General features: G+C 44.1%; 101 protein-coding genes, 4 tRNA genes and 1 other annotated feature (2 of these 106 cut by a window edge). Of the genes, 47 read left to right on the top strand and 58 right to left on the bottom strand.

Annotation, left to right across the window (positions count from 1 at the left end; translation table 11 throughout):
• Positions 1-344: the 3' end of an aspartyl/asparaginyl beta-hydroxylase domain-containing protein gene (locus SSED_RS06490; protein WP_012141610.1), read on the top strand. It extends 775 nt beyond the left edge of the window; only the last 344 of its 1119 coding nucleotides appear in the window; its start codon lies off the left edge, out of view; the stop codon is at positions 342-344.
• 72 nt (positions 345-416) lie between these two features.
• On the opposite strand, the gene SSED_RS06485 is transcribed toward SSED_RS06490, so the two are convergent.
• Positions 417-2000, bottom strand: coding sequence for a tetratricopeptide repeat-containing sulfotransferase family protein (locus tag SSED_RS06485; RefSeq protein WP_223295951.1), 1584 nt, complete (start codon positions 1998-2000; stop codon positions 417-419).
• Positions 2001-2244: 244 nt separating this feature from the next.
• Here SSED_RS06485 and SSED_RS06480 point away from each other — a divergent pair, with 244 nt between their 5' ends.
• Positions 2245-2724 carry a LabA-like NYN domain-containing protein gene (locus tag SSED_RS06480; protein WP_012141608.1) on the top strand — a complete coding sequence of 160 codons (480 nt, stop codon included), beginning with the start codon at positions 2245-2247 and terminating at the stop codon, positions 2722-2724.
• Between the two features lie 148 nt (positions 2725-2872).
• On the top strand, positions 2873-3352 hold the full coding sequence (locus tag SSED_RS06475; RefSeq protein ID WP_012141607.1) for a YbaK/EbsC family protein: 480 nt from the start codon (positions 2873-2875) through the stop codon (positions 3350-3352).
• 299 nt (positions 3353-3651) lie between these two features.
• On the opposite strand, the gene SSED_RS06470 is transcribed toward SSED_RS06475, so the two are convergent.
• The gene (locus tag SSED_RS06470) at positions 3652-4812 is read right to left on the bottom strand and encodes a porin (RefSeq protein ID WP_012141606.1); all 1161 of its coding nucleotides are present in this window, start codon (positions 4810-4812) and stop codon (positions 3652-3654) included.
• Between the two features lie 379 nt (positions 4813-5191).
• Here SSED_RS06470 and yiaY point away from each other — a divergent pair, with 379 nt between their 5' ends.
• Entirely contained in the window at positions 5192-6340 is a 1149-nt protein-coding gene (gene yiaY, locus SSED_RS06465) for an L-threonine dehydrogenase (RefSeq protein ID WP_012141605.1), read from the top strand.
• Positions 6341-7330: 990 nt separating this feature from the next.
• Here the strand turns inward: yiaY and cspE are convergent.
• The 3 genes from cspE to SSED_RS06450 form a co-directional block, all read right to left on the bottom strand.
• On the bottom strand, positions 7331-7543 hold the full coding sequence (gene cspE / locus SSED_RS06460) for a transcription antiterminator/RNA stability regulator CspE (protein ID WP_012141604.1): 213 nt from the start codon (positions 7541-7543) through the stop codon (positions 7331-7333).
• A gap of 327 nt (positions 7544-7870) precedes the next feature.
• Positions 7871-10987 (bottom strand): efflux RND transporter permease subunit, encoded by a 3117-nt coding sequence (locus SSED_RS06455; RefSeq protein WP_012141603.1) that lies wholly within the window; start codon positions 10985-10987, stop codon positions 7871-7873.
• 12 nt (positions 10988-10999) lie between these two features.
• Complete coding sequence (locus tag SSED_RS06450; protein ID WP_012141602.1) at positions 11000-12175, bottom strand: efflux RND transporter periplasmic adaptor subunit; 1176 nt, start codon at positions 12173-12175, stop codon at positions 11000-11002.
• A gap of 623 nt (positions 12176-12798) precedes the next feature.
• Here SSED_RS06450 and SSED_RS06445 point away from each other — a divergent pair.
• The 3 genes from SSED_RS06445 to SSED_RS06435 all read left to right on the top strand — a co-directional run bounded on the left by SSED_RS06445 (position 12799) and on the right by SSED_RS06435 (position 15249).
• A complete protein-coding gene (locus SSED_RS06445; protein WP_012141601.1) occupies positions 12799-13161 on the top strand; it encodes a hypothetical protein in 363 nt (120 codons plus the stop codon).
• Positions 13162-13572: 411 nt separating this feature from the next.
• A complete protein-coding gene (locus SSED_RS06440; protein WP_012141600.1) occupies positions 13573-14874 on the top strand; it encodes an NAD(P)/FAD-dependent oxidoreductase in 1302 nt (433 codons plus the stop codon).
• Between the two features lie 159 nt (positions 14875-15033).
• On the top strand, positions 15034-15249 hold the full coding sequence (locus SSED_RS06435) for a hypothetical protein (protein ID WP_012141599.1): 216 nt from the start codon (positions 15034-15036) through the stop codon (positions 15247-15249).
• A 56-nt stretch (positions 15250-15305) separates the two neighbouring features.
• Here SSED_RS06435 and SSED_RS06430 read toward each other — a convergent pair whose 3' ends face one another.
• A complete protein-coding gene (locus SSED_RS06430) occupies positions 15306-15674 on the bottom strand; it encodes an acyl-CoA thioesterase (RefSeq protein ID WP_012141598.1) in 369 nt (122 codons plus the stop codon).
• A 336-nt stretch (positions 15675-16010) separates the two neighbouring features.
• Between SSED_RS06430 and SSED_RS06425 the strand changes: the two genes are divergently transcribed.
• The 3 genes from SSED_RS06425 to SSED_RS06415 all read left to right on the top strand — a co-directional run bounded on the left by SSED_RS06425 (position 16011) and on the right by SSED_RS06415 (position 20070).
• A complete protein-coding gene (locus SSED_RS06425; RefSeq protein ID WP_041421567.1) occupies positions 16011-17516 on the top strand; it encodes an alkaline phosphatase in 1506 nt (501 codons plus the stop codon).
• A gap of 17 nt (positions 17517-17533) precedes the next feature.
• Positions 17534-19165 (top strand): alkaline phosphatase, encoded by a 1632-nt coding sequence (locus SSED_RS06420; RefSeq protein WP_012141596.1) that lies wholly within the window; start codon positions 17534-17536, stop codon positions 19163-19165.
• Between the two features lie 128 nt (positions 19166-19293).
• Positions 19294-20070, top strand: coding sequence for a hypothetical protein (locus SSED_RS06415; RefSeq protein ID WP_012141595.1), 777 nt, complete (start codon positions 19294-19296; stop codon positions 20068-20070).
• A gap of 121 nt (positions 20071-20191) precedes the next feature.
• Here SSED_RS06415 and ltaE read toward each other — a convergent pair whose 3' ends face one another.
• Complete coding sequence (ltaE, locus tag SSED_RS06410) at positions 20192-21202, bottom strand: low-specificity L-threonine aldolase (protein WP_012141594.1); 1011 nt, start codon at positions 21200-21202, stop codon at positions 20192-20194.
• A gap of 348 nt (positions 21203-21550) precedes the next feature.
• Between ltaE and SSED_RS06405 the strand changes: the two genes are divergently transcribed.
• A complete protein-coding gene (locus tag SSED_RS06405; protein ID WP_012141593.1) occupies positions 21551-22198 on the top strand; it encodes a trimeric intracellular cation channel family protein in 648 nt (215 codons plus the stop codon).
• A gap of 102 nt (positions 22199-22300) precedes the next feature.
• Here the strand turns inward: SSED_RS06405 and SSED_RS06400 are convergent, their stop codons facing one another.
• From SSED_RS06400 to SSED_RS06390, 3 genes are all read right to left on the bottom strand, one after another.
• Positions 22301-23125: a mechanosensitive ion channel family protein gene (locus tag SSED_RS06400; protein ID WP_012141592.1), complete on the bottom strand. Its 825-nt coding sequence runs from the start codon at positions 23123-23125 to the stop codon at positions 22301-22303.
• 155 nt (positions 23126-23280) lie between these two features.
• Positions 23281-23850 carry an OmpA family protein gene (locus SSED_RS06395; RefSeq protein WP_012141591.1) on the bottom strand — a complete coding sequence of 190 codons (570 nt, stop codon included), beginning with the start codon at positions 23848-23850 and terminating at the stop codon, positions 23281-23283.
• Positions 23851-24122: 272 nt separating this feature from the next.
• Positions 24123-24533 carry a PACE efflux transporter gene (locus tag SSED_RS06390; RefSeq protein ID WP_012141590.1) on the bottom strand — a complete coding sequence of 137 codons (411 nt, stop codon included), beginning with the start codon at positions 24531-24533 and terminating at the stop codon, positions 24123-24125.
• A gap of 84 nt (positions 24534-24617) precedes the next feature.
• Here SSED_RS06390 and SSED_RS06385 point away from each other — a divergent pair, with 84 nt between their 5' ends.
• Positions 24618-25496 (top strand): LysR family transcriptional regulator, encoded by an 879-nt coding sequence (locus SSED_RS06385; RefSeq protein ID WP_012141589.1) that lies wholly within the window; start codon positions 24618-24620, stop codon positions 25494-25496.
• Positions 25497-25627: 131 nt separating this feature from the next.
• On the opposite strand, the gene SSED_RS06380 is transcribed toward SSED_RS06385, so the two are convergent.
• Positions 25628-26131, bottom strand: coding sequence for a DUF924 family protein (locus SSED_RS06380; protein ID WP_012141588.1), 504 nt, complete (start codon positions 26129-26131; stop codon positions 25628-25630).
• Positions 26132-26468: 337 nt separating this feature from the next.
• Positions 26469-27029 carry a DUF4136 domain-containing protein gene (locus SSED_RS06375; RefSeq protein ID WP_012141587.1) on the bottom strand — a complete coding sequence of 187 codons (561 nt, stop codon included), beginning with the start codon at positions 27027-27029 and terminating at the stop codon, positions 26469-26471.
• Between the two features lie 171 nt (positions 27030-27200).
• Here SSED_RS06375 and SSED_RS06370 point away from each other — a divergent pair, with 171 nt between their 5' ends.
• The 4 genes from SSED_RS06370 (at position 27201) to ruvX (ending at position 29492) form a co-directional block, all read left to right on the top strand.
• Entirely contained in the window at positions 27201-27518 is a 318-nt protein-coding gene (locus SSED_RS06370; RefSeq protein WP_012141586.1) for a hypothetical protein, read from the top strand.
• A gap of 533 nt (positions 27519-28051) precedes the next feature.
• Positions 28052-28381, top strand: coding sequence for a stress response translation initiation inhibitor YciH (gene yciH, locus SSED_RS06365; protein WP_012141585.1), 330 nt, complete (start codon positions 28052-28054; stop codon positions 28379-28381).
• Positions 28382-28427: 46 nt separating this feature from the next.
• Positions 28428-28988, top strand: coding sequence for a YqgE/AlgH family protein (locus SSED_RS06360; protein ID WP_012141584.1), 561 nt, complete (start codon positions 28428-28430; stop codon positions 28986-28988).
• A gap of 84 nt (positions 28989-29072) precedes the next feature.
• On the top strand, positions 29073-29492 hold the full coding sequence (ruvX, locus tag SSED_RS06355; RefSeq protein ID WP_012141583.1) for a Holliday junction resolvase RuvX: 420 nt from the start codon (positions 29073-29075) through the stop codon (positions 29490-29492).
• 68 nt (positions 29493-29560) lie between these two features.
• On the opposite strand, the gene hemH is transcribed toward ruvX, so the two are convergent.
• The 3 genes from hemH to SSED_RS06340 form a co-directional block, all read right to left on the bottom strand.
• Positions 29561-30598 carry a ferrochelatase gene (hemH, locus tag SSED_RS06350; protein WP_012141582.1) on the bottom strand — a complete coding sequence of 346 codons (1038 nt, stop codon included), beginning with the start codon at positions 30596-30598 and terminating at the stop codon, positions 29561-29563.
• A gap of 334 nt (positions 30599-30932) precedes the next feature.
• Positions 30933-32045 carry a PilT/PilU family type 4a pilus ATPase gene (locus SSED_RS06345; RefSeq protein ID WP_012141581.1) on the bottom strand — a complete coding sequence of 371 codons (1113 nt, stop codon included), beginning with the start codon at positions 32043-32045 and terminating at the stop codon, positions 30933-30935.
• A 26-nt stretch (positions 32046-32071) separates the two neighbouring features.
• The gene (locus tag SSED_RS06340) at positions 32072-33106 is read right to left on the bottom strand and encodes a type IV pilus twitching motility protein PilT (RefSeq protein WP_012141580.1); all 1035 of its coding nucleotides are present in this window, start codon (positions 33104-33106) and stop codon (positions 32072-32074) included.
• 36 nt (positions 33107-33142) lie between these two features.
• Between SSED_RS06340 and SSED_RS06335 the strand changes: the two genes are divergently transcribed.
• The 8 genes from SSED_RS06335 to SSED_RS06300 all read left to right on the top strand — a co-directional run bounded on the left by SSED_RS06335 (position 33143) and on the right by SSED_RS06300 (position 40284).
• Complete coding sequence (locus SSED_RS06335; protein WP_012141579.1) at positions 33143-33847, top strand: YggS family pyridoxal phosphate-dependent enzyme; 705 nt, start codon at positions 33143-33145, stop codon at positions 33845-33847.
• Between the two features lie 133 nt (positions 33848-33980).
• Positions 33981-34799 carry a pyrroline-5-carboxylate reductase gene (proC, locus tag SSED_RS06330; protein WP_012141578.1) on the top strand — a complete coding sequence of 273 codons (819 nt, stop codon included), beginning with the start codon at positions 33981-33983 and terminating at the stop codon, positions 34797-34799.
• A 44-nt stretch (positions 34800-34843) separates the two neighbouring features.
• Entirely contained in the window at positions 34844-35392 is a 549-nt protein-coding gene (locus SSED_RS06325) for a YggT family protein (protein ID WP_012141577.1), read from the top strand.
• Positions 35392-35679: a DUF167 family protein YggU gene (gene yggU / locus SSED_RS06320; protein WP_012141576.1), complete on the top strand. Its 288-nt coding sequence runs from the start codon at positions 35392-35394 to the stop codon at positions 35677-35679. The genes SSED_RS06325 and yggU overlap by 1 nt, the downstream gene beginning before the upstream one ends.
• A 102-nt stretch (positions 35680-35781) precedes the next feature.
• Positions 35782-36216 (top strand): DUF4426 domain-containing protein, encoded by a 435-nt coding sequence (locus SSED_RS06315; RefSeq protein WP_012141575.1) that lies wholly within the window; start codon positions 35782-35784, stop codon positions 36214-36216.
• Between the two features lie 199 nt (positions 36217-36415).
• On the top strand, positions 36416-37018 hold the full coding sequence (gene rdgB, locus SSED_RS06310; protein WP_012141574.1) for an RdgB/HAM1 family non-canonical purine NTP pyrophosphatase: 603 nt from the start codon (positions 36416-36418) through the stop codon (positions 37016-37018).
• A 142-nt stretch (positions 37019-37160) separates the two neighbouring features.
• Entirely contained in the window at positions 37161-38297 is a 1137-nt protein-coding gene (gene hemW / locus SSED_RS06305; RefSeq protein WP_012141573.1) for a radical SAM family heme chaperone HemW, read from the top strand.
• A 145-nt stretch (positions 38298-38442) separates the two neighbouring features.
• Entirely contained in the window at positions 38443-40284 is a 1842-nt protein-coding gene (locus tag SSED_RS06300; protein ID WP_012141572.1) for a DUF885 domain-containing protein, read from the top strand.
• A gap of 527 nt (positions 40285-40811) precedes the next feature.
• On the opposite strand, the gene SSED_RS06295 is transcribed toward SSED_RS06300, so the two are convergent.
• The 5 genes from SSED_RS06295 to trmB form a co-directional block, all read right to left on the bottom strand.
• A complete protein-coding gene (locus SSED_RS06295; protein ID WP_012141571.1) occupies positions 40812-41753 on the bottom strand; it encodes a LysR family transcriptional regulator in 942 nt (313 codons plus the stop codon).
• 428 nt (positions 41754-42181) lie between these two features.
• On the bottom strand, positions 42182-43015 hold the full coding sequence (locus SSED_RS06290; RefSeq protein ID WP_012141570.1) for a YggN family protein: 834 nt from the start codon (positions 43013-43015) through the stop codon (positions 42182-42184).
• A 244-nt stretch (positions 43016-43259) separates the two neighbouring features.
• Complete coding sequence (gene glsB, locus SSED_RS06285; protein WP_012141569.1) at positions 43260-44174, bottom strand: glutaminase B; 915 nt, start codon at positions 44172-44174, stop codon at positions 43260-43262.
• The gene (locus SSED_RS06280; protein ID WP_012141568.1) at positions 44174-44497 is read right to left on the bottom strand and encodes a YggL family protein; all 324 of its coding nucleotides are present in this window, start codon (positions 44495-44497) and stop codon (positions 44174-44176) included. Before SSED_RS06280 ends, glsB begins: the two co-directional genes overlap by 1 nt.
• A 69-nt stretch (positions 44498-44566) precedes the next feature.
• A complete protein-coding gene (gene trmB / locus SSED_RS06275; protein ID WP_012141567.1) occupies positions 44567-45283 on the bottom strand; it encodes a tRNA (guanosine(46)-N7)-methyltransferase TrmB in 717 nt (238 codons plus the stop codon).
• 242 nt (positions 45284-45525) lie between these two features.
• On the opposite strand from trmB, the gene mutY reads away from it, so the two are divergent.
• Positions 45526-46611, top strand: a complete 1086-nt coding sequence (mutY, locus tag SSED_RS06270; RefSeq protein ID WP_086022464.1) for an A/G-specific adenine glycosylase — start codon at positions 45526-45528, stop codon at positions 46609-46611.
• A gap of 2 nt (positions 46612-46613) precedes the next feature.
• Positions 46614-46892: an oxidative damage protection protein gene (locus SSED_RS06265; protein WP_012141565.1), complete on the top strand. Its 279-nt coding sequence runs from the start codon at positions 46614-46616 to the stop codon at positions 46890-46892.
• Between the two features lie 155 nt (positions 46893-47047).
• Here SSED_RS06265 and SSED_RS06260 read toward each other — a convergent pair whose 3' ends face one another.
• On the bottom strand, positions 47048-47623 hold the full coding sequence (locus SSED_RS06260) for a YceI family protein (protein WP_041421565.1): 576 nt from the start codon (positions 47621-47623) through the stop codon (positions 47048-47050).
• A gap of 84 nt (positions 47624-47707) precedes the next feature.
• Positions 47708-48259 (bottom strand): cytochrome b, encoded by a 552-nt coding sequence (locus SSED_RS06255; RefSeq protein WP_012141563.1) that lies wholly within the window; start codon positions 48257-48259, stop codon positions 47708-47710.
• Between the two features lie 403 nt (positions 48260-48662).
• On the opposite strand from SSED_RS06255, the gene SSED_RS06250 reads away from it, so the two are divergent.
• The 4 genes from SSED_RS06250 (at position 48663) to SSED_RS06235 (ending at position 49714) form a co-directional block, all read left to right on the top strand.
• Positions 48663-48738, top strand: a tRNA-Phe gene (locus SSED_RS06250).
• 40 nt (positions 48739-48778) lie between these two features.
• A tRNA-Thr gene (locus SSED_RS06245) sits at positions 48779-48854 on the top strand.
• Positions 48855-49522: 668 nt separating this feature from the next.
• A tRNA-Phe gene (locus SSED_RS06240) sits at positions 49523-49598 on the top strand.
• A gap of 40 nt (positions 49599-49638) precedes the next feature.
• Positions 49639-49714 (top strand) — tRNA-Thr (locus SSED_RS06235).
• 318 nt (positions 49715-50032) lie between these two features.
• On the opposite strand, the gene nagP is transcribed toward SSED_RS06235, so the two are convergent.
• The 5 genes from nagP to SSED_RS06210 form a co-directional block, all read right to left on the bottom strand.
• Positions 50033-51337 (bottom strand): N-acetylglucosamine MFS transporter NagP, encoded by a 1305-nt coding sequence (gene nagP, locus SSED_RS06230; RefSeq protein ID WP_012141562.1) that lies wholly within the window; start codon positions 51335-51337, stop codon positions 50033-50035.
• Between the two features lie 244 nt (positions 51338-51581).
• On the bottom strand, positions 51582-52718 hold the full coding sequence (gene nagX / locus SSED_RS06225; RefSeq protein ID WP_012141561.1) for a transmembrane glucosamine N-acetyltransferase NagX: 1137 nt from the start codon (positions 52716-52718) through the stop codon (positions 51582-51584).
• 104 nt (positions 52719-52822) lie between these two features.
• Positions 52823-53950 carry an N-acetylglucosamine-6-phosphate deacetylase gene (nagA, locus tag SSED_RS06220; protein ID WP_012141560.1) on the bottom strand — a complete coding sequence of 376 codons (1128 nt, stop codon included), beginning with the start codon at positions 53948-53950 and terminating at the stop codon, positions 52823-52825.
• A gap of 27 nt (positions 53951-53977) precedes the next feature.
• Positions 53978-54874 (bottom strand): N-acetylglucosamine kinase, encoded by an 897-nt coding sequence (gene nagK, locus SSED_RS06215; RefSeq protein WP_012141559.1) that lies wholly within the window; start codon positions 54872-54874, stop codon positions 53978-53980.
• A gap of 221 nt (positions 54875-55095) precedes the next feature.
• Positions 55096-57747, bottom strand: a complete 2652-nt coding sequence (locus SSED_RS06210) for a beta-N-acetylhexosaminidase (RefSeq protein ID WP_041421563.1) — start codon at positions 57745-57747, stop codon at positions 55096-55098.
• 862 nt (positions 57748-58609) lie between these two features.
• Between SSED_RS06210 and SSED_RS06200 the strand changes: the two genes are divergently transcribed.
• On the top strand, positions 58610-59329 hold the full coding sequence (locus SSED_RS06200) for a SapC family protein (protein ID WP_012141557.1): 720 nt from the start codon (positions 58610-58612) through the stop codon (positions 59327-59329).
• 78 nt (positions 59330-59407) lie between these two features.
• Here SSED_RS06200 and SSED_RS06195 read toward each other — a convergent pair whose 3' ends face one another.
• Positions 59408-60934, bottom strand: a complete 1527-nt coding sequence (locus SSED_RS06195; protein WP_012141556.1) for a tryptophan halogenase family protein — start codon at positions 60932-60934, stop codon at positions 59408-59410.
• A gap of 162 nt (positions 60935-61096) precedes the next feature.
• The gene (locus tag SSED_RS06190; protein ID WP_012141555.1) at positions 61097-63709 is read right to left on the bottom strand and encodes a TonB-dependent receptor; all 2613 of its coding nucleotides are present in this window, start codon (positions 63707-63709) and stop codon (positions 61097-61099) included.
• 435 nt (positions 63710-64144) lie between these two features.
• Here SSED_RS06190 and SSED_RS06185 point away from each other — a divergent pair, with 435 nt between their 5' ends.
• On the top strand, positions 64145-65164 hold the full coding sequence (locus tag SSED_RS06185) for a LacI family DNA-binding transcriptional regulator (RefSeq protein WP_012141554.1): 1020 nt from the start codon (positions 64145-64147) through the stop codon (positions 65162-65164).
• Positions 65165-65243: 79 nt separating this feature from the next.
• Here SSED_RS06185 and glnB read toward each other — a convergent pair whose 3' ends face one another.
• A complete protein-coding gene (glnB, locus tag SSED_RS06180; protein ID WP_012141553.1) occupies positions 65244-65582 on the bottom strand; it encodes a nitrogen regulatory protein P-II in 339 nt (112 codons plus the stop codon).
• Between the two features lie 249 nt (positions 65583-65831).
• On the opposite strand from glnB, the gene SSED_RS23915 reads away from it, so the two are divergent.
• The 3 genes from SSED_RS23915 to SSED_RS25140 all read left to right on the top strand — a co-directional run bounded on the left by SSED_RS23915 (position 65832) and on the right by SSED_RS25140 (position 67150).
• Positions 65832-66341, top strand: a complete 510-nt coding sequence (locus SSED_RS23915; protein ID WP_012141552.1) for a GspH/FimT family pseudopilin — start codon at positions 65832-65834, stop codon at positions 66339-66341.
• A gap of 135 nt (positions 66342-66476) precedes the next feature.
• Entirely contained in the window at positions 66477-66965 is a 489-nt protein-coding gene (locus tag SSED_RS06175) for a GspH/FimT family pseudopilin (RefSeq protein ID WP_012141551.1), read from the top strand.
• Positions 66962-67150 (top strand): GspH/FimT family pseudopilin, encoded by a 189-nt coding sequence (locus SSED_RS25140; RefSeq protein ID WP_190273197.1) that lies wholly within the window; start codon positions 66962-66964, stop codon positions 67148-67150. Before SSED_RS06175 ends, SSED_RS25140 begins: the two co-directional genes overlap by 4 nt.
• A 77-nt stretch (positions 67151-67227) precedes the next feature.
• Here SSED_RS25140 and SSED_RS06170 read toward each other — a convergent pair whose 3' ends face one another.
• The 12 genes from SSED_RS06170 to murJ all read right to left on the bottom strand — a co-directional run bounded on the left by SSED_RS06170 (position 67228) and on the right by murJ (position 81189).
• Positions 67228-67530: a TapY2 family type IVa secretion system protein gene (locus SSED_RS06170; RefSeq protein WP_012141550.1), complete on the bottom strand. Its 303-nt coding sequence runs from the start codon at positions 67528-67530 to the stop codon at positions 67228-67230.
• The gene (locus SSED_RS06165) at positions 67527-67919 is read right to left on the bottom strand and encodes a type IV pilin protein (RefSeq protein WP_012141549.1); all 393 of its coding nucleotides are present in this window, start codon (positions 67917-67919) and stop codon (positions 67527-67529) included. The genes SSED_RS06170 and SSED_RS06165 overlap by 4 nt, the downstream gene beginning before the upstream one ends.
• Positions 67919-71494 (bottom strand): pilus assembly protein, encoded by a 3576-nt coding sequence (locus SSED_RS06160; RefSeq protein ID WP_012141548.1) that lies wholly within the window; start codon positions 71492-71494, stop codon positions 67919-67921. The genes SSED_RS06165 and SSED_RS06160 overlap by 1 nt, the downstream gene beginning before the upstream one ends.
• 4 nt (positions 71495-71498) lie before the next feature.
• A complete protein-coding gene (locus SSED_RS06155) occupies positions 71499-71933 on the bottom strand; it encodes a pilus assembly PilX family protein (RefSeq protein WP_012141547.1) in 435 nt (144 codons plus the stop codon).
• Between the two features lie 12 nt (positions 71934-71945).
• Entirely contained in the window at positions 71946-72932 is a 987-nt protein-coding gene (locus SSED_RS06150) for a PilW family protein (RefSeq protein ID WP_012141546.1), read from the bottom strand.
• Complete coding sequence (gene pilV, locus SSED_RS06145) at positions 72933-73454, bottom strand: type IV pilus modification protein PilV (RefSeq protein ID WP_012141545.1); 522 nt, start codon at positions 73452-73454, stop codon at positions 72933-72935.
• Positions 73455-73695: 241 nt separating this feature from the next.
• Positions 73696-74643 carry a 4-hydroxy-3-methylbut-2-enyl diphosphate reductase gene (gene ispH, locus SSED_RS06140; RefSeq protein ID WP_012141544.1) on the bottom strand — a complete coding sequence of 316 codons (948 nt, stop codon included), beginning with the start codon at positions 74641-74643 and terminating at the stop codon, positions 73696-73698.
• Positions 74644-74646: 3 nt separating this feature from the next.
• Positions 74647-75069, bottom strand: coding sequence for an FKBP-type peptidyl-prolyl cis-trans isomerase (fkpB, locus tag SSED_RS06135; RefSeq protein ID WP_012141543.1), 423 nt, complete (start codon positions 75067-75069; stop codon positions 74647-74649).
• A gap of 5 nt (positions 75070-75074) precedes the next feature.
• Positions 75075-75605, bottom strand: a complete 531-nt coding sequence (gene lspA, locus SSED_RS06130) for a signal peptidase II (protein ID WP_012141542.1) — start codon at positions 75603-75605, stop codon at positions 75075-75077.
• Positions 75606-75742: 137 nt separating this feature from the next.
• Positions 75743-78565, bottom strand: a complete 2823-nt coding sequence (gene ileS, locus SSED_RS06125; RefSeq protein ID WP_012141541.1) for an isoleucine--tRNA ligase — start codon at positions 78563-78565, stop codon at positions 75743-75745.
• Positions 78566-78596: 31 nt separating this feature from the next.
• Entirely contained in the window at positions 78597-79532 is a 936-nt protein-coding gene (gene ribF / locus SSED_RS06120; RefSeq protein WP_012141540.1) for a bifunctional riboflavin kinase/FAD synthetase, read from the bottom strand.
• Positions 79533-79629: 97 nt separating this feature from the next.
• The gene (gene murJ, locus SSED_RS06115; protein WP_012141539.1) at positions 79630-81189 is read right to left on the bottom strand and encodes a murein biosynthesis integral membrane protein MurJ; all 1560 of its coding nucleotides are present in this window, start codon (positions 81187-81189) and stop codon (positions 79630-79632) included.
• Between the two features lie 247 nt (positions 81190-81436).
• Here murJ and rpsT point away from each other — a divergent pair, with 247 nt between their 5' ends.
• Positions 81437-81703: a 30S ribosomal protein S20 gene (gene rpsT, locus SSED_RS06110; protein WP_012141538.1), complete on the top strand. Its 267-nt coding sequence runs from the start codon at positions 81437-81439 to the stop codon at positions 81701-81703.
• A 139-nt stretch (positions 81704-81842) separates the two neighbouring features.
• Here rpsT and SSED_RS06105 read toward each other — a convergent pair whose 3' ends face one another.
• Positions 81843-82139 carry an ArsR/SmtB family transcription factor gene (locus SSED_RS06105; protein ID WP_012141537.1) on the bottom strand — a complete coding sequence of 99 codons (297 nt, stop codon included), beginning with the start codon at positions 82137-82139 and terminating at the stop codon, positions 81843-81845.
• Between the two features lie 135 nt (positions 82140-82274).
• Here SSED_RS06105 and SSED_RS06100 point away from each other — a divergent pair, with 135 nt between their 5' ends.
• Positions 82275-83708, top strand: a complete 1434-nt coding sequence (locus tag SSED_RS06100; RefSeq protein WP_012141536.1) for a M20/M25/M40 family metallo-hydrolase — start codon at positions 82275-82277, stop codon at positions 83706-83708.
• 99 nt (positions 83709-83807) lie between these two features.
• Here SSED_RS06100 and yaaA read toward each other — a convergent pair whose 3' ends face one another.
• The gene (yaaA, locus tag SSED_RS06095; RefSeq protein ID WP_012141535.1) at positions 83808-84581 is read right to left on the bottom strand and encodes a peroxide stress protein YaaA; all 774 of its coding nucleotides are present in this window, start codon (positions 84579-84581) and stop codon (positions 83808-83810) included.
• Positions 84582-84716: 135 nt separating this feature from the next.
• On the bottom strand, positions 84717-86168 hold the full coding sequence (locus SSED_RS06090; RefSeq protein WP_012141534.1) for an alanine/glycine:cation symporter family protein: 1452 nt from the start codon (positions 86166-86168) through the stop codon (positions 84717-84719).
• Between the two features lie 430 nt (positions 86169-86598).
• Between SSED_RS06090 and SSED_RS06085 the strand changes: the two genes are divergently transcribed.
• The 4 genes from SSED_RS06085 (at position 86599) to SSED_RS06070 (ending at position 92551) form a co-directional block, all read left to right on the top strand.
• Positions 86599-88965: a phosphoketolase family protein gene (locus SSED_RS06085; protein WP_012141533.1), complete on the top strand. Its 2367-nt coding sequence runs from the start codon at positions 86599-86601 to the stop codon at positions 88963-88965.
• Between the two features lie 567 nt (positions 88966-89532).
• On the top strand, positions 89533-90489 hold the full coding sequence (tal, locus tag SSED_RS06080) for a transaldolase (protein WP_012141532.1): 957 nt from the start codon (positions 89533-89535) through the stop codon (positions 90487-90489).
• 13 nt (positions 90490-90502) lie between these two features.
• Entirely contained in the window at positions 90503-92140 is a 1638-nt protein-coding gene (pgi, locus tag SSED_RS06075; RefSeq protein WP_012141531.1) for a glucose-6-phosphate isomerase, read from the top strand.
• Positions 92141-92365: 225 nt separating this feature from the next.
• Entirely contained in the window at positions 92366-92551 is a 186-nt protein-coding gene (locus SSED_RS06070) for a DUF3545 family protein (protein WP_012141530.1), read from the top strand.
• A 294-nt stretch (positions 92552-92845) separates the two neighbouring features.
• Here SSED_RS06070 and SSED_RS06065 read toward each other — a convergent pair whose 3' ends face one another.
• The 3 genes from SSED_RS06065 to SSED_RS06055 all read right to left on the bottom strand — a co-directional run bounded on the left by SSED_RS06065 (position 92846) and on the right by SSED_RS06055 (position 96782).
• The gene (locus SSED_RS06065) at positions 92846-93391 is read right to left on the bottom strand and encodes a hemerythrin domain-containing protein (protein ID WP_012141529.1); all 546 of its coding nucleotides are present in this window, start codon (positions 93389-93391) and stop codon (positions 92846-92848) included.
• A 136-nt stretch (positions 93392-93527) separates the two neighbouring features.
• The gene (locus tag SSED_RS06060) at positions 93528-94622 is read right to left on the bottom strand and encodes a response regulator transcription factor (RefSeq protein WP_012141528.1); all 1095 of its coding nucleotides are present in this window, start codon (positions 94620-94622) and stop codon (positions 93528-93530) included.
• A gap of 81 nt (positions 94623-94703) precedes the next feature.
• Entirely contained in the window at positions 94704-96782 is a 2079-nt protein-coding gene (locus tag SSED_RS06055; protein WP_012141527.1) for an ATP-binding protein, read from the bottom strand.
• Positions 96783-96896: 114 nt separating this feature from the next.
• Between SSED_RS06055 and nfo the strand changes: the two genes are divergently transcribed.
• Positions 96897-97757, top strand: coding sequence for a deoxyribonuclease IV (gene nfo / locus SSED_RS06050; RefSeq protein ID WP_012141526.1), 861 nt, complete (start codon positions 96897-96899; stop codon positions 97755-97757).
• A gap of 87 nt (positions 97758-97844) precedes the next feature.
• Here the strand turns inward: nfo and SSED_RS06045 are convergent, their stop codons facing one another.
• The 4 genes from SSED_RS06045 to thrA all read right to left on the bottom strand — a co-directional run bounded on the left by SSED_RS06045 (position 97845) and on the right by thrA (position 103425).
• A complete protein-coding gene (locus tag SSED_RS06045; protein WP_012141525.1) occupies positions 97845-98138 on the bottom strand; it encodes a hypothetical protein in 294 nt (97 codons plus the stop codon).
• Positions 98139-98673: 535 nt separating this feature from the next.
• Positions 98674-99954: a threonine synthase gene (gene thrC / locus SSED_RS06040; protein WP_012141524.1), complete on the bottom strand. Its 1281-nt coding sequence runs from the start codon at positions 99952-99954 to the stop codon at positions 98674-98676.
• A 70-nt stretch (positions 99955-100024) separates the two neighbouring features.
• Entirely contained in the window at positions 100025-100963 is a 939-nt protein-coding gene (gene thrB, locus SSED_RS06035) for a homoserine kinase (protein WP_012141523.1), read from the bottom strand.
• On the bottom strand, positions 100960-103425 hold the full coding sequence (gene thrA / locus SSED_RS06030) for a bifunctional aspartate kinase/homoserine dehydrogenase I (RefSeq protein ID WP_012141522.1): 2466 nt from the start codon (positions 103423-103425) through the stop codon (positions 100960-100962). Before thrA ends, thrB begins: the two co-directional genes overlap by 4 nt.
• 723 nt (positions 103426-104148) lie before the next feature.
• Here thrA and slyD point away from each other — a divergent pair.
• Together slyD and SSED_RS06020 are read left to right on the top strand one after the other, a co-directional pair.
• The gene (gene slyD / locus SSED_RS06025) at positions 104149-104778 is read left to right on the top strand and encodes a peptidylprolyl isomerase (RefSeq protein ID WP_012141521.1); all 630 of its coding nucleotides are present in this window, start codon (positions 104149-104151) and stop codon (positions 104776-104778) included.
• 182 nt (positions 104779-104960) lie between these two features.
• Positions 104961-105347, top strand: coding sequence for a hypothetical protein (locus tag SSED_RS06020; RefSeq protein WP_012141520.1), 387 nt, complete (start codon positions 104961-104963; stop codon positions 105345-105347).
• Between the two features lie 3 nt (positions 105348-105350).
• On the opposite strand, the gene trpR is transcribed toward SSED_RS06020, so the two are convergent.
• Positions 105351-105629 carry a trp operon repressor gene (trpR, locus tag SSED_RS06015; protein ID WP_012141519.1) on the bottom strand — a complete coding sequence of 93 codons (279 nt, stop codon included), beginning with the start codon at positions 105627-105629 and terminating at the stop codon, positions 105351-105353.
• 238 nt (positions 105630-105867) lie between these two features.
• Here trpR and SSED_RS06010 point away from each other — a divergent pair, with 238 nt between their 5' ends.
• A complete protein-coding gene (locus tag SSED_RS06010; protein WP_012141518.1) occupies positions 105868-106329 on the top strand; it encodes a c-type cytochrome in 462 nt (153 codons plus the stop codon).
• 117 nt (positions 106330-106446) lie between these two features.
• Here SSED_RS06010 and SSED_RS06005 read toward each other — a convergent pair whose 3' ends face one another.
• Complete coding sequence (locus SSED_RS06005; RefSeq protein ID WP_012141517.1) at positions 106447-107115, bottom strand: cytochrome b/b6 domain-containing protein; 669 nt, start codon at positions 107113-107115, stop codon at positions 106447-106449.
• A 290-nt stretch (positions 107116-107405) separates the two neighbouring features.
• Here SSED_RS06005 and hpf point away from each other — a divergent pair, with 290 nt between their 5' ends.
• Both hpf and SSED_RS05995 read left to right on the top strand, forming a co-directional pair.
• Positions 107406-107768, top strand: coding sequence for a ribosome hibernation-promoting factor, HPF/YfiA family (gene hpf / locus SSED_RS06000; RefSeq protein WP_012141516.1), 363 nt, complete (start codon positions 107406-107408; stop codon positions 107766-107768).
• A 902-nt stretch (positions 107769-108670) separates the two neighbouring features.
• Positions 108671-108792: a sequence feature (Phe leader region), on the top strand.
• Between the two features lie 30 nt (positions 108793-108822).
• Positions 108823-110811, top strand: a complete 1989-nt coding sequence (locus SSED_RS05995; protein WP_012141515.1) for a chorismate mutase — start codon at positions 108823-108825, stop codon at positions 110809-110811.
• Positions 110812-110867: 56 nt separating this feature from the next.
• On the opposite strand, the gene SSED_RS05990 is transcribed toward SSED_RS05995, so the two are convergent.
• The 4 genes from SSED_RS05990 to tyrA all read right to left on the bottom strand — a co-directional run.
• Positions 110868-111203, bottom strand: a complete 336-nt coding sequence (locus tag SSED_RS05990) for a hypothetical protein (RefSeq protein WP_012141514.1) — start codon at positions 111201-111203, stop codon at positions 110868-110870.
• A 110-nt stretch (positions 111204-111313) separates the two neighbouring features.
• Positions 111314-112417 (bottom strand): FAD-binding oxidoreductase, encoded by a 1104-nt coding sequence (locus SSED_RS05985; protein ID WP_012141513.1) that lies wholly within the window; start codon positions 112415-112417, stop codon positions 111314-111316.
• Between the two features lie 121 nt (positions 112418-112538).
• Positions 112539-114197 carry a hydroxylamine reductase gene (gene hcp, locus SSED_RS05980; protein WP_012141512.1) on the bottom strand — a complete coding sequence of 553 codons (1659 nt, stop codon included), beginning with the start codon at positions 114195-114197 and terminating at the stop codon, positions 112539-112541.
• Between the two features lie 516 nt (positions 114198-114713).
• Positions 114714-115343, bottom strand: the 3' portion of a protein-coding gene (tyrA, locus tag SSED_RS05975; protein WP_012141511.1) for a bifunctional chorismate mutase/prephenate dehydrogenase. 510 nt of this gene lie beyond the right edge of the window; 630 of the gene's 1140 nt are visible here — the last part of the coding sequence; its start codon lies beyond the right edge, outside the window; it ends in the stop codon at positions 114714-114716.

Raw genomic sequence — 115343 nt, 5'->3', positions numbered from 1 at the left:
AAGAGTTATGGTCGCAATTTGAAGCAAAAAAAGAAGGTTGGCCCTTCTATCATCAATTAAGGCAACGCACTTTAGAGCAAGCATCTGTTTTTGAAAAAACGGTTAGGGTCAATGAGCAAACCTCGGCCATGAAGGTATTAGTCCATCTCATTATCGCCCCTTCGATGAGCACTGAACTTGCCCAGTCGGCTCCCTCCACAGTGGCTGAGCCCGCTATAGTATCCTCAGCCAAACGCAGCTCTGAAATAAATAGAAAAAAACCGGCGAAATCAATGAGCAGAAACAGCCCATGTCACTGTGGTTCAGGGGAGAAGTTCAAACATTGCCATGGAAAGGTGAGTTAACCAAAAAACGATGAGTCACTGCTGCGAAAATTGATTCCGCCCAAATCGCAGCAGTGTTATCGATAATTTAATTTAGGATAAAAATTCAGATTTTACCTTTTCAGCAATCCCCGCAAGTTGCTGATAACTGCTCGGCATATAAGCCTGATACTTTTGGCTCTGTCCAATCGCTTTAGTATTCATAGGCTGCCTGACTTGGCTCGCACTTGGGGTTAACACCGTTCTTTTTGATTTATAAAAAGTTAAACATTGATCCTCAAACGATAACCCACAGTAATTGAGTAGCTTAGCTATCTCGTCATCGGGAGAATGAACTAACTTTTCAAAGCTGAGATGATAAATATCCTCGCCATACAAGTCAGTCCAATGTCTCATCAAATCCACATAGCGCTTCCAATACACGACAATATTATCGAGTGAGTAAGAGTAGTCGTGTCCACGACTAAAGTGCTGCTTAAACACCCCCATGGCATTATCATTAGCATCCCGAATGACATTGACGATCTTGGCATCGGGAAACAGAGTTTTAATTAAGCCGATATGCAAAAAATTATTTGGATTTTTATCGATAAAATACTCAGGGGTACTTTCAAAGTATTGTGAGACTTGACTTAAATACTGCCGCCTTAAACTATCAAGCTTCTCATCAGTTAACCTTGCCAGCCATTTAGCATACCCGCCAGACATGTCTAACTCTAAAGCCAAGCGTTCCATGTAAGGCAGCTCATCGGTAGCCTCGACCAGCGAGTGGCTAGCTAAAATCTGTTCGGTAAGCGTAGTACCCGATCTCGGCATGCCAACAATAAATATTGGCGTTTGTTGAGTAGCGCACGACTGACTCTTATCTTTTTTAACTGGAGTGCATTCGAGCAGAGAATCGATGATGTGACTAAAAGGAGCGGCTTTAAATGGACGTAACCCCTGCATCAGTCGGTTAGCTTCACTTACTGAATTGAATGACTGCTCATAATCATGCTTTTGCTCGAAAATACGACTCTGAGCAAACAGAAAGAGTGAACGACTGGCATTCGAATATTGGCTTGATTCCAGGTTAGTTTTTAGTGACTTTGCGTCAGTATCGGTAAATGAATAATTTTTAAGATCGGCAAGGCTCCAATAACCTACAGCCTGATGGTCAGGACCCGCCTTTATGTAGTTGTGGTAAAACTCTGCGGCTTTTGCGGTATCGCCTTTAGCTTTGTAAACATGACCTAAGTTAAGTAATACCGAAGGCTCAACTGATCTCTTGTTATGACAGAAATTGAATGCTTCTTCAGCCTCATCCATTAAACCTATCTTGCTAGCCATGATACCAAGCTTAAACCAATTTTCGTGATTTTCAGGCATAAGTTCGACGAGAGTGACCAGATATCGATATGCAGCAAAAAAGTCTTCTCGCTTCTCGGCGATAAAGACTAGTCCCGAAATGGCCTCAAAAGAGTTCGGAGCGAGCGTTTTGATAAGGGAGAATATTCTGAGCGCTTCTTTAAGATCGTTATTTTTTAGCGCAAGGCGGGCCAGAATAATCAATGCATCACATTGCTCCGGGTTACGGCGAAGCACCTTTCTTGCGTACATACCGGCCGATGAGAATTTCTTCTCAGAATAAAAGGCTTTTGCATCACTGAGGTAGCGCTCTTCTCTGTTCAATTCCATTTCCTTTTTCTTATTATTATCTTCATGGCCTATTCTAATCCCTAAATTGCAATCCATGACCTTACCATTGGCACAGATAGAACTATTTGCACGGGTCGCACAGGGCCATTCGCACAATAGCAGATATATCTAATTTTTTAGCCTAAAAATGTTATTGGCTTGTTTAAATTCAGGCTTGCCTTGTCATTATAAGCATAATGAAGTAGAAAGATAAGCCGACTTCACTTTCAGCTCCAGAGACCTTATGACGCCTAAAAAGATTGCCATATTTGTCGATGTTCAAAATATCTATTACACCTGCCGACAAGCCTACGGTCGACAATTCAACTATAGAAAACTATGGCAACACATTAATCATGAGGGGGAGATATCTTCAGCAACGGCCTATGCGATTCATCGCGGTGATGATGGCCAGTTAAAATTCCAGGATGCACTCAAACATATCGGCTTCGATGTTAAGCTAAAGCCCTTTATTCAGAGAAGTGATGGTAGTGCTAAAGGTGACTGGGATGTTGGTATTACCATAGATATCATGGAGGCAGCAAGCGAAGTCGATAGCATTATTCTGCTCTCTGGTGACGGTGATTTCGGTCTCCTTATGCTAAAAATTCATCAAAAGTATGGCATCGATACCCAAGTCTATGGCGTCCCAACGCTAACAGCAAAGTCACTCATCGACTCGGCATGTCAATACCATGAAATTGATGACGCTCTGCTGTTGTAGTGAAGACTCTTGTAGTAAAGAGATTGTGCAGAAATGGAAAACACTTATACCGATTGGTATTCCCCCCCGATATAAAGAGCAATAGAGAGTAGAGTTGAAATAGAGCAGCTATAATTGAAAGGTCATATTGTCTTTTTGAGGTAACATCATGACTATTTCGACACGTTTGAATGATTATCTTAGCGATAACGAGGTCAACTATAACCTCGTGGCTCATCCCCATAGCTTTAACTCTCTGAGTTCTGCGATTGCCGCTCATATCTCTCCGGCACAAGTGGCGAAAGCCGTAATTCTGGAAGACCATGAGGGACGAAAAATGATGGCTGTCCTCCCAGCCGATCATAAGATCAACTTAGGGGCACTCAGCGAAAAACTTAATCGAGATTTCCACCTGATAAAAGAGCAAGCCGTCTATCGGATGTTCAATGACTGTGAACATGGCGCGATACCACCTATCGGTGATGTCTACAATATGGACGCCGTTTACGATGATCTACTAGTGGAGTCTAATGAGCTGTATTTGGAGGCGGGTGATCACAGTAGCTTTATCCATATGGAGCGGAAAGATTTCGTTCGACTGATCAAAGATGCCAAACATCTTAGATTCAGCCATCAAACCATCCATTAGCTCGGGCAGACAATCGAGCGGACATTATTAATACCAATTGGTATTAATAACTGGAACCTGTGGATATTTCAATATAGGTTCCTATCGTTCCTTTAAAGACAGCCACAGAGGATGAGAGCTGCACTTTTCACAGGACCAGTGCAGGTCTATTAAAGTGGCTGAGCGGGTGTTTGTGGATGAAAATCATAAGTGTGAGATGTGGCTTTAGTTGGATATGACCTCAATCTCCTGCAGCGGGAAGCTCATTTCATTGCTTCCCGCTGCTTTATTACACTATGTTAAATCTCTAAATCTCTAAATTAAAAACGCCACTCTTTAGAAAAGTCATACCTGAAGCCAACCACCCAAGATGAGAAGTCATCGAAGTAGTCCATATCACGATACAGATACTCGATATGGAAGCGTAAATTTTCGTCCGGCAACCATTCCAGCGTGGTGTTGTAGCCATCGAACTTCCGACTAATCAATTGCCCATAGCCATCATCAAATTCGAAGTATCCTAACTTAACCTTAAACTGCTCACCCAATGGATAAGCCGCCGCCAAGTCAATGGTATGGCCATCACGGTCTTGAGATATTTGATCCCTTTTGTAAGTTCGCTCCTGATAAGCTGCGGCTAAATACAGGCCATTAGAAAAACCATGGGCAAGAGAAGCTGCCCACACTTCATCCTCACCGGTGATCAACTCAGAATCCAGACTATCCTCAACCAGGTAGCTGATAGCCCCATGAAACTCACCATGATCGAAACCTACCCCAAGATTAACCAGATCGGCATCATCGCTACCACTCCCTCCATCAAATTGTCCAGCCGCAAGCCAGCTAAACTTACCGGTTTGTAAACGGTAGGTAAGCATATTATCGACGAAGAAGACGCTCTCGGCATCATAGGCAAACGGACTATTGGCATGATTGAAGATATCCACATATTCGGCGATCAGCTGGTATTGCGGGGGTCTATCTTTACCTATACCCACTCTGCCATAGGGGCTGGCTACAGCACCGTATGCCTTTCTGGCTTTACCAAAATCACCACTATTTGCCATGTCTATGCTCCATTCGCCATGTAATTCGGCTGTCCATCCAGGCATAAACTCATTGGTTGCTCTGATCCCCGCACGAGACAGTGCATCGCGAACATCATAAAACGTGTCACCATCCTCATCGAGGTAACCAAAGGTCGGTCTCATGGTCGCGTAAGCACTAACTGTATTGTTGGTTTTCTTGGGGACGTCACTGGTTAGCTTATCCGGCACAGACTCGATAGCCGGGACAGCCATGACTTGGTCTTGTTGTTGCGCTTGGAGTTGAGCTTTCTCTAACTGTTCGACCTGTTTTTGGAGTCGCTCTATTTGCAGCTTCAATGATTCGAGTGTTGTATCGGCCCCAACAGCTCTTGTACTAAAAGCTCCTACACAAATTATTATAATGATTAAATTTGCGATTAAATGGTTTCGCATAATTCTTTCCCGGGATTACTAGCGGTAAAAAAAGTATAGACCATTCTTTTTAAAGATAAGATTTAGATGAAACAGAAGCTTCATACCCAGAAGTCATAGTTTTTATGCTGGCAACAAGAAAACAGCCACTGTTTCCCGCTAACCTATGGATAAGATAGAAGTTTAATATAGACGTGGTTCTACTTTTCATAATTAAGACAGTTAATTCCGCCACATTGGTCATAAATTTACAGATTTAGCAATACAGATCTAACTTTGGACCAACTTCCATACTATTAGCGCGACTTTTTAGAGCCAGGTCACACCTTTGGTAAATCAGGATTGGTACTTTAGTTACCAGAATATTAAAACTTTAAACTTTAAGCATAAAGGTGAATTTATGGCTGCTAAATTTTTCATACCGTCGGTCAACGTGTTAGGACAAAACGCAGTTGACGAAGCTATCGGAGACATCAAAACATTAGGCTTCAAAAGAGCATTAATTGTTACCGATAAACCACTGGTCGAAATTGGTCTCGTTGGACAAGTTGCAGATAAGCTAGGCAGTGCCGGCATCGAAGTCACAATCTTCGATGGCGTTCAGCCAAATCCAACTTCGGGTAACGTTGAGGCTGGTCTTGAGTTACTCAAAGCCAATGACTGTGACTTTGTTGTCTCTCTGGGTGGTGGTTCACCTCATGATTGCGCTAAAGGTATCGCCTTAGTGGCAACGAACGGAGGCAGCATCAAAGATTATGAAGGTCTTGATGTTTCTACTAAGCCTCAACTGCCACTTGTTGCGATCAACACGACAGCGGGTACAGCGAGTGAGATGACACGTTTCTGTATCATCACCGACGAAGCTCGTCATATTAAGATGGCCATTGTCGATAAGCACACAACCCCTATTCTATCTGTCAACGATCCTGAGTTGATGTTAGCAAAACCAGCTGGCCTAACGGCTGCTACGGGTATGGATGCACTGACTCACGCAGTTGAAGCTTATGTTTCTATCGCAGCGAACCCAATCACAGACGCCTGTGCGATCAAGGCTATCGAGCTTATCAAAGCTAACCTAGTTGAAGCCGTTGATAATGGTCAGAGTATCGATGCACGTGATCAGATGGCTTACGCGCAATTCCTCGCGGGTATGGCATTCAATAACGCCAGCCTTGGTTATGTTCATGCAATGGCACACCAACTCGGTGGTTTCTATGACCTTCCGCACGGTGTATGTAATGCGCTATTACTTCCACACGTTCAAGAGTACAACGCACAAGTCGCTGCACCACGTTTGAAAGATGTCGCTAAAGCTATGGGTGTTGACGTAACTGCTATGGATGATACTCAAGGCGCTAAAGCAGCAATCGATGCTATCAAAGCACTTTCTGTGGCTGTGAAGATCCCTGAAAACCTCACTAAGCTAGGCGTGAAAGCGGAAGATATTCCAACACTCGCCGATAACGCTCTTAAAGATGCATGTGGTTTTACAAACCCTAAGCAAGCGACACATGAAGAGATCTGTCAGATCTTTACTAACGCTTTGTAAAAATACTCTTTGCGCCGATAAAATAGGCGCAAATAAAGTCGTTTCGTTTTCTCCCTGCACTTGAGAGCGTAACCTAAAGGCCCATTTCATTAGTAATGGGCCTTTTCTTTTGCCCGACTCCCCCATCACTTAGGCAATAATACCAATCGGTATAAGAAAGTGATCTACTCAGAGTTGTTTTTGGCAAACTAATTCAAGGCGAATGGATGAGGGAATGGTGCTCCCTTCTGAAGTCATTCAACGCAGAAGTAGGCAGCCAAAAACACTCCTGAAAGGCGAGTCTTAGCGCATCCGATGCCGTGTTAACGAGCTTAAACGTAGAATAACTATGTTCTTCACTCGTTGCGAGCAACATGGATGTTGCAAATGTCATTCATGCAGGAGCAATTAATAACCTTGCCTCAGAAGCGCTAAATTCTCGCTGAGCGATCACACCTTTATACCGATTGTTATAACCATCAAATACACCAACAAAATGGACAAATGATGAGATAACTAGCGATCTAACTCTAAATTTCGAGATAAACAGCTAACACACAATGATACAAGTGTTATATCTTGTCATCAGTTAGCTTTTTCCCTGCAAAGAATCAGCAAGCTAGAAGGCCTGTTTACTCTATATGAGTGAACGGGCCTTTTTCATATCCACCTCTATCCCTATCGGTTTATCTCTTATCGGTATAAGAAAGTAATCTACTCAGAGTTTGTTTGGCAAACTAATTCAAGGCGAATGGATGAGGGAATGGCGCCCCCTTTTGAAGGGTAATCCCCCCGAAGTAATTCAATGCAGAAGTAGCCAGTCATAACCCATATCGAAGAGCAAAGCTTAGCTCACACCCAAAATCAGTGGAATGGCTTTATGGAGAGCAAAAACTTAGCGTACACTAGGGTCTGATATAGAGTGAAGCAGAGAGGGATAAACGGTAATCGACAGGCACAAAAAAGGCCACCCGAAGGCAGCCTTTAATTATGATCTGGATAAATTCCAGATTAGATAGCTACTACGTTCGCAGCTTGAAGACCTTTTTGGCCTTGCTCAACTTCAAAAGATACTTTCTGACCTTCTGCAAGAGTCTTGAAACCATCTGAAGCGATAGCACGGAAATGAACGAATACATCATCACCGCCATTTTCTTGAGAAATAAATCCGAAACCTTTCTCTTCGTTAAACCATTTTACTGTACCAGTAGTTGAATTAGACATGTATTGCCCCTTATAAATTCATTAAAAAATATCGCGGAAATGCGAAGTGCTGAGAAGTTGAATTATTACGATGAAGCTAAGGGAAACACTACGGACAAAAACTTTCGAAGATCTGACGCGGGTTTACTTTACTTGATTCTTTAATAACTCCAAACAACAGAGCGATGCGTAGAATACCACGAATTCACGAATTGTAAACATAAACTATTCAGATAAACCAAATTAAGGGTTTTAGCCGTATATAGATAGCTGGCTAGGTTTAAGATATAGCAAAAAGGCCCACGGTAATTCGTGAGCCTTTTTCAGAGCTGAGTTTATCTCATATTGCTAAGCTTTCGCCTCACCTTTCACTCGCTCTCTGAGCTTTTGCATCATCACATAAAACACAGGAACCAGCAGAGTACCAACAATAGTCGCTGCAAGCATGCCGCCGAACACTGAGTAACCCAGAGCACGACGACTCCCCGCTCCAGCACCAGTCGCAATGACCAGAGGAAGCACACCGAGCAGGAAAGAGAAGGCTGTCATTAATACCGCACGAAAACGCAGTCTGGCAGCCGTTTCACCCGCATCGAGAATACTCTTCCCCTCTTCTCTTAGCTGTTTTGCAAATTCAACGATCAAGATTGCATTCTTACAAGCCAGTCCAATCAAGAGCACCAAACCAATCTGAGCATAGAGGTTCAGGTCTGTTCCCATCAGCCAAATATTAAGGAAGGCCCCAAGTAATGCAATAGGTACCGCCAGCATTACCGCAAACGGAATTGTCCAGCTCTCATACTGAGCCACCAGGAAAAGATAAGTAAACACTAACGCCAAACCAAAGATAAGTGGCGCTAAATTGCCCGCCTTAATCTCCTGAAACGTCTGACCGGTCCATTGATAGCTATAACCTGTAGGCAGACTCTGCTCTGCCGCACGCTCCATCGCCTTAATCGCGTCCCCCGAGCTAAACCCTGCCGCCGGGAAGCCGTTAATGGTAGTCGAACTAAACATATTGTATGAGTTCATCACATCGGGGCCTAAGATAGGCGTCACCGTTACCAGCGTGCTCAGAGGCACCATCTCACCACTTGCCGAGCGCACGTAGAAACTGGAAATATCCCTATCCGAATTACGAAACTCACCTTCGGCCTGCACAATAACTCTAAACACCTTACCGTAACGGTTAAAGTCATTCACATACATAGACCCAAGCATGGTCTGCATAGTTGTGAATATCTCGTTCAATGAGATCCCTAACGCCTTGGCTTTATCCCTATCGACATCCACATACATCTGCGGAACATCGGCACGGAAGTTACTAAATGCCATGGCGATTTCTGGCTGCGAATTAGCTTCCATTATCAGGGCTCGCATAACAGAAGCCAACTCTTGAGGTGAGCGACCTTGAGTATCTTGCAGCACAAACTCAAATCCTCCCACACTACCCACCCCCGGAATTGGCGGCAATGAGAACGCCATGGCTTTCACCGAAGGGTTAGCTGCATATTTGACCTGAAGCTTAGCCACGATAGCCGCCTCGACCATATCTGGAGTATCTCGCTCCTCCCAGGAGGAGAGGGTAACGATCATCAAGCCACCATTGGACGATACTGAACCGGTTAAGATACTGAAACCACTGGCGTGGATCACATTCTCAACACCAGGTTCAGCCAGAGTCAACTCGACTAACTCTTTCATCACCTCTTCTGTACGGTTAAGTGATGCACCATCGGGAAGTTGGATATCGACCATAAAGGCTTTCTTATCTTCCATAGGCACAAAGCCTGAAGGTAAGATTTTTGCCACTCCGCCCGTGACGGCAATTAAACAGACATAAACCACAACCACTAAAGACAGCTTACGGGTCAATGATGAGACGAGCCCCATGTACTTACCGGTGAAACGTTCAAAGTATTTATTAAACGAGGCATGAAAACCTGTTTCATGCTGTTTAGGTGCTCTGAGTAACGAGGCACATAGCGCCGGACTCAAGGTTAGTGCGTTTATTGAGGAGATAAGTACAGCGATACAGATGGTCACAGAGAACTGTGCATACATCTGTCCGGTAATACCAGGCATGACAGCCGTGGGAGCAAAAACAGCAAGCAACACCAAGGTGGTCGCAATAATAGGGCCGGTAACCTCTTTCATCGCCTTAGATGTCGCCTCCTTTGGAGAGAGACCTTCATCCTGCATCAGACGAGTCACGTTCTCTACCACCACGATCGCATCATCTACCACAATACCAATGGCTAAGATCAATGCGAACAGAGACACGGTATTAATGCTCATGCCAAACAAGAGCAGGAACGCAAAGGTACCAATTAAGGAAACCGGAATCGCAATTCCGGGAACCAGAGTCGAGCGTGCATCCTGCAAGAAGATATAAACAACTAATACAACCAGCGAGATAGAGATGAAGAGGGTCTGTACTACCTCTGTAATCGAAGTTTCAACGAACTCAGTCGTGTCATAAAGCACTTCGTATTCCAGATCCGTTGGAAAACGCTCTGACAACTTAGCCATCTCGGTTTTAATTCCGGCGGCAACTTCCAATGCATTAGCATCAGGTGACTGATAAACAGCAATAATTGCCGAAGGCTTATTGTTTAACTTACCTTGTGCATCATAGGTTTGAGAACCTAACTCGACACGAGCCACATCGCTGACAACGACTTTGGAACCATCGTTGTTCGCTCGGATCATAACATCCTTAAACTCCTGTGGATCTTTCAAGCGCCCTTTAGTTTGTAAGGTGTACTGAAACTGCTGATCTGGATCCACAGGCGCAGCACCGATGCGTCCAGCCGCAACTTGGATATTTTGCTCCTGCAAAGCAGCAATCACATCTTTTGCTGTCACACCAAAGCTTGCCATTTGATTGGGATCGAGCCAGATCCGAATTGCGTAATCGAGCGAGCCGATCACTTGAACCTTAGAGACACCATTTTGACGAGCAAGCGCATCCTTGATATTCAATCCGGCATAGTTAGTAATAAACAGCGAGTCGAAGGTCTCGTTGGGGGAAACCAGATTCACCACCATCAACATATTGGGGCTCTGTTTCTCGACTTTAACCCCCTGACGTTTAACCTCTTCGGGCAGACGCGGCATCGCCTGCTGCACTCTGTTTTGTACTTTAACCTGCGCCATATCGGCATCTGTGCCCACTTCGAATGTTACATTTAATGCGTAACTTCCATCGTTGGCACTCTTAGACTCCATATAGAGCATACCTTCGACGCCATTGACCTCAGCCTCGAGTGGCTGAGCTATGGTATCTTTAACCACACCGGCACTCGCACCGGAATAACTCGTAGACACGTTAATTTGAGGTGGCGCTATTTCAGGAAACTCAGACACTGATAAAATAGGAATGGAGATAAGTCCAACCAAGGTCAACACAGTAGAAATAACAAAGGCGAACTTAGGCCTGTTAATAAAGAATTCACTAATCATAATTATCCCCTACTATGATGCGTTATTGTTCGGGGAAGATTTAGTGTCTTGAAAAGGCACAACTTCTTGCTCAACCGCTTTCACCTGAATACCCGGGCGAATTTTCTGCAGACCGTCTACGACGATACGCTCTCCATCATTCAATCCGCTTATCACACGCCAATCGATACCGAAGCGTTCGCCGAGTTCAACGATGCGTTTCTCGACCATATCTTGATCATTTAGTACCATCACGAATCGACCCTGTTGATCTTCCTGTACCGCCGCTTGTGGGATCAGCAATGCGTTCTCTTTAACCGGAGATTCAATCACGAGCGTGACAAACATTCCCGGCAACATCATTTTCTCACCATTCTTGAATGTGGCTCGAATGGGTAAAGTGCCCGTCGCCGCATCGACTCTGTTACTGACAAAATCGATAAAACCCGTTTCGTTGAACATAGAGCCATTTGGCAGTCGCAGGCTGATAACGATATCCGAAATCTGTATCTCTCTATCGGCCGCCTTAGAAAAGTTTTGCTTAGCGTTAATCAAGGCTCTTTCAGCAACCTGAAAATTAACCCACATAGGTTGCAGTTGAACCAGGTTAGCCATGTCCGAGTTAGGGGTGATGATGTCACCGGTACTGACCATAGCATTACTGATACGCCCGGAAATAGGTGCATATACCTTGGTATAGCTTAACTGCAGCTCAGCACCTTGCACCGCAGCTTCAGCCTGAACAACACCAGCCGCTGTCGTGAGTTTACGCGTGGTGAGCTCATCCATATCCTGCGCGCTGATCATGCCGTCGGGAAGCAAGCGCCTACCACGCTCCCAGTTCATGACGGCGACATCACGCGACGCGAATGCCTGCTTTAACACCGCTTTTTGTTGAGCTAACTCAGCGACGTAAGTAGCGGGATCGATCTCGAACAGGAGATCCCCCGCTTCCACATCGTCACCCTCGACGAACGTTCTTTTAAGTAACTGCCCCTGAATTTGAGATTTTATGGTGACATCTTCTGAGGCATTTGTGCGTCCAACAATCTCCGTCTTTGACTGGATCTCTTCCGTTTTAGCGGTATTGACGATCACACTTGGCAACATGGCTTGCCGAGGTGCCGGGGCCTCACCGCATGCCGTAAGCTGTAAACCTGCGATGAAGAGAATACCCCATTTAAATTTTGAAACGGTTTGAGCAGCCATACAGGCCTCCGATAAGAGTTTACAAATTTAGATTATTTTCAAGAAATTATAAGCAGATAAAAGACTTATTGAAACCTGTTTACAAATTTATTTCATAAAACTAACAGTCAAAAACTGTGACAAACCTTTTAATGCAACTATTCCTTAAGCCTTAAGCTCCCAATGCAGGTAAACGACTCTAGAGGGATGCAAAAGCCAAGATATATAGCCCTGTTTTATTCTAGATTTTGAATCTGGTGAATTCTCCTTTAAAAATCAAAAGCAGGAAAATCAGATAGCATCAGCTTTACTGATAGATAAGGCTCAATCTCAACTTCTCATACACGCTTAAATTCTCATCTCTAATGGAACTCATTGGTCAAATAACATCACAGACTGTCAATTAGCTGTTGCTTTATTAACCGAAAGCGAAGCAAGTTTTAAAGCAGTGGTAAAAGTGAGATCTAGCACAAGGTTATAGGTAATAAACTCATGCTAAAAAAGAGTCAGACCAGCTTGAATAACTTCTGACTTATTACGTTAACTGGAACAGTAAACTTATATGAGTAAGGACAAATAAAGTTGACCAAATTGAATAGCAATGCCTATGATGGCATCAGTATCCGAAAACAGGTAGGTAATATATGACAGCAATTTCCCATGTCTACAACTATACAGTTCGATGCCCACACATTAAGGACCCTGCACATCCAACCACCTGGCAAAACCATGTAGAATTCAATCAGTCTTGCGAAATTGGCTTAAACCGAATCACTAAATGGCATGGCCGTTCAGGTCACCGTATTTTTGAGATTGATGGTTTTGTCGTTCGTGAAGCCGACACCGAAAGCGCATACTTTGCGATGCAAACCAGTCGACTCAGAGGCGATGGTCACGCTTTGGCTACATTCAAGATATTTATGGATGACGCGACTAAAGACACATCAGTCGAAGAGATTATGCAGCACCTCATTGCAGACTATAGCGACAAGATCGCAGGTCTTTAATATCGATGAAAGTTTTCACTCTTTAGCAATTAAATGCCTTTAATATAAAATGAAACTGCCTCAATTGATGAGGCAGTTCACGTTCAAGCCCGACCAAATTCTGCACAGATCACACTTTCATACTTTCCCTCCCCCAGGAAAAGCACCAGATAAGTTTAATGGTAAAAAAATAACACCATAAAAAATCAATAACTAACACTAAACATTGTAAAATCTAACGACTTTACCACTCATTTCTATCCAATTGCCGATTTTTATAGGTACTGTTACACTTTTTCAGCCATTAATCTGTTCATAAAAATTAGAAAACATTATTGGTCGTGATTGGAAAACAACGAAACAGAGTCATCTGCCAATCCTATGTATGATTAAACCTCTTCATTATTAATTAGTTAAAGGATAATTAAACTCATGCAAGAAATGGTCAATATAGTCATCGTCGGTGGTGGTGCTGGTGGAATGGAGATCGCCACAAAACTAGGTCGTAAACTTGGAAAAAAGGGGAAAGCTCGGGTCACTCTAATTGATTGTGCCGAGAGCCATGTCTGGAAGCCATTGCTACATGAGGTTGCCACCGGCGCACTGGATATCGGTATCGATGCCCTCAGTTATCGAGGTCATGCCGCCAATCATGGTTATCATTTTCAGCAAGGTGCTATGACCAATATTGATCGTGATAATAAACAGGTTATCTTAGCGCCTATTATGGATGATTCCGGTGAAGAACTGTTGCCGGCACGTCGTATCAGTTATGACTATCTGGTTATTGCCATCGGCAGTATTGCCAATGACTTCAAGATCCCGGGTGTTCGTGAGCACTGTGTCTTCTTAGACAGTACAGAGCAGGCTATGCAGATCCGCAGCATGTTACTAAATAAATTCATGCGCTATGCGAGCCACCATCAGCTGGATGAGAAGATAAAAATTTCAGTTGTTGGAGCGGGAGCCACCGGAGTTGAGATGTCTGCCGAAATGCATCACGCCGTCGATCAGCTCAGCGGTTTTGGTTACAAAATCGATAGCAGCCTGTTAGAGATAACCTTGGTCGAAGCCGATGAGCGAATCTTACCTAAAGTAGAGAAAAGAGAGATCTCGGATTCGGTAGCGAAGGAGCTTACCGCAATTGGTGTCAATGTGCTTACCAGTACCCGTATCAGTGAAGTCACCCCCGAAGGATTACATACTACCGAAGGTCAACAGATCCCTGCGGATATGGTTATCTGGTCAACGGGAGTTAAGGCACCCGATTTCTTGAATGAAATTGGTGAGCTTGAGAGTAACCATATCAACCAGGTTATGGTTAAGAAAAATATGCAGACAACCCGCGATCCCCATATCTTTGCCATTGGAGATTGCGCAGCCTGCCCACAGGAAGACGGAAGCTGGGTTCCGCCAAGAGGTCAGTCTGCAAGACAGATGGCATTGATGACAGCGGATAACATCAGCCTGATGCTGGAAGATAAATCACCTAGTCACGAATACGTTTATAAAGATCTGGGCTCATTGGTTAACTTGTCTAAATTTCATACCGTGGGTAACTTGATGTCATTCATGGGAGGAGGCGTATTGGTCGAAGGTAAGATAGCCAGATTCGTCTATACCTCCTTGTATCGTAGACATTTGATCGAACTTCACGGGGTATTTAAAGGGACCTTGCTGATGTTTGCCAAGGGGATCAGCCGCATTATTCATCCTCACTTGAAGCTCCACTAAGCTCAGAAATCAAGCCTGTAGTTATCACATGGAGCCTCCCAGCGGAGGCTTTTTCATTTCTGAAAAACAGGTTAAAATAACAAACAATCAACAACATTTTTCACGCATACCAATCACTTTATTGAGTTATTGGCATAAGCGGTTCACATAAGAGTAACCATGACTAAATCACTATCACTAACATTGATCCTCGCCACTCTCATCACCCTATCTGCCTGTGCAGAACTTAAAGAGACAGGGCGTATCATCGGAGACACCACCAAAGAGGTGACAACTGAAATTGGTCATGCAACAAGAGACACGACCAAGGCCATAGGTCATGCATCTCGTGATGCCGTAAAGTCGGTTAACGACGATCTGAGTAAAAAAGACTAACAGTTTAATTATCGGCCAGGTTTGTTCCTGGCCGAATCACCCATTCTTGTCTCCCCTTAGGCGGCACACGCTCGTATTCCATGTGCCAATGGCACACCTTTCTCATCGACATTCACAAACACCATCTTGTTGATACAAACCACAGGAAGATGGGTCATCTTATTTCTCACTTCACATCGAACCACAATAGAGGTGCTACCGGCACTGATTAACTCCAGACCAAACTCGATGACATCTCCCTGCCTAGCAGGTGCCATAAAGTTAATTTCAGAGATAAGCTTAGTGACGATACTTACACTCTTCATCTGACAACCAGCAAAGATAGCCGCCTCCTCATCGATCCAACTCAAAAGTTGACCACCAAAAAGTGCATTGGCGGGATTCAAATGCTCAGGTTTAATAAACCTTCGGCTATAATATTTCATCCGTCTCTCTCCTTATAATTCACGCTCAACATGACCCACTATTGACAACACAAAGCTAGTACCCACAAATAGGCGGCATGAATAATGCCAATTTTTTTAAAGTTTATTATCAACAACTTATAGTTATCACAAGTAAACCCATTGCACCAAAAGAGGGATTAATTAAGTAGGACCTCACCTTAATGAAACACCCCCCCATTGGAATAGTGAATCCGAATTTAACTCATTTCAGCGTCACAAAAGCTCAACATTAGTGTCCTCTGCTCGTCATATAAATCACCGACTATCATCGCGTTAACCAGCGAGTCCCAAAGTAAACTCAATAATTAAAGGGTGATGATAGTGATTAATATGAAAACTGTAGCTGCGCTCGTTTCATGCAGTTTATTGACTATGGCGGCCAATGCAGCCCTGTTACCATCGACGCAAACTGACAGCGAATGGTTTAAAGCCAGCGCGCTTAAGGTCGCGGAAAAAACTGAACAACAGACTAAAGAGAAGGCTAAAAACGTTATTCTTTTTGTTGGTGATGGCATGGGGATCTCAACCCTGACGGCCGCCCGGATCTATCAGGGGCAACAAGTCCAAGGCAATAAAGGTGGTGAAGAGAACTTTCTCAGCTTCGAGAACTTTCCAAATACGGCATTAGTTAAAACCTATAACACCAATCAGCAGACTCCTGACTCTGCCGGCACCATGACAGCGATAGCCACAGGCGTTAAGTCTAAGGCGGGCGTATTATCTGTCTCTGATACCAGTTTACGCGGTAACTGCTTGTCATCTAGAGGGAATGAACTTGTCACTCTCGTCGACCTTGCGAATGCGAAAGGACTATCAACAGGTGTTGTTAGTACCGCACGTATTACCCATGCTACCCCGGCAGCCACCTACTCAAATACCCCGGAACGTAACTGGGAAGCTGACAGCAACCTACCAACTGAAGCCGTTGCAAATGAGTGCCAAGATATCGCATACCAGCTTGTGATGCGTGATGAAGCCAATGCGCTTTCTGTGGCACTCGGCGGCGGCCGTCGTAACTTCATCCCGGATACGGTTACAGATGGTGAAGATAAGTCGGGTCGTCGAGCCGATGGCGTAGACCTGACTAAAGTCTGGACCGAAAACTTCACAAATTCCGCTTATGTATGGAATAAAGCCGGGTTCGATGCCATAGACACAGAATCAACGGATCACCTGCTGGGCTTGTTCAACTCCTCGCACATGGAGTATGAGGCAGACAGAGCCGATGATACAGGCGGTGAGCCCTCGCTCACACAGATGACTACTAAGTCTATCGACATTCTAAAGAAGAATGAGCAGGGCTATCTGTTAATTGTTGAATCGGGGCGAATAGACCACGCCCACCACGCAGGTAACGCAAGCCGTGCACTGGCTGACACCGTTGAGCTTTCAAACGCGGTGCAGGCCGCACTCGACAATACCGATCCTGAAGAGACCTTAATCATGGTTACCGCGGATCATAGTCACGTATTCACTATTGCCGGTTACCCGAAACGCGGAAACCCTATCTTAGGCTTAGTTCACAATGTCGATGGCAATCTGGCGAGCGCCGATGATGGCAAACCATACACCACATTAGGTTACACCAATGGTCCCGGCGCCGTCATAGGGCTGCGTGATGATCTAACATCGGTCGACACTCAAGATAAAGATTTTATGCAACAGGCTCTTATTCCGATGGGAAGTGAAACTCATGCGGGTGAAGATATCAGCTTACATGCCACAGGCCCGGGCTCACATCTGGCCCAGGGCGTTATCGAGCAAAATGTTATTTTCCATATCATCAATCAGGCCCAATCCCTTGACGGCACGAAATATTAGAATCCTGGAGCAAAAAAATGAATAAGAAAATACTCGTACTGTCTACGGCAGCCATATTAGGTCTGGCGGCATGTGGAAGCGACGGTGACAATGGCGCAAACGGCAACGATGGTAACAATGGCAGCGATGGGAGTAACGGCAGTGACGGTAAAGACTGGACAACCGTAAATGAGTGGTATATCGATGGACAGCGCCGTGTAACCAAAGCCGCCGACACCCTAGTAAACAACCAGGCCGGCGCAGCGAAGAACATTATATTGTTCGTTGGTGATGGCATGGGGATATCCACAGTTACCGCCGCGCGTATTCTTGAAGGGCAGTTAAAAGGAGATACGGGGGAGGAAAACTCACTCTCTTTTGAAACCCTTCCCCATGTCGGCCTGGCTAAGACTTACAATGTCGATGGCCAAACGCCGGATTCTGCGGGCACCATGACGGCTATGGTCACAGGCGTTAAAACCGATGTAGGTGTGATATCTCAGGCCGAGGGAGTCACTCGTGGCAATTGCGCTTCGACCTCAGGGCAGAACCTGATGACCTCACTCGAACTCGCTTCAATAGCTGGCTTATCGACAGGGGTTGTCTCTACCGCCAGAATCACCCACGCGACCCCCGCCGCGACCTACGCTCACTCACCCGAGCGTAACTGGGAGAGTGATGCCGACCTGCCGGCAGAAGCGGTAACAAACGGCTGTAAAGATATTGCCGCTCAACTATTAGACTATAGCTATGGCACTGGAGTGAATGTGGTCATGGGTGGAGGTCGACGCGCCTTTATTCCTAATACCGTTATCGATGGCGAAGGTAAAACTGGTAAACGTAAAGATGGACGAGACCTCACCGCAGAATGGACGGCAAAATACACCAATGCAGCCTACGTCGAAGACAGAGACAGCTTTCTAGCATTAGACCCAACAACAACCGACCATGCCCTTGGCCTGTTCAACTCATCCCACATGGAGTATGACTACGACCGGACGACACAAGGGGTAACGGGTGAACCGTCACTGGCCGAGATGACGGCTAAAACCATCGACATTCTCAAGAAGAATGATAAAGGCTTTGTGCTTATTATCGAAGCCGGTCGAATCGATCATGCGCATCATGCTGGTAATGCAGCCAGAGCCCTTCACGATACCATTGCACTGTCTGAAGCTGTTCGTGTCGCGATGGAGAAGACCTCCTCTAAAGACACCCTGCTTATGGTCACCGCCGATCACAGCCATGTATTTACCATTGCGGGCTATCCAACCCGTGGTAACCCGATACTCGGACTGGTTAAAGGCAACGACTCAGCCGGAGCGCCGGTAGTTACCAACTCGACGGACGCTAACGGTCTGCCCTACACCACCCTTGGATATACCAATGGACGCGGGTTTGCAGATCTGAATACTGGTGGCGATGAGCGTTATGGTTACCCTATCCAGGCGGGTCGAGTCGACCTGAACTATGTCGACACGCTTAATGCCGGTTTCCATCAAGAGGCGCTCATTCCATTAGAGAGTGAAACTCACGCCGGTGAAGATGTCGGGATATTCGCCAGTGGCCCGGGTGCACATCTGATACAGGGAACGGTAGAGCAAAACCATCTCTTCCATGTGATGAATCACGCTGCAAACCTGGTGGTAAAAGCACAAGCGACCCAGTAAATATCGACAGAGAGATTAACAAACTAAATCATTGCACTTAAAGATATGGTTTAGTCAATCAGGGTCACAAAGATGAGTTTTTGATGACCTTGATTTTATTTTTCCTTCAAAAAAGTAGTGGAGTTTTCATGAAGTACACTTTACTTAGCGCTGCGATATTGTTTTCGATTAGCCTCCCCTCTCTTGCCCATTCAGCAACGGAGGCTCAAGAGCTACAACAAACGCCGGCGTCTTCATTTGAGTGCGAAGGTTTAACCTCTGACAACATAGATGCCCGATATGCCGTTTTTAGTGACCAATCTCAATCGGGAGATGAGGTGAGCGATAGGGATATTCGACTCATTAAAAGCCAGAACAGAGTGATCTACAAAAAATCCCCCATAGCGTTTGAGGCCTGGGATAGAAATGGCGAATATGTACGTTATTTTCCACAGGAGCAGCGCTCAATCACTTATCGGCCAAGCGACCTCCGCTCTCTCAATATGACCTATGACCTTGAGCAACTATTCCACTTAGTATCGCCTAAGCTCAAATCACAACTAGAGCCGACTGAGAGTATCGGGCGTTCATGTTTTACAGTGAATAAATACCGAGGCAAACAAGATGGACAAGAGATAGAGCTGGAGTGGATAGCATCACTTTCGCTCCCCTATCTACTTACCTTAGGGCAAGGCCAGCAACGGATAACCTATCGCTTAATCTCCGCTAACAACATCAGCAAGAACGAATTCGATGCCCTCACCAGAGATTATAATGATCTGGATTTCGCCGATGTCGGCGATAGTGAATCAGACCCTTTTATCGCTAAGATGATAACTCAGGGATTTATCCAACATGGTAATTCAGGTTTTTATGACAGTAATGGCAATCGGCTATCTGATGGTCATGGCAGTCATGCTCACTAAACGTTACAGACACTAGCCGTGACATACATTGGCCTTTAGATACACAGACCTGAAAATAAAAAAGTCTGCCGATGCAGACTTTTTTCATATAAAACCCATCGGGGGAAATTGCCTGACTAAGCTATTTCAGATAACGCTTAAGTTCACCAATAAAGGTATCAATATCGGCGCGACTTATATCGGCATGAGTCACTAACCTGAGTGTGGAACCAGAGCTTATCAAGATCCCACTCTGCTTTAGTTTAACGGCAAGGGAGCTTATATCTACGCCATCATTTACATGTGCGAATACCATATTTGTCTGAACTTGGGCGAGATCGACTCTGAACTCTGTCAGCATAGACAGCTGCTCTGCAAGATAACCGGCATTATCATGATCGATGGCTAAGCGCTCAACCTGATCCGTTATCGCTAAACTCGCTGCCGCAGCAAGTATACCGGCCTGACGCATTCCGCCACCTAACATTTTACGCCAGCGTCTCGCTTTACCTATCAAGCGTTCATCACCCAACAGGATAGAGCCCACCGGAGCACAAAGGCCTTTAGATAAGCAGATAGAGACAGAATCAAAATATTGAGTGATCTCGCTAATCGCAATATTCTGAGCAACGGCCGCATTAGCAACTCGCGCCCCGTCGAGGTGAATTTTTAACCCATGGTTAAAAGCTAACTGTTGAGCCTCGGCAATATAACTCTGGGGAAGCACCTTACCGCCGATAGTATTTTCTAAACTCACCAGTCGCGTATTGGCAAAATGCACGTCATCGGGCTTGATTGCCCCTTTGATATCCGACAGTAAAATCGAACCATCATCTTGATTGTTCAGGGGCTGAGGTTGGATGCTACCAAGCACCGCGGCGCCGCCGCCTTCAAATTTATAGTTATGAGCCTGTTGACCACAGATATATTCATCGCCACGCTCACAATGTGACATCAAGGCTAACAAATTAGCTTGTGTACCCGATGAGGTAAACAAAGCGCCATCGAAACCATACATTTCAGCAGCCAGTGCCTCTAAACGATTTACTGTCGGATCATCACCATAAACATCATCCCCAACTTCGGCAGTCGCCATCGCTTTACGCATCGCCTCTGTCGGCATGGTCACGGTATCGCTACGAAAATCTATCATAAGGCCCCTTTACAACTAATAAAAAATTTCGAGATTAGGCATACTAACCTTACCGCTGACTCGGTGCTACTGTTAATCGAGCAGAGAAGGTCCCTGAAAGTATCAGCAAGGTTTTGGCGAACATTCAACCATCTATACCCCAAGAAGCTATTTCAAACGCACACTAAATATAAAGATTAGCATTAATAGGAACAAAATTAACACAAAGCCTTAATACATAAGCAACCAAGGTGGAATTCGACCATCAAACCATTAAAATATCTAATGCTAAAAAGCAAAAAATGTCAGTATTCAACAAACGGATTTTAGTGCAAAATCTCCGCTCTTTTCTCACGATGGCGTATTCCAATGCAAGAAGTTCAATTTATCAGCCTACTTTGGCTTATCGGTATAATTGCAGAAGCGATGACCGGAGCGCTATCCGCAGGAAAAAAACAGATGGATCTTTTTGGTGTTGTGATTATTGGCTGCGCCACCGCGATAGGTGGCGGAACCCTAAGAGACATGTTACTGGGTAACTACCCACTAATATGGGTCGAGAACGTACATTACCTGATAGCCATAGCGTTTGCTTCGCTATTAACCGTATTAATCGCACCGGTAATGCGTTATCTGTCCAAGTTATTTCTGGCTATCGATGCACTCGGCTTAGCCGTATTTTCCATCATAGGTGCCCAGAAAACCTTAATGTTAGGTTTTAGCCCGGTTGTTGCTGTCGTAATGGGAGTTGTCACCGGAGTATTTGGTGGCGTGATCCGCGACATCTTGTGTAACCAGGTACCATTGATTTTCAAGAAAGAGCTTTACGCCTTAGTCGCACTGCTAACCGCGGGCCTATATGTTGGTCTTAAGTCTCTTGAAATAGCGGAGTCTATCAACTTAGCTATCTGTTTATCATTTGGTTTCAGCTTCAGAATGTTGGCGATTAAATTTCACTGGGGCATGCCCAAGTTTGATTACCAATACGAACATGGCCATGATGGCGCGTCACACTAAGGTTAGCCTTAAGCATTCAAACAAAAAGCCAGACATAAATAAGGTCGGCATATGCCGACCTTATTTATTTGTTCTTAACGCTTATCCGATAATCCTACCGGATCACACTGAAGGCGTCTCCTTCACATGAAGATCCATCTGTGGATATGGAATACCGATATTGGCTTCATCGAGAGCGAGTTTAATCTGCTCAAGCAGTTCGAAATATGCAGGCCAATAATCACTGCCCTTAACCCAGGGACGTACAACAAAGTTAACCGATGAATCGGCCAGCTCTGAGATAGCAACCGTATAAGCAGGATCTTTTAAGACGTACTGATTATTCTCAACGATTGTGGTCAATACCTTCTTAGCTTCGGCTAAATTGGCATCGTATGACACACCTATCACTAAATCGACACGACGCGTATCCATAGCAGAATAGTTAACAATAGTTCCATCCATCATCGCTGAGTTAGGTGCAATAATCAGCTTATTGTCCGGTGTTAACAACTTGGTCGAGAAAATAGTGATCTCATCGACGGTACCAGAGATACCGGCCGCATCCACATAATCACCCACACGACAAGGACGAAACAGTACCATCAAGACGCCAGAAGCAAAGTTTGACAGAGAACCCTGTAGCGCCAGGCCAACGGCTAAACCGGCGGCACCAATTACGGCGACTAAAGACGCTGTTTGAACGCCTAACTGTCCCAATGTCGCAACGACCGTGAACGCGAATACCAGTGCCCAGGCAATATTAGAGACGAAAGAGACCACTGTTGGGTCAATTTTTCGCTTAGTCATCAGCTTATCTGATATTTTTTTAGCTACACCCGCCAGATACTTACCGACAAGAAAGATGATAATTGCAAAAATAATTTTCATTCCATAGGCCACGATAAGCTCTGGTGCTTGCTCGATCAAACCTTCCAAGTTTTCCATTAAATAACTCCCTAAAAATTAACCAAACACAGTTTGGACATATCAAAACTCAAATAGATGATTTAAATTCATTCATCTATTAAATCAAAATTCTAAAAGCCTACAGTTCAACGCTTATTTAGCTCAACTATCTATTCAAATCTATCTATTCAAAACTACCTGTTCAAATCTACGACAAACTCGACTCGTCGATTTGAGGCCCTCCCCTCGGGCTTTTCATTGCTGGCAATAGGTGATTCACTCCCCATCCCTTTTACAACAAAACGCGAAGAACTAAAGCCATAATCCTCCACCAAAATTTGCTTTACAGCCATGGCTCGCTGAGCCGATAACTTTTGGTTTAAGTCCAAACTTCCCATAGCGTCTGTATAACCCAGAAGACAAAGGTTCACATCAAAGCGTTGCAGAAACTGCTTTAATCTCGCCAAGGTTTTCCACTGAGAAAACATAACTTCAGCCTTAGCAAACTCAAAATTCAACGGCAACTCACTGAGTTCACTACAACTGGGAGGATAAACTTCACCAGCAGTTGTGCTTAAGCATATATTTTCAAATTCGGTCTGTTTCTCACACCCCGCGGCATCGACCAGAGCACCTGAGCGAGTGTCCGGACAGGCGTCCTTCATATCGGGAACGCCATCATGATCGCTATCGCTCCAGCTAAATGCCGAAAAACTAAGTGTCACTCCTGCAATAAATAGAAAACTGAGCATAAGTTGTTTCATCACTCTATCCCGCAGCCTTATATAGTTAATAATTAAAACTATAAACTAAAAGATTTATATCATATCCGAACAAGCTAGCTTAAATACTTGTCTTCATGACTTTTCTATCGATGTTAAGTACTTATTTTAACAGAAACAGCAAGGGTAGCCTGAACTAACAAAGGAAGAGTATTTTATATCTGTCTGCGTAATTATCAAAGCTAAAGCAGTAAAAACTTAATAATCATCGCTGTAGAATACTCTCCCCCGGTTTCAGGGCTATTAGCGCAGATTTATGCTATTTGCATCTGGGCTCTGAAATAGTCATAGCACCAGTTAAACACAATCGCGTAAACAAAGAAAAATATTAAGAATGCCGCTTCAAGAAGCAAGGCAGCGGTTAAACTTATCCCTAAAAACCATGCAACCAGAGGCACAGTGACAAAAATGATTCCCCCTTCGAAGCCAAGTGTATGTCCAAACCTCATTAACAAGCTACGTGATGAACGCTCTGCACCAAATTGCTTATCAAACCAGATATTGTAAAAATAATTCCAAACTACGGCGTAAACACTTAAACCCACTCCCACAACGATCAATGAAGAGGCGTCTTTATCACTGAACATGGCGGCCGCAGGCACCACGATAGCCAACGCTATTATTTCAAATAAAATTGCGTGAAATACTCTCTCTTTGGTTTTCATATCAATACTCCAATCTCTTAACTTGAAGCCATTATCATCTAGATGTAAGATACTTAAAAATCAGATACCATCACAATTACTGATATGTCTACCATTGAACAGCTCATCTCATTCGTCACTACCGTTGAATCAGGCTCATTCTCTGCGGCGGCTAGAAAATTAGGTAAAGTACAATCTGCGGTCAGTCAAAATATTATGAATATGGAGATAGACACTGACCTGTACTTATTTGATCGAAGCGGGCGTTACCCAAAACTAACTAAAGCCGGAGAGAAACTTCTGCCTCAGGCGAAAGCGGTCATAGCGCAACATAGACGATTGGATCAACAGGTAAAAGCATTGGAGTCGGATGAGGAGCTAAAGCTGACTTTAGCTATCGATGAAGGGATCCCCTATTCCGGACTGATCGATCTCTTGCCTCAGTTAGAAGCGCAGCATCCCCAACTTCAGTTAGAGTTTCTCTGTGCATCGAGCCAGGACGTTATTCAATTAGTGGCCGATAAGAGAGCCACTTCCGGTTTGGTATTCAGTGATAATGTGTATCCTGAAATGATCGATTTCGAAACCTTGGGCACGGTTCAATTTGAATTGTTAGTGAGCCCAAAACATGTTCTGGCACAAACAGATGCCGCCCATGTCGATATTCTTATGCTGCATAGACAGCTGGTTATCGGCTCCCAGGGCTCAAAAGTCACCTGGTTTAACCAAGCCCACTCTCCCGATGTCTGGTATGCAGATAACTACTATGTATTGCTTGAATTGGCAAAGTCAGGGTTTGGCTGGACACTGCTTCCACTGCATTTAGCGGAAGATGCCATTAACAAAAAACAGCTCTGTAAAGTTCCGGTACAATTCGAGCAGCTTGGTTGGCAGGCAAATGTGGACGTTATTCAACATACTGCCATGGAAACCTCGGCTAACCGCTCTCTTAGAAAGCTATTAAGAAGGCTACTTCAGATGTGAGTCGAAAACGGCCTCCATGACATACATGAGCATTTTACAGGGACGGGGCAAAATAAAAAAGCTTGAGTGCGACATACACTCAAGCTTTTTAAGTTTATACCAGCCGGTATAACTTGCTATTGATAGCGATGTCAGGAGTTCAAGGATGAAGCCTGAGCATACCAGTTCGACCACACAGGCTTTTCCGGTGGTTCAACTTGTGATTGCATCCCCTCGAGTAAACGTATCAATAACTGGCGATCTTCCGCTATGGTCGAGTAAAAGAGTGGATCATAAAAGCAACGACGCTGAACAGGTTCCAATTGTGTATCAAAGCCCAGATCGACGCCTTTCAGGCATAGCTCTCTGGCCTTGCCATGCAAAGCATGCACATCGGTATCGGCTAACAGATGAGCAACGGGTCCCATCAAAAGAATGAGTGACATTCGCCCGGGTGGTGTTCTCTGCCAATCATTGAGTTTTCCCTGCTTGGCCTGCTCTAAAAGCATACCCCACTCAGATTGAACCTGAGCCGAAAGTGACTTTGCCTCCACTCCCTCACCCTTTTCATACTCAGTAAACCACTGATCTAAAAACTGCTCCATTTCGCCACCACTCATCTTCAACAATACAGTCATAAAAATCGAGAGTATCATTCACAGCAAGCACTAAGATGTTGGACTTTAGTCTAGATGGGGATGAGTTCACACAAATTCAGCTCTTGTTTAGCTCTTGTTTAGCTCTTGTTTAGCTCTTGTTTAGCTCTTGTTTAGCTCTTGTTTGGCTCTTGTTTGGCTCTTGTTTGGCTCTTGTTTAGTGATATCAAACCCCAAGAGCTGTTTTTATAAACTCTTATTTTAAGAGTCATTTGCCCAAGAATGCTGAGCAATAAATAGTGTAAGTGATTTCAGAATCAAGAGTAGAAAAAAGGCGAACATAATAACTATGCTCACCTTTATATTATACCGATTGGTATTACAGATTAACGCCAGGCTATTTCGCTTCTGGCTTAGGGGGATAATTCAACAGCATTTCAGAAATAGCCTTGTTAACAACCTCTACTCTCTCTTCTGGCGTATTCTTATCACGAATGGTGTCGGCTACCGAGCCACGCCAGATCAACTTTCCGGTTTCTCTATCAACCATATCTAAAATCAAGGTTCCAACCTCATACTCTCGAACCGTGGTTTGGGTATGCATAGAGCCGCTCATGCCCCATCGAGAACCATAATAGGGGTTATATCCAAAGTTTGTGTTGAAGGTATCTACGTTAATCTTCTTATCTACCTTGGTGAGGTAATTCACCAGAATATCTGCAGTTTGGGGATCACTGAGTGTTACCCCTTTGAGTGAAAGCTGACTATCGACGGCAGCTCGGACACGTTGATCCATCAATCCGTCTAAATGGTAACTGGTGTCTTGGCTTTTCTGTTCAACCCAGGCATAGGTTTTCACGTCACTAAAATTAGCCGCAGGATCATAATCTGAACTTGTTTTCATAGAACTACAGGCGCTCATCGCCATTGCAGCCAAAACAACTATAACTTTCTTCATATTAAAACCCCGTCAAATCCTAAATTTACACAATCCATAATTGAATTTCAGCTTACATAGCAATCTTATGATCTACAACTCAATTTTGTATTAAAACTTGTATCGTTTAGCTTGACTTCAGCCCAAGACTTAATGATAATGATTATCAATCACGCGGAGTTGGAGTTATCTATGTTTTGGTTTGCAACCGCCTTTCTTATTTCGGCCGCTGTTTACATATTCGCCCCCGTTAAGGCCACAATCCAAACAGAGAGTAACTCTGATAAGGTCGACTTTGGCCATTTCAGCTTATTGATATTGCCGGCCGGCGTATTGGCCTGGCTGATGCTTTCTCTGCTCAGCGGGGACACCAACAGCTATGGCGCAGCATCGATAGGCTTTGTACTGACAGCCTGCTCGATAGCGCTGCCAAAACTGCATAAGTTCATCCTTCCCTGTGCGGCCCTTACCGCAATTTCACTCTTAATAGGAGTCGCACAGGCAATTTAAAGTCGTTTTATCATTTCTATTGCCAACTGCACTTCCTCTTGTGTCAGTTTGAGGCAATGTCGGAAGGTTCAACTTATCTATATCCCTGCAAATGAATAGATAACAGTTTATTGACCACCGTGTGTGGTCTTTTTTTATTTCTACCTTTTATACCAATCAGTATAAGAAAGTGATCTACTCAGAGTTATTTTTGGCAAACTAATTCAAGGCGAATAGATGATACAATGGTGATCCCTTGTGAAGCTATTCAACGAAGAAGTAGGCAGCCAAAAAACCTCCTAAAAGGCGAGTTTTAGCGCTTCTGATGCTGCGTTAACGAGCTTAAACGTAGAACAACTATGCTCTTCACTCGCTGCGAGCAACATGGATGTTGCAAATGTCATTTATGCAGGAGCAATTGATGACCTTGCCTCAGAAGCGCTAGACTCTCGCTGAGCGATCACATCTTTATACTGATTGGTATTATATTAAACTCCCACAAGATTCTTCAATTTGTTAGACTCTGTTTATCACCGCTAATTAATGACGTTCTCATGAAAAAAGACTCAAATGTTTCTCTTGTTTATAGTACAGATATCGGCAGGATCTCGCCTGAAATCGAAACACCTCAAACGCCTGTTGGTGATGGAATCGTTAGGATCCACAAAGACAGTAAGGGCCGTAAAGGAAAAGGGGTCTCTATCATTAAAGGCCTTGGATTAAATGAGAAAGAGCTAAAAGCTTTAGCGCAAAAATTAAAAAAACAGTGCGGATGTGGCGGTACTGTAAAAGAGTTCAATATTGAGGTTCAAACTGATAATCGGGAACAGTTAAAAACACTGCTAGAGAAGCTCAATTACAAGGTTAAATTAGCGGGCGGTTAAGACCCATATTCTACATAGCTAGCCTATTCCCTTTAGTGGAGCTCAAATGGAAAGTTTACAAAATCACTTTTTAATCGCTATGCCCTCACTTAAAGACACTTTCTTTGAACGTTCGGTGATCTACATCTGCGAGCACGACGAAAAAGGTGCGATGGGAATAATGATAAACCGCCCTATTGGTATCGAGGTCAATGAACTCCTGCTTCAGATGCAACTCAAAGAGGAGCCGGAACTTATCACCTCTTTAGGCTCAAAAGTGCTCATCGGGGGCCCGGTAACCCCTGAAAGAGGATTTGTACTTCACACACCTCAATCAACATGGAACAACAGTCAGTCACTCACAGACGAACTTATGCTGACCACATCGAGAGATGTATTGTCGGCACTAGGAAGCGATACCGCCCCGGAGCAATTCATTGTCGCACTGGGTTATGCAGGGTGGAGCCGAGATCAGCTTGAGCAGGAGCTGGCAGAGAATACATGGCTATCTATTCCTGCCACTGCTGAACTGCTATTTTCTACCGAATATGAAGATCGTTGGCAACGAGCCACCGAATCCTTGGGCTTCGATATATGGCAGTTGTCTAACCAAACAGGTCACGCATAATCTGAGCAGGGTTTAGAGCAATTTACCTCACTTGGATCACATGCTCTAAAAGTCATATTCCAACAATTTATTAAGAAATTATTTATGAGTTCATTAACGGTATTAGGCTTCGATTACGGCACTAAGAGTATTGGCGTCGCCATAGGGCAATCGCTCACCGGTAGTGCTAACCCCCTGTTGTCAATTAACGCGGTCGATGGGATCCCAAAATGGGAAGAGATAGGCATGCTTATCGAAGAGTGGAAACCAGACCTGGTAGTGGTCGGCCTACCACTAAACATGGACGGCTCAGAACAGGAGATGACACAGAGAGCCAAGAAGTTTGCCAATCGCATTAATGGTCGGTTTGGGGTAAAAATTGCCACTCAAGATGAACGTCTCACTACCGCCGATGCTAAAGCCAGACTCTTTGAGATGGGCGGCTATAAAGCGCTAACTAAGGGACAAGTCGATGCTATGTCGGCGGTATTGATTATCGAAAGCTATTTCGAGAATTTATACTAAGTGAGCAATAGCGTTGGCATTAAAAATGGGAGCCTAAGCTCCCTTTGTTAATACACATTGCGCTTTATTTAAAGATAGGGTTGAACGATATTAGCCATCATCTTGATATGGAGTTCATCATCATTTAGCGCTGGAATATATCGATATTTCTGTCCACCCGCCTCTTCGAAGATGAGCCGGTTTTCTTCGGCTATCTCCTCCAGAGTCTCTAAACAATCGGCACTGAAAGCTGGACACACTACCGCGATATCCCTCACATCTTGCTCAGGTAAGGACGCCATAGTCGCATCGGTATATGGTGTTAGCCATTTAGCCTTACCGAAGCGAGATTGAAAAGTCGCAATATATTGGTCTTTAGATAAACCTAACTGCTCAACCACCAGCTTAGTTGTCAGCATACAGAAGCAGTAGTAAGGATCACCTAAATGAAGATTACGCTCAGGCATCCCATGGTAGGAGAGAACTAATTTTTGCGGTTGACCATTGGCGGTAAAATCTCGCTTTATCGACTCAGCAAGGGCATGGATAAAATCAGGATTATTATGATAAGTATTGATAAAGTGCAAAGAAGGCAGATAACGCCAGCTCATTAGCTCTTTGGCTATCGCATCAAATGCTGAAGCCGTTGTCGGTGCCGCGTATTGTGGATACAAAGGCAAAACCACCATTTTATCAACACCTTCATTGTGCATTCGCTTCAAGGTATCTGACACAGATGGCTTCCCGTATCGCATACAAAACTCAACCGAAATATCTTGAGTCTCATTTTGACTCTTGTTACAGCCATTATCTTTAAAATATTGAGCCAATTTTTCGGTCTGCCTGCGAGTGATATCCATCAGAGGGGAACCATTATCAGTCCAGACTTGCTGATATAATGCTGCACTCTTTGCAGGCCGGATACGTAAAATAATTCCGTGTAATATCAACATCCACACGAGTTTTGGTATCTCTACGACTCTGGGATCTGAAAGGAATTCGGCAAGATAACGCCTAACTGCCGAAGCCGTTGGCGCATCGGGTGTACCTAAATTTACCAGTAACACTCCGGTTTTTCCGCGTTTAGTATGTCCAACATCTTTAGATAAACCTGAAAATTTAGCCAATCTAACCTCTTTAAATACGAATCACTTACCGCTCATTAAACCACATGTTATTACCTCCGTTCCAGTCAAGATAGGAGTAAAACTTGCCCGCAGATATAGCATAAAACGAGTCTCCTAGGCCCCCCCCCCCTGAGACCCTAGCTTGACTAAAGTCGTTGTAACAGCTGAGGTTAGTTATCGGTCCCACCTCGACATCCTAGTCATATGGCAATCCTGAGTCGACTCTTAACTAACGGTCTAATAAGCATTGCAAAAAATTAATTGACCATGCATAAAAAACCAGCGCATAGCAACGCTGGTTTTTTAACTTAAGACTCATCAGATCATGAAATGATTAATCCATATCCAGTGTAACCCCTTCCATGAAACCTGAACTGGAGGGGTCAGAGCCTTGAAGTTTAATCATCAAGCGAAGATCATTAGGTGAATCGGCGTAATGAAGCGCATCGGCGTAACTTATCTCCCCTTCACTATAGAGTTTGAGTAACGCTTGATCGAAAGTCTGCATCCCCTGCTCGTTTGACTTAGCCATCGTCTCTTTTAGCGAGTGCAGCTCATTTTTCGCAATCAAACTTGAGATCCTTGGCGTGTTGATCAAAATTTCAATGGCTGCACGTCGACCAGTGCCGTCCGCTTTGGGAACCAACTGTTGTGCGACGATACCTCGTAAGTTTAATGAAAGGTCGAATAACAGCTGTTGATGCTTACTCTCCGGCACTAAGTGCATGATACGGTCCAGTGCTTGGTTTGCATTGTTTGCGTGCAACGTTGCCATACACAGGTGACCGGTTTCTGCAAATGAGAGTGCAAACTCCATCGTCTCCTGGCTTCGGATCTCACCGATTAAGATCACATCCGGAGCCTGACGAAGCGAACTTTTAAGGGCGGCATCGAATGACTCGGTATCGATACCGACTTCTCGCTGAGTAATAATACTCTTGCGGTGTTCGTGAACAAACTCGACGGGATCCTCAATTGTCAGGATATGACCTCGAGAGTTTGCATTACGATAACCCACCAGCGCCGCCAACGAGGTCGATTTACCCGTTCCCGTACCACCGACCATGATGATAAGCCCGCGTTTACTCATCACGAGGTCTTTTAAAATGGGTGGGAGCTTCAGATCTTCCACTTCCGGAATTTTAGTTTCAATCCTGCGCATGACACAGCCCGGCGCTTCTCTTTGCCAGAAGGCGCTGACACGAAAACGACCCAGCTCTTTTGCGGCAAAAGCAAAGTTACACTCCCGACTCTCATGAAACTCCGTTTTCTGCACATCCGTCATCAAAGATTCAACAAAATCCAATGCCTGTGCGGGGGTAAATGAACTCTCACTTAAGGGTCTCAACTCACCATCAATTTTTGCACTGGGTGGGAAGCCTGCAGTGATAAATAGATCCGATGCTTTACGCTCCACCATTATTTTTAAGAAGGGACGAACATCCATAATAAAGCCTTAAAATCCAGGTGATATTAAAAAGTTTGCTTGGTTGCACTCTTATGTTGTGCATCTTCACGAGTAATTTGACCACGATTAACCAGATTCTGCAGGCATTGATCTAAGGTCTGCATACCGTGAGCCATACCCGTTTGAATCGCTGAATACATTTGAGCGACTTTGTCTTCTCGAATAAGGTTACGAATCGCCGGGGTTCCCATCATGATCTCGTGAGCTGCGACACGGCCGCCACCCACCTTCTTAATCAGGGTTTGAGAAATTACCGCCTGTAGCGACTCAGACAACATAGTTCTGACCATGCCCTTTTCTCCTTCGGGGAACACATCGACTATACGGTCAATGGTTTTAGCCGCCGACGTGGTATGCAAGGTGCCGAAAACCAGATGACCCGTCTCGGCCGCAGTCATCGCAAGACGAATAGTCTCGAGATCTCGCATCTCACCCACCAGAATAACATCGGGATCTTCACGAAGTGCACTACGCAAAGCCGCATTAAAGCTGTGAGTATGGCGGTGAACCTCACGCTGGTTAATCAGGCATTGCTTATTTTGGTGAACGAATTCTATCGGGTCTTCGATGGTCAGAATATGCTCGTGACGAGCATCGTTTATATAATCGATCATGGCCGCTAAGGTAGTACTTTTACCCGAACCTGTTGGTCCGGTTACCAACACAAGCCCACGGGGAAAGCTGGAGATCTTCTTAAAAATCTCCGGCGCGCCGAGTTGCTCAAGGCTTAAGATGTCACTGGGGATAGTACGGAATACGGCCGCAGCACCTCGAGCCTGATTGAAGGCATTGACACGAAAACGCGCTAAATTTGGCACTTCGAACGAAAAATCTATCTCTAAATGTTCTTCATAATCTTTACGCTGCTTATCATTCATGATGTCATAGACGAGTCCATGAACACCTTGATGATCTAAAGCGGGTAAATTGATCTTCCTGACTTCGCCATCAACACGTATCATAGGCGAAACGCCCGCTGAAAGGTGTAGATCTGACGCTTTGTGCTTTACACTAAAGGCAAGTAACTCTGTGATTTCCATAGTATGGGACATCCATCCAATCAAAAAACTTACATCATGACAACAATAGCAGACAGGCTGGCTAACGCCCAGCATCGAATTACCCAAGCGGCAAAGTTTTCATCTAGAAATGCCGATGAAATTCAATTACTCGCAGTGAGTAAAACTAAACCTATTACAGATATTATAGCGGCCTATGCTGCTGGTCAGAGACTTTTCGGAGAAAACTATGTCCAGGAGGGGGAGTCTAAGGTAAACGAGCTGAAATCTATCTGTCCTGAAATCCAATGGCACTTCATCGGTCCCCTGCAATCCAATAAGACAAAGGTCGTCGCCGGCCTTTTCGATTGGATGCATACCCTTTGTCGGGATAAAATTGCTGTGCGTCTCAATGACCAACGTCCCGATGCGCTAAAACCACTCAATATCTGTATTCAGGTTAATATTAGTGGTGAGGCGAGTAAGTCAGGAATCGTCCCTTCTGAGCTTATGGTGCTGGCCAACACTATCGATACCCTTCCAAAGTTGACGCTGCGTGGATTGATGGCGATTCCAACGGCAACAGATGATAAACGCAAGCAAAAAGATGAGTTCCAACAACTGCAGAGTTTATTCCTGAAATTAAAAGCCATCTACCCAGACCTTGATACGCTCTCTATGGGGATGAGTAACGATTTGGAACAAGCCGTAGAGCATGGCTCAACCATGGTTAGAATTGGTAGTGCGATATTTGGTGAAAGAGAGAAGGGGTTGAATGCTTGAGAGCTAGCTGTGATGATAACCCCGACGAACTTTTGGCCTTCTTTGTTTTATTGAGCTTGTTTTATTGGGTTAACGCCCAAATATAAAAGAAACAGGAATTAATCGTCCTACAACAACTAATAAGAGATGTCACATGGTTGAGAAGAAGTTGTGTTTTATCGGGGCTGGAAACATGACCCGCAGCATTACCAGCGGGTTAGTAAAAAGTGGCTATACTCCGTCACTCATTCACGCGACTAACCCCAGCGTCGGAAAATTAAACGATCTGAAGCGGGACCTCAATATTCTGGTTTCCCATGATAACCTTGCAGCAGCCAAAGAGGCCGATGTCGTCGTCTTGAGTGTAAAACCCCATTTTATGCAGGCCGTATGTGAAGAGCTCGGCGCACTCGACCTGGCAGACAAACTGATCATTACCATAGCCGCAGGCATTACCGCTAATCGTTATAACGATTATTTCGGCCAAGAGATCAAACTTATCCGTACTATGCCCAATACACCGACTCAGATTGGAGTGGGTATGACAGGTTTATATGCTGGCAATAATATCTCAGAAAAGCAAAAGCAGTTCTGTGAACAACTCATGTTAAGTGGCGGCAAAGTCGTCTGGGTAGAGAAAGAGGAAGAGCTGAATCAGGTTATTGCCCTGGCAGGCAGCTCTCCTGCATATTTCTTTCTGTTTATGGAAGCCATGATAGCGAACGCAACCAACTCTGGAATGGATGAACTCAAGGCCAGAGCCTTAGTTCAGCAAGCCGCGCTTGGGGCTGCTGAAATGGTGATTCAAAACCCAGAGCTTTCCGCCGCGCAACTCAGAGAAAATGTCACCTCTAAGGGAGGCACAACGGCTCAGGCGATTGCCGCCTTTGAATCTGGTAACATCAGAGGACTGGTAAGCAAAGCTATGGATGACTGTGTCGCCCGCGCCCAAGAGATGGCTGAGCAATATTAATTTCGATAGTACTAACTTTCAACATTATAGAATAGAGCATACTTATGAATGCATTAAGTTTTTTAATCAGTACCGTTTTTGATCTTTACCTGATGATTGTGATTCTCCGAATTTGGCTTCAGCTCGCTAAGGCCGATTTTTACAACCCATTCAGTCAGTTTATTGTAAAAGCTACCCATCCGATTGTCGCCCCTTTGCGCCGTGTTCTCCCCTCCATTGGTGGGTTTGATACGGCATCGGTATTACTCGCGCTTATGGTCGTCGTGGCTAAATTTGTGATCCTTAGCCTCATAGCCGGCGCAGCCATCGATATTCTAACAATTTTGTTAGTTGCCGTAGTCTCTGTCTTTAAAGAGGCTGGAGTACTGCTTTTCTGGATGCTGATCATTCGAGCCATTTTAAGCTGGGTCAGCCAAGGTCATAATCCTATTGAGATGGTCATGGGACAGTTAACCGAACCTTTCCTTTCACCAATCCGTCGCATTCTTCCTCCTATGGGCGGCCTCGATCTTTCATTGCTTGTAATGATGATCATCCTTAACTTCGTCAATATTTTGTTAGCGCAATATGTGCCTTTCTGGGCAAACGTATAGTGCTTCCCGTCTCTAAGCAGCAGGATGACCTGCTGCTTAATCTCTATATTCAACCCAAAGCCAGTCGGGACCAGATTGTAGGGGTTCATGGAGAGGAGCTTAAAATAGCCATCACAGCCCCTCCGGTCGATGGTAAGGCGAACGCTCACCTCATCAAATACCTGTCGAAAGCCTTTAAGGTGCCTAAGGGAGATATCGTAATCCTCAAAGGGCAATTAGGCAGACATAAACAGATAAAAATACTTTCACCCAGACTTATCCCCGAGATCATCAACGCCCTTTTGTAGAGGTTTTTGTAACACAATGAGTGGTATAACTAGGTTTAATGATGTAAACATCTATACTTTAGTAATCCACGATAGATAGAACGGATAACACAGGAGCCAGTCATGTTCAGAGTTATTTTGTCAGCACTAATTCTCACTCTCGCCTTCGTCGGCAATGTTTCTGCAGAGCAGAAGCAGAAGGTAGGTAACTTCGATATTCACTATGTAGCCTTTAGCAGCACATTTCTGACTCCCACTATTGCTAAGTCATACGGCATTAAACGCAGTAGTTATACCGGGATCATCAATGTTTCTGTGCTCGACACCAGCCAGAAAGGAAACCCTCCTGTTGCGATTGAAATTTCAGGCATTGCTAATAATCTTCTTGATGCGCGTATCAACCTGGAGTTCAGGGAGATCCGTGAAGCAGATGCTATCTACTATGTCGCTGAGGTCCCCTACCGTGATGATCAGGAGATCAACTTTAAAATCGCAGTCAAATATCAGAATAAACTCAATACACAGTTGAAGTTCAAACAGAAGTTCTATGTAGAGTAGCTCTTGTTTCTGGCTAGCTCTGCCACTATGGATTTGGCCGATTACTGCTTTCAATAACCTCCTGCGGGAGGTTATTCTTTATCTCCCCCCCTTCACGGACTGTCGTTTCAGCGATTTCACGTGATCATGACTACCGTTTCCCTCTCTGCTTAGTTATCATTGCGCCCAACTATTGAACTCCAGTCTTTAAAGGTATCTCATGGATAAATTTGTCCTCGCCAGCGGCAACAAAGGCAAACTTAAAGAATTTTCAGAAATATTTGCTCAGTATGGTGTACAGGTTCTTCCTCAAAGCCAGTTTAATGTCGAAGAGGTCCCGGAGACAGGCACTACTTTCGTCGAAAATGCCATTATTAAGGCCCGTCATGCCGCAGAAGTAACCGGGCTTGCGGCAATTGCCGATGACTCTGGACTCGAAGTTGACCTGCTAGATGGGCAACCCGGGATATATTCGGCCCGATATGCCGGAGAAGAAGCCAGTGCAACCGATAACTATGAAAAATTGTTGGAAGCCCTGAAAGAGACTAAGGAAGGCAGAACGGCGAGATTTCAATGCATCCTTGTCTACATGCGCCACGCAAAAGACCCGACTCCCATCATCTGCCAAGCTTCCTGGGAAGGTAGGATAGGCTTCGAAGTCAAAGGTGTAAATGGCCATGGCTACGATCCGATATTTATTCCCAATGAGCACCAGTGCACAGCAGCTGAGCTTTCCAGTGATGAGAAAAACCGCCTCAGCCACCGCGGAAAAGCGATGTCACAGTTAATCGATGCAATGCAAAAGCAAGGTATACTCATTTAATGCAGGCCAAGCCACCACTATACCTTGATCTTCTTAGGGAGCATGAAATTGAACATCTCCCTAAGCGGCTTTCAACAGCTCTAGCCTGTTCTATGGGTTTTCGAAACATGAATATATCGACGCAACAGCAAGGCACATTTATATGTTAACTCTCCCTCCACTTAGCCTATACGTTCACATTCCCTGGTGTGTGCAGAAGTGCCCTTATTGCGACTTTAACTCCCATGGTCAGCATGGAGAGTTGCCACAACAAGCGTACATTGATGCACTTATCGCTGATTTGAAAAACGATATTCAATATGTTCAAGGACGAAAATTACACTCAATTTTCATCGGTGGTGGCACACCTTCACTGTTTGATGCCGCTCAAATAGCAAGATTACTGACTCAGGTTTCCCTTCTTATCCCATTCAGCGAACAGATAGAGATAAGCATGGAAGCCAACCCGGGAACGTTAGAGCATGATGATTTTAAAGCCTACTATCAGGCCGGAGTGACACGATTATCGATTGGTGTACAGAGCTTCTCCAGTGACAAGTTAAACTTACTGGGCCGAATACATGATAAAGATGAAGCCAAGGTCGCCGCTCGCATGGCTTCTGAGGCCGGCTATGACAGCTTTAATCTGGATCTTATGCATGGACTTCCCAATCAAAGCTTTGATGAGGCTATGGCCGATATTGATACTGCAGCAGCACTTAATCCACCACACCTATCCTGGTATCAGTTGACCATAGAGCAAAATACCCTGTTTCACTCTAAGCCGCCTCAATTACCGGATGATGAAGCACTATGGAAGATCTATGAGCAAGGTCAGAAAAAACTGGCAAGCTTAGGTTATGAGCAGTATGAGATCTCCGCCTATGCCAAACCCGGCTACCGGTGCCAACACAACATCAACTATTGGCAATTTGGTGACTACCTCGGCATAGGGTGTGGCGCTCATGGAAAAGTTACACTTTTGGAGTCCAATAAAATAATCCGGACAGTCAAAATTAAACACCCAAAAGGATATTTGGCTGCAGAACATTACACCTTCGATCTGACAGAGGTCCCTGAAGATGAGAGAGCGCTAGAGTATCTGATGAACCGTTTTCGCCTCATCTCTCCAATCCCTAAGAGTGAGTTTGAGCAGAGAACCGGCCTATCCCGTACCGTTATCGAAGAAGGCATTGCGAAAGCAAAAGCTAAATCCTTGCTAATTGAGAATGAAGAATATTGGGAATTAACATCAAAAGGTCAGTTATTTGTCAACGAGCTGCTGTCACAGTTTTGCTAACGCACCACTATTTTGAGGGAGCTAAAAGCACATTTTTGCTCCTTCAGAAATATCTGCTAACACTTAGATCAAAACTTTAACGAACAGCTTCATTAGGATTAGCCTTCAGTTTTTAATAAGAATAAGACTAAGACAGGTCCTAATTATGCCTATAAGAACAAAAATCAGCATACTCGCCCTAGCTTTAACCACCATTATCGGCGGCTCAGCCATTGCCACCCCTTCGCAACCTCCTCTAAGCCCCGGTGAACCCTTAACACAAAAAGCTGAAAATGAATCAAAGAAGGCGAATGCACTGTTTGAAATCATCTTCATGGAAAATGTGATGCAGAGTCCGATATCTCAGACTCACTTAGGTATCAAGAATGACTATGATAAGTGGGATGAAAGAGGTGAGGAAGCCGACTCTAATTCACTGGAGCGCACCAAACGTCATCTCACACAGCTTGAGCAGATTGATGTCTCCAAGCTCGATGAGCAAACGCGCCTCAGCTTTAATCTCCTCAATCAAAAACTGAAGCAGGAAGTTAAAGACTATCAATGGCGCTTTCATAATTACCCGGTCAACCAGATGCATGGTGGGCACACTATGGTCGCCTCTTTTTTAATTAATCAGCACCAGATCGACAGCCAGTCCGATGCCGAGGCTTATATTGCTCGACTTCAGGGAGTACCTGAATACCTTGACCAACTGGAAAGAGCACTGGAGATCCGGGCGGAAAAAGGCATTATTGCCCCACGCTTCGTATTTCCCCATGTCCTATCTGGCAGCAAGAACATCATCGAAGGGGCACCATTCGACTCCGGCGAAGACAGTGCAATCTGGGCCGATTTCAAACGTAAAGTTGAGGCGCTGGAGATAGAAAGCAAAGATAAGAAGTTGCTGTTGAGTGATGCCAGACAAGCCCTGTTGACCCGGGTTAAACCTGCTTACGAAAAGCTTATCAGCTATATCGTTAGACTCGAAACTAAGGCTGATAGCCGTGATGGAGTTTGGAAGTTTCCTCTGGGCGAACAGTACTATAACAACGCATTGGCACGCACCACGACGACCGATATGACAGCCGAGCAGATCCACGAACTGGGTCTGAAGGAGGTCGCTCGTATTCATAACGAGATGCGCGAGATCATGAAGAAAGTGAATTTCGAAGGTGACCTTCCCGCCTTCTTTAAATTCATGCGAGAAGATAAGCAGTTCTATTACCCCGCAACGGATGAGGGACGTGATGCCTATTTACACCAGGCTATCACACTTATAGACACCATCTCTTCCAGGTTAGATGAAGTGTTTAACGTTAAACCTCAAGCACCTATGATTGTGAAACGCGTTGAAACATTCAGAGAGAAGTCGGCAGGTAAGGCTTTCTATAATCAACCTACTCCCGATGGCAGCAGACCCGGCACTTACTATGCGAACCTCTATGATATGGAAGCCATGCCTAAGTATCAGATGGAAGCATTAGCCTATCATGAGGGGACACCAGGGCATCATATGCAGATAGCCATTGCACAAGAGCTTGAAGGAGTACCCAAATTCAGAAAATTTGGGGGTTATACCGCCTATATCGAAGGTTGGGGGCTATACAGTGAGTTTTTCCCGAAAGAGATGGGACTCTATTCCGATCCCTACTCTGATTTCGGTCGCCTCGCGATGGAGCTATGGCGCTCTTGCCGATTAGTTGTCGATACAGGTATGCATGCCAAGAGGTGGACCCGTGAAGAGTCGATCAATTATTATGTTCAAAATACCCCTAACGCAAAGTCTGATGCGATTAAGATGGTTGAACGCCATGTAGTCATGCCATCACAAGCCACGGCCTATAAAATAGGCATGCTAAAAATACTCGAATTAAGGCAAAAAGCTAAGCTGGCCTTGGGCAACAAATTCGATATCAGAGAGTTCCATACTCTGGTGTTACAAAATGGGCCTCTGCCATTAGACGTACTCGAGGAGCAGGTAGATCTGTGGGTTTCTAGAGAAGGTTAAGTTAATCTGAAAATAAAAAAGCCAGTTGGATATTCCAACTGGCTAAATAAAAACCGTCAAATAATTTTCACTTAAAGAAAAATACCCCGGTAAAAACCGGGGTAAAACCAAAACTAGGATGATGGTTTCAAGGCTGACACTGTTTTAGTTCTTAAACCTCTGCCAGCATCGATTTGGGGTGCGTTAATCGCTAGTCTGCATAAATAAATCAAGAGGGGTCATTCTTAACAAACTTATGGGGGTCAGGCCTTCCCAAATCAACTAGTTGCAATTGTATTCTTTTAAGAACAAAGCGCAAGAACAACACCACCAAGGCATTAGCAACGCCTTAATAAGGATGCGGTATATTACTAATATAGGTACATTCTAATCGCATGTTTTAAAACAAAAAAAGCCCCACCCAGTTATAAGGTGAGGCTTATCATCTTTTACAGCAAACAATGTTTCCTAAAAATGCAGCAAACGTTTTCAGTTGATGTATAACTTACCACACATTCAACACCTTACATTTAGCACTTTTCATTTAGCTACTTTCGTTTTGCGTATAACTCGGCATAAGGTTCATCCCAATATGGAGGGGATCCGATATGTCCTTTAATAAAGTCAATGAAGGCGCTGACTTTGGGAGCTAAATGCTTTCTTCTTGGATACACCGCCTGTAGAGGCAGGTGATGAGTTAACTGCCAATCTTGCAGCAAGGGAACTAAGGTTCCTTTCGCGACTTCATCTTCAAGCAGATAACTTGCCAGATAAACCACACCTAAGCCACTAACAGCTGCAGACTTTAATGCGGGGGCATTATCGACTCTGAAGTTGCCGGATACGCCTATTTCGCAATAATCGTCACCCTGTTTAAATTGCCAAACACTATGCTCATGCCATTCACCTTGATAAACAAGGCAGTTATGATCGACTAACTGTTCGGGACGATCCGGTTGGCCATGCAACTTGATATATTCAGGCGATGCGGCGAGTAAAAACTGACACTTCATCAAAGGTCTGGCAACCATACCTAATGGCAGCTGCTCAGACATGGTGAGCAGTAGATCCAACCCTTCACTGACAACATCGACTTTATGATCCAGCAGACTCACCTGTAACTCCAGCTCTGGATGCGTCGTCATGAACTCAGGTAAAGCAGGAATGATATGCATAGTACCAAAGGACTGAGAGATCCCCACCTTGAGTACACCGCGAGTCGCGTCATTAAGATTATGAACACTGGCAATGGCCTGTTCGGCATCTCGGAGTAACTCTTCACCTTGGGTATATAATAGCTGTCCGGCTTCGGTTAAGCTCAAGCTTCGCGTAGTACGCTGTATAAGCTGAACCCCCAATTTATGTTCCAGATCGGCAACTTGAGTGCTCACCTTGGACTTAGAAATTCCCAATTTCCTTGCTGCGGAACTAAAGCTGCCGGCACGGGCAACATGAGTAAAAATTGCGATAGGTTCCAATAGTTCTAACATGTAAATCGCCTTAAGGTGTTTACGACACTAACAATACTTACATTAAGTAAGGGAAACCGAATTAAAAAAACTGAAAAACAATTCATTTAAAACAGCCACTTATTTCATAAAAGCACACTAGAGTAGAGTCAGATGCCTGACCGAGTCCACTAGCAAAAAGGTCAGTTTTCTTATTTTTTTGTAAGTATACCAAAGATTTGTGCTTTGATTCTAATACCTATTTTTTTTGTCTTAAGTTTTACATCAGGCAATGCTAGGTAATATGGCTGAACTTTGTCAGAAACAGAGAAAAAACTCTATTTTTAAGTGGAACTAAAATAGAAAGGTTTACACCTAAAACAAAACGAAAAAAAACCGTATTCAGAAAATACGGGCCTGTTGCAATAAGTAGTGGGAGGCAACTAAGGGTCCAAGTTTTGATCAAGGTGTTACTCAAGCATTTTTCTGGAGGAAGCATCAATTAAACGATATTGGCTCAACTCCGGGACTTCAGCTCTTAAGTTTTGCTCCAGGGCTATCAGGTATTGAAAGTTATCACACATTTTATCGGCTCTCTCTTCGAGATCTTTGGTCTGCGCCTCCATCTGCATCTCAATATCTTGACCTACATTTTCCATTTTATTAGAGAAAGACTCCATTTTTTGCTCGAAAGAATCTCCATCTCCTGAAAGCATCTCACTGCCTAAGCTGACCATCATAGTGCCGACAGAGCTTCTAACCAGCTCTTCCATCTCTTTTTCAAACTCTTCACCAAAGGTGTCTTCGAGTGATGATTGCGTCGCTCCAAGATAAAACTTATCTCCGTGTTGGTAGGCAACCTGCTCGACTCGCTCCTCTAAACCGTCCATCATCTCGTCCAGTTTAGCGCCTGCTGCATCGCCAAGTAATGGTGTTAACGCCATACTCGCTGCCGATGAGGCAATACCAACTGCATCATGGACTAGTGCGATCACCTCTGGAAGCTGGGTTGAGACCTCATCTGAATATTGAGTCAACAACTTCTTCTGTTTACTATTTAGTGGAACCTCTTTGCCATCGACATAAAGTTTATCTAACTCAATTCGATATACCTCTGAGCTACCTTCACTTACCGTGATCATTTGAGGTTCAACGGCGACGTCATAATTTAGTGCAACCTCACATTGCTTATTATGGTTTTGATACGAGTCTGACGAATGCTCTTCATGAGCCGATACAGAGGTCACTGCACTAGCCGCAAAAAGAACTGCAGAGATCCCCATAGAAGTCGCTAATTTTCTCATCGAATTTTTCCTTAAACTTAATATTCCAGAAGAGTTTTGATAAATGAAGAGAGCTGTAATTCACTACACCAAAACCTGATATATTCAGTAATAAAGCACAAGGCGTGCCAAAATCATAACCAATTGATTACAGGAGAGTTACAAGCGGGATAAAAAAATCAGTAGCTGGATATTAGTAAATAAAGCCAGTTTTTGGCCAATTTACTAATACCAATTGGTATAATACCGGGAAATAAAAAGGTAACTAGAAGATTGAACGCCCGAGACGTTGACAAAACTCTTCAAGCGCTGCGGTTCCGGCTAGTGAGTTACCATTTAAATCTAACTCCGGAGACCAAACACATACAGACATGTCTCCCGGAATAACGGCAATAATACCTCCACCTACGCCACTCTTACCTGGCATCCCGACTCGATAGGCAAACTCGCCAGCGCCATCATACAGACCGGAAGTGGCTAATAAAGCGTTCATTTGACGCGTTTGTACAGGGGAGATTAACTGCTCACCGGTCAGGCTTTGACCTCGGTTAGCCAGATATAACATAGCCTTAGAAAGATCTGCGCAGCTCATGCGAATAGCGCATGAATGAAAATAACTTCGTAATACGGTATCAACATCATTGTTGAAATTACCGAATGACTTCATCAGATAAGCAATCGCCGCATTTCTTGCGCTGTGCTCATATTCGGAATTAGCCACCCCCTTATCTGAGATAAGCTTCCGGTTACCACTGAGGTGACGAATACTCTCAAGCATTCGGTGCTTCGGGGCCCCGAGTCTGGATTGTATGAGATCTGAAATGACTAAGGCACCGGCATTAATAAAAGGGTTTCTCGGCAGCCCACGTTCTAACTCCACCTGAACCAGAGAGTTAAACGACTGACCCGATGGTTCTTTACCTACCCGAGACCAAATTTCATTCTCTTCATATAAAGTTAAAGCCATCGTAAGGCTAAATACTTTTGAAATACTCTGAATCGAGAAGGGCTCGAGGTAATCTCCAGCCCCTATCGTAACTCCATCTATAGTTGTAACAGATATTCCGATCTTATTTGGATTAACGTTCGCAAGAGCCGGAATATAGTTTGCAACTTTTCCCTGTCCTAGCAGAGGCCGAACCTTATCGACCACCTGCTCTAACAAGGCCTGTTCAGGCATTAGCTCCACCAGATATCGTATAGCTCACTAACGACGACATCAGAAACTTTCTGTCCTTCCCAGAAGGCAATTGCAGCAGCGCGATCATCTTCGGTGCATTTGCCAATATCCTGAGTAGCGATAATACCTTCCCACTCTCTATGACCGCCGCCATGGAAACCTAAATGACGCGGCTCAATCACTTCATCAATAAATTGATCGACCACTGAATCGATCTGCTCTTCAGAAACTGACTCATCAAATGTCCAGTTGATATCGAAACCAAATTCTTGAAACTCATCTACGCGCAATTTTTTACGCAAACGACGGCTACGTGTTGCCATTGTAATTCCCACCTTAATTAACGTGATTTTAAAAACAAAATATTCGTAAAAATTGAGTCAACTATGAACTCAGTCGATACGCTCAAACATTATGTCCCATACACCATGACCGAGTCTGTGACCTCTGGCCTCAAACTTAGTGAGTGGTCTATGGTCCGGACGCTCAACAACATCTCCTGTCAGCGACTGGTTCTTATAGCCTTCAGCTGCTCCCATGACTTCCAGCATATGCTCGCTATAATTTTCCCAGTCAGTAGCAAGATGGAAAACACCACCGATTTTTAGGGTGTTGCGAATTAACTGTGCAAATTCAGACTGAACAATACGGCGCTTATGGTGGCGCTTCTTATGCCAAGGATCAGGGAAGAAAAGCTGCACTCGAGCAAGCGATCCTTTCACAATGCTATTTTCAAGCACCTCGATAGCGTCATGATGGAAGACACGTAAGTTAGTCACTCCGGCTTCTCCGGCAACGCTGAGACAAGCTCCCACGCCAGGTTTGTGAACTTCAATACCGATAAAGTTAAGTTCAGGAGAGGCTTTAGCCATTTCAACAAGAGAAGCTCCCATACCGAAGCCAATCTCTAGCACAGTATCGGCATCTCTACCAAAAACTTCTTTCAAATCTAATGGCTCAGGAGAGTAATCAAGACCCATCGCAGGCCAATGTTGCTCCATAGCGGCGGCTTGGCCTTTAGTTAATCGACCTTCTCTTAATACAAAGCTTCTTACTTTGCGAAGGTACTTACCTTCTTCATTAAACTCCGCTGTTGTCACGTCGCTCATTATCGCCCTCGATCTTGGCATGGTTAATAGAAAACTAGGGCATTATCCAAAGATCATCAATCAGTGCAAGCCCAATATGCTTAACTGTTCGTAAATAAGTGACCAAAGTATACCAAGTTTCGCAAACAGTGCGAACGACACTCCCCTATTTCGCCGCTACAGTTCAAACATAGCTTGTCTCTATTAGCCATGATGGATAGACTTCGCGTCATATAATGATGACAAATTTAAATGTTCCTAATATGCCGCCAAATAACTCCACACCTTCCAGCAGCAGATCTTTCTCTACCCGCATCGTCGACTGGTACGATAAATTTGGCCGTAAACACCTGCCCTGGCAGATAGATAAGACCCCCTATAAGGTATGGGTATCGGAGATCATGCTGCAACAAACCCAAGTTAGCACTGTGATCCCTTACTATCTGAAGTTTATGGAACGTTTTCCGGACATACAATCACTCGCGGATGCACCGCAGGATGAGGTACTTCACCACTGGACCGGGCTCGGTTATTACGCTCGCGCACGAAATCTGCATAAGTCTGCTCAAATGATCCGCGATGAACACGCCGGTAGTTTTCCAACCCACTTTGAACAGGTGCTGGCGCTTCCCGGCATAGGTCGCTCGACTGCCGGAGCGGTATTATCACTCTCATTGGCACAGCATCATCCGATACTCGACGGTAACGTAAAACGCGTGCTAGCCCGTCACGGCGCTATCGAAGGTTGGCCGGGAAAAAAGACTGTCGAAAACAGACTCTGGGAGTTAACCGACAAATTAACTCCGCAACAAGATGTACAGAAATATAATCAGGCCATGATGGATATTGGCGCTTCGGTTTGCTCTCGTTCTAAACCTGCTTGTTCTGAATGCCCGGTAGCAATCGATTGTCAGGCTCAATTATCAGGCAGACAGACCGAATATCCGGGTAAAAAGCCTAAGAAAATGACACCTGAAAGAAATGCCTTCATGTTGGTCTTATCAAAAGGGGGTGACACCCTGCTAGAGAAACGTCCTCCTGCGGGGATATGGGGAGGATTATGGTGCTTCCCCGAGTTCTCGAGCCGCCAAGAATTAGAGGTATATCTGGTCGAAAATGGGTTAGACTCAGCTGAAATGGAAGACTTACCAGGCTTTAGGCATACTTTCAGCCACTTTCATCTGGATATCACCCCAATTTATATTCATGTCGACGACTGGAGAGATAACCTGATCATGGAAGATAAGCCTTCACTCTGGTATAACTTACCCAATCCCCCTAAAGTTGGTTTAGCTGCTGCAACAGAGCGAATTCTGGCCAGCTTAGGTTCTGTATTAATTAAGGAGTAATCATGGCTCGCACAGTAAACTGCGTCTATCTGAAAAAAGAATCTGAAGGCCTCGGGTTTCAACTTTATCCTGGTGAACTGGGTAAGCGCATTTTCGATAACGTCAGTAAAGAAGCCTGGGCTCTTTGGCAATCGAAGCAGACCATGCTTATCAATGAGAAGAAGCTCAACATGATGAATGTTGATGACAGAAAGTTTCTTGAAGAGCAGATGATGAACTTCCTCTTTGAAGGTAAAGAGGTAGAGATCGAAGGCTACGTCCCTCAAAAAGATGATGAGTAACAGACACAGCTCTTGTTAACAAGAAGTCCAGACACAAAGTCAATTTTTCCCCATCCATGGGAAATTGACATAAGTGTTCCAGACACAAAAAAGCGCCGTAAGGCGCTTTTTTATTAGATAAACTGGAGATAAGGCAGGAGACAAAGTATGGGAACTTATTTCCTAACACCTTCAACGACCAAGTCTAAGGTTACATGAGAAGAAGCCGGACCCAGATCCATCTTGATATCATAATCTTTTAATGCAAATTCGGCGCTACCTGTAAAACCTGCACGATATCCGCCCCAAGGGTCCTGGCCCTCTCCGACGGTATTTGCCTCTATCGCTATCGCCTTAGTTACACCGTTAAGGGTGAAGTCACCATTAAGCAGGAACGCACCATTACCCTGATCGACAACCGAAGTTGAGACAAATGTTGCTTGAGGGAATTTTCCTGTATTTAAAAAGTCAGGGCTACGAAGATGCTTATCACGCTCAGCATGGTTAGAGTCAACACTACTGGTATTAATAGTCACATTGACCTTAGCATCAGATACCTTGTCGGCATCGAAACTGAAGTCACCCTTAAAATCATTAAAGCGACCCGCGACAAAGCTGTAGCCTAAGTGACTTACCTTAAACTGAATTGAAGCGTGGGCACCTTCTGTATCGATCACATAATCCGCAGCAACTGCCGCTCCACTCAGTAACATCGAGGCCGTTAATGCTGTTGCTAATAAACCTTTTTTCATCATTTCTATCCTTCAATTAATATATTAAGTTTTCACTACCTTTAACTCTTACCTAATTAAGCTAAGGTCGAAACCATTGAGTTTCTAAGCTCTCTTTGCTTTCACCATTCTGAGTAGCGTTGAATCTTTATCGACAAAGTGGTGCTTTAATGCCCCAAGAGCGTGTATCAGTGCCAAACCCACCAAGCTATAGGCGGCATATTGATGGATTAAGCCGGCAATATCGGCCTGGTCATCGATAAATGCACCAAATCCAGGCAGTTCAAACCATCCAAATACCCAAATGCCACGGCTATCGGCTGTAGAAATTAGGTAACCACTAAACATGATGAGCAATAACAGCAGGTAAATAGCAGAGTGTGCCAACTTACCCGCCCTCTTTTCCCACTCTTTATGATTCGGATCGGCTGCGGGTTTAGGATTAAGCTGGCGCCAAATTAATCTGAAGAGCGTAAGCATCAGCAACAAGACACCAAAACTCTTATGCAGATGAGGCGCGGTTTTATACCAGGTACTGTAATAAGTCAGATCGACCATCCAAAAGCCCACCGCAAAAAGCCCTACCACTGCCAGTGCTGAAACCCAATGGATTAATATTGTGATCCTTCCATAGGAATTTGTTGTGTTGCGAAACATAACGAACCTCATTAATAAATCATTCACTTCATCATACGTTCTATTTTTAAAACTAAAATGTCGAAAAATTGGCTTATAAGTCCTACTTTTTAGAACGTAGTTCTTTTGCGAACACTCTTTACGAACACGATAGGTATTATTTGTATCGCTTAAACTGAAGGCTTATTACAATCAGGTGAGTCATTTTTAGCCCAACCGGGACTTTGCGGATGAATAAAACAGCGATTTTCAGAGTGCTGGCCCGAGTTTGAACATTAACTAACCGAACAGTTGCTGGATTACAAAAAAGCACTTGCAGGAAAAATTACATCGCTATAAGATACGCGCACTCCAAACGAGACGGGTCATAAACAACCTGATTAATACTCTCGCTTAGGGTAGATGACTAACACTTAGTTTAGTTGCCCGAATAGCTCAGTCGGTAGAGCAGAGGATTGAAAATCCTCGTGTCCCTGGTTCGATTCCGGGTTCGGGCACCAACATTTTATTTAATAGTTATTTAACTATTAAAAAAGATAAGCCGGCATAGCTCAGTTGGTAGAGCAACTGACTTGTAATCAGTAGGTCCCGAGTTCGACTCTTGGTGCCGGCACCATATTCTTCTTATGAAGAGCAATAAGCCACTTTAATTAGTGGCTTTTTTGTATCTGCTGTTTCAAGTTTAAAATGTTCCAGAATAAATATCAGTAGGTCTCCCCCCACAAGAGCCTCGACTCTTGGTGCCGGCACCATATTCTTCTTATGAAGAGCAATAAGCCACTTTAATTAGTGGCTTTTTTGTATCTGAGATTTGAAGTCTCACTGGCATCCTGAAGCCCGTTTCCCTTGCACAAAATATGACTGCTGATCCATATTACCTTTATCAGAGAAGTCATAGGTGAAGAGTAATAGGCAGCTTCATGCTGTTCTGCAAAGTCTGTGGTTGTGGGTCAGCCATGTAGCCGGAGTAGATCGTCCGTAAAAATCCGGATTTACTCTTATCGAAGCTCACGCGAAATATAAACCCGTTCACTTTATCCCCAGCTTCATCCATCCTCCACGATGTGTATGTGCTAGCAGGTCAGTTATACACCAGCATTAGCTCGCTATTAGTACAAATATCGCGTGATCGTTCAGATTTTGACAAGTTGAACATCTTTGTTCAAAAACTACTTGCACGCTCCGGAGCATCGCTATATTATACGCGCACTCCAAACGAGACGGGTCATAAACAACCTGATTGATACACTCGCTTAGGGTAGATGACTAACACTTAGTTTAGTTGCCCGAATAGCTCAGTCGGTAGAGCAGAGGATTGAAAATCCTCGTGTCCCTGGTTCGATTCCGGGTTCGGGCACCAACATTTTATTTAATAGTTATTTAACTATTAAAAAAGATAAGCCGGCATAGCTCAGTTGGTAGAGCAACTGACTTGTAATCAGTAGGTCCCGAGTTCGACTCTTGGTGCCGGCACCATATTCTTCTTATGAAGAGCAATAAGCCACTTTAATTAGTGGCTTTTTTGTATCTGAAATTTGAAGTTTGAAATTTCAAGTGTTCATGAATAACTATCAGTAGGCCTCCCCCACAAGAGCTTCGACTCTTAGTGCAGGCACCATATTCAGCCAGCTTCGGTATCGTTACCAGACGTACTCACCCTCACGTCAGCCTCATCTCAGTTAATACAACAGATTTCATGATGGGATAATTCATAAGCTATAAAAAAGGAGCCCTGAAGGCTCCTCTATTTAACTGCCACAATTTACGGCTATAGCTAATAACTAATGCTAATAGCTACCAGCTTTTCATCTTATAGCCTTTGACGGCATAAAATAGGATAAACAGGTAACAGGGTAACATCACCATGTAGCCGCCCTGCTGTCCCAGAGATGAGACAGAGCTTGTCAGTCCCCAAAATAGCGGACCAAAGGCTCCACCAGCAATCCCCATTACCAGTAATGCAGAACCGGTGCTGGTTAACTTACCCATGCCCGATAGCGCCAGTGGCCATACCGCCGGCCAAACAATCGCGTTAGCCAAGCCAAGGAAAGCGATCATTAGCAGGGTATCAGGTAGCTGTGCGCCACCAAATGGAACTAAGAGGACGTTTGCAATGGCATAGGATTCATTATCACCAAATACGATACCTAAAGTTAACAGTAATCCCAATATCGCCGAGATCATCAAGGCTTTTGGCTGAGAGATAAAACGAGGAATGGTCAATATCCCTAATGTATAACCAAGCACCATACAGATCATGGTGTATGAGGTCATCACACCATAACTTTCAACACCTAAAGAGAGGGCAAATGTACCTATCGTATCACCCGCTATCACCTCGACAGCAACGTAGAAAAACAGCGCCGCCACACCGAATGCCAGATTAGGATGAGATAAAGCTTCCTTTATATGGCCTTTACTGTTTGCATCGCTGTCAGCATCTTCATTTGCCAATTCCGGCAGAGGTGATTTCTTGACGACTAATGCTAATAAACCGATAAACAGTGCCATTCCCAGGTATGGGATCACCAGGCCATTAGCCATCTCATCTATCTGAAGCTGAGTCAGCTCTGTCCCCACTCTATCTTTAAAACTGTCTAAGATAAGAGCGGTAAATACCATAGGTGCTATAACACCGGCACCTTTATTCAAAATCCCCATCACACTAACACGTGCGGCGGCAGACTCTTCAGGGCCAATGCGGACAACATAAGGATTCACAGCAGTTTGAAGTAGAGTCTGACCCGCTCCCATCACCAGCTGTGCGAAAAGGAACAAACCGAAAATCTGAGTCTTAGCGGCGGGAATGAAGAGTAAACCCGCAATCATCATGACACCCATACCCAGCGCCATGCCGTTTTTATAACCCACCTTTCGTATTAACCAGGCTGAAGGTAGCGCGGTAAAGGTCACTGCAATATAAAATGAAAATAAAATTAGTGAGGCTTGTAGCGGAGTTAATTGAAGGATCTGTTTCAGATACGGCATCAATGAGCCATTGAGCCAGGTTGCAAACCCCAGCACAAAAAAGAGCACTGCGACTATCGTCATCGGGATAACGCTACTGCGCTTCTTATCACTATTTAATGTCATTTCCATAAGCCTGCTTCTTATAATATTTAATTGTGGAATACGGTACGGTTAATCTCACTTACTCATATAAACCTGTGGCTAATCTCTACCAAATAACGCTATTCATGGGTTAATTCAAACAACTTTGTTTCACTGATGTTAAAACAGAAACCAAAAAAAGACAACGCTGTCATTTCATTCTTTTAACATTGAAACAGATACCCATTCATTTTAATGCGTCAAATCAGTAACAAACTCTAACCCTACAGACTTAAACCTTAATGAAAATATTTCGCCTATACATCCAAAACAGCAGCAACCACTGTACTAACAGCAGTGAAATAACGGCGACCAGTTGTTGGCCCGCTGCGGGGGAGGCATTGATGATCCCGCCAAAGAGACCTTGTGCGATGTATTTCCAATCGATGAGGCTAGAGGCAAGATAGATGATAATGGCGTTGCACCCGATAACAACAAAGGGGAAAGCCAGTGTCTGCCACTTAAGTAGATCGACAATAGCATAGAAGACAGTGAGCAGAATTAAACTCCAGCCTATGGTTACCAAGGTAAATGAGCTGGTCCATAACTCCTTATTTACCGGCACAATGAAATCAAGCAGCCAACCGAGTCCCAAGAAGGCAGCACCCGCGACTAACATATAAACCACTTTAAACCATTCACCTTTAGGATGAGGCTTAATGATAAAATGTCCGACAAACACACCAGCTAAAGCATTCGCTACGGCGGGGATAGTTGACAATATTCCCTCAGGATCTAATGGTCGGTTCTGGTAAGTGATCCCGGGAAGGAAATGAGTATCGACAAACGCATTAATAGAACCTTCTGGAGTGAAACTCCCTGCCCCATACCCTGGCACCGGGGAAAATAGCTGAAGGAGCGCATAACCAACCAAAATGCCAAGCATGATGATTATTTGCGTACGCAAACAGGTATGCCATACCAGGATAGCAGCAAAAAACCAGGCAAAAGCGATTCGACCAAGCACACTGGCATATCTAACTTCATCGAGTACAACCGGGACTCCCGTTCCCCAGCCATGGTTGTAAAGAATACCGAAGAAAAGCAGGAGTAATAACCGCTTAACAGCGTGTATATACAGCGGCATTCTCTTGGCGATGGGTAGCTTATCTAACCGCTTTGGCGACAGACCTAATGCCACTCCCGATAGAAAAATGAATAATGGAAAGATGAGATCGTAAAAGGTAAACCCATGCCACTCACTGTGGTGCATCTGGGTGTCAAACCATTGCCAGCCTTGCCAACCAGTCCAGGCTAACAAACCCGCAAATAGTACTTCACCACCCAAAATCCAAAACATATCGAACCCCCTAAGTGCATCTAGAGACATTAATCGACGTTTGGAGACCTTAGCTTGAGCAACTTCCATTACTTCTCCCAAAATTATTATTGTTATTTTTTGGTCTATATAACAAAAAGCCCCGACAGCATCTCTGCCGGGGCTTAAACTAACTCAAGACCGAATGGCTAAACCTAAAATACACGCTTTCCACCAATGTAGGTTTGTTCAACTTTGATATGATGATTGAGTAAGCTAAAGTCTGCACGACTGCCTACCGATAGCTGGCCTTGGCGCTTTTCAAGATTTAAAAATTGCGCCGGATAGAGAGATCCCATTCTTATCGCTTCGTCTAAATCTATTCCCAACATATTGACGGTATTGCGCACCGCTCCAGCCATATCGAGTACACAACCGGCAAGCTCACCGGTAAGCGCATTTAATCGATCACCTTGACGTATAACCTCAGTGCCAAAGAGCTCGAAACTCGCTTCACTATTCAGGCCTACCGGAGGCATGGCATCGGTAACCAGCATTACCTTGCCTTGGGGTTTTCCGTAGATAGCCACCTTAGCCGCAGCCGAATGAACATGGTGTCCATCGACAATTAAGCCACACCAGGCATCCCTGCTTTCTAAGGCTGCACCAACCATGCCCGGCTCTCTGGAGCCAAATGCTGACATAGCATTAAACAGATGAGTAAACCCGGTAGCGCCGGCTTCGAGTGCGGCTACAACCGTTTCATAATCGGCATTTGAATGACCAAGGCAGACCTTAACATCGGCTGCAACGAGTGCCTTAATCACCTCAACGGAGACATTTTCAGGTGCCAAAGTCACAAGCTTAATGCCTAAGTCATCGCGACTAAAGAGTTCGAGTTCGGCGTCGGATATGCGACGAATATGAGATTGAGGGTGCACCCCTTTTTTAGGAATAGAGAGGTGCGGCCCCTCAAAGTGCACACCCAATACACCGGCACTAGCTTTAGTTAATGAAGCGGCAACGGCATCGGCCGCTCTTCGCATCACGTCGATGTCATCTGTAATGAGTGTCGGCAGGAAACCTGTGGTGCCGAATCTAGCGTGTGCGGAACCTATCGTCTCGATGCACTCGACCGAGGTATCTGCATTTAATAACGCCCCGCCACCACCATTTACCTGAACATCGATAAAGCCGGGAGAGAGCATCCCATCCAGCTTCACTTCCTTTGCACCGGAAACGGTATCAAATGCCAGAATATGCCCATCCTCAATAGTAACCGGGCATTCACTATGAAAAGTCTCGCCATCGAATACTTGCTGTGCAATAAAAGTCTGCTTCATCTCATTTAGATCCTGAGTCTACTTAAATCATCTGTTCTGAAACTGCTGACGGGCATAGTATGCAGCCCCGAATTCCGGTGGCGCCAATGTGGGTGAAAGCTTAGCAATCACATCTTTACCCAGCCATGGAGCCAAGGGCTCTGCAAGACCACCAATCATGGAGAAACGAGGGGGTTCAATTTCAAATAACTTGCGCGCCAGCTCACTGATATAATCCGCGCCCTCTTTGACTATGCCAAGCGCGACCTCGTCATTAGCATGGGCACACTCAAGAACGATACGAGCAAGTTTTGCGTAAGTTCCGGATGACTGCCCTGCCAGCTGTTCAACAATTCCCAACGCATCTTTAGTCTTAAAATAACTCAGAACTCGCTCGGTTAATTCCGTCTCTTTAGCGAAGCCATCGAGATAAAGTAAAACTTGCTCTGCAGCTTGTAAACCTAACCAGGCGCCACTTCCTTTATCACCTAAGGCAAAACCATGTCCGCCCAGGCATAACTCTTTACCGTTAACATTGGCGTAGCCACATGAACCGGTGCCGGTAATGATAACGGCACCATCTCCACCCTTGTGTGCTCCGATGCACGCAGTATGCAGATCTGTGGTCACATACATACTGGCAAACGGATGTTCCCAGTTAACGATATCATTATAAAGCCTGGGAACATTAACGCCCGCAAGACCGATACCTGCGACTAAGGTTTTACTGTCACTCAAGTTCATTCCCGCATCTTTCAATGCGAGCTCAGTAGATAGCTGAATCGACTCAAATGTTTGAGATAAACCGTGAAGTGGATTTGCGCGCCCGGCGACACCAGTACCAATTACAGCATCCTCACCAGAGTAGATCGTTGCCCGGCATTTACTGCCACCACCATCAATACCAATAAACAAGGGTTTCCCCTTCGTCTGGTTCACACTCATACAGACCTCATTCACAGTTTTCATCCAGAACCTGGATAAGCCTTACCACGTTCTGCTACCGATTAAGTTAACCTCATGTTACAACACAAATGACAGCGTTGTCATTTACTTTTTTATCCTAATTAACTCTGAATAGGGTCTCCCTCAGACACCTTACTAATAGGGGGTTAAGCGTGGCTTACGATTGTTACTTCCTCGAAACCACACCCGTTAAATCTTTGTTACATCACGACTAAGGAGCGGCCTCTTCGTTTCCCATCAGCGCCAACGGCCCTCACCTCTACTTGTCCCTCGACCGCTACAGGAGAGTTATATGCTTGCCACTGCCCACCAGTAACTCGATATTCAATATCGAGCCCAGGGTAGATCAGATTAGTGAAAAGCTTACCCTCATGAATATGAGCGCCGACGGTAGGAATACGGTATTCGATACCCGCCCTATCGAGCTTTGATAACTCTTTATAGCCGAGTGTATTTGCGATTATTGACCATTGCTCCAATTGGCTGGCACGCATCTCTTGAGTAAAGAAAGCAGAGTCTTGATTATAAACCGCCCCCTCATATTGATATGGCACTTCCCAATCGGCCTTATGCCATGCCTTCTCGGCTAAGATTAATAACCTTGGAAAGGTCATATACTCGACGACGGCATCACTTCTTAAGGTCTCACTCCAGATCTGTCCCTGTATACCACCAAAGCCCATGCCTTCTTTGATTGGTCCACTGACACGCTTACCATTTTCATCTAATTGCTCAGTATCATCCGCTTCAAAAGCCTGGCCCTGGATATCTGTCCATTGTTCGGCGTTTGCAGGAAGATTATCCGGCATAAAGCCATACAACTTTCGCTCGTTAGTATTTCGGCTGGCCCAGTAATAACCATGCTCTTTCGGATCCGCTTCGTATGGGAAATCGAAATAGAGCATTTCAGGCATACCCAAAATGGCATCCCAACCTAGGTTAACCTGCTGATGCGCACGCTTATAACCGTCATGAGAGATCACATCCCAAACGTTACTCTGTGACTGCTTAGGCATATTTTCGTGGCGAGTATGACTCATACCATCACTCCAGCCAGCAGGTTCGATGCCTTTCTTACTCAGTATATTTGAGACTCGCTCGACAAAATATGCGCCAAACTCGTCACTGGATTTTACGCCCTGCTCATTGTCTGCAAGGAATGTTTCACAGACAGGAGATTCGAGCCAGGCACCGGCCGTTTCATCGGCGCCGATATGATAAATTGAGAGCGGCTGACCCGCTTGCAGGTGCAATTTAGCTATCTCATCGATAACCTTAGAAACAAAATGGAACGTCGACTCCATACACACGTTTAGGGTGTTGTCGTCATAATATTGAATCGATGAGTAAACCGTCTTATCATCGAAATCGACCAATAGATACTCCTTCGCAGCCAGCTCCTTTCCCTGCGCCATTAACTTCTTGTAGCGTGCCTCCATAGACTTAATGGCCGCCCGGGAATGTCCCGGCATATCCATCGATGGAATGACCTGAATTTGCCTGGCTGAGGCATACTTTAAGATCTCTATATAATCTGACTTTGAGTAGTAACCGTTGACTGCGGTGTCCGCAGATGGTCCACTGCCGAGTTGAGGCAGTAAGCAGCTTGTTTCGGTCAGATCATGACAACGTTTACTGCCTATATCGGTTAGCTCCGGCAGCCCATCGATCTCTAATCGCCAACCTTCATCGTCTGCCATATGCAGGTGTAGCTTATTTAATTTATATGCCGCCATCTGATCTAACATATCTAAGATCAACTGCTTGCTATGGAAGTTTCTGGACACATCAATATGCATACCACGAAATCCATATCTGGGGTGGTCTTGAATACTCATGGTATTAACAGATAGCTTGTTTGTGTCTATCAGGCTGGTCAAAGAAGCCAACGCATAGGAGAAACCGGCATCATCGCCTGCTGATATTGTGATATTGTTTTCTGCGATATTTAAGCGGTAACTTCCGCTTGCCTGCCCGTCGGTTACTTTTTTAAAGTTGACCACTAAACCGTTTTCACTCTGGCCCACACCGATACGCTCGAGTCGCTCCAGTGCAGCTGTAATTGCGCCAGCATCGATTGAGTTTAGGTTTAACTTTATGCCTTGAGCGAGAGAAACAGGTCTATCGCTCGATGTTACTTCAACGCTTAACGGAGTAGGTATAATTGTGTTCACAGCCGATTCAGGCTGTGTGTCTACACCTTGATTATCCAGAAACAGAACCTCAGGTGTCGCCCACTTCAGCTTATCTGTATCGCTTCGCTTATATTGTGTGTCTGCATCGGTAAACGCGACATTATATGGCCTGAGTTCCATCCCGGTCTCAGCATCCTTGGTGACTTGAGTGCTTTTTATCACTACCGGCTTTAGCTCACCCGATACAAGGTAGTAATTTGGCATCGCATCCGTTTCTGATAACTGCCAAAGCTCACCACGAAAATCTATGGTCTTAGTAATCCCTTTCTTAAGTCCTTTGAAAGAAGCTGTCGGCTCAATTTTGTGAAGATCGCCCTTAACTCTGGTAATGGTAAACTCATCACTATTCACCGACTTAACGGGTCTCATCTGGCTAAAGTATATTGCCCAGTCTTTACTCGCGATATCGACAGAGGAAGTGAGATCGATTTGAGCGCTGAAGCAGCGTCCATCTACACCAGAAGTTGGGCAGCCATCGGGATAGTTAGTGATTAAGCGATACTTAATATCTAAAGTGTCACCGAGTCGATTGAGTGCTGACTGAGTAATACTCTGGTCTATCAGTATCTTGGCTTCTGTGGGACTGGTTACCTTCTGGCTACACGCGCCAGTGCTCAGAACTAAAGTTATTGCTGCAGCGATAAGTTTAAACTTCATCATTTTCCTCTTCATGTCAATATTCCCTCATTCTCACTAACAGAACGAGCTAACTTAAGTCCGCAACCCTTCCCCTTGCAATATCAAGCCCTCGGTCAACTAAGCAAATCGCTTACTATCATGAGAGGCCGTACCTGAGATCGTGGCTTAATCATCTACTTTGTTAACATTCACCTGAGAGCAAAATATATATTCCACCTCAAGCTGAGCCCCATTGGCGAAATAGGATTCATATAATGTTGTCAGTTGCCTGCGTTATGAATTACTCCTGAACAGAGTCTTTGAGAAAGTGTAACCGTCGATAAAAAGGGAGAACAGAAAAATTATCTCGATCAGGAACAGCAGTTCAATAAACCACTGCCCCACACATTCATAGCCCCAAAGAAAAAAAGCCAGGTGTATATTCTCAATCTGAGTGTAACACCTGGCCAATACTAGTTTCTGGGGAGAGACTAAATTTACAAACACAGATGTATAGAGCTTAAAGCCAGTATTCATCTGCCAAAAACATGAATCAGGAGACCTCTTCCTTCTCATGCAGACCTTACAGACACGTTATCACACAAGCAGATGACAACGCTGTCATTTATTAATGTACACAAAACAACACAGAATATCTACATTTATTTGACATTCCAACTAGGAGCCCGAATCTTGAAATATAAGAGGTGACACTTAAGGTATCGCGGCCGATTTAAAACAAATATCACTTAACCATAACAATATGACAACGCTGTCAAACATTGCTACCATCATTAGAAGAGATAGATTGAGCACCCAGTCATCATGATTTTACTTGGCTCGGGAATACAGATAACAACGATAAACTATTTAAAATAGTAAACTAAGGCTAACAAACCTCATGACAAAGATAACTCCACTCAATACCGCTGAGCATTCAGGTATCTCAATCATTGAATCTAATGATTTCTCTCGATTTTCAAGTGAACACCTGATACCTGTGGTTGCACAAGAATTTGTTTCATTAGCGACTGAATTCCCGATAGTCTTTGTAAAAAACGCTGAAACGGGCCGGTTTACCCCCGTTGCTATGATGGGAGTCAAAAAAGGTATTAACCTGTATTGCCAAGACAGCTCTTGGCGCACTGGTGTAACACCACTAGGATTCAGTAACGCCCCTTTATCTCTCATGAAAACCTCAGAGCAAAGTGACGAAGTTATGGTGTGTATTGACCAGAGTAGTCATTTAGTCGTCGACGCTGGCGGACATCGACTATTTAATGATAATAAGGAGCAAAGTGATTATCTGAAAGCACGCACTCAGGCTCTGCTCGATATCGCCTCTTTCAACCAGCAAACCGCAAGCATCTGTCAGCTGTTCACTTCCTTGAAGCTATTGGAACCAATGCAGCTAAGCGTCAAGCTGATAAACAATGAACAAGCCATTAATATTGATGGCGTCTATGTGGTGGATAAGAAGCGTTTGAATGAGTTGAGTGACGAAGACTTTTTATCGTTAAAAAACAGAGGTGTTTTGCCCCTTATTTATGCACACCTACTTTCACTTCAGCAGCTCTCGCGCCTTATCGAAAAACAGAACCGATACGATCTCAGCCTCTAGCTAAAGTGACTTCGCAGTAGAGGCCCTAGCCTCTACTGCAATAGCAAATACGTTTATTTTACTCAGAATTTACTTTATCTATACCTCTTGCAAGCCATAGCGATTTATCTTCTCTAAGAGCTCTCTATGATTTGGAAGTTCATTGACTAACTGATCCGCTATCCGGGCAATCTTATCGCTATGCATCCTGGCATTGCTCTCATCACTTGCACGGCTTAACGCTACCTGAGTTGGTAAATTCATACCGTATAAAACATACAGGTAGTTCTCGAGATCAAATACCTCAAACTTACTGAAGAAGTCTTCTCGATTAGGGATAAAGCTACTCCAGAGCGATAAACGCTTACTCAGTTCATCTGACATGGTACCCGGGTCTCCATTATCTATCCAAAACTGAGAATCAATTCGATCAGACAAGCAATAATGCAGCTTGATAAAATCAACCACTCGCTCCCAGGCATAACCCATCACCTGATTAAACTGTTGCCTCATTCCATCCAGTTGCGCTGCGGAAGTTGGGAATCTATTGGCCAAAAATCCTGCGGAGAAATCAGTCAGTAGGATTGAGGTTGCCTCCAAGGGCTCTAAAAAGCCTTGAGCGAGTCCCAATGCAACACAGTTTTTCTCCCAGAAACGCTCTCTATAACCCACCTTCATAGGTATAGTTCGATAGCTATGCTCCGACAACTTGCCACCGAGATAATGGTCCAGTTTACAGACAGCAGTCTCATCATCCATATATTTACTTGAATAGACGAACCCCACTCCTCTGCGGTTACTCAACGCAATATCCCAGATCCACCCGGCCTGATGTGCAGTTGCAATAGTGAACGGGGGAATAGCGCTGGCTGGATCTGTTGGCACTTGTACCGTTATCGCTTTATCGACGAACAACTGCTCTGCTTTATCTACAAAGGGAACCTTGAGTGCTTTATCAATTAATAAGGAAGCGAAGCCACTACAGTCAATATAAAAGTCAAAATCGAGTGTCCCTACGCTGTCGGTAACCAGAGACTTAATCTCCCCATCTTCACCCAAAATCACTTCTTGCACATTTGCACTTATATGCTGAACATTAAAGCGCTCTTGCGCATTCTCACCTAACAGCTTGGCAAACTTAGCGGCATTTAGGTGATAGGCATAACCCAAATGTCCCTTATATTCAGCATCACTAATTGTTTTAGGACCTTTGTAAGCCTCACAAACAGCATGTTGTGGTGAAATGGTCTCCGCGTAAGTCCTGCCCTTTTTTGATAACCATGCTTGGGTTAACTCCTTCCCTAAGGAGCTTGGCATATCAAATAGGTGATGATAGAAGTTGTGTTGACCATGTACCTCTTTATCAAGCCAGTTGGCAAACTTTATCGACTGTTTAAACGTCACGTCACAACGTTTAATAAACTCTGTTTCACTAATACCAAAGCTTTGCAAAGACTGCCTTATTGCTGGGACCGTTCCCTCCCCCACACCGATAGTTGGAATGTCGGGTGATTCAATTAAGGTTACCGATAACAGCTCATTATTTAATGCAGCTTTACCCAGGTGATTGGCTGCTAACCAGCCAGCAGTTCCGCCGCCAACAATTACAACTCTCTTAATATCCATAGGGTTCCTCAATAATAATGACCTGATAACTCTGATTCTTAGAACACTAAGCTAACAGGCTAATTAGTCTTTTTTATACACCTCACCAGCACACCGATTAACAAGAATTCTCTTCAATAAAAAGCCCAGCATGTGCTGGGCTTTAAAGAGATTAATCTTTCATTAGAAACGTAGTGCTACACCTAGCTTGTAACGAGCCTCACCTTCAAAGCTCCATGCTGGGTAACCATTTTTAAGCTCAGGCTTTACTTCAGCTGAGTCTGGCGCAACACCAAGTTGCACACTGTCTTCTTCAAGCAAGTTAACAACTTCGAAAGTAACAGATAGGTAATCAGTAATGTTGTAATTTGCACTCAAATCAACGGTACCGTAGTCCTGGTGTTCACGGTTACCGTAGAAACCGGGTAGCTCACGGATCATATACTCACTGCGCCAGTTATAGGCTACACGTGCAGAGAAGTCTTCCATCTCATAGTAACCCACTAAGTTAACAGTGTGCTTAGATGAGTCAGAGAAAACACTTACTTCATCCGGATAATTATCCGCAGGAGCATCTGAGTCTGCAAAGGTATAGTTAGCAGAGTAACCTAGGCCATTTTCAAATGAGTCTTGAAGCTGAAGTTCAATACCCTGAATTTGCCCACCTGTGCCATTTTTCTTGGTCGACTTAGTCCAGTTATCTTCACCTGAATCTGGGTCAATAATACCGATACTTTGATCAAGAATTTGATCAGAAGTCACGAATGAACTGATATCTTTAATAAAGTAAGTCGCAGCTACGATACCGTCCGGGCTAAAGTACCATTCAACACCAAGATCTGCCTGGGTTGCTTTAAATGGCTCAAGCGCAATATTACCAGTATTAACAACTTCATTGCCTGCAGTGCCATCAGCGTAACCGGCTAAAGCTGAAGATGCGAACATATCACCGTAGTTAGGACGAGAGATAACTTGTGAAGCCGAGGTACGAATAATTACATCACTCGTCACATCAAATGCAATATTCACACTTGGGAGTACGTCACTGTAGCTTGACTTCATTGTACTTAAGTTGTCTGCATATGACCCATCTGACTGGAGCTGATAGTAATCAGATGACGCATCTGTTGAGATATAACGCAAACCGAAGTTACCGCGAATACCATCAGACTCGAAATTGGCCATCAAATACAACGCCAGATTCTCTTCGTTAATGGTACCGTAACCTGATTTGTATACCGGACCTTCTTTACTAAATCCACCGATAGCAGCATTAGCATCGGCAAGCATCGCATCTAAGTTTGGCTTAGGCAAAGTGAAACCAGCACCAGAAGAAACAGTACCAGAGTAGTACTCAGATGCATCTTTAGCTGTAACATCTGCGTTTACAATCGCAGGGAATGTTTCCTGAGATACGTCGTGTTCGGCCCAACGAACACCAGTCTTAAATGATGTAATAGCACCAAGTTCTACCGGTACAGTAATATCAAATTGCGCATAGGTCTCTTCATCAGAGTTAGGCTGCTTCTTAAGAGACCAGCCAGCAGGAGCTAGTTGACCATTGAAGTCTTCTGCAGTAAATGATTTGTTAGCAATATCGATATCTATCACTTCGCCGGTAGCATCATACGTCCCCGCATAATCTCCAGGCTGACCTAGCCAAAAACCATAGTTAGCGGTCATGTCTGTACCACCTTCAGATTTGGTGTTACCTACTCGACCCTCTAAAGTGTAACTATCGGCTTCATATTTAAAATCTAGATCGTATGTATTTGAATCCATACTCGCTTTACGAGCCCAAGTTTGAGCCCAGCCGGGGTTAGCACCATTGCCATCGCGACGATAGAAGGTACAAGTCCCTGAAGCATTGGTTTGTTCACATGCCGCTTCTTTGTCATCCGGGAACATCACAAATAGTGAGGTGTTAGCATTGTTGGCTTTCATATCAAGGCTCATGATATTTAAACCAAACTCTAAACTATCTGTAGGACGGTACTGGAATGCACCATTGATTGCAGTACGCTCTCGCTCTTGTTCAAATGTGGTTGGAACTATATCGCCCCAACCTAATAGAGACTCAACACCATTACGCTGGTAATTGGTTTCAGAACTTGCTGCAGAGAGTAGGAAACCGAAACTTTCATTCTCATTTTTCCAGCTATATAGACCAGAAAGTTCAGGATCGATCTCTTCAGAAATTGTACCATAATCTCCCTTAGCACTCAGGAAGACAGAGTTGGCATCTAAATCAAGTGGTTTACGGGTCTTAACAATAACCGTACCACCTATACCACCTTCAGCAATATCAGCTTGTGATGATTTATACACTTCGATTGCACCTACCATTTCAGGTGGCAGTAAACTGTAGTTAAAGCTTCGGTCAATTGCTTGCTGATCATACCAACCCGTTGAGGCTACCGAGTGACCATTAAGTAAGGTTCTGGTAAGGCTACTCGATGCACCACGAATTGAAACCTGCTGACCTTGGCCAAACTGACGGTTTACGGCAACACCAGGAATACGACCCAGTGACTCACCTACATCGCCGTCAGGAAATTTACCTATGTCTTCTGCGGTAACAGCGTCGACAACTGAGTTAGAGAATCTTTTAGCATTTACAGAAGCCTTCATAGAAGCGCGCATACCACGCACTTCAATTTTCTCAATATTTTCATCGTCTGCTGCAGAACCTGCAGATTCTGCTTCGGCAGCAACAACTGACATCGACATTGCAGTACCAAGCAGTAGGGCGATATTTGTAGCTAGTACAGTTTTCTTAAAATTAGATGGTCGCATCTCATTTCCCTTCCATAACTTTATTATATTTTTTTAATTTCCATAACCATTCCCTAATGGAATGACAACGCTGTCATGTTCGGTACAAACATTACACAATAATTAACCTGCGCGCTACAAGAAAATAACCAGCAGAGCGAAATACCCGCCGAATAGAACATTTATCTCACACTCGTGAGGATGGAGCTTCCGGTTGCGAACCAAGTGTTACAAAGGGTTTCAGGCCTGCCCTGTATACATTAGGAAAGATAAATATTTATATGAGTGATATACGATTTAAATTTCTTGTTTGCTAATTAGAGTAAAAGTTCGCACTATAGCCAGTACAAGTTGAGAGTTAGTTTTTCGTAAAGCTGAGGTCTACATTCAATTATGAACCTTGTAGCACCTAAGTTTGAAATGCGTAATACACTGATATAAAGAGTGTTTAGCTGAATGAAAGTCACAATAAACGATGTAGCAAAATATGCAGGCGTCTCAATAAAGACGGTTTCCCGAGTCACCAATAATGAACCCTCTGTAAAGCAGGCTACCATTGATAAAGTCAATGAAGCCATCGAGGCACTAAATTACCAACCCAATTTAGCAGCAAGAAATTTGGCGGGTACAAAATCATATGTCATCGGCTTTATTTACGACAACCCGAATGCTTATTATGTCATTGATATGCAAAATGGAATCCTATCCTCATGCAAAGATCTGGGCTATGAGTTATTGATTCATCCATGTAACGCTAAAGCAGATAACATCTGTGAAGAGTTAACTAAGATGGTGAAGCATGCAAGGCTCGCAGGTTTAGTGTTGACGCCACCACTATCTGAAGACCCTAAGATTTTGGCAGCATTAGATAAGATAGATGCAAATTATGTACGTATCATAGCTGGCGCTAACATCGATGCAAAGACTGGCTTGGCAGTGCTGGTGAACGATAAGCATGGTGCCGTTTCTATTACTCAACATCTGATTGAACTCGGTCATAAAAATATCGCTTTTCTGAGTGGCGATCAGCACCATGAATCAACCAAAGAGCGACTAGCCGGCTTTACTGAAGCGATGGAGAATAATCACCTTGCCATCAAGAAAGACAATATTATTGAAGGTGAATATTCATTTGAGTCCGGTGTAAAGGGCGCTAAAGAGCTGTTGAAAAGAGATGACAGACCTACAGCCATCGTCGCCTGTAACGATGAAATTGCAGCCGGAGCATTATTTGCAGCCAGGCTTGAAGGGATGGATATACCTAACGACATCTCTATTGTTGGTTTCGAAGATAGCCCTTTCTCGAGGCAGACATGGCCGAAGCTGACAACGGTTCATCAGCCAAACCAGAAGATTGCTCAGATGGCGACCGAACTACTGATCGCCAATAGACGTGCACAAACTTCTGAAGATGCAAAAATATTTATACCGGAACCAGTGATAAGAGACTCCTCGTCCCATCCGGCTGTAAAATAAACGATTCAAAGATTAGAAATAATAATACCGCAGAGAAGTTTCTGCGGTATTGTTATTTCTAAAACAGAAAAAGAGTCGACTAAACAGCTTCTTCGTTTTCTTCACCGGTACGGATACGTATCACACGTTCGACTTCGGTGACAAAGATCTTACCATCGCCGATTTTTCCTGTTCGAGCTGTATCTACGATAACCTCAATGGACTGATCTAATAACTCATCTTGAATAACCAGTTCAATTTTTACTTTAGGTAAAAAATCCACCATATACTCAGCACCACGGTAAAGCTCGGTGTGACCTTTCTGCCGTCCAAAGCCTTTGACTTCCGAGACCGTCATTCCGGTGATCCCTATCTCAGCAAGCGCCTCTCGCACATCATCTAACTTAAATGGCTTAATAATGGCTTCGACCTTCTTCATCAAACACTCCTTTATACTTGCTTCAATGGGTTTTATCTCTCAATCCTTAAGCTTAGCATGACTGGCATGGACACTGTAGTCGATTATATTATTTACAATAAAGAAGCATTTTTCTTAGTTCAGAACAATATAAATAACTCCTAACAAGGCCCATATCAGCGGCTATACTCAGATATTGAGTTACCGATTCTAATGTAGCTCAACGGTGATTGCCGGATGCATACACCTTAATTTTCCAGGGAGGAAACCATGAAAAACTGTGCCGGATTTACATTGATAGAGTTAATGACAACACTCGTGGTATCAACAACACTTATCAGCATGGCAATACCATCACTAGCATCTCTATATCAGGCCTACCGCGCAGATAGTGCCATACGAACAATACGAAGCACATTACAACTAGCCAGAAACAGCGCTATTAGTTATGGTTCTAGAGTTACAGCTTGCCCATTGCAGGAGGGAATCTGTACACAAGACTGGAGAATAGGGATCACAATATTTATCGATAGAGGAGATCCCAATACTATAGATGGCTCAGATCAAGTTTTACTGACAACAGACCACTTCCATCAAGGTGACTTTGTCACTTACAATCGCTCAGCAGTTCGATTTCAACCCGATGGATTAGCTTCCGGTACCAACGGAACACTTCGCTATTGTCCAAGCTCTGTATCTAGCGAGCATTCAAAGGCGGTAATAATTAATCAAGCCGGTAGAATACGCTTTTCTAAAGACAGTAATATCCGATGTAATTAAACTAACCTTAAAATCCTCTAGCCTCTGTCAATTTTTCCTTTACAGCCAATATTTTGGCTGTAATTAATTGTTATTTGATACTGAAAACTACTTGGTTCTCACATATACTTAACAGAGAATTGAAAGGAAGATCTCATGCGGCGATTATCAAAAGGTTTCACACTCATTGAAGTAATGGTGACAATGGCTGTAGCGGCTATTTTACTTGGTATAGGTGTACCATCTTTAGTTTCAGTGTATGAAAGTGTACGAGTTAATAATAATATCGAAAAAATCAACAATATTTTTCTTTTCGCAAGAAACCAAGCTATTAGTTACGGTACAACGGTAAACGTCTGCGCATTCGCTTCAACTACGTCCTGTGGTACCAACTGGGGAAATGGAATAAGGGTATATATAACGAGAGCCGATAGCAGTGAAAAAGAGCTACGTGTAATTGATAACTTTAACCCCAATGATAAACTGACAGGCTCAAGCTCCACCTTCACTTTCTCCCCCGAAGGCCTATCAAGTGGTGCAACCATAATTTACTGTCCAGGAGGGAAAAATAGCCAATCAAAAAGTATTTCAGTTAGCAGTAGCGGATTAATATCGTACGGTGTAGACGGAAAGAGCTGCGCGTGATTGGTAACTTAAACTCTAAAGATAACGTAAAAGGGCCAACCACACCTTTCACTTTCTCCCCCAAAGGCCTATCAAGTGGTGCAACCATAATTTACTGTCCAGGTGGGAAAAGTAGCCGTTCAAAAAGTATTTCAGTTAGCAGTAGAGGATTAATATCATACGGCGAAGATGGAAAAAGCTGCTAAGCTCGTGAGCAATTTGTGATATGAACTTAGCAGGTTCATGAAAAAAATGTCAATTAGAACCACCGTCAGAGTCGACTCTACCTTAACGTTCTCTCATCGAGGCGCTGAGCTTTCTCACTAGAAAAGTCCTCTCCTAATGAGACGCACTCAAACACTTCTTTTATAAAATATTTTTTTCCTTGATGATCTGTTAACTGTTTACCAGGTAGACCAGCCACTTTTAATTGCAAATCAGTCTCTTTCCAACGGTAGAACACTACTTGCCCCCCTTTCTTTGTGCTGGACACATGACATTTATATTCTTGGTAAGCAGCTTCTGCCGGAGCAATAGAAAGTGCCACAGCTAATAAACTACCGAGATATACAATATTTCTCATCATTTCCAGCACTCCATATTGGGGCCCTTAGCTCCAGTATCGGTTAAGGTAATTGTTTTACATATTGAGTCACGGCTAGCTTGTGTTCCTATTGCCTTGGCGGTGATGGTAAAAGAACTGGTTCCACTAGATGTCACTTCATAGTATCCATGTTCAGTTTTAAAAGCTGTAGCGCCTAACCCCAGTTTTGTCATATCAGTCGCATAGGCCCTATTGTCCATATAGTACTGCTCTTGCAGATTTGCGACACGAAGCACGGCTGCAACCCCTTCTGAACGACCACTCTTAGTGACATAATCGATATATGAGGGGTAGCCAATAGCCGCTAATATAGCGACAATAACTACCGTGATCATAACTTCAATTAACGTAAATCCTTTTATATTTCCCATTACTGTTTCTCATCCAGATGATAATAAATTCGGTTAGTCGTTAGTCCACTCCCTAACTTTACGGTTCCCTTACACTCCCCATCTACACACTCCCCTTTACCGACACCTATAATGTAAGCTATAGATTCTTCACCCTCTTCAGGCTCAGGGATGACAATCTGTGGAGTATCAGGAACCCGCTCACCAATTTCATAGTAAAGCTGACTGGACGTCCTCGTTCCTTTATGCAGATCAAATACATAAAGTCTACCCTGACCAGAGAAACCACAAATTCCGGCATCCAGATCAACCTCAGTATTAACTGGTGGCAGGAAGGAGGTAAAATACACTTTTCCATCGAAAATCAAAGACGCAGAAAGGCTCTTTTCGCCCGAACCTGCAAAATTATAATACCAGCCTCTCTTGGTACCGAAGGCAATATTATCACTTTCAGATGATGGAGCCGATGTGGACACATTATATAGGTCTGTAAGTGTCAAAGGTGCTGGAATATCGTCACTAGAAAATGTCTTGGTCACCACATCCCTATCTTGAAATACATAAAACATATCGTTTGTTACTGTATCTAACGGGTGAGTACGATTTCCCGTACCAACCGTAACCGCATCATAAGGAAGGTTTTGGTAAGACAACACTCCACTCTCACTATGAATATTATTGATTTGAGTCTGCGCCACTGTGGGCTCTGCAAAAAACATCCTATCATCGGGCGCCGTTCCCGAACCAATAGCTGCAAATTTAAAAATTGACCAACTAGTTTTATCGGCTGAAGGTAGATCCATGCGCCAAACATTACCGCCGATGTCTGTTGCATATACTCTGTCAGTTATACCATCATTATTACTGTCTAACACTGCCACCTTGTTCGGAACACTATACATACCTGCAGCTGTAAACTTATGGATAAATTCACCAGTATCAGCATTGACAATATACACAGCTTCTCCAGCTCCATCAGATGAAGCCATACCGCCACCAAATATGAGCACCGGCCCCTCTACTCCAGATATAGATGTAACCACAGGCTCTGACCAGGTTTGCCCAAGCTCCTCTAATCCACTCGTATTTGAGTCTATCTTCCACTTAAATGCGGGGCTATCAGGATTGGTAATGTTTAACGCATAATAGGAAACACCACCTCTGCGCATCCCCAAATAGACCCACGCTTTATTGACTTTGCCACTAGAATCCGTTTCTGTGTACGCAACGGGTGATAAGTCCATGCCATAGACACTGTGTTCACCTGTTGGCAGGTTTTCTCTTAACTCCGGAATATTACTTAGCAGTTCAGCAGGAGCAAATGCCCAAGACTCTGTAACAACTCCAACAGAGTAATCTGCACTTCCTTTATCTGAGTCTTTAAACATATGGACTAATCCCTGGTTGGTACCAACAAGGATCCGAACATCCAAGCTTGAAGTTGAGGGGCCAAAGTTGATTGCCAAAGGTTTAGAGTGCAGAGGGTCTCCCATCACATCCTCTCTGGTATCGGAAAAGCTTCCATTATTATCATCATCATCGACATCCACACCATAGAGCCAGTCTAGATGCTCTCGAACGGCTGTCGATTGAGAGTCCGCAATAGGGCTACCAAGCAGTGAATACATAGTCGATGTCGATAAGTTATCAATATCGATTAAGCTGTTACCGCTATTAGTTAATATTTTTCTATTTTTAAGTGCCGTTCTCAATGCGGGTAATACACCGCCGGCAGTGACTTTATTACCATCATTGTTTGCCCCCGAACAGGTATTCCAAAAAGTACAGGTGGTCGAAGCAATATTACCATTCGAATCGATCGCATTAGCCGTACCACCGGGGCCGACAATATCCCCCGAACCATTAACCTTTAGCTTTTTAAGGTTTCCACTCCAGCGAGGACCTTTTCCGGGCAGGAACATCGCAAAATAGGCTGAGTTGTAGGTTTGGGTTTTATCAAAGTTGTTACTGGCGATACTGGGCGATGTAAAAGATGAGTCAATAGACAGAATAGACTTCAGAGCATCATCCATCGCAGTGACTAAGTCCAGACCATTTTTAGCAACGTAATAGCCCTTCGATACTCCATTTACTCTGGGGTTTCCGCCTCTGAATGCCGCTTCCTCAAGCAGATCCGCCGCCGCATCTGCACCATCAGAAAAGCCGATGGTAAATAATCTTACGTTTTGCTGATTATCTACACCACTCGCATCTTTCACACCTTTAACCAAATCATTGTTATACATATATGCTGCCAGAGCGGGCATATAACTTGTCTCTTCATCACCTCGCGTATTCGTAAAGGTAAAAGGCGCATAGTTGGCAGCATTGGCAGCTGAAGCCGTTAAGCCAGCTATAGCACCATCCGCCGCCCGGTCTAACGTTGGGGCACCGTCTGTAATATAGATGATATAGGCGGTATCGGGGCACTTTTTAAAAGGTGTTGTATAACTCCCCGAACTGATAATACTTGGCGGGTTATTTGGTACATAACCATCAATTTTATAATAACCTTGCCCATTACGGTCTTTATTACCGAAGGTCACAGCCCCACCACTAAAGTATTGATGGGCTTCATATAAGGTTTCACATAACGGTGTATTGGTTTGTGCCGGCATACCGTTTATCAGGGAGATGAGAGTACTTTCATTGGTCGGCGTCATCTCTTTAATAGCAGAAACGATCCTTCCACCATCAATTTCATACTCTTGTGGGTAATTCAGATTAAACACAGCCAAACCCGCATCTATAGGGATAGATAAACCGGTCAAAGCTGTCTTCAACGCATCCTTTGCAACTTCCAGTCTTGTCCCCGTGCCACCACTATTTTGCCCCTCTTCAGTTTTTGTTACCCACTGATACCAAACTAAATAATGCGGCGTATATAGCGTAACAGGTGAGCCTTTACCAAAATCTGTATTAGCCTCGCTAAACAAACGATCGACGTCCGTGGCTCCGGAGGTATACATATTTTTGTCATTTATAGGGTAACCATCATCGAACGTCGTTACATTCTTCCCCTTAATGATACTCCCTGGGTTTGCAGGATCAGGTTTTAGAATATCTTCATGGCAGTCAACCAAGGCAGCCTTATTGAGACCGTTATTCTCAGCCAGTGAGAACCACTCCCCGCTCTTGCCGCTGGACTTAAATTCTCTAATATAACCTGTATATCTACCACGCTCATTTAATGCTGTAACTGCACTATTACAGTTATTATTCGACACCTCAAAACGACGACTTTCGTTGGGGTCCTCCGGTACAGGCATACTAGCGGTATTATCGATTCCACCGGCATTCCAATAGATCCCCTTATCGTTTATATAGCCGTGGTACCCCTCTAAATAGGTACCAAAACCTTCTGCATAATTGCATCCTCCACTGGCTTTATCGGCTGCAGAACAGTAAGAGCTCACCGCATTTTGATCCTCCGTCGACATACTCCCGGAGTTATCAAAAACAAATAACACCTGCGGACGTTTACCGGTATTAACTGAAGAGTCAATCAGATAGAGTTCTGTATCGTCTGCAAAAGTGCCTGACGACAAAATCACTAAAACGGTAAACACACCACATAAACAATTCTTATAAAACATATCGTTAATTTCCTGTCAGCACTTGCTGCTCTACACCCGAAGCAACGGTAAGCGAACCTAAATCATCTCTACCAAATGCCACCGTACTCGTTATTTGCACTCGCCTACAACTCACTAAATTTGCGCCAGTGGCATTTGATGTTCTCTGACAACCTACATCTCTAACGCCAGTCTCCGGCAATGGAGTGATTACTTGATTGCTTCCAAAAGCAGTCGCGGTAGTTTCGACTGCAAGGCTGGCGAAAGAAGCTCCCGCATTATCAAAAATCACCTGAGTGAGCCCGCCATCGGCAACCGCCTTCGCTTCAAGCCTCTCTGAACCTGCGCCAGCCATTCTCATCGATTGATTAGAGTTTACGGCTAAAGCAATACCAATCACGGTCATGATGACAAGTACAATCAAAGAAAAAAATAGTGCAATACCTTTCTGTTTTTTCATCCACATCCTCAACTAGCTTCTTATCAGTACAGGGTTTTCTAAAACAATTGTCGTCGACATCACCTTACGCCTAAAGTGATCGTTAGGCGCATTGATAACCTTATCCCCAAGCAGATATTGAGTTTCATTGGTATAGCTACTATCCGGTTGAACCGAACGTATCAATACATGCACTTTTAAGGCGACTAGACGCTGAAAACCCTCATTGTCCCACATTAAAGAGGTCACACTTGCAGCGGGCATATAGCTATCAGGAGTACTGTCACCATCATTATCAAAACCATAAAGCACTCTTATATTTTCAATCCCTTCAACTAACTGCTCATCATTACTCATACCTGTACTTGTAAGAGTTTTACGTCGAAGAACTGGGATACCATTAGCATCATTTCCTATGAAGTACACATGGTGTTGATACTCCCAAATTCGACCATTGGTTAAATTAGCTGAAGGTGTGCCATTATTAAAAAAAATAGCCTGACTGGAAGTCGTTGATACGTAGTATCCCGATACATCACCAGCAGCAACACTCGGCCCAATAAAGCGTTTAATCTGTAAAACGTCCGTTTTATCTCTTACATCAGATAAACATGCCAAACTTTGAGCACTTAGACCGTTTTCATATCCCCATAAACGCCTAAAGTGAGCAGGTTGATTATTCGGTAAACTGGCATTATTCAAGCCAGCTCCAATACAATCTGTACCTGTGGGAGGAATTGCTGCATCAACCGTCGTATTCACACCCACGACAAAATCTGTTCCCGTAATATCTCCCATGAAACCCAGCTGACTTATATCGCGCTCCATAATCGCAAGTGCAATGCGGCCATTTTCCTGAATCTGATTAAATTGGCCTGTTGTCGTCACATTAGATGAAGACATACTAAACATAGTAAAGACACCCGCAGACAAAAAAAGGCCAATCACTAGCGCCACCATTAACTCTACGAGTGACATCCCTTTTTGAAACTTTGTCATACTAATTGCTAATTTATTCATTTAAATGATCACTGTTTGCAATGTAAAGAGTCGACGCCTATCACTTGAGCTTCCACAACTACCAGCTTCACCAGCATCCGAAATAGAACGAATGCCTTTCCAAGCCATAACCACAGTGACATTATTGCCATTAATAGTGACACACCCCGTCGGAGTGTCCAATCCACCAACGTTTGTCGTTCCGACCTTCTCGGCTTGCCCTACAAAGGAAGCCCTCCATTCATAGAGGTCCCATGTTACTGTTTGGCTTGGGCTACATATAGCAGCTCCTGTACATGCTTTTGATGGAATTGTAGGAACACCAGTATAGTTCCCTGCATAATTGGCAAGTTGGCCTCGATTGAGTTTCATTCGATTGATTATATCGCTGGCATAATATGAGGCTTGAGTCTGCTGAAAGGACTCGAAACTACCGCGTTTAGCGACAATATGAAGATTGAATACACCAACCAACCCAACAACTAAGATCACAAGTGCAACCATGACCTCAATTAAAGAAAAGCCTCTCTCTTCACTCAGCATTATCGTCAAACCTCCCGATTTCGTCATATTTTTGACGAAAAATAATCGATTTACCCTTTGAAAATCCTAAAGTTAGGTAAGAAAATTAGAACATTAGTTAATCATAGATGAGTCGAATGTTAGGCGCTAGTAATATTAGTGTCTAAAAATCGACTCCATTAGATCCAGTATGAAATTCAGGCAACAAAAAAGGAGGCTTAAGCCTCCTTTTTATTAATAATACTATCTAGTTAAGTAAAAGTTACCTGAGTTCTGCCGGTACGGCAAAAACGGTATCTTCTTTACGCCCTTCCACCTCGGTGATAACACTGGGAGCAAGCTTGGCGACAGCGTCTATGACTTGTTTAACAAGCACTTCTGGAGCCGAGGCTCCGGCGGTCACAGCAACTTTGGTGACGCCATCGAACCAAACAGCATCTATATCTTCTGAATTGTCGACCAGATAAGCTTGCGTACCTTTCTTCTGGGCTAACTCGCGAAGTCGATTTGAATTGGAACTGTTCTTCGAACCAACCACAAGAAACAGGTCGACATCATCTGCAACGTTGCGCACGGCATCTTGCCTGTTTTGGGTAGCATAGCAGATGTCATCCTTTCGAGGGCCTTGAATCGCCGGGAAGCGCTTCTGAAGTGCCTCGATAACATCCTTAGTATCGTCCATCGAAAGGGTCGTTTGAGTAACAAAGCATAAGTTATCCTCATCTTTGACGACTAAGGACTCTACATCGGCCGGAGACTCAACCAGAAGCACACCACCATTGGGGTTATTATACTGCCCCATGGTGCCTTCAACCTCAGGATGGCCCGCATGGCCAATCAGAATACACTCAATGCCTTTACGGCTGGCACGGGTCACCTGCAGATGAACCTTAGTCACCAAAGGACAAGTCGCATCAAATACTTTTAAACCACGGTGTTTTGCTTCGGCTCTCACGGCTTGTGATACACCATGAGCACTAAAAATCACGATACTGTCATCGGGAACCTGATCAAGCTCTTCGACAAACACAGCACCTCGGTCTTTAAGGTTCTGTACCACATAGCGGTTATGTACGACTTCATGACGCACATAAATAGGTGGTGAGAAAAGCTCTAACGCACGTTCAACAATGCTGATAGCTCTATCGACACCGGCGCAAAAACCTCTGGGATTTGCCAGTTTTATCTGCAGACTCTTAGCTTCTTGCATACTCTAAAGTACCTGTACGACTTCAAGTTCGAATGTGACTGTCCGACCCGCTAAAGGATGGTTCAGATCGACCGTAACCGAATCTCCAGCCAGTTCACGAACGATACCGGGGATCTCACTTCCACCAGGTCCGCCAAAACTGACGATAACACCAGGCTCGAGTGACATATCAGCCGGAAATTTACTTCTGCCCATATGATGAATCGCATCAGGATTAGACTCACCAAAGGCATCACCAGCGCCGAGGGTAAAAGAGTGCTTATCCCCTTCGACCAAGTTTGCGATCTGAGACTCAAAAGCCGGACTCAGGGTATCGTCACCGATATTTAATCTAGCAGGCTTACCGGAAGCCTTAGTGCTGTCGGCTGTAGAGCCATCTTCAAGCACAATATTCATATGACATAAAATAGAACGTAGATCAGACAAGTGTGTTACTCCTTCGCTGCGTTATTATCATTTTGCCCATTCTGACTCTTCTCTTTATCGTCACCGATAAATGAGTCAAGAATGATCAGACCGGCACCAATACAGATAGCCGAGTCTGCAATATTAAAAGCTGCAAAATGGCTCGTATTCCAGAAAAAGTCCAAGAAGTCTACAACATAGCCATGCTGCAGGCGATCGATCAGATTACCTAAGGCTCCACCAATCACTAAGGTATAGGCTAAATTGAGTCGCCACACCTTAGTCGGTTGTTTTCTGAGCCAGATAGTTAATATGGTGCTAAATGCAACGGCGATAAAGGTAAATAACCATTTTTGCCACCCACCGGCATCACTTAAAAAGCTAAATGCTGCGCCATAATTGCGTACATAGGTAAAATTGAAGAAAGGTAATAAGTTCACTGACTCATGTAGTTCAAAGTTGGTTAAGACCCATTGCTTCGATACTTGGTCGGCGATAAACACCAATACAACGACCCAATACCAACGCAAACCACTGTCTTTCCAGTTAGTTGGCATTAAAATGTTCCTTCTATGCATACTTTGGCACATCGCCTTATCAAATTGCTTCTGATAACAGCGAAAAAAATCTAGCGCATCGACTAACGAAAGTCGGAAGCTTACGCTTCCGACTTGGTTAGTATTAACACTTCTCTTTAAGCAAACTGACGAACTTCACCGTCACCTTCAATATTGGTCACACAACGAGTACAAAGCGTTGGATGCGCTTCCACTTGACCAACGTCTTCTCTGTGATGCCAGCAACGTTCACACTTCTCAGATTCTGCTTTATGTAATCCCAGCTTTAACGATGTCATTTCGGTTTCGATAGCGTCAGCAGGAGCAGATGATAGTGCAACGATCTGAGTTTTTGAGGTCAATAGGACGAATCTTAGCTCATCACCTAATGTCGCTAATGCTTGTGACAATGCATCGTCCGCATATAAGGTAATTTCAGCTTCCAGAGAACCACCAATCTGTTTCTCGCGTCGAGCTTGTTCGATGACTTTATTTACTTCGCCACGGACAGTTAGCAACTGTTCCCAATACTCGTCACTCAGGTCTGAATCAAGTGTCACAGACTCAAGCCCTTGGTACCACTCTTGAGTGAAGACATATTTCTCACGCTCACCCGGTAGTAGCTGCCAAATTTCATCTGCGGTGAAACTTAAGATTGGCGCAATCCAGCGCACCATAGCTTCAGAGATCAAGTAAAGCGCACTCTGACAACTGCGACGAGCAACACTGTCGCCCTTAGCTGTGTACTGTCTGTCTTTAATGATATCGAGATAGAAGCTACCGAGCTCAACGGAACAGAACTGCATTAACTTCTGTGTTACCACGTGGAAGTTATACTGCTCGTAAGCTTCAATCAGCTCTTCTTGCAGTGCAGCTGCGCGGCGCACTACCCAGCGATCCAGAGCAACCATCTCTTCAACGGCCACGAGATCGTTAACAGGATCGAAACCATTGATGTTAGCAAGCAGGAATCGTGCAGTATTACGAATACGACGATAGGCATCGGCACTACGTTTTAAGATCTCATCAGATACCGTCATCTCACCGCTATAATCGGTCGCTGCTACCCATAAACGCAGGATATCGGCACCTAACTTATTCGTCACAGTTTGAGGCGCAATAACATTACCGATAGATTTTGACATCTTACGGCCGTTGCCATCCACGGTAAACCCGTGAGTAAGCACTTGCTTATAAGGTGCTTTGCCATTCATAGCAGTCGAAATCATCAATGAAGACATAAACCAGCCACGATGCTGATCGCTACCTTCCAGATAAAGATCGATCTCATGACCTTGGTACTCAGGACGTGAGGCTACAACCGACGAGAAAGAGGACCCAGAGTCATACCATACGTCCAATGTGTCGGTCACTTTACGGTACTGTTCGGCTTCATCACCAAGAAGCTCTTGAGCATCAAGGTCCCACCAGGCTTGAATACCTTCCCGTTCGATCCTGTTGGCAACACGCTCCATCAAAGAGATACTATCCGGGTGTAACTCTTCAGTTTCACGGTGAACAAACAGTGTAATAGGTACGCCCCAGGTACGTTGGCGAGAGATACACCAATCCGGACGATTCTCAACCATTTTTTCAATTCGGCTCTGACCCCAATCAGGGATCCACTGAGTCTGCTCAATCTCACCAAGCGCTTGCTTTCTTAGCCCCTTTTGATCCATAGAGATAAACCATTGTGGTGTGGCTCTAAAGATGATTGGAGTCTTATGACGCCAGCAATGCGGATAACTATGCATGATTTTTTCATGCTTGATTAAGGCGCCCTTCTCTTCAAGAAGCGCTACGACGTTATCGTTTGCCTTAAATACATGCTGACCTGCAAATATCTCTGTATCAGCCTTATACACGCCATTGTCACCGACAGGGTTGGCCACTTCCAGACCGTACTTCTGTCCGACAACAAAGTCATCCTGACCGTGACCAGGGGCTGTGTGTACTACACCGGTACCCGAATCGACGGTAACGTGATCGCCTAAGATCACAGGAACATCAAAATCATAGAAAGGGTGGTTAAAACGCAACAGCTCAAGCTCTTGCCCTTTAGCTTTTCCCAGCGCCTTATGAGACTCGACTCCATAACGCTCCATGCAAGACTCTACCAGTGCATCGGCAAGAATAACTGTCGAAGTAGCGCCATCTTTTACAAATTCAACGAGAACATAATCAAGTTCAGGCGAAACAGACAAGGCTCTGTTTGCCGGCAATGTCCACGGTGTGGTCGTCCAGATAACCATAGATGCCGAACCAGTACAGTCCTGCACATCGAATTTAGCAAGTAACGCAGCTTTATCGGTAGCAGCAAAAGCGACATCGATAGCCGGAGACTTCTTATCTTCGTATTCAACTTCGGCTTCTGCCAGAGCAGAACCACAATCGGTACACCAATGAACAGGCTTAACACCTTTATGTAAGTGGCCGCTATCGATCACTTTTGCCAATGAACGAACGATATTCGCTTCAGTATCGAAGTCCATCGTAAGATAAGGCTTATTCCAGTCGGCAAAAACGCCTAAACGGATAAAGTCTTCACGCTGACCATCGACCTGTTTAGCCGCATACTCACGACACTTTTCACGAAACTGTGCAGCCGTAACTTTATGTCCCGGCTTACCGACTTTCTGCTCGACCTTTAGCTCGATAGGCAAACCATGACAATCCCAGCCAGGAATGTAAGGTGCGTCGAAACCAGATAGTGTCTTAGATTTTACAATAATGTCTTTTAGGATCTTATTGACTGAATGGCCTATATGAATACTGCCGTTCGCATATGGAGGACCATCATGTAAGATAAAAGGCTTACGGCCAATACGGCTATCACGGATCTGTTGATACAGCCCATCTTCTGTCCAGGACTTCAACATCACTGGCTCACGATTAGCCAGATTACCACGCATCGGAAACTCTGTTTCCGGCAAATTCAAAGTAGATTTATAGTCGCTCATTGATCCTATACCGTTAATTTAGCCAAGGGGCTTAGCCTGCATCGCAGCCAAGCAGAGCTTTGGCTTTGTCAGCATCATTGTTAATTTGTCTCTTCAGCGCTTCCAGTGATTGGAATGGCTGCTCATCTCGAATCTTTGCTACCAATTCGACTTCGACAGTGCGCCCATACAGGTCACCATCGAAATCAAAAAGGTGTACTTCTAATTGGCATACTTGGCCATTGACTGTAGGTCTGAAACCTATATTAGCAACGCCTTCATAAGTATCACTGTTATCCCAATACAACTTAACGGCAAACACTCCTCTAACGGGAGAAACTTGACGTTTCAAAGCAATATTGGCGGTTGGAAAACCTAAAGTTCGTCCAATTTTTTCACCGTGCGCTACTTTGCCACAAAGAGTAAATGGGTGACCGAGTAAGCGTCTGGCTTGCTCCATCTTGCCTTTGGCAAGCAAGTCTCTGATCTCTGTCGAACTAACTCTTTTATCACCAAGAAGAAAACTCTGGGTACTAACCACAGCGAAGCTGTGCTGTTCACCGGCAGACTTGAGCATATTAAAATTGCCCTTGCGCTGCTTACCAAAACAGAAATCGTCACCGACAACCAGATACTTCACCCCAAGAGATTCGACCAATAGTTTATCGATAAAATCTTCAGCAGGTAAACTAGCGAACTTTGCATTAAAGTTAATACACACTAACCTGTCAATACCCAATTCTTCGAGTAAGAAGATCTTATCTCTGAGAATACTCAGTCTGGCAGGTGCATTTTCGCCCCTGAACATCTCTTGTGGTTGAGGCTCAAAGGTCATCAATGTCGCCGGAACCTTCAATTGGCGAGCCTTCTGTACTAGCTTCGAAATAACTTCAGCATGTCCACGATGGACCCCATCAAAATTGCCTATAGTGAGAACGCAACCATGATGTGCTGGTAAAATATTATGTATACCGCGAATTAGTTCCATTACATTAAATAACTAGCTAGCTTAAGTGGGCGGATTATATACCAGCTGACATGGATAATCAGCAATGATCTTGCTCGCTCTTACATTGAACCGCTATTTATAGTCCCGTTTTTAGCTTCCAGGGACGAATTCCCAGCAAAATCATGCTCAATAAATAGCTTGCAGCCCCTAAGCCAATCAGGCCTAAGAGTGATATTGCCCTTTGTGAAAACACCTGTTGTAGCCAGATATCCTGACCGGGTAAAAACTGTATTAAGACAAGCGTCATCATTAAACAAGACAATAAGGTTTTAAAGAAGAAGAGCCCGGTTTGTCTGTTTACCCGGTAAACGTTAGCTTTATGCAGGCCGCGATAGAGTAAACCAGCGTTCAGCAATGCCGACAGGGAGGTAGCAATAGCTAAGCCGACATACCCATATGGAATAGCAAAAATGACGTTAAACACCATATTACTCACCATAGCAATGATGCCGTACCGAACCGGCGTTTTAGTGTCTTGCCGTGAATAATAACCGGGGGCCAGCACTTTTATCAGCATAAAACTTAACAAACCACTGCCGTAAGCCATTAAGCTATAGGACGCCATCTCTACATCATCGAAAGTGAATGCTCCACGCATAAACAGAACCATTAACATAGGCTTGGCCAGGATTATTAAGCCACACATGGCAGGCATGCCAAGTAATAGTATCGCTTTCACTCCCCAGTTCATGGTCGTTTCAAAGCCTTTACCTTCATCATTGACATGTTTTTTAGATAATGCAGGTAAGATCACGGTAGCAATAGCGATACCAAACAAGCCCAGAGGGAATTCGAGTAGACGATCTGAATAGTATAGCCAGCTGATGGAGCCGGTCATCAGGTAACTGGCAATAAAGGTATCAAACAGTAGATTGATCTGAGAAACCGATACTCCGAAAATCGCGGGAAGCATCAAGGTTCTTATTTTGGTGACTCCAGGATGATTCCATCCCCAAGATGGCTTAACAAGGGCCTTCTCTTTAAGTAAAAAAGGCAATTGAAACAGAAACTGTATTAACCCACCAAAAAATACCCCTAATGCTAAGCCGATTTCTGGCTGCTCAAGTTCAGGTGCAACAAACAGAGCCGCGCAGATGATAGCAATGTTTAAGAAAACGGGTGTAAACGCTGAAACGGCAAATCTACCTCGAGTATTTAGGATAGAGCCTGCCAGCGCCGTGAAGGTGATAAACCACAGGTAGGGAAAAGTGATTTTTAACAAGAAAGAGGCAAGTTCAAACTTAGCACCGCTGGGTTCATCATTAATCCAGGCAACAAACCAGCCATTACCAAACAATGCAATTATAACAGGTGAAGCAAGCACACCGACTAATGTCACGATACTGACCAGTACCCCTAATGTCCCGGTAACTTTAGCAATGAGCAGACGCACCTCTTCATCGGATTGTTTCTGCTGATACTCGGTGAATACAGGTACAAATGCTTGCGCAAACGCACCTTCGGCAAATAGACGTCTTAAAAAATTAGGAATTTTATTCGCCAGGATAAACACATCGGCACCACTGCCCGCCCCCATTAGGTTTGCAATCACAACATCTCTGACTAAACCTAACACACGAGAAACTAAGGTCATTGCACTGACGATAATGCCTGACTTAATCAATTTTTTACTCAAAAAACCCCCTGAATAGAGCCGAAAACTTCAGGCGAGTAGTCTCAAAAAGTTGATTTTCCCCCTGTCACCTTCTAACAATAGCTGTTAGAATTGCGCATCATATTACACGAGTTAGGTTGAAGATAGCCAAGTTGGTTGGATTAATTTATCTTTAAGATAAAGATTCAATCTTTGTCATTGACAAAATGACAAAAATAGGGCATATTCCCGACCTTTAAAATATCTAACCCTATTTAGGAGTTGCACCTTGGCTAATAGCAAGTCTGCAAAGAAGCGCGCGCTTCAATCTGAAAAACGTCGTCAGCATAACGCTAGTCGTCGTTCAATGTTACGTTCATACGTAAAGAAAGTTATCGCAGCAATTAATGCTGGCGATCACAAAGCGGCTACTGAAGCATTTAATGCTGCACAACCAATTGTTGACCGTATGGCGACTAAAGGCCTTATTCACAAGAATAAAGCTGCTCGTCAGAAGTCTCGCTTAAACACTAAGATCAAAGCACTTGCTGCTTAATTTTAGATAGCGTTTAAAAAACCGGCTTAGGCCGGTTTTTTTATATCTGTTTTTTGCCTTTCAGCCTAATTATCAAAATTCAGGCATAAAAAAACTGACAAAATCTGTAAACTTTGTCAGTTGAAGATGAATAACATGCCTAATGGCAATAGATGTTATTCAGCAGCTTAATAATTTCCGACACCTCTTTACTCTTCAAAGAGTAAAATACGGTTTGAGCTTCCTTACGGGTCTCGACCAAATTATCTTTTCGCAACCAGGCTAAATGTTGAGATAAAGCTGACTGGCTTAACCCCAATTTCTTGTTCATTTCACCTACACACATCTCTCCTTCACTAAGAAGGTAACATAGGATAAAGAGACGGCGTTCATTCGCCAAAGCTTTCAACATCACAACGGCATGATCTGCCCGTTGCTGCATTAATTCAATATTCATTACTCGCAAATTCTCCTAAAACAATCCCCGGGACTAATATAGCGTTGCCTTACAGATATAGTCGGGACATAAAGCACACTTTTTGCTAGATTGTTTTCAAAAGTGGGACATAAGTAATAAAAACAAAGGAAACTTATGAAAATCTATCGTCGTACTCTGCTCGTCAGCCTATTTTTCACTGGGTTAGTGGGTTGCCAAAACACCCAGTTGGAAGAACCAAATATAAAAATAACCAAGCAGTTACAGCAAAGCGCATTAACCTCTCCTCTCGCTTATGATCTTGTTGAATCTCTCACAGTTGAAGTAGGCCCAAGACTCGCGGGCAGCAATAAAGACCTTGTTGCCGTCCGGTGGGCTGAGAACAAATTAATTAAACTGGGTTTCGATAAGGTATACAAAGAAGCCGTTCAGGTTCCTGTATGGTCCCGGGGAGAGGCTAGGGCTAAAGTGATCTCGCCTTTCTCACAACCTTTAGTGATCACGGCATTGGGGGGAAGCATTGCGACCCCAAAAGAGGGTTTAAGGGCCCCTATCATAAGATTTGACACATTAGAGTCATTAAAGCTGGCTGATAAAAGTGATGTAGATGGAAAGATTGTCTTTATCGACCATATCACCGAGCGCCACAAAACCGGTAAAGGTTATGGTAAAACGGTTGGCGGACGCTCCCGAGGAGCCATTAGCGCATCACAGAAAGGGGCCAAAGCAATCGTCATCCGCTCCATTGGAACCGACCATGACAGAATGGCGCATACAGGAATGATGAGGTATAAGGATGGCGTTGCAAAGATCCCTGCAGCGGCGATGTCGAATCCGGATGCCGACCTTATTAACCTGATACTAAAGCGGGATCCTAATGTGGTACTCGATCTCTTCATATCATCACAAAGCCATGGTTTTGCGACCTCTTATAATGTTATTGCAGAGGTTACCGGCAACAGCAAGCCTGATGAGATAGTGCTAATCGGCGCCCACTTAGACTCATGGGATGAAGGAACAGGCGCAATCGATGACGGAGCTGGTGTTGCCATAGTCACGGCAGCGGGCAAGTTAATTCAAGACCTCCCTCAAAAGCCTGCCCGCACCGTGCGAGTGGTACTTTTTGCCGCCGAAGAGGTCGGGCTTGTAGGCGGTAAAGCTTACGCCAAAGCCCACAAAAATGAGCTGGAGAAACATTACATTGCTGCTGAGTCAGACTTTGGTGCGGGGCGGATATATCAGATAGATTACAGGGTAAACGAGAGTGCTTTAGAAGCGATACACGCGGTCAGCAGTCCTATGGTTGGTAATGGGGTTACATTAGGTAGTAATACAGCTTCAGGAGGGCCTGATGTCTCCGTGCTACCAAAACAGGGTGTCCCTGTAGCTTCACTCAGACAAGATGGCCATGATTATTTTGATTACCACCATACGCCAAACGATACTTTAGACAAAATAGATCCGATGGCACTGCAACAGAACGTCGCAGCCTATGCACAATTTGCCTACCTGATGGCACAATCTGAAGTTGAACTCAGGCCAATTACAACCGGTGCTAACCTCAAGCCGGTTATTATTGAAGCAAAATAAACCGGGGGGATTTCTCTCATAAAAAAAGCAGCCTTTGGCTGCTTTTTTATTCCCGGCTAATAATAACCGGCGATATATATTTGCTAACCGGTCCCTAACTTACTGCTCCTCTCGCTTGAAAACAGGCGCCTGTGCAGTCGACTCGGCTTCACAGTAGTAATAACCAGCAGCATCAAACTCGGTTAGCCCTGAGAAAGTTTTAATATTGTTATCCAGAATATATCTCACCATCATGCCTCTGGCGCGTTTAGCGAAGAAACTGATCACCTTATATTGACCATTTTTTCTATCTTTAAAAATCGGAGTAATCAAAGAGCCATTTAGTGACTTAGGTTTAACGGCCTTAAAATACTCGTTAGAGGCCAAGTTCACCACAATCTGGTCGCCCTGCTCCGATAAAGCCAGATTAACTTCATCGGTTATCACATCGCCCCAGAACTGATAAAGATTAGTCCCTTTAATATTGGCTAGCCGGGTCCCCATCTCGAGGCGGTATGGCTGCATCAAATCCAATGGCCTGAGCAAGCCATATAAACCTGAGAGAATTCTGAGGTGTTTCTGTGCACGCTCAATACTCTGCTGAGATAGCGTGTCAGCATCTAAGCCCGTATAGACATCACCACGAAATGCATAAAGGGCTTGTTTGGCATTGTCAGTAGAAAAATCCCGGCTCCAACTTGTAAATCGTGCCGCATTTAAACCGGCAATTTTATCGCTTACCTTCATTAATGATGCAATATCAGATGGCGCGAGCTTACGGCACTCTTCGATAAGCTGTTCACTATGTTGAACCAATTTAGGTAAAGTATGCTCGATTGTGCCTGCTTTATTTTCATAATCTAATGTTTTCGCTGGTGAAACTAAAACTAACATCGCTAATCCTTACAAGCCTTTAATGCTAGCTATCATACTGATGCAAGCATAAAAAAACCACGCTAATTCGCGTGGTTTTTTAGATTGTGCCAATTCGTTCAATCGAACGTCAGCTCAATAACATTATACTCAGTTTCACTCTGGCGAAGACTCAGTAGTGCTGTTTTCGTTCATTACCCAAATCCCCTCCTCCAGCTCATCAATTTCAGGGAACTGACTGCTGTCAAAAGTCGGAGTTAAGCCCGCTTTAACCTGACGCTCGTAATCTTTAATTACCGCAAAAGCGACTTTAGATAACATGACAATCGCGACAATATTAACCAGAGCCATAAGCCCCATAGACACGTCGGCAAAATTCCAAACCAGACTTAATGAAGCAACGGAACCCGCCATCACCATCGCGAGTACCAAGCCACGGAAAATAAACAGTACCTTCTTACTTTTAGTCAAGAACATAACATTGCTTTCGGCATAACTATAATTAGCAATAATCGAAGAGAAGCAAAACAGGATAATCGCGAAGGCAATAAAGTAAGCCGACCAACTACCCAACTCATTGGTTAAGGCCAATTGCAAAAGACCAATTCCTTGCTGACCATCTGGATTATTTAATACTCCGGATAACAAGATAATTGCAGCAGAAGCAGTACATATCACCAAAGTGTCGACAAACACACCGATCATCTGAACAAAACCCTGCGATGCAGGATGGTTTGGGTTAGGTGTCGCAGAGGCTGCAATATTTGCCGCACTGCCCATACCGGCTTCGTTTGAAAACAGACCGCGAGCGATACCCGCCATCATAGCTCCCATTGCACCACCGGCAGCTTCTTCCCAACCGAACGCACTCTTAACGATTAATGAGATTGCCGCCGGAACCTGATCGATATTGATGACTAGCACCACAAGGGCGATAACAAGATATGCCACTGCCATAACGGGAACAATCAGCTCTGATGCTCTGGCCACTTTCTTTAAACCACCACAAATGATGTATGCAGAGGCAAGCATAATAACGATGCCAACTATGGTTTTATCAAAACCAAAAGCATTATTAAGCGCATCGGTCATGGTATTGGCCTGCGCCGCATTGAATGCAAAACCAAAAGCGATGATGAGTAGAATAGAGAAGATACTTCCCATCCAGCGCTTACCAAGACCACGTTCCATGTAATAAGCGGGACCACCGCGATATTGGCCTTCACTATCTTTAACTTTATACACCTGGGCTAAGGTCGACTCGACAAATGCTGTCGCCATACCTAAAAGTGCAATTAACCACATCCAGAAAATAGCCCCCGCACCACCAACGGTAATAGCAACGGCAACACCCGCCATATTTCCGGTGCCGACGCGTGCAGCCATCGAGGTACAAAATACCTGGAAAGAAGAGATCCCATCTGTTTTATTGCGCCCTTTAATCACTAATTTGGCACCGTGACCAAACATGCGGAACTGAATAAACCCAAGGCGAAGTGTAAAGAGTATACCGGCAGCAACCAGTACATATATAAGTACGCTACCCCACAGTAAGCCGTTAATAGCATTTACTGCAGTCTCAATAGCGTTAATCAGAGTCTCAAACATAATTAATTTCTTATCCCCATGACAAAAGCGGACTGGTAATGACTACCTAGACCGGGTTTGACTATAAAATTTCCTTCCCAATTTGATCAAAGAATGTCGGTGAATTTATCTTTTAGAATTGTCCTTCCATGATTTTGAAAAATCATGCTCACCGAATTCGATGCAGCAAAATAGCACACCACAAAAAATATACCATGTGACGCAGATCACAGTTAAGCATTTGAATAACACTAGAATCACATGAATAAACAATACTAAGTTACTGTTGTAACTGATTCAACAAAGGATTTACTCGCTTTCTGGCAACATTTAAGAAATTTAATAACTTTATCGAAATAAGATGTAGAACACATTTTTGTAATAAAATTACAAATATAGTACTGAACATGAGCTTTGGTTAACTTTTTGCTTACTATAAATGGGGTTATTTATGTCACAACAGCAAGAGATCAGCGCGTTAAAGAAATTGGTAAGAGCTACAAACTTTCTAGCGACATCTCAAATTTATCTAAAGAAGAACGTACTGCATAAGCGTGCACTTGCACACACAGATATCAAGCCTAGACTATTAGGTCACTGGGGTACTTGCCCTGGTATCAACTTTGTCTACGCTAACATCAACCGTCTAATTGTTAAAAACAGCCGTTCATTCGTCTACCTTGTAGGCCCAGGTCACGGTTTCCCAGCAGTACAAGCTAACCTTTTCATGGAAGGCTCTCTTAGCCATTATTACCCAGAGATCATTCCATACAATGAAGAAGGTATCACCGATATCTGTCAGAAGTTCTCTGCAGCTTATGGTTACCCTTCACACGCTAACCCGGAAGCACCTGGACAAATTTTAGAAGGTGGCGAACTCGGTTATTCACTTTCAGTTGCCTGGGGTGCAGTATTAGATAACCCAGACCTGATTGCCGCTTGTCTGATTGGTGATGGTGAGTCAGAAACTGGTCCTCTTGCCGCTTCTTGGTATGCAAACCGTTTAGTAGACCCTGCCACTAACGGTGCGGTACTACCAATCGTTCATATCAACGGTTATAAGATCTCTGGTCCAACTCGTATGGGTCGTATGAGCCACGAAGAACTTGATCTTGAATTCCGTGGTCTGGGTTACCACCCAATCATCGTTGACGACGAGCTCGAAGAAGACGTCTACGTTCAAATGGCAAATGCCATGGACACGTCATATGAGATGATCAACGATATCCAGAAACGTGCGCGCAGTGGTGAAGATGTTGTTAAGCCACGCTGGCCTGTCATCTTAATGCGTACCGCTAAAGGTTGGACGGGTACTGCAGAATACAATGGCAAGAAACTTGAAGGTAACTGTGAATCTCACCAGGTTATCGTCAACAAGTGTGCTACAGACAAAGGTCACTTAGAAGCGCTAAACACTTGGTTATCAAGCTATAAGTTCGATGAACTTTATACTATTAACGATAAAGGCGAGCTAATCTTCGATAAAGAGATCCAGAGCCTACTTCCACCTAAACAGTTAACTTGTGGTCAGCAACACCTAAGCTACGGTGGTGAAGTGGTTCGTGCACTTGCCAACCCAGACCTGTCTAAACTTGCTTACGGTGCGGAAACGCCTCGTGGCACACGTGGTCTATCTATGTACAAGATGGGTGAGTGGATGCGTGATGCAATGAAACTCAACCGTGACCAACGTAACCTTCGTATCTTCAGCCCGGATGAAACTTACTCGAACCAGCTTCAAGCCGTATTCGAAGAAACTGACAGAGCATGGATGTGGCCAATCGAAGAGTGGGATGACGACATGGCCCGCGATGGTCGCGTTATCGAGCTACTATCTGAAAACTTGCTTTTCGGTATGATGCACGGTTATACAGTGACAGGTCGTCACGCGATGTTCCCAACTTATGAGTCATTCTCTCAAGTTGTTTCATCAATGGCAGACCAATACTGTAAGTATGTCTATGCTAGCCAAGGTGTACACTTCCGTAAGCCGGTACCAGCATGCAACGTAGTATTGTCTTCACTGCTTGAGCGTCAGGATCATAACGGTTACTCACATCAGAACCCATCATTCCTGGGCGCTATGCTTGAGAAACATCCTAAGATTATCTCTGCTTACCTACCTGCAGATGGTAACAGCACACTGGTTTACACTGAGCGTGCCTATGCCGACCGTGATAAGCTAAACATCATCGTTGCCGGTAAGAAAGACTTACCACAATGGTTATCACTTGATGAAGCCCGTCAACAAGCTAAAGATGGTGTTATGGTTTGGGACTTCGCTTCCGATGAAAACCCTGATGTTGTTCTAGTTGGTTGTGGTGATTATGTCACTCAAGAAGCGATGGCGGCTCTGGTATTAATCAGAGAGTTACTACCACGCGTTCGTATCCGTTTCGTCAGTGTTTCAGAATTAACCAGCAGCGGTCTAGGTAGCCTGGACTTCCAAAGCAAGCCTTGGTTAATGGATGAAGTATTTACAGCCGATAAGGGCGTTGTATTCAACTACCACGGTTACCCGAACACCATCAAGAAACTTGTATTCGATTATAAGGGCAGTGAGCGCTTCAGAATCAAGGGCTATGAAGAGGAAGGTTCAACGACCACTCCATTCGATATGGGCGTTCGTAACGGTACTTCTCGTTATCACTTAGTTATTGATATGGCTTACAAGCTATTCCAACAAGGTGTGATCGATGAAACTCAGCATGTTGCAATTACAACCGATATGCTACAGCGCTTAGTTGACCATAGAAACTACATCAAGGCCAACGGCGTCGACCCAATCAGCCTTGATAACTGGGTATGGACTCGATAGAGAACCAACCAGAAATCATTAGTTGATAACAGTCAGTGCACTCTTTTAGAGTGCACTTTTTTTTGCCTGAAAAATGCTGCGGCAAACCAGTTCCAAACCGTGATTGCATCTGTAGCCGCAGCTGTTATTGACTCTGATAACGATGGCGTAATGGATTCGCTTGATAGGTGTCCCGATACTCCATCGACTCTTGGTTTTGGTATAACCAAGCCCGTTATTCAACGGTCGCAGCAATGAAGCCAACAAAGCCAATCGACGTATTGCGTGACAGGCGTAAAAAAAGAAGCGCTGATAAAATAACGGAGCTCACATTTATATAAGAAATCGCTACTTCTGTGTGGCGGTTTTTTTATCTGTATCCATTGCAACCTAAGCGCTATACTCTCAAATACTCATTTCTGGCTAGTATTATTTAGCAATCTTACGTTTAAAAACCCTTTTTACTGATATTTTACAACTTTCCTGTAATTTTTTTTCATTTATGGTTGGAAATATCATCAAGATCGCTTCTAATACCTGTTGCAAATCACAAACCTTAAGCTGCTTCTTAAGAAGGATGTTATTTTTATGCCTAATACACTCGAACAATTCAAATCAATTACGACTATTGTTGCCGATACCGGCGACATTGAAGCCATCAAGCGTTACCAACCGGAAGACGCAACGACCAACCCATCTTTAATATTAAAAGCAGCTCAGATCCCCGATTATGCTCACCTTATCGAAAATGCGATCGAGTGGGCGAAATCGCAAAGTGATTCCATTGAGCAACAGGTTGAAGATGCAGGTGATAAGCTTGCGGTCAATATTGGTGTCGAAATCTTAAAAATTGTTCCAGGCAGAATCTCAACAGAAGTCGATGCAAGACTCTCTTTCGATAAAGCAGGTTCAATCACTAAAGCTCACAAACTCATCAAGCTTTACAAAGAAGCTGGAATTGATAAATCTCGTATCCTCATCAAGCTAGCCTCTACCTGGGAAGGTATTTGTGCCGCCAAAGAGCTAGAGCAGGAAGGCATCAACTGTAATCTAACCTTGCTCTTTAGTTTCGCTCAAGCTCGCGCATGTGCAGAAGCAGGGGTTTACCTTATCTCTCCTTTCGTTGGTCGTATACTCGATTGGTACAAGAAAGACACAGGCCTTGAGTATTCTTCTGTAGAAGATCCTGGGGTCGTTTCGGTAACAGAGATCTACAACTACTATAAGCGTCACGGATTCAACACTGTAGTCATGGGTGCAAGCTTCCGTAACACAGGTGAAATCATCGAACTTGCTGGTTGTGATCGTCTGACTATTGGCCCGGCACTACTCGAAGAGTTAGCCAACTCACAAACAGAAGTCGTGCGTAAGCTAATTCCAACAGAAACTGTTGTTGATGCAGCAGATCCGCTGACTGAAGCTCAGTTCCGTTGGGAGTTCAACGAAGACCCAATGGCAGTCGAAAAGCTAGCCGAAGGGATTAGAAACTTCGCTATCGACCAAGGTAAGCTCGAAGTCATGCTGAAAGAGAAATTAGCCTGCTAGGGAGATGATTAAGATGACCGAACTGACTCAGGGTAAAGCCTGGAAAACATTAGAAGCTCATACCCAAGCTTTACCTCATATGAGGGCGCTTTTCGAAGCTGACACCAAACGTTTCGACAATATGTCTACATCAGCCTGCGGCCTGTTTTTAGATTACTCCAAAAACAGGGCAAACAAGGAGACGATGTCTCTCCTGTTCAGTGTTGCAGAAGATGCTCAGCTCGAATCGAAAATCAAAGCCATGTTCAATGGCGAAATGATCAACACGACAGAGAAGCGGGCCGTGCTGCATACGGCGCTTCGTGCTAAGCCTGAACAAGAAATAATGCTTAATGGTGTTAATATTGTTCAAGAGGTTCAAGAAACACAGCAGCAGATGGAACTGTTCGTCGATGCTGTAAGCTCAGGTAACTGGAAAGGTTACACTGGCAAGAAGATCACCGATATTGTCAGTATCGGAATTGGCGGCTCCTTCCTGGGACCAAAGATAGTTTCACAGGCACTAAGACCCTATTGGAGCAAGCAGCTAAATTGTCATTTTGTTGCTAATGTTGATGCGAGTTCTATCGTTGAGAAATTAAAGCCTCTCAATGCTGAAACCACACTATTCATCATGTCCTCTAAATCTTTTGGAACCCAAGAGACACTAACGAATACCTTAAGTGCAAAAGACTGGTTTATCGAACAAGGTGGCTCTCAAGCTGACGTTGCTAAGCATTTCGTTGCTGTCACATCTAATGTAGAAAAAGCCACTGAATTTGGTATCGATGCAGATAATATCTTCCCTATGTGGGATTGGGTTGGGGGTCGTTACTCTCTTTGGTCTGCCATCGGACTCCCGATAGCTTTATTGGTCGGGATGGATAACTTCAGAGCCTTGCTGAGTGGCGCAAATGAGATGGATCAACATTTTGCGAATACGCCACTTTCTGAGAATATGCCGGTGATCATGGGCCTGTTCTCATTGTTATATGGCAATTTCCATGACGCTCAGTCTCATGTGGTCTTAACTTATGATCATTACTTGAGAGGATTACCAGCGTACTTCCAGCAACTGGATATGGAGAGTAATGGTAAATCTGTGACCTTAGATGGCACAGAGGTCGATCACAGCACTGGGCCTGTTATCTGGGGCGGAGAAGGTACAAACGGCCAGCATGCATACCATCAGTTATTGCATCAAGGAACGGCCCTTATCCCAGCTGACTTTATCATGCCACTTCAGAGCCATAATCCTCTTGGAGAGCATCATGTGCAGCTTGCCTCAAATTGTTTCGGTCAAACTCAGGCACTGATGCAGGGTCGTTCATATGAAGAAGCACTCAAAGAGCTCGCCGGTAGCAAACTGCCAGCCGATGAAAAAAGCGTAATAGCGAAGCATAAAGTAATGCAGGGCAATAAGCCCAGCAACACCATTTTAATGGATAAACTAACTCCAACGACATTAGGTGCGTTAATCGCCTTATATGAGCACAGAACTTTCGTTCAGGGTGCAATCTGGCAGATAAACTCATTCGATCAGTGGGGCGTCGAACTTGGTAAGACATTAGGTAATGATGTTCTGGATAGACTCAGTGCTGAAAATGATGCAACCGAACTGGACTGTTCAAGCAATGGCTTGATCAACATGTTCAGACAGAAAAAAATCTAGCCCAAATATCTAACGTAAAAAAGCCAGTTTGTACTGGCTTTTTTTTATTCGCTAGCCCATAACTCCAAAATTTCAACTTTTCTTTATAGTTAGCTCTAAAATTAAAAATTAATCGCCACAAAACCTTCATTCCAATTTAACATTTCCGAAACATTCTTCTTGCACACTATTTTAAAAGTGTGGTATTTAATTGTTGAACAAAAAATAAAACAACAGGAGGTTGCCATGAATCGATTAGATTATGGTAGTGCGCTAGATACCGTCGTAGAAAGACCGAGTCGCTCAAGAAGCTCCAACAAGAAGCGTAAATGGCGTGAGATTGAAGCGCTGAAAGAGAAGCATCGCTTACTTAAGGAACTTCAAGACATAGATACCAGCTTCAATTGCGAGCTCGATAACCTCCTGATGTAAATGTTTTATCTTGTATAAAAAAGAGCGCTTAATGCGCTCTTTTTTGTGTCTGGAACACTTATGTAAATTTCCCATGGATGGGTAGAAATTTACTTTGTGTCTGGACTTCTTGTAATAAAGAGTTATGTAGCTTTTTATATAAAAGAGTTCATGGGTCAAAGATGCTCCCGGCATCTAGATGACATTTCCTCCATCCTTAGAGGTCATGGGTAGAAATTTACTTTGTGTCTGGAACACTTATGTAAATTTCCAGGGATGGATAGAAATTTACGTTGTGTCTTGAAGCTGCGACCTTTAGAAGATCTCATCATCCTTAATATAATCTCTAAGCTCTTCAAACAAGACATTATCGTTATCGCTGAATAGAGGATCGTCGATAAGCTTTAATGAACACAGCTCCTGAACCTTTCCCCAATCTTGCTCATCCATCTCCTGAGCCAAAAGTGGGAAAATGGTATTATCTTCATACTGCATATGCCGCTCTTGCAATGCGACATACTCTTTGAGGTCGACCACTAATTGCTCTCTGGACACGACCACATCACTTAAAATCAGGTTCAGTGTCGACATCAGAGAGGCCGAAGCATCGATCAATTGATGATGTTCTTCGGCCAATTTATTAGGGCTATCCTCTTGTGAAACTTTTTCCAGATAGTAGTTGTAAATAATATCTTCTAAAGGGTGATGACTATGCTCCGCATAGCTTTGCATATACTCGACGACATCCCTGATGAGGTTAAAGTTAACAGCCTCGCCTTCGGCTAGCTTCCTATATTTAACCTTTAGAACGTTTAGCAAAATGGTAATGTGCTTATGATCACTGTTCAGTCTGGCAAGCATAGTTGTCTCCATATCAAGAACATCGTTATATACAATATTAGTAAATAGATGAAATAACACCCAATATATCAAAGACTATTGTTAAATGGATGTGACTAAGATCAACTGAGATAAAACTAAATCAATAAACTCGTCCTTAAGAAACGCTGGACTCAACAACATTTTTAACCGTATTCAATGACCCCTGAAGGCGATAAAAAGCCTCACCAGCCGAATTGGCCTCTTTTAAGTTTCTTTCAACCATAGATGCAAAGTAATCCTCCTGCTCCTCTGTCATATCTAAAACATGAAAACTGGTACGGATCTCCGCTGTCATCCCTGTCAGGGCAGCACTGAATTTCTCATCATGCTCTAAAATTGCGCCACTGATATTCCCCAGTAGCCCCTGGATCTCCATAAAGACATGCTTCAGAGTCTGCTGCCGTCCAATATCCAACACCCGCGCCTCCAGTCCTTCTACAATAACCGCAATGATGTCCCTTAACCTGCCATATAAGACCTCATCATCCAATGGCATATTCTTTATCAAGAAAGAGACATGTTTGTCATTACAGATAGTCCTGCTACCAAAATCAAATAAACGTCCATGCTTATCCAGAAGTTCAAGAATATTGGCTTCGATGGGGCTGATCTCCCCATGTGATGGCGCAAAATAATGCACTTCTGCGTCTCTGATCTCCAAACAGGTATTTAAGTTAAGTTGCTGCATCAAATCAAAAAAGGCATCCGCCAGACTCTGATAATCATGACATAGGAAGCACTGCCTGAAAAACTGCAACACGGCACCATATTGTGATGACTCTGTCATCGATTGAAATGCCATGTTTCGTGACATGGTTTCGGCCTGCACCAAGGAACGTTTTTTTGCCTGATATGATGCAACAGCCTGAACCTTAGCCACCAGCTCCTTTAGCTCAAAAGGTTTAGCAATGAAATCAACTGCACTCACATCGTAAGCCCTGAGACGCTCCTCCAGAGTATTCATGCCTGACACAAATATTACCGCCGTATCTTTACCCGAAGCAGTCAGCTCCTGACAGAGTTCGATTCCGCTGATATCGGGTAGGTTAATATCCATCAATACAAGATCTGGTGTGGTCGATTCTAAAGCTTCTCGATATGAGTAGGCTTCATTAAATACTTGAACCCGGTAATCATCAATGATCACCTCTTTAATAAGCTCGCAATAGTCCTCGTCATCGTCTACAATCCAAACTAATATCTCTTCCATGCTAGATTTCCCCTTGCAAAAATACGGCCCATACCCTGTGAAATCACTCTGTTTAAACAGCTGTGAATGGTTAAAGCCTAACTAAATATCTCTCGGCGAGAAGCTAATCCCGATCTGCTCCAGTGCCGTCACCAACTCACCCAGTTCAAATGGCTTATTTAACACTTTATAGGGCATCTCAGCATTATTAGTAATACCTATATCGCCGATAAAACCTGAGATTAATAATACGGAAATAGGCTCTTTCGATGACAATTCATTGGCTAACTCATAGCCATTTATTCCACCAGGCATTAACACATCGGTAATAAGAAGCTCAATACCATTTAAACCCTCTTTATACTTTTCTCTCACAGCAACCGGATCTGAATAGGCCTCTACATCCATTCCAAGTAACTCACAATAATCAGTCAGAACGGTTAATAACTCCTCTTCATCATCAACGATGAGCACTTTTAACTTATTTGCGACTCTCGGTATCCCCCCCCTTTCATCTGACTGTATTTCCAGAGGAACCAGCTTCTTAGCCACAGGAAACCAAAGCCTGAACTCAGTCCCTTGGGAGTCAGATTTAATGACACTCATATAACCTTTAGAACGTTTCACGAACCCATAGACCATAGAGAGACCTAATCCGGTCCCTTTACTCTTATCCTTAGTCGTGAAAAATGGCTCGAAGATCTTCTCCAGCAAGGCTGTCTGGATACCGCTACCATGGTCGATGACAGAGATAGTGATATACTCTCCCGATTCCACAAGTGGCCTACCGGTAATGCCAGGTAAGAGACCGCTCAGGTATGACTTATCGGTTCTGATGGTGATCTGCCCCTCTCCTGACATCGAGTCCTTAGCATTAAGCACCAAATTAATCAGAGCATCCTCCAGATCTCCCCTATCGACATAGATATTTCCAAGATTGGATTTCACCTCGGTGACCAGTTTAATTTGTGTCGTTAACGACTTCCCAAGTAGCTCCTCCAGCCCTTCGATGACATCATTTACGTCACAAGACTGCGCACTAAACTGCTCCTGTCTTGAAAACTGTAATAGACGCCGGGTAAGATCTGTTCCCCTCTGACACGCTTTAAACGCTATTCCAAGATAACGTTCCACCTTCTCATCACTGCTCTTGAGTGACATCAATTCAAGGTTGCCTTTTAACACCCCCAGAATGTTATTAAAATCATGAGCAATACCACCAACCAGCTGCCCCATTGCCTGCATCTTCTGCGTTCTCGCCATCAACTGCTGCAACTGCTTTTGTTCTGTGATGTCTCGTCCAACGAGTGCGAATAAACTGCCATGCTCACTGCGCTCTTCAAGCGCAACAAGGTGCATGTGTAGTAAGGCCGTTTCTTTATCAGCCTTAGTGCATACCAGCTCTCCATCAAACTCTGTTCTCGTATTGATCGCCTGTAGCAGTTCGCTCTCATCATATCCGCTCGACATACCATCCTTGAAAACTTGATTTGGGAAAAGCAGGGTTATGGGCTTGCCAATAAGTTGAGTTCGAGGGTAATGGCTGATACTTGTGGCGGCAGCGTTAGCGTACATAATGCTGGGGACGCCGAATGGGGAGCGGCTGGCGACAAGGATAAGGTCTTCACTATTACTCACTATGGATTGAAACATTTCACTGTCTATCGATTGCACGACCCGACTCTTAGCTCTCTCCTGCCAGTCAACGGTTTGCTGAACAAGCATGCCCATAATAATATCGGATAAGAGATCACTAGAATCGATAAGGAATGACAACCATAATTCACTCGATGAATGAAAGAAGATCTGAATATTGACATCCTTCGCAGGCCACACGATAAATGACTGCCAACGATGAACTATGGGGTTCTGGGTTGCAAATGGCCAATCTTTTGCTTCTTTCCATAATGTGAGATATCGAACAGGATCACGACACCAACAGGTTGATGAAGCTGGCATATCTTCAAAATCGAGACAGTCCTTAGGAACAATTAATACCGCTTGAGATTGACTGACATCGGCCAATATTCTGCATAGTGGTAATAGAATATCTTCACCGTTGATAAAGCTGGCTTGCAACTTACCAAGCTCAGCGAGTAGACGGGGCCAAAAGGTGTTGAAATCAGTTTGAGAGAATTCATTAAACACTGTAGAGTCCGTTCCTGTTGTCCTTGTGTCCATTGATTATTCACCAATCATCCAAATTAAGTGGTTGTTAATAGCATAGTTAAGCTTGGCTATTTCGCGACATTAATCGGCATAAAGCTTGTAACTAAATTTAAAGGAATATAGAAGATGACCTCTTCAAGATGGATAGGTGCACATGTCAGTGCCGCCGGTGGAATCGAGAACGCCCCTATCAATGCAAAGAAGATTGGGGCGAATGCATTCGCACTTTTCACTAAAAATCAGCGCCGCTGGCAAGCCGCCCCACTGGCACAGGCAAATATTGAACAATTTAAGGATAACTGCAGACAGGCTAATATTCCCGGCAGTGCAATATTGCCTCACGACAGCTATCTGATAAACCTTGGTCATCCGGATAACATTCAGCTGGATAAATCGAGAGAGGCATTCTTTGATGAGATAGAACGCTGTGAACAGTTGGGGTTATCGTTACTCAATTTTCATCCCGGTAGTCATCTGAGAAAAATAGAGATCGATGAGTGCTTGTCAAGGATAAGCCAGTCGATAAACATGGCGTTAGAGCGTTCGACAGGTGTTACCGCAGTCATTGAAAATACGGCGGGACAAGGTTCTAATTTAGGTCACAGCTTCGAGCAACTGGCCCAGATTATTGATGGCGTAGAGGATAAATCCCGTGTTGGTATATGCATAGATACCTGTCACATGTTTGCAGCTGGATATGATTTAACAACAAAGGCAGCCTGTCAGGAGAGCTTTGAGTTATTTGACCGCATAGTGGGTAATCAATATCTCAAAGCCATGCATCTGAACGACAGTAAAACCCCGTTAAATAGCCGGGTAGACAGGCATGAATCTCTCGGGCTTGGCCATATAGGTCAAGAGGCATTTAGCTTCTTAATGAACCTTGAGGCAACGAAAAATATCCCAATGGTATTAGAGACTATCAACTCAGATATTTGGGAAGATGAGATAAACTGGCTACGTAGTTTGAGCTATGAACGCCAGTAAATCTATATTAGCTAAAGCACTGTAGCCATTACAGTGCTTTAAACAACCAAGAATATGCGACGGTATCTTTATTATTTTTGAGTCGCTCTACTGCAAACACTTGTAGATAACGGCGACGACCTTAGTCGGATCCCCATGATCGATTTGCGACCAGACAATATGCGTACCACCTAGCTCTTCACCATGTTTCTTTGCATTGAGCTTAGCATCTCTCAATGCAAACTCTCCCCTGCCAATTCCTGTCACCATGGCGAAGCTATCACAATGAGTCACTTCAAAATCATAAGCTTCATTTATTCGATGGTAAAGTTGAGGCTCATCGCTCGATACGCAAGCACTTAACGTACAGCAACAAAGTAAAGCAATTAAAAATCTTAACACCCTTTTGGAACCTGTCTGAAAAACCGGGGGAAAAGATATAAAAATTAACAACTCAAAATTGTGAGAAAGATCACAGCGAGGGCTAATTGCGAATTACATTCAGATACATAGATTGTAGAGGAGTTGACAGGCGAGGCGCCCCGCCAATTTCATTAACAAAACTGCAAACCTACAGTAAGCATCAACACATTCACCAACACTCGTCTCAGCGCTTACAACTTGTTATGTACCCAAGCCACTTGGAAATGCAGGATTCAGTGGGAATTTAATGCGCTTTAGGCAATGCATTGATTGCAGGTAATGGTTGTTCCCTTAGCAAAATCTATAACGCAGAATAAATCGCATTAAAACCCATCAACGAAGGCTTTGCACAAGCCCACTTCGTTGTTGCATTAGCTTAAAATGGGATGACCATTCCTACGCCAATGCGCCTAGAATTGAACTCGCGCAAGGCCTCTGAAACGAGCATTTCAAGGTCGTTTGGGTATATGTGACGAAAAAGAGGCCAACTATCTTTATGTCGTTCCGTTAAAACCTACAGCACCTTAAATAGGTGAGATTTCAACTCTGTAAAATCAGCCTCTAATGTTGCCGACAAAATGTCTTTGTCAGCGACAGCGGCTAAAGCCGGAGGAAGTGGCACCTCAATACTGAGCTCACTCTCAACCACCTCTTTAAACTTAGCTGGGTGAGCCGTACCCAAGAATATGCCTTTATCATCATCGGACATAGTCAAAGTAAGCGCTTGAGCCGCGATTGCTGCATGAGGCTCAGAAAGATAGCCTGCACGATTTAACTCTTTAAGAGCCTCAGAGGTATCTGACTCAGATAAAGCAACACCGGTAATATCGGATAGCGACCAGCTCATGGCATCCACTATCGCTTCCACTCTTGGCCAGTTACTAGGCTCTGCGACATCCATTGCATTAGACATGGTTGCAACGGTTGCATGAGGAAGCCAATCACCTTGATCTAAATAACGTGGTACGGTGTCATTGCTGTTAGTCGCGGCAACAAAGCGTTTGACGGGCAACCCCATCGCCTTGGCGAACAATCCCGCCGTTAAGTTACCAAAGTTACCACTGGGCACAGCAATCACAGGATCTTGCTTATGCTCACGTTTAAATTGAGCGACGGCCTCAAAGTAATAACAGATCTGGGCAAGCAGGCGACTAATATTGATGGAGTTAGCCGAGTTCAGATGCAAACCGTCACGAACATCGCTATCTTCGAACGCTCGCTTAACTAAGTCCTGACAAGCATCAAAGTCTGACTCAACCGATACTGTGTGTATGTTGTCACCCAAGGTGGTAAACATCTTTTCCTGCAGTAAACTGATCTTGCCTTTAGGATACAAAACCACAACTTGGATATTATCCAAACCAAAGAATGCATCGGCAACGGCCGCCCCGGTATCGCCTGAGGTTGCAGTTAGAATACTAATTTTTTCATCTGACGCGAGTTCGTTCAAACACTGCGCCATAAATCGTGCGCCAAAGTCTTTAAATGCTAATGTTGGACCATGAAACAACTCGAGGCAGTATCGTTTGTCGTCGGCTTTAGCGAGAGAGAGCTCAAAGTTAAAGGCTTTCTCAACTAAGGTATCCACCCTGTCCTGACCAAGCTCTGATGATAACCATGCACCGAGTACTTTTTTGCAGCGTTCAACAAAAGGCATTGCTAAAAGTGCTTCTATGTCATCCAAAACCGGGATCTGCTTCGGAAAAAAAAGTCCTCTGTCTTTTCCCAGACCTAACTTCAGGGCTTGGGTAAAATTCACCACCTGCTGCGGGTGTTTTAGGTTATACAGTTCCATGATTTTAATACCTTTTTAAAATTTTAATCGTCAATTCAAAGAGCAATTGGCCTACATAGATAACTATCGGCTAGATATCTTCCGTTGAACGGGCACCTTGAGCATCTATTTTACAGATATGGGAAAATCCCCCTTGCTCCAAGTAATTCTGCTCAAGCCATTCCTGCGCTTTGTTTGCCGTGTCTAAGCTGTCCGTGACAGAAAACAGAGTGGGACCACTACCGGAAATTCCGGTCGTTAGCATGCCAATCTTTGCGAGTGCAGCTCTTGACTCTTCATAACCGGGAATAGCCGACGCTCGGTAGGGCTCGGCCAATACATCTTTCAGCACTGAAATTGCCATCGTGGGATCTTGACGATATGACGCATGAACAAATGCGCTAAGATAACGGCCAAAATCGATTGCCACAGACTTATCGTATTTACTCGGTAATAACTCACGCATTTTGGCGGTTGATAGTGAGATCCCTGGGTATGCAACAACCCAATACCAGTTCTCAAATGTCGGAATGGCATCACACACCCTCTCAGGGGTATCCAGCATCAACTGCATTCCACCTAAGTAACATGGAGCGACATTATCATAATGAACTGAGCCGCTAATCTTGCCCTCAAACTTCCCCATCAATCTCAATAGTTCTTGTTCATTATAGGGGGAATCAAAATATTCATTCAGTGCATAAAGCGCCGCTACGACTGAGCTTGCGCTCGACCCCAAGCCGCTGCCTACGGGAAGGTTTTTCTCTAATGTGAGTGAAAGCCCCTCCTCTTTACCCAGCTGCTCGAGAAAGAACTCAGCACATTGATAAACAATATTTTCTTGCGGATCTTGTGGTAGCTTCTCAGCCCATCGACCGGCAAGAGACAAATTAATGCCACTATCGGCCGATGAGATACTGACTCGATCTCCGAGCAGAATGCCATCTATCGGAGCGAGCGCCGCACCGAGCAGATCGAAGCCTACTCCGACATTACCCATAGAAGCCGGTGCATATACAGTCAGACTCATGAGCTCATCTCCCGCGTCCAGTTTAATGTTCTCAGTAGATCGGCAAATGCCCCGGCAGCGGTAACGTCAGTTCCTGCACCATAGCCTCTCAGCACAAAGGGAATCGGCTGATAGTAACGGCTATAGAATGCCAGTGCGTTCTCACCGCCTTTAACACTATACAGTGGGTCGCTTGCATCGACTTCGGCTATTTTAACGCGGCAACCATCATCATCGATCTGCCCCACATACCTAAGAACTTTACCTTCACTGCGGGCCTTCTCTACCCAGAGTGCGATCTGCTGATCGAGCTTTGGCAGGTTCACCATGAAAGTCTCAACATCACCATCGGCATCAAAAGAATCTGGTAACACAGACTCGATGTTAATATCATCTAGCTCTAAATCTAAACCCACTTCACGGGCCAGGATAAGTACCTTTCTCGCGACATCCATACCACTTAAGTCATCGCGTGGATCGGGCTCAGTAAAACACTTATCTCTGGCAATACCTGTCGCCTCCGAGAGTGTCATTCCCTCATCGAGCATGCCGAATATATAGGAGAGCGAGCCGGATAAGATGCCATTAAATTTGAGTAACTTATCCCCGGCGAACAACAGTTTTTTCAAGTTATCTATCACAGGTAAGCCAGCCCCTACTGTTGTTTCATAAAGGAACTGTCTGCGCTGTTTCAATGCCGTCGCACGTAGTGCGCGGTAATATTCTATATCCCGGGTATTCGCTTTTTTATTGGGTGTGACGACATGCAAACCGGCATTCATCACATCCAGATATTTATCCGATACATACTCACTGGAGGTACAGTCAACCAACACAGGATTAAGCAGTTGCTGTTCTTTAGCCCACTTAAGCATCAGGTCCAGATCGCACTCAGTTTGACAATCTGACAACAGACTCTGCCATCCGCTGAGATCTACGCCTTTGGCATCGAGCAGCATATGCCTGGAGTTAGCAATACCACACACACGAATGGTGATGTGTTGCTGTTTCAACATTTCTGCCTGCTGCTTTATCTGCTCGAGTAAACCGGCGCCAACATTACCGCAGCCAACTAAGAACACGTCGAGATAATGTTGAACATCGAAAAAGCTTTGATGACAGGCCGAAATCGCATGCTTGGTTTTGCGCTGTTCGATAACCGTTGATATTGAACGTTCTGAGGATCCCTGAGCGATAGCGACGATATTAACTGTCGCTTGAGCCAATGCCTGGAAAAACTTACCCGCAACGCCTTTATGGGTCCGCATTCCATCCCCAATTAACGAGACAATGGCTAACTCATGCCTCATCTCTATTGGTTCAAGAATTTCACTCTTTAATTCCAGTTCAAACTCCAGCTCCAGAGATTCTTTTGCCTTAGCGGCATCTTGAGTCGCCACACAAAAGCTGATGCTATATTCAGAGGAGCTTTGAGTTATTAGAGAGATGGAGATCCCCGAACGCGAGATGGCGCCGAGAGTACGGCTCGCCATGCCCACCATGCCTTTCATTCCGGGTCCCGAAATATCAAACATAGTTTGCTCATCTAAATTCGAGATGGCCTTTACATTCAAGCCACTTTCATCTGCTTCATTCGAAACAAGCGTTCCTGGAGCCTTTGGATTAAAGCTATTTCTGATATAGCATGGAATATGGTACTGGGCGATAGGTGAGATTGTTTTTGGATGCAATACCTTAGCACCAAAATAGGAAAGCTCCATCGCCTCTTGGTAGCTTAACTGAGAAAGTAATTTCGCATCGGTAACCACTCGGGGGTCGGTATTATAGACGCCGTCAACATCTGTCCAGATTTCACAACAGCTGGCATCTAAACATGCCGATAAAACCGCAGCAGAGTAATCAGAACCATTCCTTCCGAGTGTGACAGTGCGACCCTCTTTATCACCGGCGGTAAAGCCCGGCATCACCCAGACACGATATTCATCTAGTGCTACTCGCTTGAAGCGTGCCTTACTCGACTCGATATCGACCACAGATTCTAATGGGTCACCCGAAGCAAGAAACAGAGATTGTGGCTCAAAAACGTTAGAGCTGAGACCTTTGGCAACCATTAATTGCGTCATAAGGGCAGCGGAAAGTTTTTCTCCACCAACCAGAATATCGGCGCGAACAAAATCGGGACATTCTTTTAAAAGACTGATGCCAAGTAATTTGTTTTCCCAGTGACTAAGTTGCTGAGACAGACGCTCCATTAAAGGGGTCACTTGCCCGGACTGTAAAACAGAGGAGGCACTCTGATACAAGGAGCTGAATACCTGTTCAACACCCGATAAAACGGGTTTGAAGTCTTCGCCGCTAACCGCAACATCGACCATCTCAAGCAAACCATTGGTTACCGTCGCCGGTGCTGACAAAACCACTGCAACCGACTCGCTCTTAGCGGTATCGACCACGATATCTGCTGCCGTATTAAATCGTTGCCAATTTGCCAGCGAGGTACCACCAAACTTCATTACTTTCATACTATCTCCTTGTACCACGCTACCTAAGAAACAAAAAAGCCCGCTCCTTGTTATGGGAGCGGGCTATTATTTACATTCTTTCAGAGTGTGTTCAGCCTGCCCCCACGAAAATAATCGTGGTGGTTGTAATAATGGTGGTTACAACTGTATTCAGGCAATGCATTTGAAAATCACTTCATCCAAAAGAGTTTAAAATTCGATGGATACAGAATTGCTTTTTTCTTGGGTTGATGTCAACCCCTTATTCGCAACTCTTTAAAAAAAACTCGGTTCGCATCATCACAGCACCTTATCCATAGGTGAGAAAATATTAACAAGCAATATTACTGATATCGAATGAGTTAACTTGACAACTTCACAAGTTACGTAAACGTAAGCGCCAGCTGTACAAGACTGTTAAATTATAGCTTTATCTAAGTTTAAAACAGGAAAGCCGTAAAAATATGATAAAAAATTGAGTTGGCGACAATGTGCTTACCAACATACCGAAATAGATTTTTTCACCCATTCTCATATACAAGAACAGATGAATTCTACCGCATCAATTATGACTAAATATTCCAACGAATCACCTAAATATTCTGCTAATTGAAAAGCCTTCTCTTTCCTATACAGCATAAAATGAGTTATCTAAGGTGAACTCGACCGCATAAGCTGATGCAAATCATCGCCAACAATTAAAAAGCAAGATAGAATGCGCGCACATTCTGAATTGGAGGCGACATGAAAATCACTCAACACAGTGCTGTAAGCATTCATTACCGTTTATCAAACGCAAAAGGCGAATTGATCGAAGACTCTTTTGAAGGCGAGCCAATGCTCTACCTGCATGGGGCAGAAAATATGATCCCTGGCCTTGAGTCTCAACTTGAAGGCAAGGTTGCCGGTGATAAACTTGAGGTGTCTGTTAGTGCTGAAAATGGCTACGGTCCATATCATGATGGTTTAAAGCAAGAAGTACCATTGAGTGCATTCGGCGATATTCAGGACATCGTTCCTGGTATGCGCTTTATCGCAGAAACTGAAATGGGCCAACGCCCGGTTCAAGTTAAAGAAGTGAAAGATGATATTGTCGTTGTCGATGGTAACCATCCATTAGCCGGTCAATCTCTGACCTTTGACGTCGAAGTTCTTGATGTTCGTGAAGCTACAGCTGAAGAGATCGCTCACGGTCATATCCATGCACATGGCGGTTGCGGATCAGAAGGTGGTCACGAGCACAGCCATGAAGGCGGTTGTTGTGGCGGTTCAGACCATGAACATAGCCATGAAGGTGGCTGCTGCAGCGACAAGCATGACGAGCCAGCTAAAGAAGGCTGTGACGGTAATGGCGGTTGCGGCTGCAGACACTAATTCGTGTCATAGAATTTAGATGAGAGAGTTATTGTTTAGTAGCTACTCATATTAAATCAATCTAAGCCCGTAACACTTAAATAGTGTAACGGGCTTTTTTTCATCTATAATCCGTTAGTGCTTATATAATGCACTAATGCTTACTCGCAATGGATTGTTGTGATTCAGACAAAGGAATGTTTATGATCGCCAAATCAGTTTATGAAGCCCTACCCTTTAGCTATATTTCCATTGGCAGTGCCTGCATCTTGATGTTGGAACAGAAAGCAGCAATCTTCTTTGCAATGGTCGTTTTTGCACTAGGTGCAAAAATCTATAATATGCGTTCACAAAACAGACGTACGGATCCAGTGCGAAAACGAAAACCAGGTAAAATCCCCGCCTCACTCTATAATTTTGTTCCCTTTATCTATCTATTCACAGCGACAGTGGTATTTAAACTATATCCAACTAAGTTTGGAGCAATGATAGGAACAGGCTTAATGGTTTACTCCCTCTACATTTTAATTCAACGTTCCTCAAACAGACGTCATAGCCTTTCGAACTCACAATGCTATCCGAATATGTGATCTTTACTCTAATATCAAATGCTTAATTTTTTCTCGCTGCTCAGCTGACATATGTTTAAGGTAGTTTGAGCAGCGCGTAATGGTCGCAATACTAATTTGAAATTCACAAGCTATCTGACGCTGGCTCATCTCCCCTTTAAGCAATGCTTGAAAAACCTTAAGTCGACCAGCGATAGCACTGCGTTCATCTTCTGTCAGCAATAATTCAAACAGTTCCAACAATGCGTTGTGATCATGGTGATTTACCACTTTCTCTAACACAAGTCCCCATTCAGCTCTCATTTCCACTCCAACGTACTGGTATAGCATTACAGATAGTCTACCAAGTATCGAAGCAAATCCAAACCATTTACCGCTGTTCTTCCCTATTACTGAAGCAAAATTCTGACTGAGTAACTGTCATAATTTGTTGCATCTTTACATGTAAACGCTTGAAAATTTGGATGGTATATCGATATAGAAAAAGAATACAATGGAGGAGCAATGTCACACAACCATAAGAAAACGTGAGAACGATATAATGAAAAAAAATCTGAAAATAGCCATTCTCGCCTGTATTACAGGCTCTGTTTTAGCGACTACAGCACAAGCAAACAATTTCAAAGAAACCGATGATGCCATTCACTATCGTCAATCAGCATTTAGCCTGATGGCATATAACTTTGGTGACATGGGTGCCATGTTAAAAGGAAAGAAGCCATTCGATGCTCAAGTCTTCAGCCTGCGCGCAGAAAATGTAGCTGCATTATCTAAGCTTCCCTTAGAAGGATTCATTGCAGGTTCTGACAAAGGGGAAACTGGAGCTCTATCTAAGATCTGGACTGAAAAGTCTGACTTCGATGCCAAGATGAAACAACTTCAGCAAGATTCAGCCGCGCTCGCCATTGCCGCTAAGTCAGACGACAGGAAAGCAATTAAACAAGCCTTTATGAAAACAGCTAAGAACTGTAAAGGCTGTCACGACGTGTATAAAAAAGACTAAAACGCTATTCAAATTGTGCTCGAGACTGAGCAATGAAAGCTACCAGCTAAATTGCTGGTAGCTCTAAGAATGATTCGCGGCTAAAGCCTCTCCTACATGGGACACCGTAGCTCGTAGCTACAGCATATTAATTATCGGCCAGATTAAATAGTTAGTTACCACGCCACCTACGGCCAGCAATAACACCAAAGCCATCAATAAAGGTTTAAACGTTAACTCTACATCCGGCTTCCCCGGCACCTGCTTATAACCGCTGAGCATAGGGCGCACAAGCTTATCCCCTTTCATACCATGGAAAATCACGGCTAAGAGATGAACAGCCGCAAAACCAAGCATGACATAAAAGATTTTTTTATGTAGCCAACTCATCGAGGCGCCGATTTCACTAGAAACAAATGAGTACAGAGGCCCCTCGGTGAAAATCTCATCGGTAGAAAATAATCCGGTTGAGAGTTGCAGCGTCACTAAAGCAATCAGAGCCACTACCATATACCCGCCCAACGGATTATGACCTATGCTAGCCGATACCCCCTGCTGCTTAGTATGCTTCAGATAGCCTAAGACGGTTTTAGGGTGTTTTATAAATTGACTGAATCGAGCAGTATCGCTACCCACGACGCCCCACACCAAACGAAAAATAATGAAAACCATAAGGCAATAGGCCAACACCTGATGCCACTCCATCTCCCCGGCATCGGCTGTCCACCAAAGTCCACCTAACAGGGCTATCATTCCCCAGTGAAAGATCCTGACAGGCAGATCCCAGACTTTTATCTTTGTTTGCATTTGCTGACCCGAATTGAAACTCAATGAACGACGTTTATGAATAGTGTGGCTGATGATATTTGAAGCAGTTTTGAGAGGCAAATAAAAAAAGTAACTAAACTTATCTATTCGAATATGAGCCTGTTTAAGTTCCTTTTCAAGCGTTTTATCGCAGTTATTTTAGAAATTTGCTTAAGTGATCAAATAAAAGACGAACGGCATAAAACAGCTGACAAAACGTGATTTAGATCACGACTTTCATGGGGGATATTGGTAGTCTGAATTCAAGGAAACAACAAAAGGTTCGACATATGACAAAGATTACAAGCAAACACCTTGAAGTCACTGCCCTTATCCGCGAACGCATAGAAGCCCGTCTAGAGAAGCTTTCCAGACATGATGTGCAGTTGATTAATCCTCATGTAATCATAACTCAAGAGAAACAACTCTTTAAAATTGAAGCTTCCGTCGGCATCCCGAATAGCACGCTTTTCGCTCAAGCAAAACATGAAGATCTTTATAGCGCGATTAACGCGATGGGGCAAAAGTTAGAGAAGCAGTTGAATAAACTCACCCATAAGCCAGAAGCACAGCGAAATTCCTCACACAAACGTCAAGAGGAAGCGCCTGAAAAGGATTCAGAGCTGGATTTAGAAGAGGAATACGCAGCTTAATAAGCTGGTATCCGGCGGAGCAGGGTGTTCCGCCTAGAAATAACACATGAAACGCTTCACCATGCTACGCTTATATATAGGGTGAAGTTTTAAAGATTCATTATTCCAAAGGAGCCCAGAGCAGTTTTAAGTTTTTATACAGGCGAACATGAAAACCCTACATGCCACTTTCTACAAGTGATGCATAAGGACACTAAGCTGACAACAGCAGTCGCGCCTGAACATATAACGCTGGACCGAGTACAAACCTAGAGATCTCACTTCCCTTATGAAGAGGTCATGAAGTGACAGATATAGGTTTCGAAAACTAAAAGGAGCGATACCAAATAGTCGTTTTAGTTTCACCCTTTGTAAGATATCTTTGAAGATAGATGTTAGACGTAAGATGTTAGATGTTAGATGTTAGATGTTAGATGTTAGATGTTAGATGTTAGACGTAAGATGTTAGACGCAAGATGTTAGACGCAAGATGTTGGACGTAAGATGTTGGACGTAAGATGTTAGACGCAAGATGTTAGACGCAAGATGTTAGACGCAAGATGTTAGATGTAAACCTGTACACAGGCGGACTAGAGACCGGTACGCAGCTTATAATTAGCGATGCAACCGGACATTAGCTGACAACAGCGACTCCGCCTGAATTAAACCGTTCATTAGACAGGAACCCGATATCCTGCTTCACTTTTCAAAAGTTAAGCATTGTGACGAGTTTCAAGCACTAAAAGGAGGATTTCGCAGTTTGATTTTTTATTTTGTTCCACCCAAAGCGCACCTCTGGTGCGCTTTTTTATGCCTTTAACTCGCTTTTAAACCCTCACCTTTAAATCCCCATCTAACTTGATTTTTAATTATCTGAATTATTCATTGACACTAAAGAGCGCGGGCTTTACTTTGATAGTGATGACATTATATAACGTTCACTTTTTTACTTTCTTTTTTATTCCACCCATCTCGGGAGGCGGAGTTTCGGTGTAAAAACGAAAGTGAAAATTCCAAAGCCTCCCACTAGGGAGGCTTTTTTGTAACAAAATTTGGTTAAGATATTGAGGACAGCATGAACAAACCACAGCCTTTGAACCATACACGTGAGCAGATAACCGCATTAGACAAAGATCTGTTGGCTCTTCTGGCTAAGCGGCGCGAATTAAGCCTCGATGTTGCTCGCAGTAAAGAGGTCGATATTCGGCCAATAAGAGATACTCAAAGAGAGAAAGAGTTGCTGGCCAGACTCGTCAAACAAGGGCGGGAACAGGGGTTAGATGCACACTATGTCATCTCTCTCTATCAGAGTATTATCGAAGACTCAGTGCTTAACCAACAGGCTTATCTTCAGGGCCGTGCAAACCCGGACACTCAGAAGCAGCAATACTGTGTGGCTTACCTTGGCGCCAGGGGGTCCTATTCATATCTTGCTGCCAACCGCTACTGCGATCGCCGTCAGGTTGACATGCAAGACCTAGGCTGTAAAAGCTTCGATGAGATTGTACAGGCGGTAGAGTCCGGCCACGCCGACTATGGTTTTCTGCCTATAGAAAACACATCATCGGGATCGATCAATGAAGTTTATGATGTACTTCAGCATACGAGTTTAGCCATCGTTGGTGAGACCACCATTGAAGTTGGTCACTGCCTTTTGGCCAAATCGAGTGGTAATGTCAGTAAAATCAAAACGGTATATGCTCACCCTCAACCCATTAGTCAATGTAGCCGCTACCTAAGCCTGCATCCGGAATTTAAACTTGAGTATTGCTCCAGCAGTGCAGAGGCGATGGAAAAGGTCATAGAAAGTGATGACCCGACAGTCGCAGCCATTGGAAGCGCCGAAGGGGGCGCACTCTATCAATTAGAAGCGATTGCCCAGGACTTAGCTAACCAAAAGATTAACCAAAGCCGTTTCATTGTCGTAGCCAGAAAAGCCATAGCCGTACCCGAGCAGCTTCCGGCGAAATCAACACTTATCATGGCGACTGGACAGAAACCGGGTGCCTTGGTGGAAGCCTTGCTGGTGCTTAAAGCCCATAACCTGAATATGAGTAAACTCGAGTCACGCCCTATTCCCGGTACCCCATGGGAGGAGATGTTTTATCTGGATCTCGATGCGAACCTTTCCAGTGAATCGATGCAGTCCGCATTAAAAGAGCTTGAACGTATCACTCGCTTCATCAAAGTATTAGGTTGTTACCCTTGCGAAACGGTTAGCCCAACTCAGCTTTCAAATAGTCAGCTGATGATTGAGCCCGATACCAGCCGCGCCGAACATGCCGGCGATTCAACAGAGCAATCCCCTATCGCTACAAACAAACAGGTGAGATATTGCAAAAAGTATAATCAAGACGCGACCCAAATCACCAGTGGTCAATTGCAAGTTGGGGATAAGCAGTTTGGCGCAATCGCGTTAATCTCATTACCACAAGATAATGCCCTCTACAGCCAGAAGGCCAAATCAATAAAAGAGGCTGGATTTCAGGCAGTTGTGCTGGAAGGTTTATCACGACAACAAGATGCAACGGCCAATGTTCTCGAGTTTAAAAAAGCGCTACATCAATTTGACCTCGAATGCATACTTTCTATCGAACATGAGGCCGAATTAAAACTTGCAACGGAGCATGGCAACATTTTACTTGTAACGGGAAAGCAGATGAATAATCTGGCGCTGCTTAAACGTATTGGATCCTTACATATTCCCGTGATTTTAGAGCGAAACACCATGGCGAGTGTAGAAGAGTTCTTAGGGGCTGCCGAGAGTATTTTGGAACAAGGGAATCAGCAAGTTATCCTGTGTGAATCGGGTGTCAGAACCTTTAATGATTCGGTTATGCCATCTCTGGACTTAGCCGCCTTAGTGGACATCAAAGCGATAAGCCACTTACCGATACTCGTTAACCCAAGTTATGCATCCACTGCTGAGACTCTCTCTTCACACGCTAAAGCGGCAAAACAGCTTAACGCCGATGGTTTGGTCCTTAACTTCTCATCTGTTGCTGACACCTTTACAGATGAACTAACCACTAACGGTGACATTCTCAGAAGCCTATACCAGTAAAAAACAGGCATAAAAAAGAGGACTGCTTAGTCCTCTCTTTTAATACATCTTAAGATCTAAATGGCAACACCATCGGTTAAGTTCAACCAACCTTTCAATATTCGATGGCAGAACCAGAGTGTAGCAATCAGATAGATGATCGCACTCAGCCAAATTTGTGATAAAGAGAAGCCCACTCCTCCCAACACCATAAAACCGATTGTCGAACGTCTCTGCCAGCGAAGATGAGAGCTAACTAACGCGCCTGCAGAGGAAGACTTCTGCCCAAGGTTAATGATAAGCCCCAATAGGGTGGGAAGGAAAAGAAGCGGAAAAGCGGTCATCAACGCATACAATAGATGCGCTAAGCTTGGATCGTCTATGGCTAGTCTCTGAGAGGTTGTCGATATCATAGATAAGCTCCAAAGTGACAAGGTATGCAAAAAATCAGATAACACTCATCTTTAACAATACGTTGTCACCGGGCTTAGCGCAAATCTGCAGATATAAAATTTTATACGCTTTACAGCGCCAGAGATATATCTGACTTCATTTTTGTAGAGCAAGCAAGTACATAACCTTGTGCAATTTCATCCGCTGTCAGTGTCATTTGGCTACTGGATTCGGTCTCGCCCTCTAATACCTGACACTTACATGCCCCACAAACACCGGAACGGCAAGCTGCAATGATGGGTAACCCTTCGGCTTCAATCCCTTCGAGTAAGCTCTGATCCTGGCTCATACTTCTGCGACGCTCGCCTATGCTGAGCATAAAAGCAGTTTGCTCTGTCACTGCACCTAAGTCGGTACCATTGTCCATCTCAGAGGTCACGGCGACACCACCGAAACTCTCCTGGTGGTACATAGACATATCGAAACCTATCTCTTCTAAAAGAGACTTGACCCCTTTCATAAAAGGTTCGGGTCCACAGACAAAAATTGTTCGCTGGTGAAAATCTTCGACTAAGCTCTTGAGGTTATCGGCATTGATACGGCCAGACTCACAGGCTAACCTATTCCCTATTTGCTCTACACCGGACTCAAGAATCAAACTTAATTTGAAAGCCGGGTTATTGTGATTAATTCTTTCTAAATCAGACTTAAAGATCAGATCTTCTGGACTCTTAGCACAATGCAGAAAGGCGATATCGGCTCCAACCTGAGTATCGGTTAACCAACGAGACATCGAATACATAGGCGTAATACCGCTGCCGGCACTCAAGAACAAAAACTTATCGGCTTTAATATCAACCAGGTTAAATACGCCATCCGGCCCGGTTGCTGTGATGGTATCACCCACATTGAGTGAATCGGCTAAATGATTAGACACAACTCCACCTTCGATACGTTTAATCGTCACAACGATAGAGTAAGGACGAGAGGGCGATGAAGAGATCGTATAGCTACGGTAAGTTAGCTGTCCATCTATTTCGGTCTTGAACGTTAAAAATTGGCCGGGCTTAAACTGAAACTTTACCGGTTGAGCACCTTGAAAACGAAAGCTAATCACATCATGGGTTTCGTGCCATTTTTCTACACATAAAAGTTCAACGTCCCCATGTTGCCAACTGGGAGAGGTTAGCTGCAACTCATCAGAATATGGTTTTGAAATCGTATCGGTAGTCATGACGTTCCCATAAATTTATAAATATCGAAATTGAGGGGTAAAAATTGAAAAGTTAACTGACCAGCTTGCACCTGTCTCAATGACAAAAATACAAGGCATGGTCAGCTAATTCACTTGCAGATTAAGCGACGTTTAAAATTGTCTTAAGATCTTCTTCAACGGTCGTTGTATTACGAAGACCAAACTTATCTTCCAATATTTTAAGCAGGTTAGGGGTTAAGAACGCCGGAGGAGTTGGACCGGTACGAATATTCTTAACGCCTAATGACAAGAGTGTCAGCAACACAACTATCGCCTTTTGCTCAAACCATGAAAGCACTATGCTCAATGGCAGCTCATTGATCTCACACTCAAATGCTTCAGACAGAGCGATAGCAAGCTGAATAGCCGAGTAGGAGTCATTACATTGGCCGATATCGAGAAGACGCGGGATACCGTTGATATCACCAAACTCAAGTTTATTAAACTTATACTTACCACAACCCAGAGTCAGAATCACTGAATCATCTGGCGCCTGAGTCGCAATATCGGTGAAGTAGCTACGCTCAGCCTTATCACCATCACAACCACCGACGAGGAAGAAGTGCTTGATAGAACCATTCTTCACGTTATCAATCACAGCAGGAGCTGCTGCCATCAATGCATTTCGGGCAAAACCTATGGTGATAAGATGGGGGATCTCATCATAAATGAAGCCGTCAAGCGCTAATGCTTTTTCGATAACCGGAGTAAAGTCATCACCCACTAAGTGAGTCACACCAGGCCAGCCAACGATACTGCGAGTGAAGATACGGTCTGCGTAGCTACCTACGTTCGGATCGATAATACAGTTAGAGGTCATCACTACCGCACCAGGGAAGTTAGCAAACTCTTTCTGTTGGTTCTGCCAAGCACTACCATAGTTACCCACCAGATGTGGATACTTCTTAAACTCAGGGTAAGCCAATGCAGGTAGCATCTCACCGTGAGTAAAGACGTTGATGCCTTTACCTTCAGTTTGCTTAAGGATAAGTTCAAGGTCGACCATATCATGGCCAGAAACCAAGATAGCCTTACCTTTTACTGCAACTGTGTTCACTTGAGTTGGCTCTGGGTGGCCGAAGGATTCTGTTTCACCTTCATCCAGCATTGCCATCACTTTGTAGTTTAACTGGCCAATCTCCATTGATGTAGCAAAAAGCTTATCGACATCAACTGAATCTTCACCAAGAAAAGCCATGATCTCATGGAATTGACCTGCAACCTCATCATTAGTCTGGCTAAGAACGCGCGCATGCTCCATATAAGCAGCCGCACCTTTCAGACCGTATAAACATAACAGGCGAAGGCCCAAAATATCTTCGTGAACGTCGCCACGATTCGGAGCAGCCTGTGCAGCCTGAGTGATCATCTCCGGCTTTGAAGTGGCTAAAATTAATTGTGCTGGAGCACTCATCTGTTCAGGAGTCACGCCTTTAGCGGTACATGCAGTCTCATAGGCATCTTGCAAGCGGCCACGGTAAGCATTGGCTTGCTCAACATACTCGACGAGTCTGGCGTCGTCGAAGTTAACATTGGTCAAGGTAGCAAAGAAGGCCTTAGGAACGAAGGTGTCGATCTCATGATCGATAATATCGAACTCACGAGCCTTTACTGCATAGGCAGATACACCTTGAAGTACATAGATAAGTAGATCTTGTAGATCGGAAGTTTCGGCAAGCTTTCCGCACATTCCTTGAGAATAGCTACAACCATTTCCTGCTGGGGTTCTAATTGTTTGTTCACACTGAATACAAAACATTACGACTGCTCCTGGTTTTAATCATGCTTTTTATTTGCATGTTTTAATCGATTATAAATCTATTAGTGTCAGCATCGAAGCAATATTTGTTTTAATGATGAAAACTATGAAGTAGATCAACTTCACATTCCCCTAATAAATATAGGGGAATTATAATACCAATTGCATTAAGTACCTGACCATTCAGCGAGAATTCAAAGCCCTGTAGGCAAGTAGGATGATTGAAGCTAATAGTTATTCTATATCGAAAGCATCCAGTGCAGCATAAAGGGCTTTGAAACTCGCACGAAGTGAACCCCTCAGGCTTCCCACTTCTGCTTTGCATTGACTTAAAAGGGAGTAACCATTTCCTCATCAATGCGCCTTGAATTGAAAATCCTGAGGGGCTCTGAATTGGTTAATTATTTAATGCAACTGGTATAAATATCCTAAACATTAGAAATAGTGGTAGAAAACAAAAAGGGAGCATTAGCTCCCAATTTTCAAAAAGATATAAAGTATTTAAATTTAAGTTAATTAGTCAGTCTTCATATCATTAACCGACTGCAACATGGCCCGGCTCTCGCGTTGGAATTGAGGAGCAAAATCTCCAAACCATTGTGCAACCTCTTTGAACTGAGACACAAACGCCTCGCGATCACCCGATTGCAGCAATGACAGAGCCTGAGAATAATTATCTAAATAATCCCCGATTGCTTTAAGACTCTCTTTTTGGGCAAAGATAATATCCGCATACAGCTCCGGACTTTGCGCAAAGAGTCGACCCACCATCGCCAGCTCGAGTCGATAGATGGGTGAGCTAAACTGCAACAGAGACTCAATGTCTGCCTCCTCTTTGTAGAGGTTAAACCCATAGACGAAGGAGGAGAAGTGGCGCATAGCCTGAACCAGTTGCATCGCCTTATCATGACGCTCAGGCTCGGCTTCTACGAGACGGGCTCCCCAGATCTGTATCTGTTCGAGCAGCCATTGATAATCTTGACTCCGACGACCATGACATACCACGACCACCTGTTTAGCTAAGCTACCGACATCGGGTCCAAACATTGGGTGTAAACCGACTACAGGACCTTTATGCGCCTCCAGCATTGCATTAACAGGCTCTCCCTTAATAGAGGTCAGGTCGGCAAGAATACAATCTTGTGG

This window comes from Shewanella sediminis HAW-EB3, assembly GCF_000018025.1.
Taxonomy (GTDB): Bacteria; Pseudomonadota; Gammaproteobacteria; order Enterobacterales; family Shewanellaceae; genus Shewanella; species Shewanella sediminis.
This window is presented reverse-complemented; position numbering and strand designations above follow the sequence as displayed.

Bases quoted from the DNA above. Each gene is read 5' to 3' on its own strand.
- SSED_RS06485 (WP_223295951.1), bottom strand. From the start codon at position 2,000: ATGGAATTGAACAGAGAAGAGCGCTACCTCAGTGATGCAAAAGCCTTT.
- SSED_RS06480 (WP_012141608.1), top strand. From the start codon at position 2,245: ATGACGCCTAAAAAGATTGCCATATTTGTCGATGTTCAAAATATCTAT.
- SSED_RS06475 (WP_012141607.1), top strand. From the start codon at position 2,873: ATGACTATTTCGACACGTTTGAATGATTATCTTAGCGATAACGAGGTC.
- SSED_RS06470 (WP_012141606.1), bottom strand. From the start codon at position 4,812: ATGCGAAACCATTTAATCGCAAATTTAATCATTATAATAATTTGTGTA.
- yiaY (WP_012141605.1), top strand. From the start codon at position 5,192: ATGGCTGCTAAATTTTTCATACCGTCGGTCAACGTGTTAGGACAAAAC.
- cspE (WP_012141604.1), bottom strand. From the start codon at position 7,543: ATGTCTAATTCAACTACTGGTACAGTAAAATGGTTTAACGAAGAGAAA.
- SSED_RS06455 (WP_012141603.1), bottom strand. From the start codon at position 10,987: ATGATTAGTGAATTCTTTATTAACAGGCCTAAGTTCGCCTTTGTTATT.
- SSED_RS06450 (WP_012141602.1), bottom strand. From the start codon at position 12,175: ATGGCTGCTCAAACCGTTTCAAAATTTAAATGGGGTATTCTCTTCATC.
- SSED_RS06445 (WP_012141601.1), top strand. From the start codon at position 12,799: ATGACAGCAATTTCCCATGTCTACAACTATACAGTTCGATGCCCACAC.
- SSED_RS06440 (WP_012141600.1), top strand. From the start codon at position 13,573: ATGCAAGAAATGGTCAATATAGTCATCGTCGGTGGTGGTGCTGGTGGA.
- SSED_RS06435 (WP_012141599.1), top strand. From the start codon at position 15,034: ATGACTAAATCACTATCACTAACATTGATCCTCGCCACTCTCATCACC.
- SSED_RS06430 (WP_012141598.1), bottom strand. From the start codon at position 15,674: ATGAAATATTATAGCCGAAGGTTTATTAAACCTGAGCATTTGAATCCC.
- SSED_RS06425 (WP_041421567.1), top strand. From the start codon at position 16,011: ATGATAGTGATTAATATGAAAACTGTAGCTGCGCTCGTTTCATGCAGT.
- SSED_RS06420 (WP_012141596.1), top strand. From the start codon at position 17,534: ATGAATAAGAAAATACTCGTACTGTCTACGGCAGCCATATTAGGTCTG.
- SSED_RS06415 (WP_012141595.1), top strand. From the start codon at position 19,294: ATGAAGTACACTTTACTTAGCGCTGCGATATTGTTTTCGATTAGCCTC.
- ltaE (WP_012141594.1), bottom strand. From the start codon at position 21,202: ATGATAGATTTTCGTAGCGATACCGTGACCATGCCGACAGAGGCGATG.
- SSED_RS06405 (WP_012141593.1), top strand. From the start codon at position 21,551: ATGCAAGAAGTTCAATTTATCAGCCTACTTTGGCTTATCGGTATAATT.
- SSED_RS06400 (WP_012141592.1), bottom strand. From the start codon at position 23,125: ATGGAAAACTTGGAAGGTTTGATCGAGCAAGCACCAGAGCTTATCGTG.
- SSED_RS06395 (WP_012141591.1), bottom strand. From the start codon at position 23,850: ATGAAACAACTTATGCTCAGTTTTCTATTTATTGCAGGAGTGACACTT.
- SSED_RS06390 (WP_012141590.1), bottom strand. From the start codon at position 24,533: ATGAAAACCAAAGAGAGAGTATTTCACGCAATTTTATTTGAAATAATA.
- SSED_RS06385 (WP_012141589.1), top strand. From the start codon at position 24,618: ATGTCTACCATTGAACAGCTCATCTCATTCGTCACTACCGTTGAATCA.
- SSED_RS06380 (WP_012141588.1), bottom strand. From the start codon at position 26,131: ATGATACTCTCGATTTTTATGACTGTATTGTTGAAGATGAGTGGTGGC.
- SSED_RS06375 (WP_012141587.1), bottom strand. From the start codon at position 27,029: ATGAAGAAAGTTATAGTTGTTTTGGCTGCAATGGCGATGAGCGCCTGT.
- SSED_RS06370 (WP_012141586.1), top strand. From the start codon at position 27,201: ATGTTTTGGTTTGCAACCGCCTTTCTTATTTCGGCCGCTGTTTACATA.
- yciH (WP_012141585.1), top strand. From the start codon at position 28,052: ATGAAAAAAGACTCAAATGTTTCTCTTGTTTATAGTACAGATATCGGC.
- SSED_RS06360 (WP_012141584.1), top strand. From the start codon at position 28,428: ATGGAAAGTTTACAAAATCACTTTTTAATCGCTATGCCCTCACTTAAA.
- ruvX (WP_012141583.1), top strand. From the start codon at position 29,073: ATGAGTTCATTAACGGTATTAGGCTTCGATTACGGCACTAAGAGTATT.
- SSED_RS06345 (WP_012141581.1), bottom strand. From the start codon at position 32,045: ATGGATGTTCGTCCCTTCTTAAAAATAATGGTGGAGCGTAAAGCATCG.
- SSED_RS06340 (WP_012141580.1), bottom strand. From the start codon at position 33,106: ATGGAAATCACAGAGTTACTTGCCTTTAGTGTAAAGCACAAAGCGTCA.
- SSED_RS06335 (WP_012141579.1), top strand. From the start codon at position 33,143: ATGACAACAATAGCAGACAGGCTGGCTAACGCCCAGCATCGAATTACC.
- proC (WP_012141578.1), top strand. From the start codon at position 33,981: ATGGTTGAGAAGAAGTTGTGTTTTATCGGGGCTGGAAACATGACCCGC.
- SSED_RS06325 (WP_012141577.1), top strand. From the start codon at position 34,844: ATGAATGCATTAAGTTTTTTAATCAGTACCGTTTTTGATCTTTACCTG.
- SSED_RS06315 (WP_012141575.1), top strand. From the start codon at position 35,782: ATGTTCAGAGTTATTTTGTCAGCACTAATTCTCACTCTCGCCTTCGTC.
- rdgB (WP_012141574.1), top strand. From the start codon at position 36,416: ATGGATAAATTTGTCCTCGCCAGCGGCAACAAAGGCAAACTTAAAGAA.
- hemW (WP_012141573.1), top strand. From the start codon at position 37,161: ATGTTAACTCTCCCTCCACTTAGCCTATACGTTCACATTCCCTGGTGT.
- SSED_RS06300 (WP_012141572.1), top strand. From the start codon at position 38,443: ATGCCTATAAGAACAAAAATCAGCATACTCGCCCTAGCTTTAACCACC.
- SSED_RS06295 (WP_012141571.1), bottom strand. From the start codon at position 41,753: ATGTTAGAACTATTGGAACCTATCGCAATTTTTACTCATGTTGCCCGT.
- SSED_RS06290 (WP_012141570.1), bottom strand. From the start codon at position 43,015: ATGAGAAAATTAGCGACTTCTATGGGGATCTCTGCAGTTCTTTTTGCG.
- glsB (WP_012141569.1), bottom strand. From the start codon at position 44,174: ATGCCTGAACAGGCCTTGTTAGAGCAGGTGGTCGATAAGGTTCGGCCT.
- SSED_RS06280 (WP_012141568.1), bottom strand. From the start codon at position 44,497: ATGGCAACACGTAGCCGTCGTTTGCGTAAAAAATTGCGCGTAGATGAG.
- trmB (WP_012141567.1), bottom strand. From the start codon at position 45,283: ATGAGCGACGTGACAACAGCGGAGTTTAATGAAGAAGGTAAGTACCTT.
- mutY (WP_086022464.1), top strand. From the start codon at position 45,526: ATGCCGCCAAATAACTCCACACCTTCCAGCAGCAGATCTTTCTCTACC.
- SSED_RS06265 (WP_012141565.1), top strand. From the start codon at position 46,614: ATGGCTCGCACAGTAAACTGCGTCTATCTGAAAAAAGAATCTGAAGGC.
- SSED_RS06260 (WP_041421565.1), bottom strand. From the start codon at position 47,623: ATGAAAAAAGGTTTATTAGCAACAGCATTAACGGCCTCGATGTTACTG.
- SSED_RS06255 (WP_012141563.1), bottom strand. From the start codon at position 48,259: ATGTTTCGCAACACAACAAATTCCTATGGAAGGATCACAATATTAATC.
- nagP (WP_012141562.1), bottom strand. From the start codon at position 51,337: ATGGAAATGACATTAAATAGTGATAAGAAGCGCAGTAGCGTTATCCCG.
- nagX (WP_012141561.1), bottom strand. From the start codon at position 52,718: ATGGAAGTTGCTCAAGCTAAGGTCTCCAAACGTCGATTAATGTCTCTA.
- nagA (WP_012141560.1), bottom strand. From the start codon at position 53,950: ATGAAGCAGACTTTTATTGCACAGCAAGTATTCGATGGCGAGACTTTT.
- nagK (WP_012141559.1), bottom strand. From the start codon at position 54,874: ATGAGTGTGAACCAGACGAAGGGGAAACCCTTGTTTATTGGTATTGAT.
- SSED_RS06210 (WP_041421563.1), bottom strand. From the start codon at position 57,747: ATGAAGTTTAAACTTATCGCTGCAGCAATAACTTTAGTTCTGAGCACT.
- SSED_RS06200 (WP_012141557.1), top strand. From the start codon at position 58,610: ATGACAAAGATAACTCCACTCAATACCGCTGAGCATTCAGGTATCTCA.
- SSED_RS06195 (WP_012141556.1), bottom strand. From the start codon at position 60,934: ATGGATATTAAGAGAGTTGTAATTGTTGGCGGCGGAACTGCTGGCTGG.
- SSED_RS06190 (WP_012141555.1), bottom strand. From the start codon at position 63,709: ATGCGACCATCTAATTTTAAGAAAACTGTACTAGCTACAAATATCGCC.
- SSED_RS06185 (WP_012141554.1), top strand. From the start codon at position 64,145: ATGAAAGTCACAATAAACGATGTAGCAAAATATGCAGGCGTCTCAATA.
- glnB (WP_012141553.1), bottom strand. From the start codon at position 65,582: ATGAAGAAGGTCGAAGCCATTATTAAGCCATTTAAGTTAGATGATGTG.
- SSED_RS23915 (WP_012141552.1), top strand. From the start codon at position 65,832: ATGAAAAACTGTGCCGGATTTACATTGATAGAGTTAATGACAACACTC.
- SSED_RS06175 (WP_012141551.1), top strand. From the start codon at position 66,477: ATGCGGCGATTATCAAAAGGTTTCACACTCATTGAAGTAATGGTGACA.
- SSED_RS06170 (WP_012141550.1), bottom strand. From the start codon at position 67,530: ATGATGAGAAATATTGTATATCTCGGTAGTTTATTAGCTGTGGCACTT.
- SSED_RS06165 (WP_012141549.1), bottom strand. From the start codon at position 67,919: ATGGGAAATATAAAAGGATTTACGTTAATTGAAGTTATGATCACGGTA.
- SSED_RS06160 (WP_012141548.1), bottom strand. From the start codon at position 71,494: ATGTTTTATAAGAATTGTTTATGTGGTGTGTTTACCGTTTTAGTGATT.
- SSED_RS06155 (WP_012141547.1), bottom strand. From the start codon at position 71,933: ATGAAAAAACAGAAAGGTATTGCACTATTTTTTTCTTTGATTGTACTT.
- SSED_RS06150 (WP_012141546.1), bottom strand. From the start codon at position 72,932: ATGAATAAATTAGCAATTAGTATGACAAAGTTTCAAAAAGGGATGTCA.
- pilV (WP_012141545.1), bottom strand. From the start codon at position 73,454: ATGCTGAGTGAAGAGAGAGGCTTTTCTTTAATTGAGGTCATGGTTGCA.
- ispH (WP_012141544.1), bottom strand. From the start codon at position 74,643: ATGCAAGAAGCTAAGAGTCTGCAGATAAAACTGGCAAATCCCAGAGGT.
- lspA (WP_012141542.1), bottom strand. From the start codon at position 75,605: ATGCCAACTAACTGGAAAGACAGTGGTTTGCGTTGGTATTGGGTCGTT.
- ileS (WP_012141541.1), bottom strand. From the start codon at position 78,565: ATGAGCGACTATAAATCTACTTTGAATTTGCCGGAAACAGAGTTTCCG.
- ribF (WP_012141540.1), bottom strand. From the start codon at position 79,532: ATGGAACTAATTCGCGGTATACATAATATTTTACCAGCACATCATGGT.
- SSED_RS06105 (WP_012141537.1), bottom strand. From the start codon at position 82,139: ATGAATATTGAATTAATGCAGCAACGGGCAGATCATGCCGTTGTGATG.
- SSED_RS06100 (WP_012141536.1), top strand. From the start codon at position 82,275: ATGAAAATCTATCGTCGTACTCTGCTCGTCAGCCTATTTTTCACTGGG.
- yaaA (WP_012141535.1), bottom strand. From the start codon at position 84,581: ATGTTAGTTTTAGTTTCACCAGCGAAAACATTAGATTATGAAAATAAA.
- SSED_RS06090 (WP_012141534.1), bottom strand. From the start codon at position 86,168: ATGTTTGAGACTCTGATTAACGCTATTGAGACTGCAGTAAATGCTATT.
- SSED_RS06085 (WP_012141533.1), top strand. From the start codon at position 86,599: ATGTCACAACAGCAAGAGATCAGCGCGTTAAAGAAATTGGTAAGAGCT.
- tal (WP_012141532.1), top strand. From the start codon at position 89,533: ATGCCTAATACACTCGAACAATTCAAATCAATTACGACTATTGTTGCC.
- pgi (WP_012141531.1), top strand. From the start codon at position 90,503: ATGACCGAACTGACTCAGGGTAAAGCCTGGAAAACATTAGAAGCTCAT.
- SSED_RS06070 (WP_012141530.1), top strand. From the start codon at position 92,366: ATGAATCGATTAGATTATGGTAGTGCGCTAGATACCGTCGTAGAAAGA.
- SSED_RS06065 (WP_012141529.1), bottom strand. From the start codon at position 93,391: ATGCTTGCCAGACTGAACAGTGATCATAAGCACATTACCATTTTGCTA.
- SSED_RS06060 (WP_012141528.1), bottom strand. From the start codon at position 94,622: ATGGAAGAGATATTAGTTTGGATTGTAGACGATGACGAGGACTATTGC.
- SSED_RS06055 (WP_012141527.1), bottom strand. From the start codon at position 96,782: ATGGACACAAGGACAACAGGAACGGACTCTACAGTGTTTAATGAATTC.
- nfo (WP_012141526.1), top strand. From the start codon at position 96,897: ATGACCTCTTCAAGATGGATAGGTGCACATGTCAGTGCCGCCGGTGGA.
- thrC (WP_012141524.1), bottom strand. From the start codon at position 99,954: ATGGAACTGTATAACCTAAAACACCCGCAGCAGGTGGTGAATTTTACC.
- thrB (WP_012141523.1), bottom strand. From the start codon at position 100,963: ATGAGTCTGACTGTATATGCACCGGCTTCTATGGGTAATGTCGGAGTA.
- thrA (WP_012141522.1), bottom strand. From the start codon at position 103,425: ATGAAAGTAATGAAGTTTGGTGGTACCTCGCTGGCAAATTGGCAACGA.
- slyD (WP_012141521.1), top strand. From the start codon at position 104,149: ATGAAAATCACTCAACACAGTGCTGTAAGCATTCATTACCGTTTATCA.
- SSED_RS06020 (WP_012141520.1), top strand. From the start codon at position 104,961: ATGATCGCCAAATCAGTTTATGAAGCCCTACCCTTTAGCTATATTTCC.
- trpR (WP_012141519.1), bottom strand. From the start codon at position 105,629: ATGAGAGCTGAATGGGGACTTGTGTTAGAGAAAGTGGTAAATCACCAT.
- SSED_RS06010 (WP_012141518.1), top strand. From the start codon at position 105,868: ATGAAAAAAAATCTGAAAATAGCCATTCTCGCCTGTATTACAGGCTCT.
- SSED_RS06005 (WP_012141517.1), bottom strand. From the start codon at position 107,115: ATGCAAACAAAGATAAAAGTCTGGGATCTGCCTGTCAGGATCTTTCAC.
- hpf (WP_012141516.1), top strand. From the start codon at position 107,406: ATGACAAAGATTACAAGCAAACACCTTGAAGTCACTGCCCTTATCCGC.
- SSED_RS05995 (WP_012141515.1), top strand. From the start codon at position 108,823: ATGAACAAACCACAGCCTTTGAACCATACACGTGAGCAGATAACCGCA.
- SSED_RS05990 (WP_012141514.1), bottom strand. From the start codon at position 111,203: ATGATATCGACAACCTCTCAGAGACTAGCCATAGACGATCCAAGCTTA.
- SSED_RS05985 (WP_012141513.1), bottom strand. From the start codon at position 112,417: ATGACTACCGATACGATTTCAAAACCATATTCTGATGAGTTGCAGCTA.
- hcp (WP_012141512.1), bottom strand. From the start codon at position 114,197: ATGTTTTGTATTCAGTGTGAACAAACAATTAGAACCCCAGCAGGAAAT.